Source organism: Marinobacter salsuginis (assembly GCF_009617755.1).
GTDB classification, from domain to species: Bacteria; Pseudomonadota; Gammaproteobacteria; order Pseudomonadales; family Oleiphilaceae; genus Marinobacter; species Marinobacter salsuginis.
In genome coordinates this window covers 401,392-516,157 of sequence record NZ_BGZH01000002.1, presented here as the reverse complement: position 1 = coordinate 516,157, position 114,766 = coordinate 401,392, and the positions used below count along the sequence as shown (strand labels likewise).

Here is a 114,766-nt window from a genome sequence, read left to right as displayed (position 1 = left end):
CGCCGGCGCTGGAAGCGGCTGGACAGCGATAACAGCAGTGCGGCAATGCGCTCTTCGGCGGTATTCTTGCTTAGCAGCATGGCCAACTGGTGACTGTTCTGGATCTCCTGGCTCATCAGGTGATACATGTGATGCTGCAGTTCCGGCAGCTTGCCAGTGAGCTCCTCCAGTTTGTCGATCGGAAACTCGCAGATGCTGGTCCGCTCCAGAGCCTTGGCGGTGCACGCATAGTTCTCGCTGCCAATGCTGTCCAGACCCACCAGTTCACCGGGCATGAAAAAGCCGGTTACCTGTTCTTCGCCACTCTCGGTAATAATCGACGTCTTGATGGAACCACTTTTCACCGCAAAGCACGCGCGGTAGGGCGTGCTCTGGTCAAAGATATGTTCGCCGCGGTTGAAGATTCGCCCCTGCTGGACTATGTCTTCCAGCCGGTCAAGGTCGTTCTCTTCAACTGCCAGGGGAAGGCAAAGATTGCTCAGGCTGCACTGGTGGCATGAGGCCTTGAGGGGAGAAGCCTGACGAAACGGAATTGCTTGAGCCATACGTGATGATCCGTCCGATTTGATCCATATCAACTATGTACCTTAATACGGATAGCGGTCTTTGCCAATAATCAAGCTTAATGATCTGAGAATATAATTGTTAAAAATAAGGGCCCGAAGGCCCTTATTCGGCTCATGCTTAGAGTTTTTCAAATACCAGAGACGCGTTCGTCCCACCAAAGCCGAAACTGTTGGACATCACGGTGTTCAGTGCGCCTTCCCGACTTTTTGGACCAACTAAAGGCATGTCGCTGATTTTCTCGTCCGGATCATTGAGGTTTCTGGTACCTGCAATGAAGCCATTCTGCAGCATCAGGAGCGAGTAGATCGCCTCCTGCACGCCTGCCGCACCAAGGGAGTGGCCGGTCAGTGATTTGGTAGATGAAATGGCGGGGATGTCGGAACCAAAGGTTGAACGCACCGCGCCCATCTCGGCAACATCGCCAACCGGGGTACTGGTGCCGTGCGCGTTGATGTAGTCGATCTTGCCACGGATGGTGGCCATCGCCTGTTTCATGCAGCGCTGGGCGCCTTCGCCCGAGGGAGCGACCATGTCGTAGCCGTCTGAGGTGGCGCCATAGCCGGTGAGTTCGGCAATGATGTTGGCACCGCGTTTCTTCGCATGCTCCAGCTCCTCCAGTACCATCATGCCGCCACCGCCGGCGATCACGAAACCGTCCCGGCCGGCGTCGAAGGGGCGCGAGGCTGTCTCGGGGGCGTCGTTGTACTTGGTGGAAAGCGCGCCCATGGCGTCGAACATCATGGTCAGGCTCCAGTCCTCTTCTTCTCCGCCGCCGGCGAACACGATGTCCTGCTTGCCCGCCTGGATCTGCTCCATGGCATGGCCGATGCAATGGGCACTCGTGGCGCAGGCCGAAGACATGGAGTAGTTCACGCCGCGGATTTTGTATGCTGTGGCCAGACAGGCGGAAACCGTGCTGGTCATGATGCGGGGCACCATATACGGCCCGATGCGCTTCACGCCTCTCTCACGCATGATGTCGGTGGCTTCAACCTGGCTGGAACAGGACGCGCCGCCGGAGCCCGCGATCAGACCGGTGCGGTCATTGGAGATCAGCTCTTCGGTCAGCCCTGCCTGGGCAATTGCCTGCTCCATGGACAGGAAACTGTACATGGCCGACGGGCCCATGAACCGGCGGATCTTGCGGTCGATAACGGATGTGTCGACATCCACCGAGCCTGCAATCTGGCTGCGAAAGCCCATTTCCTTATAGGTTTCGTTGAAACGGATGCCGGACTTTCCGTTTTTAAGGCTGTCCCTGACTTCATCCAGTGAATTGCCAATGCAGGACACAATGCCCATACCGGTGACGACGACGCGTCTCATAAGTTCCTCCTTACCGACCGGCCGATGTGGCCGACCTTGCGATCAATAACGTTATTTAACAGTCTAGGCGCTTTGGCCCGGATACGATATTTGACCTTGGTAAGGGGAGAAGGCCGGATAAAGCTCCACAGAGTGTTCAGCGCTTGCGGCTTCGACCCTTTCTGGCGCCCTTCTTTGCGCCGCTGGCCTCCTCGCGAGCGGCTTTCTCAGCCGCGGCTGCCTCGGCTTCCTGGGCTTCGCGTTCGACCATCTCAGGGGTTTCCAGCGAGATGCGTCCCAGAGTTCCGGCCCGGAATTCGTTGAGCAACACCTCCGATACTTTATGCAGATCCGGGATGCCTCCGCGGCCGAAGAATCTCCGCTTCTCGGCAATTCCGTCCATCAGCGCCAGGGCATCTTTCGGTAGTTCCTCGAAGCCGTAGCGGGCTTTGACCAGCTCTGGATAGGCTTCCAGAAGGTACTCGGCCTCGAACATGGCCACATCCTCAAAATCCAGAACCGCGCTGCGAATCGCCCCGGTTACCGCCAGACGATAACCACAGGCTTCGGGAGACAGTTTCGGCCAGAGGAAGCCGGGCGTGTCGTAGAGCAGAATGTTGTTGGGCAGTTTGATGGCCTGTTGCGCCCTGGTTACTGCTGGCTCGTTCCCGGTCTTGGCCGCAGGACGCCCTGCCAGGGTATTGATCAGGGTGGATTTACCGACATTTGGAATGCCCAGAATCATCACCCGCAGTGCACTCTTCTGGCGATCATGATCGGGCGTCATCTCCTCCGCCAGTTTGAGGATAGCCAGCGCCTCATTGCGTTGGTTATGGGTAAGCGTAATGGCGCGGACGCCGCGCTCTTTTTCGAGCCAGACTAACCACTGCTCAGTGATTTCTGGATCTGCCAGGTCGCGTTTGTTCAATACCTTGATCAGCGGGGTATCACCGCGCAGGGCAGGTACCAGCGGGTTTTCGCTACTGAAAGGAATGCGCGCATCAACCACTTCGATGATGAGGTCCATCTGTGGCATGACTTTCTTGATCTCCTTGCGGGCCTTGTGCATGTGCCCTGGAAACCAGTTGATGGCCATCGTATCTGCTCCGGATTGGTTTGAACGGCGCCATTATGAAGGGGAATGACCAAACTTTCACATTTGTTTGAATCCCCGTGTGTGGCGGCTTTTGGCGTGGAAGACTGAGAAGTATGTACAAAAAGAGGGCTGATCGGGGTGAAAAACCGTATCCGTATGTTTTAGGGTGTAGTCCCTGAACGATGAAACCAATGTATGTCGGTGGTATTTCAATCGTGGCCACCTTGTTTATGGAGAGAGTTATGAAGCTTGCAAAATTGTTTGGTACTGCCCTGGTTGCCCTGAGCCTTTCGGTCCCGGCCGTGGCCCAGCAGTCCGGCGGCCAGCCTGATCAGGTTGACCAGCTGGCCCAGATGGTAGGGCTGACCGAAGAGCAGCAGACCGAAATCCGCGCCATCATCGACGAGATGCAGGGCGAAATCGGCGAGCTCCGCCAGGAAGCCCGCGCGCTGCAGCAGCAGATGCAGGGTGAGATCAAATCAGACTTTGATGAAGCTGCGATTCGCGAGCAGGCCAAAGAGCTTGGGGAAGTGACCGGCGAGATTGCAGCTCTGTCCACTCTGATGCAGGCGAAGGTAGACAGCGTGTTTACCCAGGAGCAGCGTGACGAGCTGGATAAGCGTATGCAGCAGATGCAGCAGCAAATGCAGCAGCGTCGTCAGATGCAACAGCAGATGCAGCAGGGGCAAGGTCAGGGCATGCAATGATCCTGCTTTCCCTCTGACTTTGTTGGAGAAGGGCCGCATCCTTGGGTGTGGCCCTTTTTTTGTGCCCCTGGCCTGCGAGTCCTGGTGGGGCTCGGCGGGTGTGGGCCTTTGCCAGAACCGCTACGAGCACATCCATGTGCGCTTGACGTCGGCCATCCTTGGCCGCCGACATTCTGGCAAAGGCCCACACCCGCCAAGCGTCAGAAATCGGAGCTATAGGAAGTCACCTTGGACTCGAATCTAAGCGTCCCTTTTCGGTTTGCGATTACTGAACTGTTTGAAGAACAGGGGTGTTACCCCCTCCCAAAAATGTCTGTGGCCAAGGATGGCCACAGCCAAGCGCACATGGATGTGCTCGTAGCGTTTTTTGGGAGGGGGTAACACCCCTGTTCCTCCTCTGAAACCAGAAGGCTAGGAGCCCAAGCCCGAAGAAGCCCCACCCAAGCCAAAGGGTTTAACCAGAACAATAAGCCGGGGAAGCAGGGTAAGCGCCCCCACCAGAGCCATGAACATGGCAAACCCGGTGAACAACCCGAAGTAGATGGTCGGGATGAAGTTTGACAGCACCAGTATCGAGAACCCGGAGATGATGGTCAGCGAGGTGAAGAACATGGCCTGGCCGATGCTCCGGTGGCAGCGATGCATGGTGGCGATGTAATCGCCGTCTTTCCGGAACTCGGTTTTGAAGCGGTGGATGTAGTGGATGGTGTCGTCCACGGCGATGCCCACGGTGATCGCGGCCACGGTGATGGTCATCATATCCAGGGGGATGCCCAGCCAGCCCATCAGGCCGAGTACGGAGCCTGCGGCGATCAGGTTGGGTGCGATGCCGATCAGGGCCAGTTTTAGCGAGCGGAACAGGATCAGGAACATCGCCATGATGGCGGCGAAGACCACGCCGATGGTTTTGATCTGGGAATCGAACAGGCTTTGCAGCATGTTGTTGTACATCACGGTCATGCCGGCAAAGAGCACCTGGTCTTTCGAGTAGCCCAGTTCCGTGGTCAGGTGTTCGTGGATGCGGTTCAACAGCTCCTGTCGACGCAGTTCCGGCATGGTCTCCAGGATCCGGATGCTGAATCTCGCCTGGTCGTGCTCCTCGGAGATGTAGGGCGTCAGCAGGGTGTCCTGCAGGTCGTCCGGCACGGCCGCCGGTACAAACGCCAGCTCAAGGGCGTCCAGAGGCTCGCCCTGGTTGATTCTGGCGAGGATCTCCAGGGTGGTGTTGATGGACAGTACCTTGCCGGTTTCGGGTAATCCGTCCAGATACTCGTGAACGGCTTCCAGTTCCTCCATTTTCTGGTAGGTGTACCAGGTATCCCGGTATTCCTCGCCGGCGCCGCAATCCTCCACAAACGGATCACAGTCGCTGGCAAACGGGTCGCCGCCGTTCGCGCCTTCTGGTGGAGGGTCGTCGGTAATCACTACGTCCAGGGGGGTAGTACCGCCCAGGCGGTTGTCGATGGTGATCATGCCCTGATGGATTTCGGTGGAGGATTTGAAGTAGTCGATGAAGCTGTTTTCCACCGTCAGCTTGCTCAGCCCCATAACGCAGAGCACCGCAATCACACCGGAGCCCACCAGTACCGTCTTGCCGAAGTGTTCGGTAAACCGCGCAAAGGCATCGGTGAAGGGAATCTGATCGGAGGTAACCCGGCTGTCCAGTGGTGGCGGCAGCAGGGTCAACAGGGCCGGGAATATGACGAAGGTAATGAGGAAGGCCACCGTCAGCCCCAGGGTCATCATCCAGCCAAAGTCGATGACCGGGCGAATGCCGCTGAAGGTAAGGGACCCGAAGGCGACAATGGTAGTGATGGCCATGTAGAAGCAGGGTTTGATCATCGCCATCACGGTGTTGCGCAGAGTGTCTCTGGGGCTGGCGTCGGGTTCGTCGTGCTGGAATTCCCGATAGCGCACGATCAGGTGAATGGTGAGCGACAGGGTCATGATCAGCAGCAGGGAAATAAAGTTGGAGGAGATAACCGTCACAGGCCACTGGGCCCACCCCAGAAAGCCAATCATCAGCCAGACCGTAAAGCCGCAGCACAGCAGTGGCACCAGCACCCAGCGCCATTGCCGGAAGATAATGGCCAGGGTGAGTAGCAGAAATGCGAGCACGCCCAGCCCGAAGGTCGAGAGGTCGTTTTCGATAAACCGGATCATGTCCGCCACAATCATGGGCACGCCGCCCAGGTGGATCTCTGCGCCATCCCGGTACTTGTCCAGTATGGAGCGAACGGTGCGGATGGTGGCATCGCGTTCCACACCGAGGGTTTCGGTAAAGTCGATGAACTCCTGCTTTACATGCTCCAGTTCTGCCAGCTCGGCTTCGGAGGCTTCGCCAGCGTCGGCCTTGTCTCTCAGGTCGTTGCGTTTTCTCAGCAACTCGAAATACCGATCCGGCGTGGGCAGGTTGACCTGTATCGCCGTGGTTTGGCCATCTTCACTGATCAGCAGGTTGGGGTAGAGCGGGTTGTTCAGCAGCGCCTCGCGGGCCGTCTCTGGGGCCACACCGTGTTCGTCGAGGGTCTTGATTTCGCTGTCCACGGTGTCCAGCGTCAGATCCGGGCTATGCAGGAGCGGCACATTCAGGATGCTGTTGGTGGAGCCTACTGCGTCCAAACTCTGCAGCTCATCTCGCAACGCGCCCAGCCGGGCGAGGCCCTCTTCCGAGAACAGTTCACCCTCGGGGGTATAGGTGACGATCAGGAAATCATCCGAGGTGGTGAAGCGGCGGTTTACCTGACGGTATTGCTCCAGGGAGCGGTCGTTTTCAAGTACCAGGGATTCGGCAGAGGCATCCAGCCGGAACTCGCCGAATTTGATAGCGGCGAGCGCCAGCAAAACAGCAAAGGCCGAGAGGATGATAAACGGGTGTGGAAAAACCAGGCGGTCATACAGGGCGCGAAGACGATTCATGAACAACTACTCTGCCAGTTCAAACGAGTGCAGAGTGTGCCACAAACCTCAGTGAACCGTGACCTTTGACGAGGCTTCTTCCAGGGAATCGATCAGCATTTTCAGGCGTCGGCTCATTTCCGCGCTCTCGGCGAGCTGGGTCACCATGCTCTGGGTGGTTTCGCGAATGCCCTGCACGTTGGCTAGCACGTCGTCGGTGCCAGCGGTCTGTTCCGCGGAAACATTGGCGATTTCCTGGTTGGTATGATCGATCCGGCTGACTACCTCGTTGATGGCTTCCAGGGCACGGCGGCCTTCTTCGGATTCCTCGACGCAGCGGGTGGCGTCCTCGGAGCTGCCCGTCATCTGGTTTACAGTCGTGTTAATGGCATTGAGAAGTCGGTCGATGGTGCCCTGAATCTGATCAGTGGAGTCCTGAACCCGTTGAGCCAGTTTGCGTACTTCATCAGCCACCACAGCAAACCCCCGGCCCTGTTCGCCGGCCCGGGCGGCCTCGATGGCTGCGTTCAGGGCCAGCAAATTGGTCTGTTCGGCAATACCCCGGATCTCGGTGATGGCGTGGCTGATTTCATGGCTGTTCTCGGCCAGGGCTTCGACGCTGCTGGCGGAGTTGCGCACCACGTCAGCGAGTTTTCGGATGCTGTCGGCGCTCTGGCCAACGCGGGTGCTGCCGTCGCGGGCCGCATCGCTGGCTTCGTGGGAGAGGGTCTTGGCAATGCCGGCCTGTTCGGCAATGCCGGTGAAGCTCTGCAGCATGGTTTCGATGACCTCCGCGGACCGGTCGGCGCCTTGCTGTTGACGGCCCAGATCATCCCGGCGGGCTTCGGCAGCCGAAGTGAGTTCTTCAACTTCGCGATGCAGCCGATCGATGGCTTCCTTCATGCTGCGTACCACGGCCACGGTGCGGTCCTGCATGGCATTGAAGGCGCTCGCCATTTCGCCGATTTCGTCGGTGGAGTCCACCACTGCCCGCTGGCTCAGATTGCCCGAGGACTGAACGTCGACCATGGTGTTTTTCAGGCGATTCACGTGGCGCTCGATAAACGAGATCAGCAATTGGGAGCCGGCCATCTCCAGCACCATGAGTACCGCAACCACCAGCGCAAAGCCGGGCGCTGTATCAGCGAAGACCTGGTCGAAACTCTTGCCGGTCTGCCCCGCAATGGTCTGCATGGCGTAAAGAACCAGCAAACAGAGAACTGCAAAAACGACAATGTTCAGCAACCAGAATTTGTACTTCAGCCGGGCATTTCGCAGCAGTGTCAGCATGAATCGTTCTCAGTCGATGGCCTTCACCGGAATCTGCATGGCATTGGAGGCCTGGGGAACCTCAGGCACGGCGAGGCCAAGATTGTTTTTATCGAATACCTTATCGGCCCGGTAGCTGGAGCGGACCATAGGGCCGGAGGGTACTTCCATGAAGCCCTTCTCCAGGCCGATTTCCCGGTAACGGTTGAATTCTTCCGGAGTGACGTAGCGTTCCACCGGCAGGTGATTCGGGGTGGGGCGCAGGTACTGGCCCAGGGTCAGGATATCCACACCGATGGCGCGCAGGTCGTCCATGGTTTCCAGGATTTCCTCCTCGGTTTCACCCAGGCCCAGCATCAGGCTGGTCTTGGTGAGCACATCCGGGCGGTGCTTTTTGGCATGTTCGAGAACCCGCAGGGTTTTTTCATACCCGGCGCGCGGGTCCCGGACCCGGCTGGTCAGCCGTTTGACGGTTTCCACGTTCTGGGCAAAGACATCCAGCCCGGAATCCACCACCTTCTCAACGTCCGACATGACCGCGTCAAAATCCGGTGTCAGTGCTTCAACGGCGACTTCCGGCGTGCGCTGTTTGATGGCCGAGACACAGGCGGCGTAGTGGGCAGCGCCACCATCGTCGAGGTCGTCGCGGTCTACGGAGGTAAGCACAATGTAGCGAAGACCCATGAGCTCTACGGACTTGGCCGTGTTCTCTGGTTCCTCAGGATCCAGCCAGCCCTTCGGGTTGCCGGTATCCACCGCGCAGAACTTGCAGGCCCGGGTACAGACTGAGCCCATCACCATGATGGTGGCGGTACCGGCGGTCCAGCATTCCCCGATGTTCGGGCAGTGGGATTCCTGGCAAACAGTGCTCAGCCTGTGCTCACTGACGTTCTTGCGTACTGCTTCAAAGCGCTCGCCGCCGGGCATGCGTGCCCGGAGCCATTTCGGCTTTGGCTCTCGCTTTTCCGCGGTTGTGGCTTCCTGCTTCGACGACCGCTTGACGCCATCCTTGATGGCTGAGAAGCCATGTTCGTTGCGGAATTTGGAACCACTGGTAATGCGGGTTTTTGCGCTGTCGCTCATTGCAACCGGACTCTCGATTCGGGCATGGGGAACACTAAAGAGTAATGGGCTGGCGGGGGAGTTACAAGACAGATAGGGGCAATCACGGGGGTGCCGGGCACGACATTGGTCGTACCCGGTTGACCCTTATCAAGCCTGAGCTTTGTCCAGGGCCTGACTGATGTCGGCAATGATGTCGTCGACATGTTCGATGCCGATGGACAGTCGCACCAGATCCTCGCTCACACCGGCGCTCTTCAACTCCTCCGGGTTCAGCTGTCGGTGGGTGGTGGTGGCCGGATGGCAGGCCAGGGACTTGGCGTCACCGATGTTCACCAGACGCAGGATCAGCTCCAGGGCATCAATGAACTTCGCACCAGCTTCCCGGCCACCCTTGATGCCGAAGCTCAGGATGCCAGACGCCTTTCCGCCGCAAATCTTCTCGCAGGTTGCCTTGTAGGGGCTGTTGGCCAGGGTCGCGTAATTCACCCACTCCACAGAGGGATGGTCCTGCAGGAAATTGGCGACTTTCTCCGCGTTCTCGCAGTGACGTTCCATGCGCAGCGCCAGGGTTTCGAGGCCCTGCATGATCAGGAACGCATTGAACGGGGCCAGGGCAGCACCGGTATTACGCAGCGGTACCACGCGGCAGCGGCCGATGAAGGCTGCAGGGCCCAGTGCGTCGGTGTAGACCACGCCGTGGTAGGACGGGTCCGGCTCGTTCAGCATCGGGAATTTGTCGGCGCTGGCTTTCCAGTCAAACTTGCCGGAATCCACTACTACGCCAGCGACGGTAGTGCCGTGACCACCGATGTACTTGGTAAGCGAGTGGATAACGATGTCGGCACCGTGCTCAATCGGGCGGCACAGGAAGGGGGTGGCGACCGTATTGTCCACCATCAGCGGAATACCGTGCTTGTGGGCGATCTCGGCCCAGCGCTGGATGTCGACCACATTGCCCGCCGGGTTACCGATGGACTCGCAGAACAGGGCGCGGGTGTTTTCATCAATGGCCTTTTCCACGGCATCGAAATCGTCGTGGGCGACCATCTTGCACTCAATGCCCTGGTTCGGCAGCGAGTGGGCAAACAGGTTGTAAGTGCCGCCGTACAGCTGGCTGGTGCTGACGATGTTGTTGCCCACCTTGCAGATAGTCTGCAGGGCATAGGTGATGGCCGCCATGCCAGAAGCTACGGCCAGGGCTCCAACGCCGCCTTCCAGCTCCGCCATCCGCTCTTCCAGAACCGCATTGGTGGGGTTCATGATGCGGGTGTAGATATTGCCCTGAACCTTCAGGTCGAACAGATCGGCACCGTGCTGGGTGTCGTCGAAGGTGTAGGACGTGGTCTGGTAAATCGGCGTGGTCGCCGCCCGAGTAGTGGGATCGCTTTTGAAGCCTGCGTGCAGCGCGAGGGTTTCCGGTTTCATGTCAACGGTCCTTGCTGGTGTGTTGTTCTTTATGGGTTTCAGCCCGTGAGTATGCCACAGAGTTTCTTGTGAGAGGATCGTTGGAGCTTGGAAGGAAAAGAATCGGGGTGAGGGGTGGTCCTGAAGCACACTAGTCGTCGCGCTGCCTGCTTTTAGCCTTCAGAAAGTCGCTGATGGATGGATAGAAAAAGATCCCCAGGCAAGCCCAGAAAACGCTGATCGACACGATGGCCGCCTTCACGCTCGCGCCGGCGAAGCCAAGGGCAATGGGAACCAGTATAACGGCCAGGAACACCGTAAGTGCATGGCGAGACTTCATGATGCGATACAGCCTTGAAACGCATTGGGGCGAAGTCTCTATCTTATCCGACTCTCGGCCCCGGGATTGTCAAAGTTTGTTTAAGTGGCGTTGGGTTTCTTGGCGTCCGTGTCAGGAAATATGGTGTCGTAACACCAGGTGAATACGAACGCATGCACCAGATAGAACACCACGAATGCAACATCCAATGTCCGCGCACAAAAGACCATGAATTTCGACAGTCAAAGCCCGTTTAATGACGCAGAACATGAAAAAATGGCCAGAAAATGGGCAATTTGTCTGTTTGATCACTATCCTTGTGCGCAATGGTGATCTGTCTACCATTGAATGACAGCGTTTTAGCGACTTGATGCAGTCAAAAAGCACGTACCGGAACCGCGTGCTTCGGAGGTGGAAACATGGATCGGCTTCTTTCACCCAAACTTATCCAGTTTGTTTGGTTGTCCTTATTTTCCCTATCCCTGTTTGCTGACTCGAAACGCCCCCATGTCATTGGGGTTTTCGAAGGTATCGATAGGGAAATAGCTGTTGAAGATGGCGAGCTCGTGGGACGGTTTGCGCCTTATTATCAGTGTGTTTTTAGCCGAGTGCAGGGCGATTTCCAATTCGTTGAAATGCCATTGGCCCAGATGCTTTACCGCTTGGAGAAAGGTGGTATTTCTGCTGGTTTGCCGATGGTTCAGACGGCCGAGCGGGATGAATACGCTGATTTTGGTGGGCTGCTGTTCCAGACGGAGTACGTCTATCTGTTGCTTCAGGATTTACCTCCCCTCGATAGTCTGAGTGGCCTCAGGTTCGCCTTTGTCCGGCAGTTCGTTGGAGACAAGCTCTTGAGAGGCGCTGATCCCCAGGTGATTCATGTCTCTGACTGGGGGCAGGCCGTGGAGATGCTCAAGCGTGGTCGTGTGGATGTTGTTGTTCTCCCCTGGGTTCTCATCGACACCTATATGAAGGGGTATGACAAGCCATACTTCGATAGGACCGCCGCCTGGGTGGACCTCTCTATGTATATTTCACATCGATTGGACGATAGTGATTTGACGGAAGATCTTCGCAAGGCAATCAGAAAATGCCGGTTTATTGCGGAGCAGAACCAGGGAGGCTGGGATATTCCTGTCAGACGTCAGGATCTGAAAAATTGACCATGATGCAGTCAAATAGATGAGCGCAGTGCCGACACGGCAGCTACTATGAAAAGAGCGTTTAAAGCTTTGGTTTGGTAACTGTCACCGTTGTTGGCTTGAATGCTTTAGAGAGTGTGCAATGTATTCGCACGATTGGGGGTGAAGCATGCAAAGGCTCGGATGGCCCAAGCTTCTGAATTTCCTATGGCTTCTGTTGTTCTCTCTATCCCTGTCTGCCGATTCAAAACGCCACCATATTGTTGGCGTCTTTGCCGATATAGAACGTGAAATTACCGTAAAAGATGGAAGGCTCGTGGGTCGTTTTGCACCTTATTACCGGTGCGTTTTTAGCCGCGTAGATGGGGATTTCAGATTCGTTAACATGCCACTGGCCCAGATACTTCGACAGCTGGAGAAGGGTGGTATTTCGGTTGGATTGCCTTTAATTCAAACGGTAGAAAGGGACCAGTATGCGGACTTTGGCGGCCCGTTGTTCCGGTTGGAATACGTGTATCTCATGGTTCAGGATTTCCCGCCTTTGGAGAGTATGACAGGGCTCAGGTTCGGATTTGTCCGAAAATTTGCTGGTCTGGATCTTTTAAAAGGCGATAGCCCTAACGTGATACATGTCTCTGATTGGGCGCAGGCGGTCGAAATGCTAAGGCTCGGTCGTGTGGATGTCGTGGTTCTACCTTGGATTATGATGGATCTCTATCTCGAAGGTTATGGCGGGCCACATTATGAACGGACCGCCGCCTGGATAGATTTATCCATGTATATTTCCCACAAAGTTAAGGATAGCCGGCTCAAGGACGACTTCAGGGATGCAATACGAGCCTGTCGCTTGATTGGCGAGAAGAGTCATGATGCCTGGGATATCCCCGGGAGACAGCGAGATCCGGAAGGCTGACTTGGCGTCGATGGGTTGTCTGCCGACCTTTCAGGCATTAAAAAAGCCCGACTCTCGCGAGCCGGGCTTTCTAAATACTGGTAGCAAGGGGCGGAGTCGAACCGCCGACCCCAGCATTATGAGTGCTGTGCTCTAACCAACTGAGCTACCTTGCCATTTCGCTTTGGGCATCGCCCCAAACGAGGCGCGTATTTTCAGTAAATGGGCTCTTCCTGTCAAGGCTTGGGGGCAGTTTTTCCTGAAAAATTACACGTTGAAGCGGAAGTGGATAACGTCGCCGTCTTTCACGATGTAGTCCTTACCTTCCAGGCGCCATTTTCCGGCATCCTTGGCGCCGGCTTCGCCGTTGTACTGTACGAAATCGTCGTAGCTAACCACTTCTGCCCGGATAAACCCGCGTTCGAAGTCGGTGTGGATCACACCGGCTGCCTGGGGCGCTGTGGCGCCGATTTTCACGGTCCAGGCGCGGACTTCCTTTACCCCGGCGGTAAAGTAGGTCTGCAGGCCCAGCAGGCCGTAGCCGCCGCGAATTACGCGATCCAGGCCAGGCTCTTCCATGCCCATCTCCTCCAGGAACATGGATTTTTCATCGTCTTCCAGTTCGGAGATTTCCGCTTCGATCTTGTTACAGATGGGCACAACCACGGCATTTTCCGACTCGGCGATCTTGCGCACCGTGTCCAGATGCGGGTTGTTCTCAAACCCGTCTTCGCTGACGTTGGCAATGTACATGGTGGGTTTGACGGTCAGCAGGCAGAGCTCCCGGATCAGCGCCATCTGGTCCTTGTCGAGGTTCATGCTGCGCACCGGCTTACCCTCGTTGAGCACGGGCAGCAGTTTCTCGAACATCTCCAGCTGGGCCTTGGCTTCTTTATCACCGCTCTTGGCGACGCGCTGAACCCGCTTGATGGCCTTTTCGACGGTTTCCAGGTCGGCCAGGGCCAGTTCGGTGTTGATCACCTCGATGTCGGAGGCTGGGTCTACCTTGTTGGCCACATGAATGACGTTGCCGTCTTCAAAGCAGCGTACCACGTGAGCGATGGCATCGGTCTGGCGGATATTGGCCAGGAACTGGTTGCCCAGGCCCTCGCCCTTGGACGCGCCTGCGACCAGGCCGGCGATGTCGACGAATTCCATGGTGGTAGGCACGACCCGCTCCGGCTTTACGATCTCCGCCAGCTTGTTGAGGCGCGGATCAGGCATGGCGACAACGCCAGCGTTGGGCTCGATGGTGCAGAACGGGAAGTTCTCCGCGCCAATACCCGATTTGGTCAGTGCGTTGAACAGGGTGGATTTGCCGACATTGGGAAGGCCGACGATGCCGCAGTTAAATCCCATGGAGTGCCTCTGCTGGTACTGGAAAATTTGGGCGGATTATACCGGTTTGAAGCTGTGCAGGCGATTCATGGCGGCTGGTAGTTTGCCGCTGGCTGCATCCGGTAATACCCGCATGACTTCGTCGATTACGGCGTTCAGTTCTTCGGTTTCCTGTTTGCCCAGGCGGCCGAGTACGTAGCCTGTAACCCTGCGGCTGTCGCCGGGGTGGCCAATGCCGATACGCAGTCTCTGAAAATCGTTGGTGTCCAGGTGGGCGATGGTGTCACGTAATCCGTTATGTCCGCCGTGGCCACCACCTTTTTTCAATTTGGCGGTACCCGGTGGCAGGTCGAGCTCGTCGTGGGCAATCAGGATCTGTTGGGGCTGAATCTTGAAGAAGTCTGCCAGCGCCTTGATGGCCAGGCCGCTGCGATTCATGAAGGTCGTAGGATTCAGGAGGTGCAGGTCCAGGCCCTGCCATTGAATGCGGGCGTAGAGCCCGTGGTATTTCTTTTCGGGGCGGAGCGTCTGGCCCGCACTGCGGGCCAGAGCTTCGACGAAAAGGGCGCCGGCGTTGTGGCGGGTATTCTCGTAGTCAGCGCCGGGATTTCCCAGTCCAACCACCATGACAATATCCTGCGCCATTCGCCATTGCCCTCCTCAAGCCAGGAGTGATTACTCCTTGTCTTCGCCGCTTTCTTCGCCTTCTTCGCCGTCTTCGGCTTCGTCATCAACCTTGGCGCCACGCGGCTTGTGGATAGCCACAACCGGCAGGTCGTGATCCTCACCCTGGAGCAGGGCGGCGATCTTGACGTCTTTCGGCAGCTTCAGGTCGCTCAGGTGAACTACCTGGTCCATCTCGACAGTGGTCATGTCCACTTCGATGAACTCGGGCAGGTTCTGCGGCAGACAGATCACTTCAACTTCGTTGATCTGGTGGTTCGCTACGCCGCCGTGGAGCTTGATAGCCGGTGCGGTATCTTCGTTGATGAAGTGCAGCGGTACGTTAACGTGGATCTCGTGGTCCTTGTCAACGCGCAGGAAGTCAGCGTGGGTCAGGATCGGCTTGTACGGGTGACGCTGCAGATCCTTCAGGATTACGCTTTCTTTCTTGCCACCGAGCTCGATGGTCAGGATGTGAGAGAAGAAGGCTTCGTTTTCCAGGGCCTTTTTCAGCTCGTTGTGCCAGATGGCAACCGGAGTAGCGTCTTTTCCGCCACCATAGATGATGGCCGGAATTTTACGCTCCTCACGACGCAGGCGGCGGCTCGCACCTCTCCCCTGATCGTCGCGAGGAAATGCTTCTATAACAAATTCCTGAGACATGGTAATAACCTCATTCGTCACCTGAACTGCCCGCGACCAGGCGTTGGATCAGGTGATGTTTCTGAAAAGCCGGATTTTTCCGGCTGACTAAAAGAGTCGGGAGCCTGTGTAGGCTCCCGACCCGGTAACTGCTTGTAATGCCTTGATATTACGACCGTCAGGTCACTCAGGCATTCTCGAACATGGCGCTGATGGACTCTTCGTTGCTTACGCGGCGAATAGACTCCGCGAGCAGCCCGGCCATTCCGAGGACGCGGATTCTATCACAATTATGTGCTTTGTCACCCAGCGGGATGGTGTCACAAACCACAAGTTCGTCCAGTTGGGAGGCATTGATGTTATCAATGGCCGGGCCGGAGAGAACCGGGTGGGTGATGTAGGCAACCACGCGGGCCGCGCCGTGCTCTTTCAGGGCGTTGGCGGCTTTGCACAGAGTGCCGGCGGTGTCGATGATGTCGTCTACCAGAATACAGGTCTTGTCTTTGACATCACCGATGATGTGCATGACCTGGGAAACGTTCGCTTTCGGGCGGCGCTTGTCGATGATCGCGAGATCGGCGTCGTCCAGGCGCTTGGCCACGGCACGGGCACGGACCACGCCGCCAACGTCAGGAGATACCACGACAAAGTTCTCGAAGCGCTGCTTGAAGATGTCTTCGAGCATGACCGGTGTGGCATAGATGTTGTCCACCGGAATATCGAAGAAGCCCTGGATCTGATCAGCGTGCAGGTCGACGGTAAGAACCCGGTCCACGCCGATGCTGGAAATCATGTCAGCTACCACCTTGGCGCTGATGGCAACACGGGTAGAGCGTACCCGACGATCCTGGCGCGCATATCCGTAGTAGGGGATAACGGCGGTGACTCGCGTAGCGGAAGCACGGCGAAGCGCGTCGGCCATCACGATCAGTTCCATCAGGTTATCGTTGGTGGGGTAGCAGGTCGGCTGGATGATGAACACATCATGGCCGCGGACATTCTCATTGATCTCGACGGTGGTTTCTCCGTCGCTGAAACGGCCTACAGTAGCCTGACCCATGGGAATGTGGAGTTTGCGGGCAATCGCCTGAGCCAGTTCAGGGTTGGCGTTACCAGCGAAGATCATCAGTTTGGACACGACGGCATCCTTCTCAGTATCGGCGTTTGATTCAGAAGAAGCGGGAGAAAGGTGGCTGGGGTGGCAGGATTCGAACCTGCGCATGACGGGATCAAAACCCGTTGCCTTACCACTTGGCGACACCCCAGTATCGTGCTTTTTTGGCATCATTTCAGCTCTGTTAGCTTTTTGTGTAGAGGTGATATGTTCACCCCTTTAGCTACGAACCCCGTGACGCCGGAGGGTTTGCTTTCCCAGATGATCCGGGCTGCGGATTCTGTCGGGAAACGTCCAAATATGCAAGCCCCGGTTCCGGTTAATCTTGCAGGTCCGAATTGTGAAAGCCATTCCAGGCTCTGGTTAACCTCAGGATACAGTTTGCGAACTACATCCTCACAGTCGTTTCGGTACCTCGAGGCGTCTCCCTCAAAAGCGGGCGCTATTTTGATTCTCGGGGTGTTCCTTGTCAACCCTTGCTCGGAAAAAATCTTGCCAGTGTTTATGTTGCAGCCAGGCTTGAGAACAACAAACCAGTCTTCCGGCGGATTGGCATTGGTCAGTGTTTCACCAACACCTTCACCGAAGGCGGCATGGCCACGGACAAATACGGGAACATCGGCGCCCAGCCTCAGGCCGATCTCTGCGAGTTCATCGGTGCTCAGCTCGAGTCGCCAGAGATGGTTGAGTCCCAGCAGGGTGGTTGCGGCGTTGGAGCTCCCGCCGCCAAGACCGCCGCCCATGGGTAGCCGTTTGTTAATGCCGATGGTGACTCCGGGCAGCTCGCATCGGGCCCGTTCAAGAAGGGCCCGAGCCGCGCGGATGATGAGGTTGTCCTCGTCGTTAACACCAGGGACGGGCTCCGCGAGCCTTGTGCCGGGCTCTCCGGGCGTGAGGGTGAAGCTCAGATCGTCACCGTAGTCGAGAAACTGGAACAGGGTCTGGAGCTCGTGATAGCCGTCGTCCCGGCGCCCGACAATATGCAGAAACAGGTTCAACTTGGCTGGTGATGGCAGTATCAGGTCGGGTGTCATTCAGGCTGCTCCTGCCAGTCGCTCACCACCAATCGAACCCGTTTTTCTTCCTTGAGTGCGGTAATGCGGGCGGGGAGTGTGGGATAGCTGGAGAGAAAGGTCTGCCAGCGGTCGTAGCGGATCTCCCAGCCGTTCTGGCGGATGATGGCGAGGGTGCCCTGATCATCAAACAGCAGACGGTAGTCGCTGGCCGGTGATGGCAGGCCGCGAATCCACCAGGTCAGGTTCTCCAGGGGCAGTTGCCAGCCCGTGGCAGCCTCAACCAGTGCTTCCGGCTCGCCCGATCGGTAGGTTTCGCCATTTGGCAGGGTCAACTCAATAAAGCCGGGCACGCCTTTGAGGGTTGTGCTGCCCATGCCGAGAAAGGACGAGGAAAGAGCCAGGTCGTAGGCCTCGCCGTCCTGAATCCAGTGATTGATGATGGCGGTGCCGCTGTCGGAAGGTTGTCGGACGGCCAGCTTGCCCGTCAGCTTCCAGTGATCGAGCTCACCGAGACTGGCGGCGCGAGTGGTCCAGCCCGCCGGAGGCTGGTCGGTCATGCCCTCCGGCAATGGCTCGATCTGGATCGTGGTGCAGGCGCCGAGGCTGGCAAGCACTGTCAGTGTCGCCAGGATTCGGGCCAGTCTCATTCCGACTCACCCCCGTTGGTCAACCGGTCGATGGTTTCCCTGAGTACTTCGTGGTCGCTGTCCTGCTCCAGACCTTCCTGCCAGATGATCCGGGCCTGCTCTTCGGCGCCGTTCATCCAGAGTGCCTCACCGTAGTGGGCGGCAACTTCGGGGTCCGGGAAGGCGGCCCAGGCGCGGGACAGGTAGTCGAGCGAAGGTTCAATCTGGCCCTCCAGGAAGAGGACCCAGCCCATGCTGTCGAGGATGGCCGGGTTATCCGGGTCCAGTTGGAGCGCTTTCTCGATATAGCCGCGGGCTTCCCTGAGCCTGTCGGTCCGGGTGGTCAGGATGTAGCCCAGGGCATTCAGGGCCACGGCGTTTTCCGGCTCCTGCTCAATAATCTGCCTGAGGTCGGCTTCGGCGTCGGCAGTCTGGCCAATGCCGTCGTACAGCATGGCCCGAGCGTACCGTATCTCAATATTGTCCGGATGCTCTTCCAGGGCCTCCGTGGCGGTACTCAGGGCCTCCTGTTGCTGTTCCTGATCCAGAAGCAGGTTTACCTCCAGCAGCCAGAAGTTCTCTGCCTGCCGGGGATTGGCTTCGCGGAGCCTGCGGATGCGGTCAATGGCGTCTTCGAGCCGGCCGTTCTCGGCCAGCAGGGAGCTGGCGCGGGCCAGGGCCGGGAAATAGTAGTTGCCCTGTTCCACGCTCTGGTAGTAGCCAATGGCCTGCTCGGTGTTGCCCGCCTGGTCCTCGATGCGACCCAGATAGTAATGGGCTTCGCTGGTGTGATGGCCCTGTTCGGCCAGTTTTGTCAGTTCTTCCCGAGCAAGGTCGGTCTGTCCATTCTCAAGGGCAACCAGGGCGTGGGAAAGCCGCAGGCCCGGCGTTTCAGGGTATCGCTTGACCAGTCTTGCAAATTCATCCTGGGCAGCCTGTAATTCGCCTTCATTTATGAGCATGCGGCCGTAAAGCGTGCCCATCTGTCGGTTGGCAGGAAATCGGCGAGTGTTGGTCAGCAGGTAATCCAGGGCGCTGCTTTTCTGGCCAGTCTGATAGAGCAGGTCACCCTTGAGAATGATGGCTGGCTGGAAATTCGCATTCTCCTCCAGGAGCGGTTCAAGCCTGTCGAGCGCTTCCTGCGGCTGCCCCGTGACTTTTAGTAGCAGTGCGATGCTGTATTCGAGTTCCGGTGTGTCGGGATGGCGGCCCGACATTTCTTTGTAAAGTGCCAGCAGCTCCTGCTGTTGTTCCGGTGGCAGGTTTGCGGCCATGGCCGCCAGGCTGTCAAAGTCAGCATCGCCCCCCTGATCCATGATCCGTTCCATGTGATGGATGGCGGTCTGGAGGTCGTTTCCTTTTACGGCCTGGATGGCAGAGATCCGATGTGCCTGGAGGTTGTCCGGATCGATTTCCAGCCAGAGTTCGGCCAGCTGCTTCTGGGCGTTATCGCCGTTCAGGGACTGGGCAATTCTCATGGCCCGTTCGATAACCGCCTGGTCGCGGGACTGCTTGGCAGCTTTCAGGTAATTAACGAGGGTAATGTCGTAGCGGCCGCGCTGGGCCGCAATTTCGGCAGACAGTAACAGATAAAGGGTTTCGGGCTCGAAATCGGCGTATTCAACCGGCAGCTGTGGCCCCGTTTTCGTCTCGGTGGCGGCTTTTTCGCCAGGAGCAGGCGCTTCCTCAGTGCCGGTAAGGCTGGCACACCCTGCCAGTGTGAGGCCAAGCAGGCAGGTAACCAGAAACGGTACGGACTTGTGCATGCAACTTCCCATGGTCTGTCGAAAACGCATCAATAATAACCACGCTCCAGCCCCTTTCTTGAGGTAGATCGGGTCCCGGCCTCGGCCGAATCCCTATAATGGCATAAGCGTCTGATCTTGCCCAACCTGTCCGCACTTGCCGAAGCGATGGCGGTTTCGGGTGGCAGCTCAGGCCGCTGACCGTTAAAATGTCCAGTAATTGCGCGTATCTGCACCGCTCATCGGCAAAGGGTTGTAAAACCACGAAATGGCACTGGTAACGCTGGGAATCAATCATCGCACGGCCCCCGTTGAATTACGGGAGCGAGTTGCGTTTACGCCTGAGCGTATGGCGGAGGCCTTTGCCGAGCTAAGGGCAACCTCTGGCGCCTCCGAGGCAGCGATCCTGTCCACCTGTAACCGGACCGAGCTATATCTTGCCGGCGATGACGACTGCGCACCCATGGTGTTGCGCTGGATGGCAGGGTTCCACGGCCTGGATGCCGCAGAGCTGGAAGATGCGTTGTATGTGCACCGGGATGGTGATGCCGTCAGGCACATGATGCGCGTGGCCGCTGGCCTGGACTCCATGGTGCTGGGCGAGCCGCAGATTCTCGGTCAGTTGAAGGATGCCTACACCCTGGCCCGGGAGCACGGCGCCAGTGGCTCGTTCCTGTCCCGGCTGTTTGAACACACGTTCTCGGTCGCCAAGCGCGTGCGGACCCAGACTGCTATTGGCGAGAATCCGGTCTCCGTTGCTTATGCAGCGGTGAGCATGGCGCACCATATTTTTGCCGATATGTCCCGTAACAAGGCTCTGCTGATTGGTGCCGGCAAAACCATTGAACTGGTAGCCCGGCATCTTGCAGATGCAGGCGTGAAAGATTTCCTGGTGGCCAATCGTACTCTTGAGCGGGCGCAGGCACTGGCCGAATCCCGTGGCGGCAAGGGGATCGTGTTGTCCGAGATCCCCGAGCACCTGGCGGATGTTGATATCATTATTTCCTCCACCGCCAGTCCACTGCCGATTCTGGGTAAAGGCGCCGTTGAACGGGCACTGAAGAAGCGCAAGCATCGTCCCTATTTTATGGTGGATATTGCCGTGCCCCGGGATATCGAGCCGGAAGTCGCCTCACTGGACGACGTCTATTTATACACGGTTGACGACCTGCGCCAAGTTATTGAAGAAAATATACGATCTCGCGAGGGCGCGGCCCGGGAAGCGGAGAACCTGGTGGCGTCCGGGGTGCAGGATTTCCTGAACCAGTTGCGGGCGCTGGATGCGGTGTCCACCCTCAAACAGTTCCGTCAGCGGGCCGAATTGCTGCGCGATGCCGAGACCGAAAAAGCCCTGCGCGCCCTGCGTAACGGCACAGATCCCGAAACCGTGCTGCGCAGTATGGCGCGCGGCCTCACCAACAAGCTCCTGCATGAACCCTCTGTGCAGGTTCGAAAGGCCACTACAGAAGGTCGCACCGAGGTGACAGAGTGGCTGCGTGAGTTGCACCAGCTGGATGCACTGGACGCGGACACGACGACTACCCCGGAAAAACTATGAAGCCATCGATCCAATCCCGCCTCGAGCAGCTCACCGACCGCTTCGAGGAAGTCAGCGCATTGCTCAGTGACTCTTCCATTATTTCCCAGCAGGACAAGTTCCGGGACCTTTCCCGGGAGTTCGCCGAGATTGAACCCATCGTTCAGTGCTTTCAGGCCTGGCAGCAATCGCTCGATGACATCGAGGCCGCCCGTGAGCTGGCGAAAGATGGCGACGCCGATATGCGGGAAATGGCCGAGGAAGAGCTGCAACTGGCCGAGCAGAAAAGCGAGGAGCTGGATGAAGAGCTCCAGCGCCTGATGCTGCCCAAAGACCCGAATGACGGCAAGAACGTTTTCCTGGAGATCCGTGCAGGCACCGGCGGTGATGAAGCCGCTATCTTTGCCGGCGATCTGTTCAGGATGTATCTGCGCTATGCCGAGCGGCGGCGCTGGCAGGTCGAAGTGCTGAGCGAGAGCGAAGGTGAGCACGGGGGCTACAAGGAGCTGATTGCCCGTGTGGCTGGCGATGGGGTGTACGGTGCCCTGAAGTTCGAGTCCGGGGCCCACCGGGTGCAACGTGTACCGGAAACCGAATCACAGGGGCGTATTCACACCTCCGCCTGTACCGTGGCGGTGATGCCGGAGGCCGATGAAGCCGAAGCCATTGAACTGAACAAGGCAGACCTGCGGGTGGACACCTTCCGTGCGTCCGGTGCCGGCGGTCAGCACGTCAACAAGACTGACTCTGCAATCCGGATAACGCACCTGCCAACGGGCATTGTGGTGGAGTGCCAGGAAGAGCGGTCGCAGCACAAGAACCGGGCGAAAGCTCTGAGCCTGCTGGCCTCGCGTCTGCAGAACGCCGAGACTGAGCGGCAGCAGAAGTCCATGGCCGAAACTCGCAAGAGCCTGGTGGGCAGTGGCGACCGGTCTGAGCGCATCCGCACCTACAATTTTCCCCAGGGGCGGGTCACGGATCACCGTATAAATCTGACCCTATACAAACTCGACGAAGTTATTGCCGGCGATCTGGACGCTGTGGTGGTGCCCTTGCAGCAGGAGCATCAGGCCGAGTTGCTTGCCTCCCTTGCCGATGACCAGTAAATCCTCACTGACCTGCGAAGCCCTTTTGCGAGATGCCTTGGCAAGAATTAACAGTGATTCGCCGAGGCTGGATGCCGAGCTTCTTCTCAGCCACGTAACCGGACTGAGTCGGACCAGTTTCCGGACCTGGCCTGAACGGGAGATTCCCAATGCTCACGCCGAGGCCTTTGAAGCGCTTGTGCAGGAGCGGGTGACCGGCCGACCCGTGGCACACCTCTTGGGGCAGCAGGAATTCTGGTCGCTTCCGCTGAAAGTCAGTGCCTCAACTCTGATCCCGAGGCCCGATACCGAATGCCTGGTGGAAGTTGCTCTGGGTTTGCCGTTGCCCCGGCAGGCCCGAGTACTGGATCTGGGGACGGGAACCGGTGCCATCGCCCTGGCGCTCGCCAGCGAGCATCCGGAGTGGCAGATCACTGCCTGCGATGCGGTGGCTGAGGCCGTTGAGCTTGCCCGTGAAAACACCGACGCGCTGGGTCTGGCAGTTTCCGTGGTTCAGAGCTCCTGGTTTTCCGAGCTTGAAGCTGGCCGGTTTGATCTGATTGTTTCCAATCCGCCCTATATTCCGACTAGCGATCATCATCTGACGGAAGGTGATGTCAGATTCGAGCCTGCCTCGGCCCTGGTTTCCGGCAGCGATGGCCTGGATGACCTCCGGCTCATTGTTGATCAGGCGCCAGACTGGCTGGTTGAAGACGGATGGCTTCTGGTGGAGCATGGTTTTGACCAGGCGAAGGCCGTCGCAGAGTTGTTCCATGCCCGCGGGTTTAAAGATGTTGAAACCCACCAGGATTATGGCAACCGGGACCGGATGACGCTTGGGCAATGGAGCTCTGGCGCTACGGTTCCTGATCCGGCATTAAAGAGGGGAGAGGTAGATGCTCAGTGACGACGAATTATTGCGCTACAGCCGGCAAATCCTGATGCCACGGTTCGACATTTCCGGTCAGGAAAAGCTGCAGTCTGCCCGGGTTCTGGTGCTGGGTGCAGGTGGCCTGGGATGCCCCGTCGCTCTCTATCTCGGTGCCGCCGGCGTCGGGACGCTGACCCTGGTGGATGACGACAATATTGAACTGGCCAACCTCCAGCGGCAGATCGGTTTCGAAACCGCGCAGTTGGGGGAGTCAAAGGCGGAAAGCCTCGCCGACCGGATTCGGCGGATCAATCCTCTGGTATCCGTGAATGCCCTGAATCAGCGCCTTGAGGGCGAAGTTCTGGCGCGCAGGGTTGCAGAGGCGACCCTGGTGGTCGACTGCACGGATAACTTCAACACCCGCTTCGCTTTGAATCGTGCCTGCGTGGCGGCAAAAGTGCCGCTGGTGTCCGGTGCGGCCATCCGTGGTGAAGGCCAGGTTTCTGTTTACGACAGCCGGCGTGAGGACAGCCCCTGTTATCACTGTCTGTATCCGGAGCAGGGCAATGAGGATCTGACCTGTTCAGAGGCGGGGGTGATTGCGCCGCTGGTGGGAATGATCGGGGCGACCCAGGCCATGGAGGCGATCAAGGTGATTTCCGGGGTGGGGACGCCGTTGATCGGGCGGTTGCTGATTCTGGATGCGTGGGAGATGCAGTGGCGGGAGATGAAGTTGGCTCGGGATCCTTCCTGTCCGGTTTGTTCCGGTTGACCTTACGCCTCGGGCAGCGGGGCTGAAGCCAGGCTTTCCAAAACACGCTCCTTGCGGCACCCCTCCGGGGTCCAGCCTGCAATCGCAGATTGCAGTCGTTCGGCTGTCGCATGAAGCTTCGCTTCATTAGCGCTCTGCCTCACCCCTGTGACGCTTGGGCTACGCCATCCATGGCTCCGCACAGTTTTGGGAAGGCCATCCCCGGCGCTGCGTCAGAGCCTTGGAGTAGCCCGCCCCGTTGTGTTCCTCAGTTTTTCAATTCCTGAAACTTCGCTATAGCTTCTTTCCTGCTTTCTTTCAGATCAACGATCTGGCGCGGATATCCCTTCGGAATCACGCCCTCTTTCGCCCCCGGATCGTGAATCCGTTTGCGATCCAGTCTCGCTAGCTCTGGTACCCACTCCCGGATGAAATCCCCATTGGGGTCGAATCGCTCGCTCTGGGTAACCGGGTTGAAAACCCGGAAGTAGGGCGCTGCGTCGGTGCCGGTGGAGGCGCTCCATTGCCAGCCGCCGTTATTGGAGGCCAGGAAGCCGTCGATCAGTTTTGACATGAAGTAGGCTTCGCCCAGGCGCCAGTCGATGAAGAGGTTCTTGGTCAGGTACATGGCAGTGACCATGCGCAGGCGGTTGTGCATCCAGCCGGTCTGGTTGAGCTGGCGCATGGCGGCGTCGACGATGGGGACGCCGGTGTTGCCGGTTTTCCAGGCTTCGAACTTGGCGCCCGGGGTGTTCCATTGCAGAGCTTCGGTTTCCGGTTTGAAGGCGCGGTGCATGCTGACCCGGGGGTAGTGATACAGGATGTTGATGTAGAAATCCCGCCAGGCGATTTCGGTGATCCAGGTTCCCAGGCCTTCCTGGTTGCCGCCCGCGCCCTGTGCCTGTCTGCCGGCTATCAGGCACTGCCGGCCTGAGAGAACGCCGTTGGCGAGGTAAGGGGATATCAGGCTGGTGCCGTCGATTGCCGGGAAGTCCCGTTTTTCCTTGTACGCGCCTCCGCGTTCGTCCAGGAAGCGTTCGAGCCGGTCGTGGGCAGCACTTTCACCGGTTGCCACCAGGGGTTCCGGGGCGTCTTGAAAGGCATCCGGTATGGTGTCTATCTGTTCCGGGCTTACTGCGTTGCCCCTGGCTTTGGGGACCGGGAACAGGCCCGGATGGGTCTCGTCTATCCAGCTGCGCCAGCGTCTGGAGAAGGGCGTAAATACTGAATAGGGTTCGTCCTGTTGGGTGAGGATTTCGCCTACCGGCGCAACCGTCTGGTCCCGGTATTTGCGAACGGCTATTCTGAGCTCGTCAAATCGGTATTTGACGGCTTTGTCGCGTTTGCGTTCGTTGACACCATACTCCTCGTTGAAGTGCAGTGTTGTCACCTTGTGTTCTTCACAATGGCTCTGCAGTTTCTCGATACTGTCGTCGAAGCGGTTGGCGTAGATAAAGGACAGGGGAATGCCGAGCCGGGCCAGTTCTTCGGCCAGGGCATTGGCGTGGGCGATGACAAATTGTACCCGGGCGGGCGACCAGTCGTGTTCCTGCCATTGGTCCGGGGTGAGAATAAAACAGGCTCGCGCTGCTTCGCTGCTCTCGCAGGCGGCGGTGAGGGCCGGGTTGTCGGCAACCCGGAGATCGTTTCGGAACCAGACCAGTTGTGTCATCCGTAATCCATAGTCGTCTGAGGGATTGATATAAGTGTAAATACAGCCCGGTGTTTCAATAAAATCACCAACTTGGATATTCGCCCGAGCTGCCTGATTGGATTATAGTTAAGGCACTTTTACAGCAAATCAGTCGACCGATCTCGAGGGAGTTCTGTGGCAGGAATGGAGAACAATACCGAAGGTCGTCGTGATGGCGTGTGGGCCCAGCCGTACGTTCTGGCTTCCGGCCAGACCCAATTTCATGAGTTGGGGCATATTCGTTTATGGGTCACCCTGCTGGATCAGGAATGGCAGGTTCGTTCCGAAATGCTGGATCTGGATACGGATCCAGCCAGCTGGACAGAAACCATCGGCCATACTCTGCCATCTGCGTCTGTGCCGCTGCAGCGGTTCATTCGGGAACACCAGTCATCAACCGTCATGTTCCTGCCGGCTCTCGCTAACCGGCCTACCGTCATTCGGCCATTCCAGCCACTGACTATTCCCGCTGGCGGGCGATGCACAATCTATGTGGGAACCCTGCTCTGGATGAAAGTTTGCGTCGGCGACAAGCAAACCGTTCTGACGGAGATCCCTCTGGCGTCGCCGTCCATGACCTGGGTGGGTCGGACTACCATGGAGGGCGAGCTTTGCTATGCCTCGCCCAGTTTTGCCAGATTAGTCCTCGAGGCCGTGCCCAAACGTCCCTGGCGAGCAGTTACCCCGGTCACTCTCATCAACCGTCGGGAAGAGCCCCTGTTGCTGGAGCGGTTCAGTCTGCCAACACCGTTGCTCTCATTGCACCAGAATGAGCGAGGGCAGCTTTGGACGCCCGGTGTAACGGTTGAAGTAGAGACCGATATGAATTCCGCCAGTCTGCATGTGGAGCCGTCATTGTTGGCTGCAGCCGGTGTTTGCAAGCATGTGGCGGATGCCCGTGAGAAGGTTGCCCGTGGCCGGTTGGTGCGCGCTTTTGACCGGATGTTTGGCTGAAATGGACCAGAGGGAGTCAACGCTTTGCTCGAAACAATAGAGACCGGTGTGATGAAGGTGTTTACCGACATCGCCTGGGGGCAGTGGATCAGTTCCGCTTTTCTTGTCGTGCTCGGGCTGTTTCTCGGTTCCCTGGCCGCCCGCAGCGTTGGCCGTTTCATGGCCCAGCGCACCTCCCGCCACCATACTGTCATGGTCCGGCGGCTGGTGTTCTATGTCATCGTTCTCTTGTTTTTCGTGGCGGCACTGCGGGAGGCCGGGTTCTCCCTGGATGTGGTGCTTGGAGCCGCCGGTATCCTGACCGTTGCCATCGGCTTTGCCTCCCAGACCTCCGCCTCGAACATGATCAGCGGCTTGTTTCTGCTGGTGGAAAAACCCTTCGAAATCGGTGACTTCATTGAGGTAGATGCCACCATCGGCGAGGTAGTCGCAATCGATATGCTCAGCGTGAAATTGCGCACTCCAGACAACCTGTACGTTCGGATTCCGAACGAAACCCTGATCAAAACCCGGGTTGTCAATCGTTCCCGGTTTCCAATCCGCCGGCTCGACCTGACCGTGGGAATTGCCTACGCTGAAGATGTAGAACGTGTAGAAAGCCTGCTGCTGGACCTTGCGGAAAAGAACCCGGTCTGTCTCGAAGAGCCCAAGCCGTTCACGCTGGTAACAGCGTTTGGCCCCTCCTCTGTGGATTTGCAGTTCTCGTATTGGGTGCCCAAGGAAAAGGTGCTTGAGGGGCGAAGCGGTATGATGGTTGCGATCAAGAAAACCCTGGATCGGGAAGGCATTGAAATTCCGTTCCCGCATACCAGCGTGTATGCGGGTAGCCATTCAGAGCCGTTCCGTGTTCAGCTGTTGGGGCCGGAAAAAATCACTGAAAAGGATCTCCCGGATGTCGACAAAGACAGCTGAAGTTATCAAAACCATCCCGCCAACCCCAGCCGAGAACAAGATGAGTCTTGGCTGGCGTGAATGGGTGGCGTTGCCGGATCTGGATATCAGCCGTATCAAGGCGAAAATCGACACGGGAGCTCGAACTTCCTGCCTCCACACATTCCGGACCGAGCCCTACACAGAAAATGGTGAACGTCGCGTACGCTTCTGGGTGCATCCGGTGCAAAACGATTTGCATCAGGTTGTCGAGTGCGATGCCAAGGTACTGGACGAGCGGAACGTTTCCGACTCCGGTGGCCATAAGGAAATGCGCCTGGTTATCGAAACCACGCTGCTGATTGGCGGCCAGCAATGGCCCATTGAAATGACGTTGACCAACCGGGATTCCATGCGGTTCCGGATGTTGTTGGGCCGCACTGCCATGTCAGGGCGCTCAGTGATCTATCCCGAAGCTTCCTATCTTGCCGGCGAACCGGCCCTAAGGACTGAAAAATGAAAATTGCGGTACTGTCGCGAAATCGTCACCTCTACTCGACCCGTCGTCTGGTGGAGGAGGGCATCAATCGTGGCCATGAGGTGAAGGTCATCGACTGCCTTCACTGTTCGATGAATATCACCTCTGCCAATCCCCAGATCCACTATCACGAGGAGGTTCTGGAGGATTTTGACGTGGTGATCCCCCGTATCGGTGCATCGGTGACCTTCTACGGCACGGCGGTATTGCGCCAGTTCGAGATGATGGGCGTGTTCCCGGTGAATGAATCCGTGGCCATCAGCCGGTCCCGGGACAAGCTGCGCTCGCTGCAACTGCTGGCCCGGAAGGGTGTGGGTATGCCGATTACCGGTTTCGCGAACAAGCCGGACAACGTTCCTGAGTTGCTACAGATGGTGGGCGGGGCGCCGGTGGTGATCAAGCTGTTGCAAGGCACCCAGGGCATCGGTGTGGTGCTTGCAGAAACCCGCAAGGCTGCGGAAAGTGTGATCGAGGCTTTCATGGGCCTGAAGGCGGATATCCTGGTGCAGGAATTCATCAAGGAAGCGGGCGGCGCTGATATCCGGTGCTTCGTAATTGGCGACAAAGTGATTGCCGCCATGAAACGTCAGGGGGCTGAGGGCGAGTTCAGGTCCAATCTTCACCGGGGAGGCACCGCTTCACTCATTCGCATTACCCCGCAGGAACGTAGTACTGCGATCAAAGCCGCCAAAGCCATGGGGCTGAACGTTGCCGGTGTGGACCTTCTGCGCTCCAGCAGGGGGCCGCTGGTAATGGAGGTGAACTCATCGCCGGGACTGGAAGGTATCGAGAATGCTACCGGCAAGAACGTGGCGGGCATGATCATCAACTGGACCGAGAAAAATCAGAAGCCCTGGAAAACGGGCACCAAGGGCGGGAGAGGCTGACCGATGGCCCGAGCGCCCTTTGAAATTGCAGGCACCGAGATTAAGGCCGGGACCCGTCAAACCGTGGAAGTGCCGGTGGCTAAGCTCTATACCCACACTCCCCTACATATTCCGGTGGAAGTGGTGCACGGCCGCCGGAACGGTCCGGTACTGATGGTGTGCGGCGCAATTCATGGCGATGAGATCAATGGCGTCGAAATCGTCCGCCGGGTGCTTACCAATTCGGCACTGAGGCATCTTCGCGGTACCCTGGTTGCGGTGCCAATCGTCAATATTTTTGGATTCGTGCAACGCACCCGTTACCTGCCAGACCGGAGGGATCTGAACCGCTGTTTCCCTGGCAGCGAGACCGGGTCTCTGGGCGGGCGCATTGCCTATCTGCTGCGCACCCAGATCATGGAGCGGGTAACCCACATCATCGACTTACACACCGGAGCGATCCACCGGTTCAACCTGCCACAAATTCGTGCCGAGCTGAAGAACTCGGAAACTGTGCGGATGGCCGAGGCTTTTGGTGCACCGATCATTATCAATTCCGGGCTGCGCGAGGGCAGTCTTCGTGCGTACGCCGATTCACAGGATATTCCGGTGATCACCTTTGAGGGGGGCGAGGCGCTGCGCTTTGATGATGTCGTGATTGGCAGCGGTGTGAAAGGCGTGATCCGGGTCATGCGTGAGCTGGAAATGATTCCGGCGAAAAAAGGGCCCAGGGCACCGAGAAAACGGTCTGAAACCGCTGCCAACTCCCAATGGGTGCGGGCAGATATCGACGGCATCATGCGGCCGGTTGCCCGGTTGGGCCAGAAGGTGCGCAAAGGCCAGAGGCTGGCGATGGTGGCGGACCCCTTCGGCGAATCGGAAACCGCAGTGGTGTCGCCTTGCTCGGGTATCGTCATCTGCGTCAACAACCTGCCACTGGTGAACGAGGGCGAGGCCATTTATCACGTTGCCCGGTTTGACGAGCTGAGCGAGGCGGAAAAGGCCATGGATTATTTTCGTAGCAGCTACGAAGGCGATGTCGGTGATGACGTGGTTCCGGTGCACCCCTGGGATGATCGCCAGAAATAGAAAGGAGGGTCACCATGATCTGGGATCAGTCGTTGATCGAATTGGCGCCTCTGCCCAGGGGCTTTCATCTGGTAACCAATGAAATCGTGGCCCAGGCGCCGGATATGACCAACTGCGAGGTTGGGCTACTGCACCTTTTCATCCAGCACACGTCGGCCTCCCTGGCGGTGAATGAAAATGCGGACCCGGATGTACGAGGCGATCTGGAGCGCCATTTCAATGTCATGGTTCCGGAGAATGCGCCGCATTATGAGCATGTGATGGAAGGGCCGGACGATATGCCGGCCCATATCAAAAGCATACTGATCGGTCCCTCCCTGACCCTGCCGGTCAGTCATGGTCATCTGGCCCTGGGAACCTGGCAGGGGCTTTACCTCTGCGAGCACCGGGACCGGGCCGGAAGCCGGCGTATCGTGGCAACCTTGCAGGGACGCTGGTAACCCTGCGCTTGTGCTGCCCCGATGCCGTGGAACGTGTTGGTCTTCACCCATTGGCTCTTGCTGATGGGTGGATATCCACCCATTTTCAGCCCTGAATCCTCTCCTGAATTCACTAATGCTCTGTTTTAAATAATTAATTCGGAACTGGTCTGCTCCTTGCTCTTGGGAATACCCACCGAGGTAACATAGCTTCGTTGAGCACCCAACAAACAAAATGAAACGGGAGCATTCTCTATGAAAACCCAAGCCGTAATGGCGGTAGCATTCGCCTCCACCTTCGCCGTCGCAACCCCCGCAGCAGCCCAGGACCGTTCAGACTGGCCCACCAACTTCACCGTTGGTACTGCCAGCCAGGGTGGGACCTACTTTGCCTATGGTTCCGGTTGGGCCAACTTTGTGGCTGAAAACCTGGGCGTCTCCGGTGGCGCAGAAATCACCGGCGGTCCAGTGCAGAACATGGCGCTCGTGCATACCGGCGACCTCAAATTCGGCCTGACCACCATGGGTCCCGCCCGTGAGTCCATGGAGGGTAATAGCCCGCTGGCTCCGGGTATGATGATGGACAATGTCTGCGCCATGTTCCCGATGTACGAGACGCCGTTCTCGGTAACCGCGCTCTCCAGCTCCGGCATCACCTCCATTGCTGATATACCGGATGGCGCGACCATAGGCTTCGGACCGGCGGGTTCCACCTCCGATACCTACTTCCCGCGCATGATGGAAACCCTGGGTGTGAACTTTGAGCGCCGTAACGGCAGCTGGTCCGATCTGGGTGGTCAGCTCCAGGATGGCCTGATTGACGTGGTGGCTTTCGCGGCAGGTATCCCTATTCCGGCGGTCAGCCAGCTGGAAGTCCAGACTGATGTGAATATCATCGGTATGACCGATGCCGAGGCAGAAACCATCATCAATAACTTCCCGGTCTCCGAATTCATCATCCCTGCGTCCACCTACCAGTCCCTGGATGCACCTTCCCGCGTGGTGTCCATGTGGAACTTCGCGATGGTTAACTGTGATGTGTCCGAAAGCTTCGTGTATGAGATCACCAAGCTGACCATGGAGAACAATGACAAGATGGTTTCCATCCACAAGGCGGCCCGCAATTCGGTTCCCGAGAACTACACAAAGAACAACGTTCTGCCCTGGCACCCGGGCGCGGCACGTTGGTTTAACGAGAACGGTTACCCGATCGAAGACAGCAAGATCAAGTAACAGTGCTCAGGCGGGGGGCGGCCTGGCGGCCCCCCGCAAATTAAGACCAGCAGGGTTCTGGTCCCGATTTGCCTGCAAGCAGGGTGTGTCATGACTACCGAACAAAACTCGAAAGATCTTCCGGACATCGAAGTGGGCGAGGACCATGTGCTCGCACACAACGTGGATGATGAGCCGGTCGAAGCCAACCGTCGCCTGTTCGAAGGCGGCTTGCTGAAATTTGTCGCCATGCTGGCGATCGCCTACTCAGCCTTTCACCTGTATTCCCTGAACATAGCGCCCCTTGAGACCTGGTCGTTCCGGATCGTTCACATCGCCGGCGCCCTGGTACTGGGTTTCGTGCTGTTTGCCGGCGCCCGGTTCGTATCATCCGAAGAGGGTGGTGCCCGCCATCGGTGGACGACCTGGATCAGTGCTGGCGCCATGCTGCCGGCTCTCTATGTGTTGTATCAGACGTTCTCGTTCTGGCAGATGGTCCAGAATGGCGCCATGCGAATCCCTGCTGAACTTGAGGTGTGGCACTTTGGCTGGCCTTTGCTGGCGGCAACCGGTGCCGGCATTGTCATGAGCTGGTTTCACCAACGCGAGCGATCGGTGTTCAGCGTTCCCGATCTGGTGCTGATCGCCTGCTCGCTGGCCGTTGCCGCTTACTTTCTGGTGGTCTACAACACGTCTATGCGTATGTCGACCGGTACGTCCTTCGCGCCGGTAGGTATTTCCTTTGCCGCTATTGCGGGTACCGCCTTGATCATGGAGCTGACCCGGCGTGTTGCTGGCATGGCGCTGGTGATCATTGGCCTGGTTTTCCTGGCTTATGTGTTCGCCGGCCCTTACCTGCCGGGTTTTCTTGGCTACCCCGGTCTTTCCGTACAGCGGTTCTTCAGCCAGGTCTACACGGACGCCGGGATTCTCGGGCCAACCACCGCAGTGTCCTCGACCTACATCATTCTCTTCATTATTTTTGCCGCCTTCCTGCAGTCCTCGAAGGTGGGCGACTACTTCGTGAATTTTGCATTTGCTGCGGCTGGCCGTTCCCGGGGTGGCCCGGCCAAGGTCTCGATCTTCGCGTCCGGTTTGATGGGTATGATCAACGGCACCAGTGCCGGCAACGTGGTCTCTACGGGTTCACTGACGATTCCGTTGATGAAAAAGGTGGGCTATAGCAAACAGTCTGCCGGCGCTGTCGAGGCGGCTGCGTCTACTGGCGGGCAGATCATGCCACCGATCATGGGCGCCGGTGCCTTTATCATGGCTGAGATTACCGGCATTCCCTACACCGAGATTGCTATTGCGGCGATTATCCCGGCGATCCTGTATTTCGCCTCGGTCTACTTCATGGTGGATTTTGAGGCCGCCAAGACAGGTATGCGCGGCATGCGTGAAGATGAGCTGCCGAAGCTCAAAACCATGATGAAGCAGTGCTACCTGTTCGTGCCGATCATCATATTGATCGTGGCGCTGTTCATGGGTTACTCGGTGATCCGGGCAGGTACCCTGGCGACCGTTTCTGCCGCTGTGGTGAGCTGGTTGTCTCCCAACAAGATGGGCCTGCGGCAAATCCTTCAGGCGTTGGAAATCGCATCCTACATGGCAATCCAGATTATCGTGGTGTGCGCCGCGGCCGGGGTTATCGTGGGCGTAATCTCCCTGACCGGAGTTGGTGCACGCTTCTCTGTGTTGTTGTTGGATGTTGCTGCCACCAGCCAGCTGCTGGCGCTGATTTTCGCCATGTTCATCTCCATTCTTTTGGGTATGGGAATGCCCACCACGGCGGCTTATGCGGTTGCCGCTTCTGTGGTAGCTCCAGGCCTGGTGCAGTTGGGGATTGAGCCGCTGACCGCTCACTTCTTTGTGTTCTACTTCGCTGTGGTGTCGGCGATCACGCCACCGGTTGCGCTTGCGTCCTATGCTGCGGCAGGGATTTCCGGCGCCAACGCGATGGAAACCTCCGTGGCCTCGTTCCGGATTGGCATTGCAGCCTTCATCGTGCCCTTCATGTTCTTCTACAACAGTGCTCTGTTGATGGAAGCGGGGTGGTTCGAGATCGCAAGGGCGCTGGTAACCGCAACGTTTGGTGTCTACATGCTGTCTGGCGGTGTGCTTGGCTGGTTTGCGAGGGTTTCTGCTTCCTGGGTAACCCGAGTCCTCCTGATTGCCGCCGCGCTACTGATGATCGAGGGCGGGCTCTGGACAGACCTTACCGGTATTGCCCTGGCGGTTCTGGCCTTCGTCATCCAGAAACAGCGGAAAGCTCGCCTTGCCACGGCAGGTGTCGTGTAAAGAGGCATGGCTGCGAGGATCTGCAACAGAACAACCGTACCCTGTTAGCCAGGGTACGGTTGTTCTGGCTTCAGCCTGCCTATACTCTAGCGGCTTTCCGCGGTTGTTCAGGAACCGGATGCTATGTCCTACCGGATCGGTGCTGTTCTTGTTTTCGTTGCCACACTGGTTGTGTCCTGGCTGCTTGGAGGCTGGGTCGGATACCGGCAGGTGGAGCAGGAGAGCCTGGAAGAGTCGTTCCGTTACCGGCAGCTGGTTGCCAATGAGTTGAACCGGTATCTGCCGGTCCCCGAGTTGATGGCAGAGCATCCGCTGCTTGAACGGGCACTGACTGACCCGGGTAATCCGGACGTTATTCTCGAAGCCAACGAGCAGATGCAGCGTATGGCCACCATTGTGGGTAGCTCCGACGTTTACCTGATGGATGTAAACGGCCTGACCATCGCCGCCAACAACTATCAGCAAGCCGACAGCTTTGTCGGCAGCAACTACGCTTTCCGGCCCTATTTTTCAGAAGCAGTGTCTAATCGGGATTCGGCCATCTATTTTGCTTTGGGGCTTATGTCGGGAGTCCGCGGCCTGTACTTTTCACATCCTGTCATCGACGACTCGGGCCGTCTTCTCGGAGTGGTGGCCGTAAAGGTTCTTGTTCATGAGCTGGAATCCCAGTGGGATCGGCCTGCTTCTCTCAGGGAAGCAGAAATGGTCGTGCTGGATGACGCTGGTATCAGTTTTCTGGCAAGCAAACCCAATTGGTTGTATCGGAACTTTTCAAATGCGGGGGTGGCCCCGGACGCGGCTTCCCGTCAGCGTTATCCGGACCGCGACCTGAACCCGATCGAATTCGATAACCTGGGTAAGCCCTGGGGCTTGTCGGAGAATTCCACTGCCATCAATATTCTTGAAAACGGCGAGGTCAGAGAGTATCTCAGCGTTCGAACGCCGCTGCCGAAACTGGACTGGAATCTTCAGGTAATGGTGAGCACGCGCTCTGTGGTCTGGACCCGTCTTGGATTTCTGGTTGGTGGTACCGCGCTGTTTTTTGGTGGTCTTCTGACCTGGCTTTATCTGCGCGAACGCTACCGGCGCGAAGCTGAACTTGCCTTGCGAGGCGAGCAACTGGAGCGCAGCGTGGCCGAGAGGACCGCAGACCTGGAGAACTCCAACCGCAAGCTGGTGGAAGAAATTCGGGAACGTGAACGTACCCAGAACGAACTTCGGGAAACCCAGCAGGAGTTGATTCAGGCGGCAAAACTGGCGGTGCTAGGACAGATGTCTGCAGGGCTCAACCACGAAATGAACCAGCCTCTGACGGCCATTCAGACCTACGCACGAAACAGCCGGCGCTTCCTTGAGAAAGGCGCAAGCGAGATGGTCGATGCTAACCTGTCAGAGATCATCGTCCTGTGTGACAAGATGGCGGAGCTGACCCGGCAGTTCAAGGTGTTCGCCCGCAAATCCGAGGGCCCGCCTGCAGTGGTCGATCTCCGGCAACCGATTGATGCTTCGTTGAAAATCATCGTAGCCCAGCAATCGAGCTCAGAGATCGACATCCAGTGGCGCCGCCCGGAGGCGCCGGTGATGTGCCACGGCGACTTGATCCGGATAGAGCAGGTCATGGTCAACCTGATGGCCAATGCGGTTCAGGCGGTCGAGGGTGGCGAGCGACCGGAAATCCGGATCGATATAGAAGAAACCGAACATTGCTGGAAATGTCTGGTCCGTGACAATGGGCCCGGGTTGCAGGGCGACACCGAACAGATCTTCGAGCCCTTTTTTACCACCAAGTCGGTCAAACAGGGCCTGGGCCTGGGGCTTTCCATATCGCGCCAGATCGTGGATGCGCTGGGTGGCAGCCTGATCGGCCGCAATCGCAAGGACGGCCCCGGCGCTGAATTCGTTGTAACCCTCAAGAAGCGGGAGGCCACGGAATGACAGAATCTTCGGTAATCTTTGTGGACGATGATCCACACATCCGCCAGGCCATTGCCCAGACGCTGACCCTGGAGGACCTGCCGGTCAGCTGTTTCGAGGGGGCGCCGTCGGCACTCAAGCACATCAATGCCGAGTATGACGGTGTGGTTCTGTGTGATTACAACATGCCGGATATGAACGGCCTGGAGATGCTGGACCGGATCCGGGCGATTGATGACACCATTCCGGTGATCATCCTTACCGGCCAGGGGGACATAAGCACCGCCGTTACGGCAATGCAGCAAGGGGCGTACGATTTCATTGAAAAGCCCTTTGATCATGACGAGCTGATTGAGCTGCTTCGCCACGCCCTTGAGAAACGACACCTTGCCCTCGAAAACCGCCGTCTCAAGGCCCAGTTGCGTCACCTGGCCAGGCCGGGCCCCCGGATGCTTGGCGATTCGCCGTCCATGCGGAAAGTCATGGCCACTATTGATCCGATTCTTGATATCTCCGCCAATATTCTGCTGCATGGAGAGACCGGGTCGGGCAAGGACGCGCTGGCCCGGTATATCCATGAGAACAGTGGCCGCAGTGCCCATAATTTTGTTGCAATCAACTGTGGGGCAGTCCCCGAGAACCTGATCGAGAGCGAACTGTTTGGCCACGAAGCCGGTGCCTTCACCGGAGCGGAGAAACGCCGTATCGGCAAGATCGAGCATGCCCACAAGGGCACCCTGTTCCTCGATGAAGTGGAAAGCATGCCCATGCCGTTGCAGGTTAAGCTGTTACGGGTGCTGGAGGAACAACGGGTAGAGCGCCTGGGTAGCAATCAGGTGCAGGAAGTGGACGTGCGCATCATTGCTGCCACCAAGGCCGACCTGAAAAAACTCAGTGACGAGGGCGAGTTCCGGTCTGATCTCTACTACCGTCTAAACGTTGTGAAAGTGGATATTCCGCCGTTGCGAGAGCGCAAGGAAGACGTGCCGATGCTTTTCCACCACTTCGTACTCATTGCGGCCGCTCGCTATGATCGCGAAAGCATTCCCCTGGATGCCGGCCAGGCGGCCCGGCTGATGCAGCATTCCTGGCCCGGCAATGTTCGTGAACTCAGGAACCTGGCGGAGCGCTATGTGTTATTGGGGCCTGCAGCACTGGACGAGAATGAGCCGGCGGATGCCGGCAACGTAGCAGGCCGCCAGACGCTGGTTGAAATGATGGATGGTTTTGAACGCTCTGCTATTGTCAGCGCCCTCAACGCCAGCCACGGCAGCATCAAGGACACCATGGTGCAGCTCGGTATTGCCCGTAAAACCCTGTACGACAAGATGCGCAAGCACGGGCTGGATAAAGCCCAGTTCAAGGACTGAGCTACAAAATTTTACCGTCTCGGTTACCGGGCAGAAACAAACTACGCATTATCATCAATGATAATTCCGGCGGGTTTTTCGTAGTCTTGCGGGTTTTTCCGTGCCGGGCCACCCGGCTCCCTGAGTGTTCAACCTGAAAGACGACCAGCCATGAAAAACCTGACCATCCAGACACGGGTGCTATTGCTGGCCCTGGTGCCGGTGATTGTCCTTACCGCATTCCTGACAAGCTACAACCTGAATCAGGCCAGATTTATTGGCGAGGAGGCCGTTGCCGGCTTCTCCTCCGATATGGAGGAGAGCAAGCGGCAGGAGCTGCAAAATTATCTGGCCGTCGCCAAGTCCTCTATCGCGCATCTCTACAATCAACCGGGCTCCGCGGATGATCAGAAGGTTCGCGAAAAAGCCTGGGAGATACTCCGACAGCTTCGCTTCAACGATTCGGGAAGTACTGGTTATTTCTTTGCCTATGACACCAAAGGCGTCAACGTAATGCACGGTGTTAACCAGTCGCTCGAGGGCAGGAATCTGTGGGATTTCCAGGACCCGAATGGGACCTATCTCATCCGTGAGTTGGTGAAGGCGGCGCGTGGTGGCGGCGGCTACGTTCCCTATGGCTGGAAGAACAGCGATACCGGGGAAGTGGCCCCCAAACTGGGTTACGCAGAAATGCTGCCGAAGTGGGGCATTATGATCGGGACCGGATTCTGGGTTGATGGCCTGGAAACGCAGGTCACCGAGATGGAAAACCATGTCGGCGATTCCTTGCGCGATGCGATCATCGGGTCAGTCACCACTTCACTGATTGCACTGGCGCTGATCGTCCTGCTTGCCCTGGTTGTGGTACGCAGCATTATTCGTCCCCTGAAATCTGCGGTTTCAGCGATGAACGATATTGCCAGTGGTGATGGCGATCTGACCCGGCGCCTGGACGTTTCCGGCAAAGATGAGCTTGGACAGCTGGCAACCGCCTTCAACAGTTTTGCCGACCAGGTCCATGGACTGGTTGAGCGGGTACTGTCATCCACCCGGACACTGAACGAGGCCACGGCAGATCTGAATCAGGTCATGACCGAAGCCGAACAGGGTGTTGAGCGGCAGAAGTCCGAGAGTGATCAGGTTGCCACGGCCATGAATGAGATGACGGCTGCTGCCCAGGAGGTTGCCAGCAACGCCAGTGAAGCCTCCACGGCAGCCGACCATGCCAATGGGCAGGTCTGTGACGCTCAGGGTCTGGTGCACCAGGCTACCGAGGTCATTGGTGGGCTTTCAGAGCAGGTCAGTGAGGGGGTTCGCGTTATTGAACAGCTGGGCGCTGACTCCCGTCGCATTGACAGTGTGCTTGAGGTCATTCGTGAAATTGCCGATCAGACCAACCTGCTGGCGCTCAACGCGGCGATCGAAGCAGCACGAGCCGGTGAGGCCGGGCGAGGTTTTGCCGTGGTTGCCGATGAGGTGCGCACGCTGGCTCGCCGGACCCAGCAGAGTACCCAGGAAATCCAGGACATGATTGAGCGGTTGCAGTCCGGTGCCGGCAATGCGGTCAAACTGATCGGCTCAATCAGTGAGCGCAGTGAAGCAACCGTTGAAGAAACCCGCCAGGTGAACGAGGCGCTGCAGCGCATTGGTCAGGCGGTGGCAACAATCACGGATATGAACACCCAGATTGCCAGCGCTGCGGAAGAGCAGACCAGTGTTTCTGAAACCATTAACCAGAATGTGCACGAGATTGTTGCCATTACCGAACAGACGGCCCAGGGAACCCGCCGAGCCGGAGACGCAACTCAGCGCCTGAAAAATCTGGCGTCGGAGATGTCGGATGAGGTTAGCCGCTACCGGGTCTGATTCCAGCCGGTAATCTCGGGGGAAAGGGCAGAACGCGCGTTCTGCCCTTTTTTGTATCCGTGTCCCGTCCTGAACTGTCAGAGATTGGCTTCGGCAAACTCCGCCAGGACCGAGCGGGGTACACCCTGCAGGTGTATGTGGGCGCCATGGCGGAAGCCCTTGAAGCGCTCGGTCATATAGGTAAGGCCAGAACTCAGGGCGCTCAGATAGGGTGTATCGATCTGCGCAAGGTTGCCCAGACAGATTACCTTCGAGCCATTACCTGCCCGGGTAATAATGGTCTTGATCTGGTGCGGCGTCAGGTTCTGGGACTCGTCAATGATGATCAGACTGTGCTGGAAACTGCGGCCCCGGATATAGTTCATGGATTTGAAATGCAGAGGCACCTTGCTGAGGATGTAGTCAACGCTGGCGGTCATGTTCTCGTCGTCTTCGTGGAGCGCTTCCAGGTTGTCGACGATGGCGCCCAGCCAGGGCTCCATTTTTTCAGCCTCGGTGCCGGGCAGGAACCCGATGTCCTCATCCAGCCCCTGGGTGGAACGGGTGGCGATAATGCGCTTGTAAAGCTTGCTTGCCACGGTCATCTCGATACAGGCGGCCAGGGCCAGGATGGTTTTACCGGAACCGGCAGAACCCGTGAGATTGACCAGATGGATATCCGGGTCCAGCAGCAGGTTCAGCGCCATGGCCTGATAGATGTCCCGGGGTACCAGCCCCCAGACTTCCTCGTTCATCAGGTCGTGCTGATGCAGATCCTTGATAATCACCTGGGTGTCTGAAAGGTCTACCACCTTGCCGACAAAGCCCATTTCATCGATCACAAACTCATTGATGTTGAGCTTTGCCAGTTCTCCCTCGCGCTTGAGGATGTGCTCGGTGGTGCCTTCCCGCTGAACGGTCTCTACTTTCTCGATGGTGTCCCAGAAAGAGTTTGGAAATTCCCGATAGCCCTTGGGCAGAAGATCAATGTCATCAAGCAACTGGTCGTTGTGGTAGTCCTGCGCCTCCACGCCAAAGCCTCGCGCCTTCAGGCGCATATTGATGTCCTTGGAAACCAGGATAATATCCCGGGACTTGTGGCGGTTCTGGAGCGCGGCCAGGGTATTGATGATCTTGTTGTCGTTCAGGTGCTCGGGCAGCGAGTGGTTGCCGCTGTCACCGGTGCTCATCAGGATCGAAAGACTGCCCAGGGGCTCGGCCTTCTTGCCACGTACAATGGGTACACCCTTTTCGATGACTTTCGGGCTGGCATCGCCCAGCAACTTGTCGATGTTGCGAATCGCCTGCCGGCAGTCAGCGGCCACGGCTTGCTTGCCGGATTTGAGGCTGTCGAGTTCTTCGAGGACCGTCATCGGAATGATGACATCGTGTTCTTCAAAGTTGAGGAGGGCGTTCGGGTCGTGGATCAGGACGTTGGTGTCGAGGACGTACATCTTTCTGCGAGCTTGCGGTGCTCTGGGCATAGGTGGCGCTACCTCTCTGGTGGCTCAGTCGTTATCGGCGCAGCGTTGCGTGAGTTCCTCATCCGAGATCACTTTCAGCATATCGTAAGTCGTTATGATGCCGGTAATTTTTGAATCATTGGTGACAAAGATCCGGTGCAGGTGCTCGCGCATCATGATATTGGCAATGTCGCGCACCGGCGTCTTCTCGTCAACAGATAAAACGATCGGGGTCATGATGTCACGAACTTCTACCGGCACCTTTCCCATTTCTTCAAAGATCACCATCCGCAGACGACGGGCTTCCTCGCGTTCCTCTGGTGTCAGATGCCTGTCGGCATCGGAGCGAGTGGCGTTCCAGCGGAATTCGGTGATGTCTTTCAGAGTGGCAATACCGACAATCTCGCCATCGTCGTCGGTGACAGGGCTGCCGGTTATTTCGTTGTCGGTGAGAAAGCGTGCCAGGCGGTCCATGGTCCAGGATTGGGGAACGGCCTTTATACTGGGTGTCATGATCTCGTAGGCGAGAACGGTCATTGATCTGGGCTGCCTTATGAAGTCCTTTCCGAAAGCTTAGCGCGTGATCCCTTGCGCGTCATCCCTTCACAGGTCTGACGGGTCAGGAACCGGGCGGACTGATGCCAATGAGTTGGCCATCCTCATCGTAGACCAGTTGATAGCCGCGATACTTGTCCCTGTTTGCAACTCGTTCCAGCTCTTCCATGGAGCGCACCGGAATATCCACCAGCAGCGAGTTCACCAGCCATCCCGGCAGTGAGCCATTGGGATCCGTGTGCTGAACCCAGACCATCCTGGTTTTGTCTCCTTCCGGGGTGAACCGGTACAGGGTATCGGACCGGTCGACCCTGACCCGGCTGCTGCTCTCCGCCCGCTGATCGGGCATGGCGTTCAGATCCATGACAATCTCACCAGAAGCCCGGTCGCCCCGAGTCCGGATGCGCAGCACATAGTCCCGGTCGGTCACCGGCCATGGCATGTCATTCACCGAATAGGCAAAGCGATCATGGAACTCGCCATCGCCGAAGGCATAGGATTCAGAACAGTTGTGCACCCACTCAACACAGGAGCCGGGATTGGCCATGACGGCCATCAGGTTTTCGATGGGTGCATCGAGAACCGCCACGGCCTTGAAGGCCTTGAAGCTGGAGTCAGGCTGCTCGATGGTATACACCCGGATATGATCGGCTTCCTTTCGCAGTGTCCATTGCTCGTCGGTTTCAGTGGGCAGTTCAGCCCGGGCACTGGCGGCAACGGCAAATACCAGCAGTGCACAGACCAGCCCGCTGATGACCGAGGCCCAGCCCGTAATGCCATGGGCTATGCTCTTTCTCATAGGGTACACTTCCTTGCAGATGGTGGGCCGAGTCTAGCATGAGGCTTTTACTGGCATGGCCACAGAAACAGTGGATTGTGAACCAGGTAGCGACCCGCTGATACGATTGACCGAATTGGCCTGATCTGACGACGACTATGACCATGGAAAAGCTGATCAACGGCAAAGGACAGATAGTTCCCGGGGTGCTCGATGAACCGGTCAAAGAGATTAACTACCTGGACTATGACCTGCGTACGGTAATGGACCGCCCCCGTTCACGGCTGGCCCGGCGGTGGCGCTTCAACCAGTTCCAGTTCGTCAGCGCCATGGGTCCGGGATGGGTGTTTGGCCTGGCGGTGGTGGATCTTAAACTGCTGGGAAACGGGTTCTTCTACCTTTACGATTTCGAGACCGGCCAGATGATGGAACAATCGTTCCTTCAGCCATTGGCCAGGCAGACCCGCATTGAACCGCTGCCAGAGGAGGGCGTGGCAACATTCAGCAAAGGCGAGGTCGACGTGCGAATCGCGCCAACAGCTGATGGCCGGACGATTGCGGTGTCCGCCCCGGGTGATATCCGTATCGAGCTTACTTTGAAAGAGGATCGGGACCCACTCCGCCTGGTGTGTCCGGCCGGTTACAATGGCTGGGTGTTTACCCGCAAGTCAGCTGGCTTGCCGGTGGAAGGGGAAGTGCGTTGGGATCACCACATCTGGCGCTGCGACGAGGAGACCCGGGGCACTATTGACTGGAGCTGCGGCTTCATGCGCCGGGAAACCGCCTGGAACTGGGCCTGCCTGGCGGGTCAGCTTCCGGATGGCCGGTCCGTGGGTCTGAACCTGGCCGCTGGAGTTAACGAAACGGGGATGACGGAAAATGCGCTCTGGCTGGATGGTGTGTGCCACAAACTGGGCGCGGCAAGGTTCCGTTTTGATCGCTATCAGCCGGGCAGGGATTGGCATGTGACCACGGAGGATGGCCGGATTGATCTGCATTTTGTTCCGGCCGGTGTCCGCAAGGAAAAACTGAACGCCTGGGTGCTGGCATCCAACTTCCGGCAGTATGTGGGCACCTTCAATGGAACGGTGACGGATGAGGCTGGCGGGAAAATCGAGGTTAAAGGCCTGCGAGGACTGATGGAAGATCACTTCGCAAGGTGGTGAGAGATGGCCTGGCCCGCCCCATTCTATCCGGGACAGGCCAGATCACACCGTTTATCGTTCTGGTAGCGTGACGTTCAGCTCCAGTACCGAGCAACTTTCGTTACGGTCCACTTCAACCTGAACCATGTCGTCACTGATCTGGACGTACTTGCGGATAACCTCAAGCAGCTCCTGCTGAAGCTGTGGCAGGTAATCCGGTTGTTCGCGCTGGCCCCGCTCGTGGGCCACGATAATCTGCAGGCGCTCTTTGGCAACGCTTGCGGATTTGTTTTTCTTGCCCTTGAAATAATCGAGGAAACTCATCCTTTAGCCCCCCTTGAACATCCGTGAGAAGAAACCCTTCTTCTGGGACGTCATGAAACGGTGTTCCCGCTCCTCACCCAGCAGGCGCGCGACGGCGTCTTCATAGGCCTGGCCAGCATCGCTGTCCTCTTCGAGGATGACGGGCAAACCCTGGTTTGACGCATTCAGTACAACCTGGCTTTCGGGAATGACACCCAGCAGCGGAATTGCGAGGATCTCTTCAACATCCGCTACAGACAGCATCTCGCCCTTTTCAACACGGGCAGGGTTGTAGCGGGTCAGAAGCAGGTGTTCCTTGACCGGATCCTGGCCCATTTCGGCGCGGCGGGACTTGCTCTGCAGAATGCCCAGAATTCGGTCGGAATCCCGGACCGAGGACACTTCGGGGTTGGTAACCACAATCGCTTCATCGGCGTAATACAGCGCCATCAGAGCACCATGCTCAATGCCGGCGGGGGAGTCGCAGACGATGTAATCGAAGGTCTCGGAAAGCTCGTTGATCACCTTCTCGACGCCTTCTTTGGTCAGCGCTTCCTTTTCCCGGGTCTGGGAGGCGGGGAGAATGTAGAGGGTATCGACCCGCTTGTCGCGGATCAGGGCCTGGTTCAGGGTTGCCTCGCCCTGGATCACGTTGACGAAGTCGTACACCACGCGACGCTCGCAATTCATGATCAGGTCCAGATTGCGCAGGCCCACGTCAAAATCGATGACCACTGTCTTGTGGCCCCGTTTGGCAAGGCCGGTGCTGATCGAGGCGCTGGTGGTGGTTTTGCCAACGCCGCCCTTTCCTGAGGTAACGACAATAATTCTAGCCAAGGTTCTGTTCCTGTTTCTCGGTGGATTCGTCGTGTCTGCCGAATTGTCCGGTCAAGTTATTGTATTCAGCTCCAATATCAGGCCTTGTCCAGTGGCGTTACCACCAGCAGGTCGTCCCTGAGCTGGATTTGCACAGCGCTTTTCCAGCCATTCTCCTGAAGATCTTCGGAGATTTTATAGTGTCCCGCGATGGACACAAGCTCCGCCTCAAGGGATTGGCAGAAAATTCGTGCGGATTCTGCCCCATGGATGCCCGCCAGCGCCCGGCCCCGGAGGGGACCGTAAACATGGATGTTGCCTGCCGCCAGCACTTCGGCGCCTGCCTGTACCGGCGCCAGAATAACCAGGTCGCCTTCCGGTGCGTGGATCTGTTGGCCTGAGCGCACCGGCTGGGAGATGATTTTGGCCGGAGGTGGGTCACCGGCAGAGCCAGTAGAGGCTGTGCCAACCGCCGCTTCCGCTTCCTCCGCGACAGCCTGCTCCGCTTCATGGGTGCGGTCCCGCTGGCCGTTGCCTGGCAGCAATGCCAATGCAGCTCCACGGGCCAGGCGGCGCTGATCGTCGCTGCCACCGCGCACGCCAACGACGTGGATGTTGTTGCGCCGACATGTACCGATGATTTTGAAGAAATCCAGTTCGCTATCCAGCCCCTGGTATTTCTCGAGACTGATGATGAGCGGAATGTCCTTGAAGAACCCCGGTGCCTGGCTGATCTTGTCTCGCAGTACGTCCTCGAACTCGCCGTCGTCAAAGTAGTAGAGCTCCAGGGCTGTCATGGACACGCTGGCGCTTTTTAGCTGAAAACCCTGTTTTACCCCGGAGGTGGCGGTATCGCTCATGAAGGAGTCTCTTCCCTGGTGATGTTGTCGGTTGGGTTCGGGCGTTGCCGTAGCGGCACGCCTTCAAATCGGATGCCTGACCATCCGGTGCTGATGAACTGTCGGATGTTGCCGTGGCTCTCACCGGTCGGGTCGTCCAGAACCTGCTGATAGTGCTCGGCAAACAGTTTCAGTGTGTCGACTTCACTCAAATTGCAGTACTGGCCCAGACCAAAGATCCGGCAGGACCCGGCATTCTCGCCTTCGGCGTTTACCAGCGGGCCGTTCCGGAAACCACAGGGCTGATACTCGAAGTGCTGTTCGATCAGGGCCAGGGAGTCTTTGAAGCTGGCATGACCAGCGTCCAGGGATGCCAGGTGAATCCTCACGGCATCGTTAACGCTCATTATTTGTGTTCCTGCTTGGGGCCTGTCTGATAGAGCGCCTTCCACTCCTCGTAGGGCATGCCGTAGATTTCTTCGCGGGCCTGGGGATCAGAGATCTCGAAACCCCGCTCATCCGCTTCTGCCCGATACCATTTCGACAGACAGTTACGGCAGAAACCCGCCAGGTTCATCAGGTCAATGTTTTGCACCTCCGTGTTCTCTCGCAGGTGCTTGACCAGGCGACGGAAGGCTGCGGCTTCAATTTCAGTGCGTTCTGCTTCAGGAATCGGATTGCTCATATTGGCCTCGCAATGGTTGATGCGCCGTTTATCAGGAATCCTGACATTCTCTGCATGTTAGCTTAAGATACAAGGCTGTATAAATGTACAGAGAATCGACGCGAGCCACCTGATTATGCCACAACGCAAGATCATCCATGTGGATTGTGACTGCTTCTATGCGGCCGTGGAGATGCGGGACGATCCCAGCCTCCGGGAGGTGCCGCTGGCAGTGGGCGGTGATGGTGGACGGGGCGTGGTAACCACCTGCAATTACAAGGCCCGAGCTTACGGTGTGCGTTCGGCGATGCCCGGCAGCGAGGCACGTCGCCTTTGCCCGGGCCTGGTGACCGTCCCGACGGATATGGGACGCTACCGGGCGGTCTCACAGCAGGTGATGGCGATCCTGCGGGAAATGACGGATCTGGTGGAACCGCTCTCTCTGGATGAAGCTTTTCTGGACGTTTCCGATGTGACCGATCACAAGGGCAGCGCTACGCTGATGGCCCGACACCTACGGGAGCGGGTACGCAGGGAAGTAGGTATCACCATTTCCGCCGGAGTGGCGCCCAATAAATTTCTCGCCAAGATCGCCAGCGACTGGGAAAAGCCGGACGGGCTCTTTGTAATCCGCCCGGAAGACGTTGAAGGTTTCGTGCAGGGATTGCCGGTGGAAAAGCTGTTCGGGGTAGGGCAGGTGACGGCCTCGAAACTCCACGCACTGGGGGTCAAGACCTGCGGGGACATGCAGGCGCTTGGGGCTGATGTGTTAATCGAGCGCTTCGGAAAGCAGGGCTATCGCCTCCACGAGATGGCCCACGGCCGGGATGACCGGGCCGTCGTGGTGTCGCGGATCGCCAAGTCGGTCAGCGTCGAACGGACCTTTTCCCAGGACTTGCCGGACATGGCCGCCTGCGAAACCGTTATGGCCTCCCTGGTAGCCGACCTCAATCTTCGACTGTCGCGCAAGGCCCGCAGAAAGCCGATCCATAAACTCTTTATCAAGATCCGCTACAGTGATTTTTCAACCCATACTCTGGAGCGGGTCCGGGAACAGATTAAAGAGCCCAGCCTGGAAGATTATCTGCCGCTGCTGGCGGAACTGGTTACCAACCGGGAGCGACCGGTTCGGCTGTTGGGTCTCGGTGTGCGTTTTCGCAATGATGACGCCCCGGTCACCCAGTTGCGTTTGTTTGATTAGAAGTGCAGCCAGCTCATGGCCATGTAACCCATCAGCCCGCCGATCAGAGCGCCCGCGGCCACGTCGCTGGGGTAGTGCAGCCCCAGGACTACCCGTGATGCGGCGACACTGAAGGTAAATGGCAGCACCATCATTGCCAGCGCCGGTTCGGCCACGGTGAGCATAACCTGGAAGCAGGCAGCGTGAAGGGTATGGCCGGAGGGAAAACTGTAACGGTCCAGGGGTGGTGTGCCACAGTCGATGGCAGGAAAAGATATGAAAGGGCGTTCCCGGATTAGCCAGCGCTTCAGAAGCTTGTAGCTGACGGTACAGGCAAGGCCGGTCAGCGCCATGAGCAGTGCTAGCTCTGGCCCCGACGCCGGATAAAGAAAAGGGATCGACAGGATCAGGGCATACCAGAACCAGCCGTCACCCAGTCGGCTTACCAGCCGGAAATAGCCGAGGACTGGCCGGAAACGAACAGCCCGGTTAATAGTCTGGCAGAAAGCGAATTCGCGCTGGTCTGCCAGTTCAAAGAAGCGAGACGCTTTGCTTGTTGATGGCATGGTATCCGGCCTTTGCGGGTTGATTGAAAACCAGTTGTTCAAACTGTTCGATCTGCGAATTCCAGCTCTGTTCCAGGGCGTCCAGACGTGCCTGGGCCCTGATACGGCTCAGCAGGGTCGGCTGATCCGCCAGTCGGAGTGCACTGTCGACGTAAGCCTCGTCCTGATCCAGCGGCACCTTCATGCCGTTTTCCTCGTGGCGGATGTGTTCGGCAGCTGCCGCGTCGTCAAAGCTGACAACACCCAGGCCGCTGGCCATGGCCTCCAGTACCACGTTGCCAAAGGTGTCGGTCTTGCTCGGAAACAGGAACAGATCGCCCGAGGCATAATGTCGGGCCAGGTCGTCTCCCCGCCGGGTGCCGCAGAACACGTAATCGGGGTGGCGCTCGGCCAGTTGACGCCGAAGCGGGCCGTCGCCAACAAGGATGAACCTGGCCTGGGGATGAAGGCCGCGGATGCGTTCAAAGCAGGCGACCGCCATGCGCAGGTTTTTCTCCGGCGCGAGCCGACCCACATAAAGGATGGCGCGGTCATTGGCCTGCAATCCCCAGGATTCTCGTAGTGCGCTGTCACGCTTATGGGGCGTGAAGCGGTGACAGTCGACGCCCCGACTCCAGAGACCGGTTGCCGGGATGCCCATGGCTTTTGTCGTCTGCTGCATTTTTCGGGTGGGCACCAGGGTGATGGCGGTGCGATTGTGGAACCAGCGGCCGTAGAGACACAGTAAACGCTCAAGCATGCCAACGCCGTAGTAGCGGCTGTAGCTGTGGAAGTTGGTGTGGAAGCCGGAGCTGACCGGAATGCCCGTCTGGCGCGCAGCTGATGTGGCAGCGACACCCAGTGGTCCCTGGGTGGCAACATAGAGTGCGTCCGGGCGGTCGCCGGCCAGGAGTTTTTTCAGGTGGCTGGTCCGGGCGAGGCCAAAACGCAGGTCCGCGTAGCCAGGCAGAGGCAATCCGGTCACCACATGCTCACGGGTGAACAGGGCCTCGCCGGCGCTGGCGAAGTTGCCTTTGCGCTCATGCTGCTGTCGCGGTCGTATAACCGTCACCCGGTGCCCACGCTGCATCAGCCCCTGGCAAAGATGCCTGAGCGTATTTGCCACACCATTGATTTCCGGCGGAAAAGTCTCCGAAACAATGGTAATGTGTTGTTGGCGCCGGGTGGCCTGCATGGTCTCGGTCACGGTGTTTCCTGTGCTTCCTTTGACATGCCCCTACTATGAAAAGCTGGCATGACAGTTATGCGACACTCCCGTGACATTCCCTTTACCCGTTAACCGAACCGAATCGGAGACGATATGCAAACGAGAAAGCTTGGCAAGACGGATCTCGACGTTACCCTGATTTGCCTGGGTACCATGACATGGGGTGAACAGAACACCGAAAAGGAGGCGTTTGAGCAACTGGATTACGCGGTAAACGAGGGCATCAACTTTATTGATGCCGCAGAGATGTACCCTGTTCCGCCCCGGGCGGAAACCCAGGGGTTGACCGAGACCTATCTGGGAAACTGGCTTGCCAGTAGAGGTAAACGCAACGAACTGGTGATTGCCTCCAAAGTAGCGGGGCCGGGCAATGGCCTGAAGTACCTGCGTAATGGCCCCCGCCTTACCCGCGATCACATTCATGAAGCCTGCGACGCCAGCCTCAAACGCCTGCAGACGGATTACATCGACCTTTACCAGGTGCACTGGCCGGATCGCAGCACGAATTTTTTCGGCAAGCTTGGCTATGAACACAACCCCGAGGAGTCCTTCACGCCCATCGAGGAAACCCTTGAGGCACTGGATGAACTGGTGCGCTCTGGCAAGGTGCGGCATATCGGGCTGTCCAATGAGACACCCTGGGGCACTATGGAGTACCTCCGCCTGGCTGGCCAGAAGGGCTGGCCGAGGGTGGCCAGTATCCAGAATCCTTATAATCTCCTGAATCGTTCATTCGAGGTGGGGATGGCGGAAATCGCCCACCGGGAGCAGACCGGCTTGCTGGCTTACTCGCCCCTGGCCTTTGGCATGTTGTCTGGCAAATACCTCGGCGGGAAGTGGCCGGAAAAAGCCCGAATGACCCTCTACGAACGTTTCAGCCGCTATACGAGTGGTCGTGGTATGGATGCCACGCGGGCTTACGTCGAGCTGGCCCGTGAAAACGGCTTGTCCCCTGTTCAGATGGCGCTGGCGTACGTTAACAGCCGCAGTTTCGTAACCAGCAATATCATCGGTGCCACGACCATGGAACAGTTACGGGAGAACATCGGGTCGGCGCAAGTCTCTCTTAGCCCTGCAGTACTCGAAGCCATTGAGTCTATCCATCAGGAGTTCACTTATCCCTGTCCCTGAGTTCGCTGGTTTTCGGCTTTTACCTCCGGCCATCAGGCGTTGGCCGGAGGCGCTGTTACACTCTGAAATATCGGGGATCATAAATTGACAAAAACATGCTGATCTCGTGACAAAAAGTCGGCGTCTTTGTGTGCAGATTCACATCTTTCCGGCCTGTAATCATTAGACTTAAGCCTAAGGTATCCGTAGACTCCCGTGTCGGAAAAAAGGTCTCAGGCAGTGTCATGATTATTCGCATCTTTGTCGCATTACTCGCTCTCAATCTCGTTGCTTTCGTCGTTCGCGCCGAAGCGTCCGAGCGCGTATTCGAGCAGGTCGAGAGCACGACAACCAGCGAGCAGATCTTCGAAGTGCAGGAACGGGTATCCGGCGATTTCGAAGAGGACAGTTCTGACGCCTTTACTGAAATCGGTTCCCGCTTGCTGAGCCTGACGCTTACCCGTTCCAAGCACTCCGGCAAACACTACGCATCTGATCCGGCACAGGCTGACCATGGCATTGCACTTCTGAATGAGGGCGCCTGTCTGAATCTGAAGTGGAACTTCTGAAACTCAAACCCCTGTTCTTCAGCCCCTGACTCCCCCAAATCCGACAAACCGCAGAATCATGATCTGGCGCATTGTCTGTGTCCGATCGACGTGTGATCATCGCCGTTAGCATGCTGATTAGCCGATAAGGAGCTTGGTAATGGCGGGTGATAGAGGGCAGTTATCGAATGATGTGAATGCCTGCGTTGATGAGGTGATTCGCCGGGTTGGCAAGGAAATCACACTGGGGTTGCCGCTCGGGCTCGGGAAGCCGGTCCGCTTCGTGAACGCGCTGTACCAACGGGCCAAGGACGATCCGGAAATTCGTCTGCATATTGTGACGGCGCTGTCGCTGTTGGCGCCAAAGGGTGGTTCCTCACTGGAGAAGCGCTTCATGGGGCCATTTGTAGAGCGCCTCTATGGTCGAATCCCGGAACTGGCCTATGCCCGTGATGTCTCCGCCAATCGCCTTCCTCAAAATGTCCAGGTCTCGGAATTCTTCTTCAAGGCCGGTAGTTACCTGAACAATCGTTCCCAGCAACGGCATTATGTTTGTACCAACTACACCCACGCTGTTCGCGATCTGATGGCTGTTGGGGTCAACGTGGTCGCCCAGATGGTGGCGCCAGGCGAAGCCCACGGACAGCCAGGGCTAGTCAGCCTGAGTTGCAATCCTGATCTGACCCTGGACCTGATTCCGCTGCTGCGGGAGCGGGAAGCAGCCGGCTCGCCGGTTGCTCTGGTGGCCGAGATGAACAAAAACCTTCCCTGGCTAGGACATCATGCGGCCATCGAGGCGGACCGGTTCGATGTGCTGCTGGATCAACCCTCCAGTGATTACCCGCTGTTCTCGGCCCCCCAGATGTCGGTCAGCCCGGAAGACCACATGATCGGGTTTTATGCCAGTACCCTGCTAAAGGATGGAGGCACCCTTCAGGTTGGTATCGGCTCACTGGGCGCTGCTCTGGTCCACAGCGCGATTCTTCGGCACAGTCACAACGATGCCTGGCGGAAAGTGTTTGATCATCTGAACGTTGACCAGAAGTTTCCGGTGGTCAGGGAAGATGGTGGCACGGGGCCCTTCGAAAAGGGGCTATATGGTTGCAGCGAAATGATGGTGGATGGTTTTCTGTACCTGATGCAGGAAGGCATACTCAGCCGTGAAGTGTACGATCATGCTGGTCTTCAGGCGTTGCTCAATCGTGGTGACATCAGCGAGGAGGTTTCGCTTGCGACGCTGGATGTCCTGCGGCGGGAGAAGCTGATCGATAGCCCACTCCGGGCAAAGGATGTCCATTGGCTCGCACGGCATGGGATTTTCCGGGATTCCGTCGAATTCAAGGGCGGCCGGCTACGGGTTGGAGACCAGTCGGTGGAGGGTGACCTGGATAACCCGGAAGCCCGAGAGGCCATCGAAACGCTGATTCTTGGTGAGCGGCTGACTGGCGGTATCGCCATGCACGGCGGTTTTTACGTTGGTCCTGAGCAGTTTTACCAGTACCTCCGCGAGATGAACGACGAGCAGCGTGCAAAAATTTGCATGACCAGCGTGAATTTCATCAACCACCTGTACGATCACCCGTTTGGTGACCAGAAGCTGAAAGCCGCGCAGCGCGTTCATGGCCGCTTTATCAATTCGGCCATGATGTACACCCTCAACGGCGCCGGAGTATCGGATGGCCTTGAGGATGGCCGTGTGGTCAGCGGTGTTGGCGGTCAGTACAACTTCGTTGCCATGGCCCACGAGTTGCCGGGCGCCCGTTCGATCCTGTCGCTGCGTAGCACTCGCTCATCCCACGGCAAGGTGCTTTCCAATATTGTCTTCAATTATGGTCATTGCACCATTCCCCGGCACCTGCGGGATATTGTGATCACCGAGTACGGAATTGCTGACCTGAGGGGGCAGTCCGACGAGCAGGTTTTCCTTCGGCTGATCCGCATTGCCGACTCCCGGTTCCAGCAGGAACTCCTGAAAAAAGCCCAGAAGGCAGGGAAGGTGGATCCCGGGTTCAAGCTGCCTGCCGACTGGTGTAACAACACGCCGCAAGCAATTCGGCGCGCTGTTGCGGCTGCGGAGGATGCCAGTCTGTTCCCGCCGTTCCCGTTTGGCAGGGACTTTACCGACGAAGAGCTGACGTTGGGGAAAGCCCTTAAGGGGCTCAAGGCCGCAACGGCCACTCGTCGTGGTAAAATATCGACCCTGTTACAGGCCCTCCGGGCCCGGGATGACGAAGGCCGTTATGGAGCCCTGCTTGAACGCATGGGGCTGAGCGACCCTTCAGGATTGCGGGACAAGCTGGATCAGCGACTGGTTATTCATGGCCTGCAGCAGCTCGAAACACCACCGGATACAGGAAACTCGAAAACCTGATGACAGCTTCACAAGCAAGACCCGACGTTTTTACCGTTCACTACGTACTGAAAAACAAGATCGGCGCGCTGGTTGATACTTCCGAGGGCAGTGAGCCTCTGCACTTTGTCTACGGCAGCCCTGAGATTATTGAGGGAATTCAGCAGGCGGTGAAAGACCGCAATGTTGGGGATTGCCTGGAAGTAACGGTGCCACCCGCCATGGCGTATGGCGAACACAAGCCGGAACTGGTGCGCAAGGTGCCGCGCTCATTGTTCGAGGGCATTGAGAACCTGCAGATTGGTATGAAGTTCCAGACCAATACCGGCGATGAAGCGCAGATCGTGCAGGTTGTCGGGATCGACGGCAACCTGGTAAAGGTGGATGCCAATCACCCACTGGCGGGATTCACCCTGTACTTCGATCTGGAGATCGTCGGCCGCCGTGAAGCGACGGAAGATGAGGTAGCCCAGGGACGTCCTCTGTTCTGAGCAGATTTGTTTCCTGCTGGTCGAACTTGCCACTGTAAACCCGCGTTAGGCCGTCGAGCACTGTTTGTCGCAGGCTGGCGGCCAGCTCCGCGGTCGGCACTTCCTCTGGCGATTGCACCAGTTCGTGGAAAACAACGTCGACCCGTGCAGAGGGCTGTCTGAGCATTCGCAGCAGGTGGCTGTGGAACTCATCCTCTCCGATAAAGGGAGCCAGATGGTCAGGTCGGCCGTCTCTGCGATAGGTAATGGTCACTGGCTGGATTGGTGTTTTGCTTTCCGGGGCGGCCCTGAGCAAGAGGCCATGGAAAGGCAATACGGTCAGGCCTGCGCTGGTGGTTCCTTCCGGGTATACCAGGACATTCTCTCCGGCCTGCAAATTCTCGATGATCTGTCCCCGAACGCGTCGAGCCTGGCCTCCCCCGCGATGAATGAAGAGCGTGCCGGCCTGTCGTGCCAACCAGCCAATGAGCGGCCACTGGCCGACCTCCGCTTTCGACAGGAAGCGAATCGGCGCGAGGCTTCCCAGAATCGGAATATCCGACCAGCTGATGTGGTTGCTGACGAAGAGTACGGTATCGTTCGATGGCGAACCGTGCTGATGAATGTTCAGTCCCAGACATCGGCAGGCCCATCGGAAACAGAATCTTGCCCAGGGGGTACGATCAATGGTTTTGCGGGTAACCATTTCAGTGATCCGCAAACCGGCGGCCAATAGGGTGGTGGCCGCGAGAAAGGCCACAAAGGCCGTCACGCGAACGCAGAGTCTCAGCCAGTTCATTGATCAACCCCCAGGATTCAGGACGCCGTGCGCATGAAGTGTCGGCTGTAACGGCCGGCCAGTTTGCTGACTTCCAGCAAGACCAGCAAATCCGCACAACGAAAATCCGGATCCCAGCAGGGTTCACCGCAGACCCGGGCGCCGAGGCGCATGTAGGCTCGGATCAGGGCGGGGACGTCCACAGGGCGATCGTTGTCCCGGGTGTGGGTCAGGTGCGGCATTGCCCGGAGCGGTTTGACCAGAAAGGCCGGGTCGGCCAGGTATTCGTTCTGGAGATGGCGGGCGATGCGCCAGGCCTTCAGCCCTCCGTCGGACATACCGATACTCGCGCAGCCGATCATGTAGTCAACACCGCGTTCAACCAGATATTCGGCGACTGCCGACCAGAGCAGGCTGATGGTTGCACCGTTGCGGTAGTCCGGGTGAACGCAGGTGCGACCCAGTTCGGCGATGGTTCCAGGGAGTTTGTACAGGGCGCTCAGGTCGAACTCGCCGGCGGAGTAAAACCCGCCAACGGCTTGCGCGTCTGCCTGATGCAGGATTCGGGTGGTTGCGACCAGATCACCGGAATCCAGGTCGGTTACGATCAGGTGATCACAGACGGTGTCGAACTCGTCGGCGTCGATTCCTGGCGTCTGTGCGCCCAGATCGCTGCCATACTCTTCCGAGAAGACCCGGTAACGCAGCCGCTGGGCGGCCTCAACCTGTTTCGGGCATCGGGTCATGTCGGTTTTCAGGCGACGGGCGCTGCGGCGGGCTTTCGCGGTTTGTGTGGTCATGGCGTCGTCTCTTTTGTTTCCTTTTCCCGACAAGCCTATGAAGCCGGTATGACACATCGGTGACCGCGACGTGACGTGTCTGTGACACCAGGGGGTGAATGGGCGTTTGCGGGAGCTGTGTCACAGGGTGTAACGAAGCACCGGTTCCATGTATATTTCTGAATAGCATGTATAATTGCTGTTACAGCAGGTTGCCTGTATTGTCAGGTACACAGAATGACCTGAAACCGGAATAACAAAACCAGAGATGGATGGCGTGGAACAGACAAACGAAAGTTGGCGAATTCTGATTGTCGAAGACGACGAGCGGTTGGCGGAATTAACCCGCGAATACCTTGAAAGCAACGGGTTGACTGTCTCCCTGGAAACTCACGGCGGCCCCGCAGTAGAGCGGATCCGTAACGAGCAACCGGATCTGGTGGTGCTGGATCTGATGTTGCCGGGTGAAGACGGGCTGTCTATTTGCCGTAGGGTGCGCCCCTTCTATTCCGGCCCAATCATTATGCTGACCGCCCGCACCGATGATCTGGACCAGGTTCTGGGTCTGGAAATGGGGGCGGATGATTACATCGGCAAACCAGTCAAGCCGCGGGTTCTGCTGGCACGCATACGTGCCATGCTGCGTCGGGTTACCGAGACCGGGCAGGGTGCGGGTGACGAGGCAGGCGGCGAAGAACCGGTGCGTCTCCAGTTCAACGATCTGGTCGTAGACCGCTCCATGCGCGAAGCCTGGTTGAATGATGAAAGCATCGATCTGACCAGTGCCGAATTTGATCTGCTCTGGTTACTGGCGAGCAACGCCGGTCGCGTACTCAGCCGGGAAGAGATCTTCACCGCGTTGCGCGGCATTGAGTACGATGGTCAGGACCGTTCCATTGATGTTCGCGTGTCCCGGATTCGTCCCAAAATCGGCGATGACCCCATCCATCCGCGGCGCATCAAGACCGTTCGCAGCAAAGGCTACCTGTTCGTAAAGGAAGCCTGACGATTCAGTCTCTGGAGCCGGTGTGCCCCTCGCCCGCACGCCGGTGTTCCATGCCAGGGTTGGTATCATGCCCCTGAAGTTCTTTCTCAAGCTCTACGCCCGCCTTGCCGGCCTGACTGCGTTGGTGGTCCTGTTATGTGTCCTGCTGTTCACCGGTATCAATACGGTACGCTCGCAGTTCTGGCACGAACGATTTCCTGAGCCCCTGATGCGCTGGTTGGCGACTGCTCCGGCACCCGTTCAACAGTATCATTGGCTTACATCGACGGTAGATCTTCGCGTCGGCGCCCCTTCCCGGTTCAACCTGTCCCCGGTGGCCCTGGAGCGGCTTGGTTACGGCCAGGTGGTTGGTATCGAGAGTGACGTGGGATACCGGGTACTGGTTACCGGGCTTGCCGGGGAGGTTTTGCAACTTCGTCTGAGCGAGCCATACAGGGACGTATCAGAGACCATAGGACTGATCTTCCGATGGCATCTCGATTCAGCCTCGGTGGACGATCGTCTGAATGTTGCCGCTCAGATGGCCCGGTCTCTCAACGTGGAAGTCTACCCTCTGGACGATGCCGACCTGTTACCGGACCCGGACGTTCTGGATCAGGTTGCCGAACGTGGTCTTGCCTTCTATACCGACGATTCGGACGGTTGTGGCCGGGTGATTGTTCAGCTTGCCGATGGCGAGCTGTACCGGATCGATATGCCCCCTGCGTTCAATGCCTGGGCATGGCCGGTTGTCCTGCTGCTGGTGCTGGTGCTGGGTGGAGTGCTGGCTGTCGCCCTGTTCCTCGCACTCCGGGAGGTTGATAGCAATCTCAGAACTGTCGAGTCTGTGGCGGTGCGAATCGCCCGTGGCGAAATGGGTGCCCGGGTCCAGACCGGCGAAGGGACGCTGGTGACGCGTCTGGCCTCGTCATTCAACGGGATGGCCGAGCACATACAGCGCCTGGTACAGGTGCAGCGGGAAATGATCCATGCCGTATCTCACGAATTACGTACCCCGGTGGCCAGGATTCGCTTTGGCGTCCAGATGATTGAAGACTGCCAGGACCAGGCTGCGCTTCAGAAGCAGCTGGATGGCATTGATGGCGATATCCAGGAGCTGGACGAGCTGATCGACGAGATCCTGACCTACGCCCGACTGGAGCAGGGTGGTCCGGTATTTTCGCTTCAGGAAAATTCGGTCACCGATATTGTCCGTCAGGTGGTTTCTGAACAGCAGATGGTTCGGCCCGAGTTGGATATTGAGGGGAACATCGATGAGATCTCCGAGCGTTGGGCGTTGTCGGATATCGAGCCTCGGTACCTGCATCGGGCGATCCAGAATCTGGTGGGCAATGCCGGCCGCTATGCTGCGGGCAAGGTATTGGTAAGTTGCCACTTTGATGAGGACAACTGCCGCATCGACGTTGAGGACGATGGGCCCGGCATTCCCGAGGAAGACTGGGAGAAAGTCTTCACCGCGTTTGCCCGTCTGGATGACAGTCGCACCCGTACTTCCGGAGGTTACGGCCTTGGTTTGTCTATTGTACGCCGCATCCTCTACTGGCATGGGGGCCACGCTTTTGTCAGTAGAAGCGACACGCTTGGGGGCGCAAAATTCAGCCTGGTCTGGCCAAGAAAAAAACCTGTGGACTCAATTGTGTGATGCAGGGCTCATTGCCTCACCTGATGTAACAATGCGACTACACAAGCACTACGGAAGTTTTCCGCTGCCTGATGAATAATCGAAAGCGTAAGGGATGACTTTTGAGGTTGTAGTTCTTACGAACTTTCCTTGTTTCATTCGTCATTTGAGGGCCGGTTTTTCCGGCCTTTTTTTATGGCTGTTCCCAAATTCCGTATCGGTCACCCTTTACCGGCTGCTCTGCTGTTAGAATCCTCGAAAACAACAGGAGGCCATTCATGACCCGTTATCTGCTTGCCATCGATCAGGGGACAACCAGTTCCCGAGCCATTGTCTTCGACCAAACGGGAAACAGCGTTGCCAGCGATCAGCAGGAATTTCACCAGTATTTCCCCAGAGACGGTTGGGTAGAACACGATGCTCGAGAGATCTGGGACAGCACCCTGGCGGTGTGTCGTGGAGCACTAGAAAAAGCAGGCATCGAAGCCTCAGAACTGGCGGGCATTGGCATCACCAACCAGCGAGAAACAACGGTAATCTGGGACAGGGCAACTGGCGAGCCGATCTACCACGCCATTGTGTGGCAGGATCGACGAACGGCGTCCTGGTGCACCAAGCTGAAATCTGACGGCCATGAGGACATGGTTGTCGACCGTACCGGGCTGTTGATTGATCCTTACTTCTCGGCCACCAAGATAGCCTGGATCCTGGATAACGTGGAAGGCGCGCAACGTCGGGCTGAATCCGGTGACCTGGCTTTCGGGACCGTGGACAGCTGGCTGCTCTGGAACCTGACCGATGGCAAATCCCACTGTACCGATGCCACCAATGCGTCCAGAACCGCCCTCTTCAATATTCACGAGCAAGACTGGGATGACGACCTTCTGACCCTTTTCCGTGTGCCCCGCCCCCTTTTGCCAGAGGTTTTGGACAGCTCAGCAGATTATGGCACTGCTGAAACGCGGTGGTTAGGTGCTCCGGTGATGATTGCCGGTATTGCTGGAGATCAGCACGCGGCCCTGGTAGGGCAGGCGTGCTTTAGTCCTGGCATGGCCAAAAGCACCTATGGTACCGGTTGCTTCCTTATGCTCAACACCGGCGATGACGCCGTTCGGTCCGAGAACCGGCTGCTGACGACCATGGCCTATCGCCTGAACGGCAAGCCCTGTTACGCGGTGGAGGGCAGCATTTTTGTCGCCGGTGCTGCCATGCAATGGCTGCGGGACGGGCTCAAGTTGATCTCTCACGCCAATGAATCCTCGGCCCACGCGGAGGCAGTCGGAGTCGACAATCCGGTGTACCTGGTCCCGGCGTTTACCGGTCTGGGGGCACCTCATTGGGACCCGCACGCACGCGGCGCCATTATGGGCCTGACCCGGGATACTGGAATTGGCGAGATTGTTACCGCAGGCCTTCAGTCGGTCTGTTATCAGACGAAGGATCTGGTGCGTGCGATTCAGAACGATGGTGCCCGACTTGAATCGCTGCGCGTGGATGGCGGTATGGTGGTGAACGACTGGGTGATGCAGTTTCTGGCCGACATACTGAATGTCACCGTTGATCGGCCCCGGGTAACAGAAACGACCGCTCTTGGCGCGGCCTACCTTGCGGGGCTGCAGACCGGTGTTTTCGATAGTCTTGAACAGATTTCCGGGCTGTGGGAATGCGAGCGGCAGTTCCACCCCGAAATGCGCCCGGCTCTGAGAGAATCGCTTTATGCTGGCTGGCTGGATGCCGTTGAGCGGGTCTGCAACAACTAGTTGGTGGCCTCAGGAGGTGCGTTCGAAGGCGATCAGGTGATCAGCCTCGACTCGCACCGGAACATGCTCGCCCAGATTGAAATCCAGGTGGCTGCGGAACAGGGCCTCGAATTCCGTGTCTTCGGAGCACCGGAAACGGTACAGGGTTGAAGTGCCGGCAAAGGTTTTTTCAACGACCTTTGGCTGCAGATCCGAATCAGGGTCGTGGACAATGTCATCAGGGCGGATCAGCACGTCCACCAGGGTGCCGGGCTCCCATCGGTAGGCCCGGTTACCATGGATCACGCCCAGTTCGGATTCGATAGTGTCCGGCCCGAGGGCGGTGCCCGGGATAAAGCCGCCCTGGCCGACGAAACTGGCCACGAAACGATTCGCCGGTTCATGGTAGAGGTTGTAGGGGACATCCCACTGCTGGATCCTGCCGTTCCGCAACACCGCGACCTGATCGCACATCGCGAAGGCTTCCTGCTGGTCGTGGGTGACCAGGATGGCACTGATGCCCAGAGTCTTGAGAATTTCCCGTACATCCAGGCTCAGGCGCCGGCGCAGATCCGCGTCCAGGTTGGAAAAAGGCTCATCCAGCAGGATCAGGGTCGGTTCGGGTGCCAGGGCGCGTGCCAGAGCAACCCGTTGCTGTTGGCCGCCGGATAGTTCGTGGGGGTAGTTGTCGGCCAGGTCCTGCAGGTGCACAACATTAAGCAGCTCCATGACCTTTTGGCGCTTTTCTGCCTTTTTCAGGTTGTGCAGGCCAAACCCCACGTTGTCAGCAATGGTCAGGTGTGGAAACAGCGCGTAATCCTGAAACACCATGCCGATTCGCCGTTTTTCCGGCGGTAACGTGCGCCCAGGCAGGCTGATGGTCTGTGATTGCAGGCAGATTTCGCCACCGCTGAGCGGGAGAAAACCAGCGAGGGCGCGCAGTATGGTGCTTTTGCCGCAGCCGCTGGGGCCGAGAAGGCAGCCGATGTCGCCATGACTCAGGGCAAAGCTGACGTCCTTGACCACGGAATCCCCGCCGTAACCACAGGACAGGTTATTGACCTCAAGCAGCCAGTCTGCCGGAGATTGCGCGGTTATGCTCATGAATTAGTCCAGACGATTCAGGATGAGAAATTCAAGCAGGGCTTTCTGTGCATGCAGACGGTTTTCGGCCTCGTCCCAGACCACGGACGCGGGGTGTTCCATCATATCGGCGGAGATTTCCTCGCCACGATGGGCAGGCAGACAATGCATGAAGAGCGCATCCTTATCGGCCAGAGCAAGCAGTTCCGGGTTGATCTGATAGCCACTGAATGCTTTTTCGCGAGCCTTCTGCTCGTCTTCCTGGCCCATGGAGGCCCAGACATCGGTTACCAGAAGCTGGGCGTTGCGGGCTGCCTCTGCGGGATCTCGAACGACCTTGACCCGGTCTCCGTGGTCCTTTAGCAGTGCCTCGGCCGGTTCGTAACCTTCGGGGCAGGCAATGTTCAGGTTGAAATCAAACTGGGCGGCAGCGTTGATGTATGAGTGGCACATGTTATTTCCGTCGCCGATCCAGGCCACCGTGGCACCACGGATGCTGCCACGGTGCTCACGATAAGTCTGCATGTCAGCCAGCAGCTGGCAGGGGTGGAAATCGTCGGTCAGGGCATTAATTACCGGGACCCGGGATGCTGCTGCGAACCGCTCCACGGTTTCATGGGCAAAGGTGCGGATCATCACCGCATCCACCATGCTGGATATAACGATAGCGGAGTCTTCAATAGGTTCACCGCGGCCAAGCTGCGTATCCCTGGGCGACAGGAACATTGCGGAGCCACCAAGCTGGGCCATGCCGGCTTCAAAGGACACTCTGGTTCGGGTAGACGATTTCTCGAAGATCATCGCCAGCACCCGGTTTTTCAGGGAGTCCCGAACCTTGCCTTGCCGCCACTCGTTGCGCAATGCCGAGGCATGATCAACCAGGCTTTCCAGCTCGGTGGTTGTCATGTCATTCAATGTCAGAAAATGTCTTGCCGCCATGGGATGGCCCTTATCTCAACGAACCCCGCAGCTGGCGGGATTGCCTGAACGTTGGCTGAAAAAATGGGGCATCAAGTCTAGCCCTTCGAAGCAGGTATGACAACGCTGTAACAGGGCTGGAACTGCAGGCGTTGCGCGAGGTCAAATCAAGGTGTTTGGTGAGGGGTTCGGCACCCGTGTACAATAACGCCAGGAAAATAGCCGTGTGGCAAGACTGTTCCAACAGAGGTAAATGTTCATGGATATCAATGAAACTATCAAAAGCCAGCTCGAAGAGAATCCGATCATCCTTTACATGAAGGGTAGCCCTCAGGCGCCACAGTGTGGATTCTCTGCCAAGACGGTACAGGCAGTGATGGCTTGCGGCGAGCGCTTTGCTTTTGTGAATATCCTGGATAACCAGGAGCTTCGTGAGGCCCTCAAGGTTTACTCCAGCTGGCCGACCTATCCCCAGCTCTATATCAACGGTGAGCTGGTTGGTGGTTGTGACATCGTTCTGGAAATGTCCGAGAGCGGTGAACTGGCCAAGCTTGTAAAAGAGGCCGCGAAGCAGGCAGAAGCCTGATATCGTTGCTGATCAGAGCCGTTTCGGGGTAAATAACAGTTCGACCTCGAAGCGGTTTCGGTTTTCGCCATCTTTCGGTGGCTGGGGGTAGGGGCTCGCTGCCAGAGCCGCCCGATATCCAGCTTCGTCGATAGTCCTGATACCTGTAGAACTCAGCACCTTTGCCCGGGTTAGGGCACCATTTGCCAGCAATTGCAGTTCCACTTCCATGGCCACTGTCTCGGTCAAATCCCTTAAAGCCGGTACTCTCAGTTTTTCCAGCTCCCGTGCCAGGTGGATGGCCAACTTGACCACGTAAGGGTCCAGTTCGGCCGGCGACTCAGTGATCCGTGTTACCTTCTCGTCTGGATTTTCCGGAGTCGGCTCTGGCTCTGCACCGGCATTGGCGCTGATGCTTTTTTCGGCCGCCGGGCTTTCGGGAGAACGGGTATTAGTCTGCTCACTCGGTGTTGTGGTTTGCGGTTGATTTGTAGTGACAATCTCCGGCTTCGGAGCGGATTCGGGGCGCGGAGGATCAATCTCGAAAGGTGGAATCCTTGATGTGGTCGGGCTCGGGCTGGAGTTCTCAGGCGTATTCGCTGTGGTTTCACGAGCGCCCCGAGGTACCAGCTCGAAACGGACACTGTCCTTATGGGTGACCGCCTGTTCTTCCACGGGGGCCGGGATACCTGACAGCAGCAATGTGTGGAGGAATAGTGCCAGAGATACTGCCAACCCCAGACGGTAAGGAGCCGGCAGGACATGTGGACTACTTTTTTCAGGCATTGGCGTCAGGCAGTCTTGCTCCGCAGGGTGCCGACGACCGCATCAAGGGCCCGGTCAATCAGCGCCCCCTGCTCAAGCAGGGTCAGCCGGCCGCGCCGCATTTCATGAGCCAGTTCAATTCGGGTTTTCTCAATAACCTTCAGCCCCATCCGGTTCACAAAGACAAAGCAGTCTGCTTCGTCAATGATGGCGGATAGCTTGCACCGGAAATTGGCGCCATTCACGAGACGGAACTCCACCCAGTTGCCGATCTGCAAACCATCTATCTGAACGACATACTCAGACACGGCTGCGTCGTCCAATTCTTGCCGCTTGTTGGTCTGTTTTTGGGAAAGGTTTTCTTCATCCTCGTCGGGTGAAGGTGTCGCATTGGGTCGAGGCTCAATTACTGCATTGGTTCGGAAGGCTTCCGCCAGTTCGTGTTTCAGTTGTCCCATCATTTCATCGAGCTTGGACGAATTGTAGGAAACTTCTTCAAGGCCTGACCTGAGTGATTTCAGCAAGCTTGGAACCACCCGCACCCATTGGTCCCTCTCGTCGTCCTCTTGATGGGGGTGCAGGCACCAGATGAGATCATCAACAACCTTTACTGTAGAGTTCCAGCGATGTTCGACATCGTCGCGCAGATAGGCAAGGAAAAGGACACGGCTCCAACCGTTCATCAAAATGTCGTGCACCGGTTGCGGCAATCTATAGCGCGACACCTTCTCTTTCAGCAGGTTGTCGACCGTTTGTTGTGCCGCCTGGGATTTGATACGTCCTCTTTCCGACTCTCGGGTTCGCTGCTCTACAAGTGACGCCTTGCGGTTTTCGCGCTCGAGAAACTCTTCGAACTCCTGATTCAGTTTTTCGAATAGCGAGACGTCACCATCAAACTCGTTGAGAATGCGTTGTACTATGTTGTGAATCTGGTCGTAGAGCTTATCCTTTGATTTTTCGTCACTATTGCTCCAGCCAATCCCTGCACGGGCAAGCGAGTTAAGGAGCCTGCGAGCCGGATGTGTGGAGCGACTGAAAAAGCTCTTGTCCCGAATGACAACCTTAAGGATTGGTATCTGCAGACGACTGATGAGTACCTGTACAGGTGCCGAGAGATTGTAGTCGTCCAGGATGAATTCAAATAGCATGGAGACGAGGTTAATCAGGTCTTCATCGACCTCGTTCAGTGCAGGTTTTCGCCCATCACCATGGTCAGCCTCTTCCTGGAGGAGTTGGTGTACCAACTGCCTGAGGTCTACACTTACAGGTTCTCCATCACTCAGATTGCTCTGGTTCTGCCAGGAAGCGTTGGCAATTGGCAATGCATTAAGCAGGCTTGCTAACTCAGAGTCCCCGATAACTCTCACTGCAGGATCAGATGCTCTTGGGGGTATGCCCGCGTTGGCCCTTTGCAATGCCAGCATCTGGCGAATTTGCTCGAAGACGGCGCTGCTTCCTGCATATTCCTGGCTGCCGTCTCGGGTTGATGTGTCTGCCGTGTCCGGCTCGCCTTTGGCAGAGCTCGCCGTCTTCGCCCCAGAGGCCTCGTGCTGCTTACCGGCTTTCCCGTGATACCTGAAATTCGGAATGATGCCGGCCTGAATCAGTATGCGATTGGCTTCGTCCAGAAGCATGCCCAGATTGGAGACAACGTAGCGGTCAAACTGCTTCAGCAGAATCAGACGTTCCCGAATCTGGATTTCCAGAGCCTGTATCGCCTCAGTAAAGGCGCTGCAAAGATGTTCCGGTGCCATGGGATTCACCGGTGATTCTTCGGTGGCTTCCGGGTACACCTGGCTGAAGCGGGTCTGGAGTTGAAGCAGGGGGCCCTGAAAGTGCGCTTTCGCCTTGGTGATCATGGCGTTGAGCGCAACCTGCTCTTCCAGGTCGTCATTGCCAACCAGGGAGAGAGTATCTGCGTTGGCCTGCTTGCTCAGGTTTTCCTCTTGAAGCGGGCCGGTATGAGGGGGATTGGCGAAGTACTGGGCTACGGTGTTCTGAAAGTGCCGCTCTACACCCTTCCGTTTGATGCGTATTTCACGCATCGCTTCGAAATACCGGTTTTGTTCATTATTGCTGCGGGCATTGTTGGCCAGCTCGAACAGCGAATCGTCGACGGCGTCGAAGGCGCCCTGCAGCAAATCACCGAGTCCGGCGACAACGGTGTCCCGGATGCGGGTGACCTCCGCAGGAACCGGTCTGTTACTTCCGGCTTCCCTGTGCTCGCGGAGGTAATGTATGCCGGACTGCTTGTTCATGGCAGACTCCTGTTTACGCCTCAACCGGATACATGACCGAGCGGGTAATCCTTGAATTCTCGTTATTGGTTAAATTTACCGCATTTTATCCAAAGTTAACATGACCAAACGCTAACGTGAGAGCAAATTCAAAAAAATATGGGGTGCCGGAAAGGCACCCTCATGCAGCTTGCTGACTTGCCAATGAGTTTTCTTTCAACTCACATAGACCGGGCCGATACCCATGCTCCAGATGACGACGCTTATGGCAAGCAGAGCGACAAACATTACCAGACCCACAGTCAGGACTGATGAGGCAAACATGAAGCCCTTTTCCGCGGGTATTTTCATCAGGATAGGTAGGCCTTCGTAAAGCAGGTAGACTGCATAGGCAACAGCTACCAGGCCTGCCAGCATGTTCACCCAGATGTTCGGGTAAGCGGCAATGACTCCGATCAGGAAAATGGGGGTCGCTGTGTAGGCGGCCAGGGTCACGCCTCTGGGCGTTCGCTCCGATGCGTCATAAGTGGCTGCAAAGAAATCAATGAATTTGCCCAGCACAAAGATGCCGGCAAGCATGGCCCCATAAAAAAGCAACGATAGCTGTAGCGCACTCGTCACCGACAACTTCGTAATCTGGCCGTCACCAATCTGCCAGCCTACCTGGGTTGTTCCTATGAAACCGGCAACCGCTGGAATCAGTGCCAATAACAGGATATGGCCGGCGTATAGCTTTGTGACGGACTCGGATTCATTGCGGATCGCTTCCCACTCCTGGTCAGGATGGGCGAGCAGGCCAAACGTGTGTGTCAGACTCATGGACGTATTCCTTGTGATTGTTTTTGTTTCGCACGCTCCTTCAGTGTTGGTGGGGGATCAACGGGGGTCAAGCTGGCGGTTAAATTTTGATCTTTCTAGAATGTGGGGCGCTATAACCGAAGAGTCTATAGCGCCATCCGGAGGGAGGTTTCAGGGGGTTACTGTTTCAGTGACAGTGAGCGCTTTTTGCGTTTTTTCGGGTGCACAATGGCTGCTTTCACGACGTTGTCCTTGATTTGAAGAACCTCCACCCGGTGGCCGTCCACTTTCAGGCAAACGTTGGTGTCGGGGATGTTCTCAAGGGTTTCTGTGATCAGGCCATTGAGCGTTTTCGGCCCGTCCGTGGGGAGTTTCCAGCCCAGTGTCTTGTTGATCGTGCGCACCGCAGAGGTGCCATCGATAATAAAGGTTCCGTTGTCCTGCGGGATAATGTCCGGGCTGGTGGCAGCGTAGTCCGTCGTGAAGTCGCCGACGATTTCTTCAAGTATGTCCTCAAGGGTTGCCAGACCCAGCACGTCGCCGTACTCGTCTACGACAACGCCAAACCTGCGCCGACCCTTCTGGAAGTTGATCAACTGAGTGTTCAGGGGCGTGCTTTCCGGAATGAAATAGGGCTCCTGGCAAAGCTGCATGATCATGGCCTTGTTGATCTCGTCCTGCTGAAGCAGCTTCGAAGCGCTGCGCAGGTGCAGTATGCCCTGAATGTTATTGATGTCGCCCTTGTAAACCGGAAGCCGCGTGTGTTGGCTGCTGCGCAACTGTCGCAGGATCGTGTCGGTGTCATCTTCCAGGTCGATACCGACCACCTCATTGCGCGGCACCATGATGTCATTTACGGTCACTTTCTCCAGATCCAGAATGCTGACAAGCATGTCCTTATGTTTGGCTGGTATCAGGGCTCCGGCCTCGTTCACCAGGGTTCGGAGTTCTTCCCGGCTAAGGTGGTCGTTGGCAGCATCGGCGGCGGAAACCCCCAAAAGTTTCAGTATGCCGCCGGTAAACAGATTTACGGCCCAGACGATGGGATAGAGGATTTTGAGCAGTGGCCCAAGTATGTAGCTGGCTGGAAAGGCGATTTTCTCGGGAAACAGCGCCGCCAGGGTTTTCGGGGTGACTTCCGCGAAGATCAGAATCACGATTGTCAGCAGTATGGTGGCGATGGCGATGCCGGCATCGCCCCAGACGCGAATGGCAATAACGGTTGCGATCGACGATGCAAAGATGTTGACGAAATTGTTGCCAATCAGAATTACGCCGATCAACTGGTCAGTGCGTTGCAGCAAACCCTGGGCGCGCTTGGCACCTTTATGGCCGGTTTTGGCCATGTGTTTCAGGCGGTAGCGGTTCAGGGACATCATCCCGGTTTCAGAGCTTGAGAAGAAACCGGAGAGCAGGATCAGTCCGACCAGGAGGATAAACAGCGCGGTAAGCGATGTTTCGTTCAAAAGAGGTGTCCTTATATTGCTGACAAGTAGCGAAAATAGGGTTTTGGCGAGTGTTGTGTCAAGAGAATACCGGGGGCTTCAGGTGGTCAGCCGCCGCGCTGGAAGATCAGCTCCAGCACAAACTTGCTGCCGTAAAAGGCCAGCATCAGCAGTGCGCAGCCTGCGAGTGTCCATCGGCTCGCAGTAATGCCGCGCCAGCCTTTTGTGTAACGGCCGACTAGTAGCGCCACGAAAACCAGAAGGGAGAGAATCGAGAACAGGGTCTTGTGAGCGAGGTTCTGGGCAAAAAGATCTTCTATAAAGAGGGCGCCGGTCACTATTGCCAGGATCAGCATGACAACGCCTGCCCAGACCATTTCAAACAGCAGGGACTCCATGGTCTGCAAAGGTGGCAGGTTACGAACCAGCAGGCTGTTGTAGTTGTGCTTTAGTTGGCGATTCTGGAAATAAAGAAGGACTGCCTGGATGGCCGCCAGGCTGAAGAGGCTGTAGGCTGTCACCGAAAGTGCGATGTGGGAGAGCATGCCATAGCTTTGTTCCGACACCAGTCTCGAGGGACCGTGCGCAACAAGAGCAAGAATGATGGTGAGGCCTGCCAAGGGGTAGACACCCAGGAACAGGCTCTGCACTGGCTTTTTAAGGTTAAGGCCAAGCAACAGAAACACGATCAGCCAGGAAATCAGGACCGAGCTTTTAAAAAAGCTGAAGTCGAAACCTCCGTCGTGGTGGACCGTCTGACCAATCAGAAGTCCGTGGCTGGTAAGTGCGAGAACGCCGATCAGGGTGGTAATGGCGATATTGCTCTGGACCCGGCCCCTGAAATGCAGGGCCTGCAGCGCGGTACCGACGCTGTAAAGAAAAAGAGAGGTGACCGCGAGAATCAGCGTTCCCATGACTTCCTTATTAACCACTGTTCTGACTGGGGATCGGCGCAGGTTTCGGCCGATTTGACCGGGCTGGTCGTTTCAGGGCGATAGTCTGGTTATAATGTCGCGATTATGCAACTGGAATCAAGGAGTCGTCGCCGGCTCTGCCGATTCACGCACTCAATTTATCCGAGGTACGGAAGAGCAACATGTTTGAGAACCTCCAAGACCGACTTTCCGGCAGTCTGCGCAAGATTTCCGGCCAGGCGCGCCTCACTGATGACAATATAAAGGACACCCTTCGGGAAGTGCGGATGGCGCTGCTGGAGGCGGACGTCGCCCTGCCAGTTGTGAAGGACTTTGTCGAGGGCGTCCGCAAGCGTGCTATTGGTCAGGAGGTTCAGCGCAGTCTGACGCCAGGCCAGGTCTTTGTGAAAGTAGTCCAGCAGGAGCTGGAGCGGGTAATGGGCGAGGGCAACGAGTCCCTCAACCTGAATGTCCAGCCGCCGGCGGTGGTCATGATGGCCGGTCTCCAGGGTGCAGGTAAAACCACGACCGTCGCCAAGCTGTCCCGTTTCCTCAAGGAGCGACAGAAGAAATCCGTGCTTGTGGTCAGTGCAGACGTATATCGTCCTGCCGCGATCCGCCAGCTTGAAACTCTTGCTGGCGATGTTGGTGTAGATTTTTTCCCGAGCAGTGCGGATCAGGACCCCGTGGATATTGCCGAGGGCGCCATCGCAGCGGCCAGGAAAAAGCACATTGATGTGGTGATTCTTGATACCGCCGGTCGGCTGCATGTCGATGAACAGATGATGGGCGAAATCGGCAGGTTGCATAGGGCGGTCAACCCGGTTGAGACCCTGTTTGTGGTTGACGCCATGACCGGCCAGGATGCGGCCAACACCGCCAAGGCATTTAATGATGCTCTGCCGCTGACGGGTGTGGTGCTAACCAAAACCGATGGCGATGCCCGTGGCGGCGCCGCCCTGTCTGTTCGCCACATCACCGGAAAGCCAATCAAGTTCCTGGGTGTCGGTGAAAAGTCCGACGCCCTTGAGCCGTTCTACCCGGATCGTGTCGCGTCCCGGATCCTTGGTATGGGCGACGTGCTTTCGCTGATCGAAGAGGCGGAGCGCAAGCTCGACCAGAAAAAGGCCCAGAAGCTCACCAAGAAAATCAAGAAGGGCAAGAGTTTTGATCTGGAGGATTTTCGCGATCAGCTTCAGCAGATGAAGAATATGGGTGGCATCGGTGGTCTGCTCGACAAGCTGCCGGGCATGGGGCAGATGGCTCAGATGGCGCAACAACAGGTGAATGACAAGTCCATGGGGCAGATGGAAGCCATCATCTGTTCGATGACACCTAAAGAGCGCCGTTATCCGGATGTGATCAACAATTCCCGCAAGCGTCGGATTGCCACCGGGTCCGGAACCCAGATCCAGGATGTGAATCGTCTTCTTAAACAGCATAAGCAAATGCAGAAGATGATGAAAAAGTTTGGCAAGAAGGGCGGCATGGCGAATATGATGCGCGGCATGGGTGGCATGATGCCCCCGGGCGGCGGTGGAGGCGGCGGTATGCCTCCGTTTGGCCGTATGTAAAAAGCCTTACATGGAAAACGGGGAAACAACCGGTTTTGCTGTTTTCTTTGGCGCTTTTTTAGCATAGAATAGCGCCCCTTTCGAGTATGGGTCTTCGCGTCAGCTGGTCTTCAGCAGACGTGAATCGTACAAAGTTCGTACAACAGAACAGGATATTGGTTAAATGGTAACAATCCGTTTGGCTCGTGGTGGCTCCAAGAAGCGCCCGTTCTACCATCTGACAGTCACCGACAGCCGCAAGTCCCGCGACGGTCGTTTCATTGAGCGCGTTGGCTTCTTTAACCCGGTCGCCCGCGGCCAGGAAGAGCGCCTGCGTGTTGATCGTGACCGTGTTGAATTTTGGCTCGGTCAGGGCGCACAGACCAGTGAGCGCGTTGCACAGCTGTTGAAGGCTGCTGAGTAAGACAGCACTGACGCCGGGGTTTATGGCATGACACAGAATTCGCAGGAAACTGTGATCGGCCGGATTACCTCGGTGTTTGGGGTCAAGGGGTGGCTTAAAGTCTTCTCTTACACTGACCCCAAGGAAGGAATACTGAACTATCCCGAGTGGACGCTCGATCTGGATGGCAAACGTATTCCTGCCAAGCTTGAGGAGGGCCGCCGCCAGGGGCAGGGGATCGTCGTCAGGCTTAAAGGTATCAATGACCGTGATCTGGCTCGCACATACTGCGGTGCCGAGGTCAGTGTCTCGACAGCTGAGTTGCCGGAACTCCCTGAAGGCGAGTTTTACTGGTTTCAGTTGGAGGGCCTTGATGTGTATACGGTCGATGATGAGTGCCTTGGTAAAGTGCACCATCTCATGGAAACCGGGTCCAACGATGTTCTGGTGGTACAAGCTACGGCAGGTTCCATCGATCAACGTGAGCGTCTGATTCCGTATCTGCCGGGCGAAGTTGTCCAGAATGTTGATCTGGATTCAAAGCGCATGGTGGTGGACTGGGATCCGGAGTTCTGACGGGTGTGGATTGGCGCAGTCAGTCTGTTCCCGGAAATGTTCGGTGCGGTAACGGATTACGGGATCACGGGAAGGGCAGTCCGGGATGGTCTTCTGACCTTCCAAAGCTGGAATCCCCGTGAATTCACCCATGATCGGCATCGCACGGTAGACGACAGGCCCTATGGGGGCGGCCCTGGCATGCTGATGAAAATTCAGCCGCTCCGGGACGCGATCCGTGCGGCGCGGGAAGCAGCACCCGGCAAACCCTGTGTGGTTTATCTCTCGCCCCAGGGCGAGACTCTGGATCAGTCTGTTGTGGAGTCGCTGGCTGCTGAGCAGCAACTGATTCTGGTGGCGGGCCGGTACGAGGGTGTTGATGAGCGCCTGATAGCGACGGAAGTCGATCGGGAAGTGTCACTGGGTGATTTTGTGCTTTCCGGTGGCGAATTGGCAGCCATGGCTGTCATTGATGCGGTTACACGCCTCATCCCCGGAGCGCTGGGTCATGCGCAGTCGGCAGAGCAGGATTCTTTCGCCGACGGTTTGCTGGATTGTCCGCACTACACCCGGCCCGAAGTTTACGAAGGTCAGGCGGTGCCGGATGTTTTATTGGGCGGTCACCATGATCAGATCCGGCGTTGGCGGCTGAAACAGTCGCTGAGGCGAACCCGGGAGCGACGCCCCGACCTGCTGGAAAGGCGGGTGTTTACGGACGAAGAGCGTGAGCTGCTGGAAGAGATTTTGAACGAACCGGGTGCCTCTGAATGATCAGGGCATTAACAGATTGGGTATCAGGAGCATTACGATGAGCGGCAAGAACAACATCATCAGTCAACTTGAAGCAGAACAGATGACCAAGGAAATCCCTGCGTTTGCGCCGGGCGACACCGTGGTCGTTCAGGTTCGCGTAACCGAGGGTAACCGTGAGCGTCTGCAGGCGTTCGAGGGTGTTGTCATCGGCAAGCGTAACCGCGGCATGAATTCCTCCTTCACCGTGCGTAAGATCTCTTACGGTGTTGGTGTTGAGCGTACCTTCCAGAGCTTCTCCAAGCTGATCGACAGCATCAGCGTGAAGCGTCGTGGCGATGTTCGCCAGGCCAAGCTCTACTACCTGCGCGACCTGTCCGGTAAGGCGGCTCGCATCAAGGAAAAGCTGGGCTGATCAGCAAGGCGCTGAATCGCAGGCAGAAAAAGGCAGCCAAGGGCTGCCTTTTTTGTGTCTGGGGTTCCGCTATCCTTGCCATAGACCGTTCGAAGTCCGGGAGCTTGCCATGAAAGCGGAAGATGAATCACTGATTGTGCGGTTCGTTGATGCCATCTGGCTGGAGGATGGGCTTGGCGAAAAGACGCGGCAGGCCTACCGAAGTGATTTGTCGCGATTGGCGGAATGGCTGGAAAGCCAGCCCGGTAAGCCCTCGCTGGCGGATGTTCGCCGAACCGACCTTCTGGCCTGGATGTCGCGGGGGTTGGCCGAAGGAGTCAAGAGCTCCACAGCAGCCCGGCGGCTGTCCGGGCTGCGGCGCTTTTACCGCTTTCTGCTGCGCGAAGGGCTGATCGCTGAAGATCCGACCCTCAGGATCGACAGCCCGAGGTTACCCCGACGTCTTCCGGATTCTCTGACTGAGGAAGAGGTGGATGCACTGCTTTCCGAACCGGACCCGAATATTGCCATCGAACTTCGGGACAAAGCCATGCTCGAGATACTTTATGGTTGTGGTCTGAGGGTCTCCGAGCTGACAGAGTTGCGGGTTGATCAGGTAAACCTGCGCCAGGGCGTCATTCGGATCACCGGCAAGGGTGACAAGGAGCGACTTGTGCCCCTGGGAGAGGAGGCGGTGGACTGGCTGCTGAAGTACATGAAGAGTGCCCGCCCGGAGCTTCTGAAAGGCCGCTCCTGTGATGCGCTGTTTCCCGGCAATCGGGCGGCGGCGATGACCCGCCAGACATTCTGGCACCGCATCAAGCATTACGCCGTGCGGGTTGGTATTCGCAAGCATCTGTCCCCCCACACGCTCAGGCATGCCTTTGCCACGCATCTGCTCAATCATGGCGCGGATCTGCGGGTTGTCCAGATGCTTCTTGGGCACTCGGACCTGTCAACGACCCAGATCTATACCCATGTGGCTCGTCAGCGGCTTCAGTCGCTGCATCAGGCTCATCATCCCAGGGGGTGACAGGCCGACTGGTTGCGCTGCCGGAGGTGAACTTTCCTTTTATGAGCTTGTCGCATTGAATTGATTCCCGGCCTGTGCCAATACTGCCCGGGTTCTTTAACTGATCTCTGAAAAAGGTTGTTTGTCAGAATGAATATTAAACATGCGGTCGTGGCGCTTACCTTCAGTTTCGGCTTACTTGGTATGGCGAATGTCAGTGCCGGTGAAGTCGAAGACCGGATTTCCGAGCGCCTGACCCAGGCCGTCCCGGGCCTTCAGGTGATGTCGGTGAAAGAGTCCGAGGCAAAGGGGCTCTATGAGGTTCAGAGCAACAATGGCGACACGATATACGCGACCGAGGATGGCCAGTATCTGATGACGGGGGATCTTCTGAAGATCACCGAGCAGGGCATTGCCAATGTCACCGAGGCAGCTCGCACTGAGGCCCGTCGCGAAATGATGGCGGACTTTGGTGATAAGGGAGTCATCAGCTTCCCCGCCAAGAACGAAAAAGCCGTCGTGAGTGTGTTCACCGACATCGACTGCCCCTACTGCAGGAAGCTGCATGACGAGGTGCCTCAGCTGAACGATTACGGCATTACCGTCAATTACTATGGGTTTCCCCGGTCCGGTCCCAACACTGCGTCTTTCAGGAAGTACGAGTCGGTCTGGTGTGCTGATGATCAGCAGGCTGCCATGAACGCAGCCAAGGCTGGTCAACAGGTGGCCGATGTAAGCTGTGAAAACCCCGTTCGTGAGCAGTTTGAGCTGGGTGGTCGAGTTGGCGTAACCGGTACGCCTGCCATTGTACTGGAAGACGGCAACATGGTGCGGGGCTATGTTCCGGCGCAGCGATTGGCTGAAGGACTGGGCTTGCTCTGACAACCTTCCGGATCCATTGTCCGGGCTGCGTCACAGGGTATTTTCTCTGGATCCGATTCGGGGCTTATTCAGTGGGGCCTGAATCGGTATACTATGCCCGCCTAATATAATTCATCAGCACCCCTTCGGGATCAGAGGTGAGAGTTTGAAAGACGTCAGTGTCGGAATCTGCGGATTGGGAACCGTCGGCGGCGGTACCTTTAATGTCTTGACCCGCAACGCCAGGCTGATTGCCGGCCGGGCCGGGTGCAATATCCGGATCACCCGGATTGCCAGTCGACGGGCCCGCGAGGATATGGACCTCGGGGACGTGCCTTTCAGCACCGACATTTATGACGTGGTGAACGATCCCGGTGTCGATATCGTGGTCGAGCTGATCGGTGGCTATGACGCCGCGCGGGAGCTGGTACTCGCGGCCATCCGCAATGGCAAGCACGTGGTGACTGCCAACAAGGCCCTGATCGCCGTCCACGGCAATGAAATCTTTGAAGCGGCCGAGAAAGCTGGCGTTGTGGTGGCGTACGAGGCAGGTGTTGCCGGGGGCATTCCGGTCATCAAGGCCGTACGTGAAGGCATGGCGGCGAACCGCATTGACTGGATTGCCGGCATTATCAACGGTACCGGTAACTACATTCTGACGGAAATGCGTGCCGGTCGGGAATTTTCCGAGGTTCTCAAGGAAGCCCAGGACCTGGGTTATGCGGAAGCGGATCCGACCTTTGATGTTGAGGGGATCGACGCCGCCCACAAACTGACCATTCTGGCATCCGCCGGTTTCGGTGTGCCCCTGCAATTCGAGAAGGGCTTTACCGAAGGGATCTCCAAGATTACCCCTTACGATATTGCCCATGCCGAACTATTGGGTTATCGCATCAAGCACCTCGGTATCGCCCGCCGTCGTGATGATGGTATTGAGCTTCGGGTTCATCCGACCCTGGTGCCCCAGAGCCACCTGATCGCCCAGGTTGACGGCGTGCTCAATGCAGTCCTGGTAGACGGCGATGCCGTTGGCCAGACCATGTATTACGGCCCTGGCGCCGGTGATGAGGCCACTGCCTCTGCGGTTATCGCAGATATCGTTGATGTCGCCCGTGCCGTAGCAACAGAAAGCAACCTGCGGGTGCCATACCTTGGGTTCTCACCGGAGGCCATGGAAGAGCTGGACGTGCTCTCTATGGAGGACATCCAGTCGGCGTACTACCTGCGAATTACCGCTCTTGATCGTCCGGGTGTGCTGGCCAAGATTGCCTCCATCCTGAGCGAGCACGGCATCAATATCGAGTCGATCATGCAGAAGGAATCCGAACTGAAAGACGGTCGGATTCCGGTGATCATCCTGACCCACACCGTTCAGGAACGGCAGATCAACCGTGCGATTGAAGAGCTGGAAGCCCTGTCCGATACCGACGGCCAGGTTGTCCGCATCCGCGCAGAAAACTTCAACTGACAGGTACGAACGTGAGATACATCAGTACGCGGGGTGAAGCGCCCGCACTGGGTTTTGAAGACGTATTGCTGACGGGCCTTGCCACCGATGGCGGGCTTTACGTTCCCGAATCCCTGCCGCATTTCAGTCTGGAGGAAATCCGTAGCTGGCGTGGGCTCCCATACAGTGAGCTGGCCTTCAAGGTCATGCATCCGTTCGTGGACGACGCCATCCCGGCAGACGACTTCCGCAAGATGCTGGATGAGACCTATTCGGTCTTTGCCCATAAGGCAGTCGCTCCGCTGGTTCAGCTGGATACCAACGAGTGGGTGATGGAGCTTTTCCGCGGCCCGACCCTGGCGTTCAAGGACTTTGCACTGCAGCTGCTCGGCCGCCTGCTGGACTACGTGTTGGAAAAGCGCAAGCAGCACGTGGTGATCATGGGGGCGACTTCCGGTGACACCGGCTCCGCTGCAATCGAAGGTTGCCGCCGGTGCGAGCATGTGGATATTTTCATCCTGCATCCGCACCAGCGCGTATCTGAAGTCCAACGCCGCCAGATGACCACCGTTCAGGGTGACAACATCCACAACATTGCGGTGCGTGGCAACTTCGATGACTGCCAGCGCATGGTAAAAGAAAGTTTCGGCAACCAGTCGTTCCTGGGCGGAAAAACCCAGCTGGCCGCCGTGAACTCCATCAACTGGGCCCGGATCATGGCCCAGATTGTTTACTACTTCCATGCGTCCCTCGCCCTGGGTGGGCCGGATCGCAGCATGGCGTTCTCCGTTCCAACTGGAAACTTCGGGGACATCTTTGCCGGCTATCTGGCGAAGAAGATGGGGCTGCCGATCTCACAGCTGGTGATTGCCACCAACCGCAACGACATCCTGCACCGCTTCATGAGCGGCAACAAATACGAGCAGCATCAGCTCGAGCACACGTTGTCACCCAGCATGGATATCATGGTGTCCAGCAACTTCGAGCGTCTGCTGTTTGATCTGCATGGTCGCGATGGGCTGGCTGTGAAGACCCTGCTGGAAAATGCAGCCAAAGGCCCGGTCAGCATTGAAGATTACCGCTGGAAACACGCCCGAAAGCTGTTCGACAGCGACGCGGTGGACGACAAGAAGACCTGTGACACCATCCGCGAGATCTACGAGCAGAACGAGTATCTGCTGGATCCCCACACCGCCATCGGGGTGCGCGCTGCGCGCAATTGCCGCCGAGATCCGGCGGTACCGATGATCACCCTGGGTACTGCGCACCCGGCCAAGTTCCCGGATGCAGTAGCCGAGTCCGGCTTGACTGTGGAGCCGCCTCTGCCAACTCACATGGCTGACCTGTTCGAACGGGAAGAGCGCTACACGGTGCTGGATAACGACATCTCCGGGGTTCAGGAGTTTATTGCCAAGCACTGGAAAAACGCCTGATCGGGTATGACACCAAAAAAGATCCTGCGTCGCCCCCAGCCGGAGATAGTCCCGGACTGGGGGCAAAACCTGCCTCCGTTGCTTCGCCGTCTCTACGCCGCCCGTGGCGTAACCTCTGATGAGCAGCTGAGTTACACCCTCAGACATCTTGCATCTCCCCTGTCACTGAGAGGTATCGACCGGGCAGTTGAGCTGCTGTCGGAAGCGATCCAGCAGCAACAGCGGGTTCTGGTGCTCGGCGATTTCGATGCCGATGGCGCCACTAGCACCGCCGTAGCCATGCTTGGCCTTTCAATGCTCGGTTTGCAGAGCATTGATTTTCGGGTGCCCAGCCGTTTTGCCGACGGCTATGGCCTGACGCCAGGCATTATTGAGCGGCTGCGCGATGAGGGTGAGCTTCCCGACCTGATGGTCACCGTTGATAACGGTATATCCGCCGTTGAAGGTGTCAGAGCGGCCAAAGAGCTCGGGGTGAAAGTCGTGGTGACGGATCACCATCTGGCCGGTGATGAGCTCCCGGACGCCGATGCCATCGTCAATCCCAATCAGCCGGGTTGTCCCTTCCTGAGCAAGAACGCCGCCGGTGTTGGTGTCATGTTTTACGTGCTCACGGCACTGCGCAAGCGGCTTCGGGAAAGCAATCAACTCCCGGATCCTGAACCCAATCTGGGGAGCCTTCTGGACCTGGTGGCGCTGGGTACAGTCGCCGATGTCGTACCCCTGGATCATAACAACCGGATTTTCGTAGAGCAGGGCTTGCGCCGGATAAGGCAGGGTGAGGCCCGGCCCGGTATCCTTGCGTTGCTTGAAGTCGCCGGCCGCGATCATACTGCAATCAGTTCTACCGATCTTGGGTTTGTGGTCGGCCCCCGGTTGAATGCCGCCGGGCGGCTGGATGATATGAGCATCGGCATTGCCTGCCTTCTCGCCGACAGCCAGGACGAAGCAAGGCGCCTGGCCCGGGAGCTGGATACCTTCAATAGGGAGCGCCGCACCATCGAGAAGGATATGAAAGCCCAGGCTCAGGGTCTGCTTGCTTCCATGTCCCTGGATCTTGAAGGTCTGCCGTGGGGCCTGGCCCTGTTCGATCCCGACTGGCACCAGGGTGTCATCGGCATCCTCGCGGCACGTATTCGAGAGCAGACCCACCGGCCCACCATTGCCTTCGCGCCGGATGACAACGGCGAGGATATCAAGGGCTCCGCCCGGTCGATTCCCGGGCTGCATATCCGTGATGTGCTCGCCGTGGTCGACTCCCGCCATCCCGGTATGCTGAAGAAGTTTGGCGGCCACGCCATGGCCGCCGGCATGACCCTGGCCAAAGCGGATCTGGATGCCTTCTCGGAAGCCTTCGATCGGGCCGTGCGAGACAGCGCCTCCGCCGAAGACCTGGAGGCTGCCATCACAACCGATGGGCCTCTGGCCCTCGAAGAGCTTTCCCTGGACACCGCCGCACTGCTCAAGCGGGCCGGCCCCTGGGGGCAGCATTTCCCGGAGCCGCTGTTCGACGGCGAGTTTCGGGTGGTGAGCCAGAGAATCGTCGGTGAAAACCATCTGAAGCTGGTTCTGCAACCGGTTGAGGGCGGCGGGATCATTGACGGCATTGCCTTCAATACCGGGCCGGAAGTGCCGGATTACACCCGAACCGGTGCCCGGGTGGTGTATAAGCCGGATGCCAATACCTTTCGGGGGCGGACCAATCTTCAGCTTTTGGTCGATTATCTCGAGCCGCTATCCTGATCAAGCCTGCCTCCCGCTTACTCTGAAGTAGCGGTCAACCACGGCTGATTTACGAACTGATTTCCGGTAAACTCCGCCCTCTGTTTTTACTCTCCATTTTCAAGAGCGAGTAAGGGTTTCATGGAAATTAATCCCATTGTGACGAAGATCAAAGAGCTTCGTGAGCGCACTGAAGCGCTCAGGGGGTATCTTTGACTACGATCAGCGTAGTGAGCGACTGATCGAAGTTGAGCGCGAACTGGAGCAGCCAAGCGTCTGGGACGACCCCGAGCGGGCGCAGGCGCTGGGCAAAGAGCGTGCGGATCTTGAGCTGATCGTCAAGACCATCGATAACCTCACCTCCGGCCTGGAAGACGCCGAAGGCCTGCTGGATATTGCCGCAGAAGAAGAGGACGAAGGCACCGTTGCCGAGATCGAGTCCGATCTTGAGGGCCTTGATAAAGAGCTCGAAAAGCTCGAATTCCGCCGCATGTTCTCCGGCGAAATGGATGCCAACAACGCCTACCTCGATATCCAGGCTGGTTCCGGTGGCACCGAAGCCCAGGACTGGGCCAATATGCTGTTGCGTATGTACCTGCGCTGGGCTGAGCGCCGTGGCTTCAAGGCCGAGATTGTCGAGCTGATGGAAGGTGAAGTGGCGGGCATCAAGAGCGCCACCATTCACATCCAGGGCGACTATGCCTATGGCTGGCTGCGTACCGAAACCGGCGTACACCGGCTGGTGCGTAAATCACCGTTTGATTCCGGCAACCGTAGGCACACTTCGTTCTCTTCCGTGTTTGTATCGCCGGAAGTAGATGACAGCTTCGAGATCGAGATCAATCCGGCGGATTTGCGGGTGGATGTCTATCGTGCCTCCGGCGCTGGTGGTCAGCACGTTAACCGGACCGAGTCGGCGGTGCGTCTGACCCACAATCCCACCGGTATTGTTGTGGCCTGTCAGGCTGGCCGAAGCCAGCACCAGAACAAGGACCAGGCCATGAAGCAGCTGAAGGCCAAGCTGTTTGAGCGCGAGATGCAGGAGCGTAACGCCGAGAAGCAGAAGGCCGAGGACGCCAAGGCCGATATCGGTTGGGGCAGCCAGATCCGTTCCTACGTTCTGGATGACAGCCGTATCAAGGACCTGCGTACCAAGGTTGAAACCAGTAATACCCAGTCGGTGCTGGACGGTGACATTGACAAGTTCATCGAAGCCAGCCTGAAGATGGCGCTGTAACCAGCGCCTTTGCCACGCTAACCCGGACAACCCGATTCCTAGTGAGCCAAAATGACTGATCAAACTCAGAATGCCGCACAGCATGAGGACAACAAGCTGATTGCCGAGCGCCGCGCCAAACTGTCAGAGATGCGCGACCAGGGCAACGCCTTCCCGAACGACTTCCGTCGTGACGCCACCGCCGCCGAACTGCAGGCAAAATACGGCGAGACAACCAAGGAAGAGCTGGAGTCCCTGGGTATCAAGGTGGCCATTGCCGGCCGCATGATGCTGGATCGCAAGGCATTCAAGGTGGTTCAGGACATGACTGGCCGGATCCAGATCTATGCTTCCAAGGATGTCCAGAAAGACACCAAGCACTGGGATCTGGGGGACATCGTGGGCGTCCGTGGGACCCTTTCCAAGTCAGGCAAGGGCGACCTGTACGTAACCATGGATGAGCACGTGCTGCTCACCAAGTCCCTGCGTCCGTTGCCTGAGAAGCACAAGGGCCTGACGGACACGGAAGCCCGCTACCGTCACCGCTACGTCGATTTGATGGTCAACGAGGACAGTCGCCGGGTGTTCCATGCGCGTTCGAAGATCATCAGCGCCATGCGCCAGTACTTCACCGACCGGGAGTTCATGGAAGTGGAAACCCCGATGCTTCAGGTGATCCCCGGTGGTGCCACCGCGCGGCCCTTCGTGACCCATCATAACGCCCTGGGCATCGACATGTACCTGCGTATTGCCCCGGAATTGTTCCTGAAGCGCCTGGTCGTCGGCGGCTTTGAGCGGGTGTTCGAGATCAACCGGAACTTCCGAAACGAGGGGCTTTCCACCCGTCATAATCCGGAATTTACCATGGTCGAGTTTTACCAGGCATACGCAGACTACAACGACCTGATGGATCTGACCGAGGACATGCTGCGCACCATCACCCAGAAGGTCTTGGGCACCACCATGGTGGTGAACACCCGCACCCTGGCTGATGGCAGCGAAGAGACCATCGAGTACGACTTCGGCAAGACCTTCGAGCGCCTTACCGTTGTTGATGCCATTCTGCGCTACAACCCGGACATCAAGCCAGAACAGCTGGCAGATGAGGCCAGCGCCCGTCAGGTGGCAAAAGATATGGGTATTCATCTCAAGGATGGTTGGGGTCTGGGCAAGGTCCAGATCGAGATCTTCGAGGCAACGGCGGAGCATCGCCTGATGCAACCGACCTTTATCACCGAGTACCCGAAAGAAGTGTCGCCCCTGGCCCGCTGCAAAGACAGTAACCCGTTCGTCACCGAACGCTTCGAGTTCTTCGTGGGAGGCCGCGAGATTGCCAACGGATTCTCTGAGCTGAACGACGCCGAAGACCAGGCCGAGCGCTTCCAGGCCCAGGTGGCGGAAAAGGATGCCGGTGATGACGAAGCCATGTTCTACGACGAGGACTACGTCATGGCCCTGGAATATGGCCTGCCGCCCACCGCCGGCGAGGGCATCGGTATCGACCGCCTGGCGATGTTGCTGACCAACTCGGCTTCCATCCGCGACGTCATCCTGTTCCCGGCCATGCGCCCAGAACACAAGCCTGAAAGCCGCAAAGACGAGGAGTGATCCATGAGCCCGGTTGAGGTACTGGCCAGTCAGCTCAGGCCCGACCGGGGCTGGAAAGAACATCTCTCCGAAGAATTCCGCCAGCCCTACATGCAGGGCCTGGCGGAATTCCTGGCTGCCGAGGAGCAAGCCGGCAAAGTCCTGTTCCCCGCCAGCCAACACTGCTTCAACGCACTCAACAGCACGCCGCTGGAAAACGTAAGGGTGGTGATTCTCGGGCAAGACCCCTACCACGGCCCCGGCCAGGCCCACGGCCTGTGCTTCTCCGTGCGCCCGAACGTGGCCATCCCGCCCTCGCTGGTCAACATCTTTAAGGAAATTCAGGACGACCTGGGCATTGCTCCGCCCGATCACGGCTGCCTCCAACCCTGGGCAGAGCAGGGCGTATTGCTACTCAACAGTGTCCTCACCGTCGTCCAGGGCCAGGCCGGCGCCCATCAGGGCAAAGGCTGGGAAACCTTCACCGACAAAGTCATCGAAACCATCAACCGCGAACGGGAAGGCGTGGTATTCCTGCTCTGGGGCAGCTACGCCAAAAAGAAAGGCCAGCACATCGACCGCACCAAACACCTCGTCCTCGACGGCCCCCATCCCTCGCCACTAAGCGCTTACCGGGGCTTCTTCGGTTGCAAACACTTTTCAAAGGCGAACGACTGGTTGCAACAGCAGGGAAAGCCCACCGTTAACTGGGCGTTGCCCAGCAAAGCTGAGTTGATCGAGAGATACAAGAAGAGCTGAAAGGGCAGGTAAAGAGTGCCCTTCCAAGGTTCGATCGGTGTGGGGGCGGTGAGTCTTTCCCGACAGGAAAAGGTGTCTGAGCGCAGCGAGTTCTTTTCCCGAGGGAAAGACTCACCGCCCCCGCGCCAGCCACCAAAAAGCGAGGGGGCACAAGAAGTATCGGGTATTACTGAAGCAGCGCCATAGCCGCTTCCATCTGGGCGTTCAGATCCTCTTCCTCGCTCATGTCGATATTCGGATCCAGTCCAAGACGATCAAAGGCCGAAATCTTCGTCCAGTCCATTTCATTCCACGCATGCTCTGAACCGGCAACCAGCTGAAGGTTGGCCACCATCACCAGATCTGCGTAGTCGGCCGACGGCACCTCACGGTTGAAGTTGGCATATTCCAGAGGAACGTTCTGAAGCTCCTGCGGGAAATCCCACTTCTTCAGGATGGTCGCCCCGATCTTCGGATGCAGCTCATCGACCACATTATCCAACATGATGCTGCTGATCTGGATATCCTGGTCTTCCACATAGCGCAGAATCGGCAGCACGCCGATCAGATGCACCAGGCCTGCAAGGGTGGCCTGGTCCGGCTTGAGCTTGGTGTAGTGTTGCGCCAGAACATGACAGACACCGGCCACTTCGGTGCTGGTCTGCCAGGTGGCCCGCATGCGCTTGTCGATCATGTCGGAGGTGGCCTGGAACATCTGCTCCATGGCCAGACCCATGGCCAGGTTACTGGTATAGGCCATGCCGAGGCGGCTTACCGCCATGTTCAGATTTTCGATGGCGCGGCTGCCGCGGAACAGCGGGCTATTGGTCACCCGGATAATACGGGCGGACAGGGCCGTGTCATTGCTGATGACCTTCACCAGGTCCGCTATTGAAGAATCCTCGGATTGCGCAATGTCTCTGACCTGAAGAGCTACTTCGGGAAGGGTGGGCAGCACCAGCTTGTCATTTTCGATAGCTGCGTTGAGATCGGCTTTGATGGTTTCAACAATATTCGACATGGTCAGTAAAGGTCCGCTTAAAGAGTTCGACGAGTGGCCGGAATGTCCGAGCCACGGTCCGAACAATCAAATATGTGAGCTACTGCATAGCAAAATAGCAAATTCTGGCGCGTTTGCCTGTCAACTTATGTATCTGATTGTGCGCTTTTTTCCCTTTCAGGCACCGAGTAGGGCAGCGGCAGAGGCTCCAGAACTACCTTCGGCAGGCCCTCCGGATGAAGGGGGGTGTCGGCGGCATCGTGGCGCACAACGGCGAGCAGTTCCATGCTGCCGTTACGGTATCTGATCGAGTTGACGACTTCTCCCACGGATCGTTCGCCAGCAAACAGAGCGCTTCCGGGGGCGGGCAGCTCTTTCGCCTCTTCCGCACGGAACCGGAACAGGCTTTTTTTCAATTGCCCCAGGAAATGCATGCGGGCAATCACTTCCTGACCCGTGTAGCAGCCCTTTTTGAAATGAACCCCGCCTACATGTTGCCAGTTCAGCATCTGTGGCACGAAGGATTCCTGGGTGGCGGCCGTGAGGGAGGCGACACCCGCCGCAATCTCGGATGCCTGCCAGTCTTCCACCGACATCCGGTCGCTGGCGGGTAGTGTTATTTCGCCACCCCGGGTATGCCAGAACTCGAAGCGGGCCGTGCCTTCAGCTGTTGATTGGGTTTTCACAAGGATGCCGTCACGGAGTAAGCAAGAGTCACCCGGTTCCCTCAGGCTGCCCATTGCAGTTTCGGCGAGCTTTTCGGCCAGCTCATTGCCCAGAATCCCGACGATGCTGGTTTCCTGGACCAGCTCCATGGTGGTTCCGCGAAAGAGCATCAGGTACTTGCGCAAATGGCTGATGATGTCGTCAGCGAGCTCGGAGGGAAAGTCCATCAGGATGTCGTCACCGGCCCGGACCATGCGGGTGAGGCAGTAGGCGCGGCCCTTGGGCGTCGCCGCTGCCGCTCGCGGGGAGCGATCCGGGGTTACCTCGTCCAGGTTCTGGCTGAACTGGCCCTGGAGAAACTTGTCGGTGCCCGGGCCGCTGATCCGCACAACCACCCGGTCGTCGAGAACCGCCCAGCCGCTATTGGGTAGGGGGAAGTCTGCAACGGCTGATACAGGAGAGTCTGTGTCGGTCATGGCGTGCTCCAGATTGGTGGGTCAGATGGATGGTTGCCCAGATCGGCCCAGTCTGAGCCATACCCGCAGGCGACGAAAATCGTCTTTCGAAACGTTGCCCGATCTGCCGGATGACGGTGCCAGCAGTATCGTATTGTATGACCGGAATCTGGTGCCGGTCGGACGCAATTTCAAGAGTGCCAGTCCGGCCCAGACACGACTGGAAGCCGATGGGCACACCTGAACCTGCCGGTTGTCTCCGGTCTTGACGTACAACTCGCCATTCTCGACAAGAAGGCCATTGACGGACCCGCCTCCGCGGAGCAAACCGTTGGACCGATACTGCAGCGCGGCTAGGCCGAGCGCAATGGGCGCTGCAGTGAGTAGCCATAACTTGCCGGCCAGCGCCGCAATGAAAAGGAACGCCAGCAGCAACAGCCAGGGCAGCACTGCCAGAGCGCCAACCAGCAGGGAGGGGGTGAGCGTCAGCTCAATCCGGCTGGACACGCTTGAGGATGATGTCGACCATGCGTTGGAGGTCCGGATCTGCCGGGCGGCTGCGCTGCATGAACCACTCGAACATGTCGCTGTCCTCACAGGCGAGCAGTTTCTTGTAGCGGGCCTGATCTTCGGCGTCCAGATCGCGAAAGGCTTCCTCCATGAATGGAATCAGGAGGTTGTCCAGCTCCAGCATCCCGCGACGGCTATGCCACCACAGGCGGTTGAATTCTGCTTTTTCGGACGATGCAGGTGTCTCTGACATAGTGTTTACCATTGAATCGATTGTAACAGTCGGCGTTGGTTCAGGGCGCGAGCGTTCGGTAGGTCGTGGGAACCAGTACGGTATCACGGACCTCGTTGAGTAGTCCCGGATAATCCAGTGTGTAGTGCAACCCCCGACTTTCCCTGCGCTGCAGTGCCGAACAGATGATCAGGTCGGAGACGGTGACCAGGTTCCGAAGTTCCAGCAGGTCGTTGGTCACACGGTAGTTGCTGTAAAACTCTCCGATCTCTGCGGACAGCAGGTCCACCCTGTGCTTGGCCCTCTGGAGCCGCTTGGTGGTCCGCACAATGCCCACGTAGTCCCACATGAAATGCCGCAGCTCGTCCCAGTTATGGGAGATAACAACGTCTTCATCAGAGTCTCTGACCTGGCTTTCGTCCCAGTCCGGGGCTTCTGGTGGTGGCGGAATGTCGGCTTCCCGGCGCGTAATATCCGCAGCGGCGGCGCGTCCATACACCAGGCACTCAAGCAAAGAGTTACTGGCCATGCGGTTGGCACCATGGAGTCCGGTGAAGGCGGCCTCGCCCACCACATAGAGCTGATTGACGTCCGTTCTGGCCCGCTCGTCACTCATGACGCCGCCACAGGTATAGTGGGCTGCCGGAACCACGGGAATGGGCTCGCGTGTGATATCAATGCCAAAGCCCAGGCACTTCTCGTAAATGGTGGGGAAGTGGTGTTTGATGAAGTCGGCGGGTTTGTGGCTGATGTCCAGGTACAGATGATCAGCACCCAGTCGCTTCATCTCATGGTCAATGGCCCGGGCAACGATATCCCTTGGTGCCAGCTCGCCACGCTCGTCAAAGCGATCCATGAACCGCGACCCGTCTGGCAGTTTCAGCAGGCCACCCTCGCCCCTGACCGCTTCCGTGATCAAAAAGGATTTGGCGTGGGGGTGATACAGGCATGTTGGGTGGAATTGATTGAATTCCATGTTCGCGACACGGCATCCTGCCCGCCACGCCATGGCAATCCCGTCTCCGGAGGCACCGTCCGGATTCGTTGTATAGCGATAGGCCTTGGAGGCACCACCGGTAGCAATCACCGTGAATCGTGCCCGGAACAGCTCCACATGGTTGTCTTCAAGATTCAGGATATAGGCACCGACACATCGGTTTCCCGGCAGCGACAGTTTGCGATTGGTGATCAGGTCGACTGCCACCCTTCCCGACATGAGCTCGATGTTCGGACGCGCCTCTGCCTGGGACGTCAAAGTCGTTGAAACCGCATGGCCGGTGGCATCTGCTGCGTGAATGATGCGCCGGTGGCTGTGCCCACCTTCCCGCGTAAGGTGGTAATGCTCATCGCGGTCCCGGGTAAAATCAACGCCGGAATCGATCAGCCAATCGATGCTCTCCTTGCCGTGCTCCACGGTGAAACGTACGGCGTCTTCGTGGCAAAGGCCAGCGCCAGCATTCAGGGTGTCAGTAATGTGGTTTTCAGTGGAATCCTGATCATCCAGGACCGCAGCGATTCCGCCTTGCGCCCAGAGGGTTGCTCCACTGCTGATCTGCGCCTTGCTCACCACGCAGACTTTCAGATGCTCTGGCAGATTGAGGGCGACGGTGAGGCCGGCAGCGCCGCTGCCGATAATGAGAACATCGTATTCGAAGGACTGTGGCATCGGGTCGTTATCGCAGGCCATAATGTGGACGTGTATTGAACTAAACTTTACGCTTGCTGTCTATTTGGCCTGACAGGGTGAGCCGCCTGCGAGGAGGCTTCAGCCCGTTCCATTAACGGACGCCGGATAGCATCAATGACGCAGCGCAACTTGGTACAGGCCGGACAGCTGGCCATCAAATCAGGGAACCCCGGCAACCAGGTCATGACTCCGGATACAGAGAAACGACAGGGCGATCACCCAGACAGCCAGACGGACCTGCAACTGGTACGCAAGGTGCGTAATGGTGATCGCGCCGCCTTCGATCTTCTGGTGGTCAAATACCAGTCCAGGGTCGCCTCAATCATCAGCCGGTACGTCTACGACAGCCAGGAAGTCATGGATCTGACCCAGGAGACCTTCGTCAAAGCGTTCAGGGCAATTGAGCGTTTCCGGGGCGACAGCGCCTTTTATACGTGGCTCTACCGGATAGCCGTGAACACTGCGAAGAATTATCTGGAGTCCCGGGGGCGGCGCCCGCAGAGTAGTGCCGACTCGGCCGAGGCGGAGAATTTCGATGATGGCTCACGACTCCGGGACACTGCATCACCAGAAAGGCTTTTGCAACGGGAACAGCTCCAGAAAGAACTGAACAGGGCTATCGCCCAGCTTCCCGAGGAGCTGCGCTCTGCCTTTTTGCTCCGGGAATACGATGGCCTGAGTTATGAGGATATCGCAGGCATCCTGGAGTGTCCGATCGGCACTGTCCGCTCACGAATATTCAGGGCCCGGGATGCGGTTGATAGGCATCTTGGACCTTTACTCAATCACTCCGTGACGTAATCGAGGTTGCATCCCATGGATGATCGTCTCAGAGAAACATTGTCCGCCATGATGGACGACGAAGCTGACGAACTGTCGGTACGTCGCCTGCTGTCACACGATAGCCAGGATGACGTACGGGCACAGTGGCAGCGTTGGCAGGACGTGCGGGATCTCATGCATGATGGCCACTCCCCGGCCCATGGAATGGACGTCAGTGTTGCTGTCCGTGAATTGCTTGATGGCCGCGGTCCCGCGACAGCCCGGTCAGAGCCGGTTGTCCAGGACAGCAGAGCGGGTCGATGGCACTGGCCGGCGGCGGCTATGGTTGCGATGGCTCTGCTGGTCGGGTTTGGCGCTGGTGCAGGTTGGGACTCGCCCGGTGCCGGTCCGGTTCAGTCCGTGACTGCTGCCGCACCGGAAACGTCTGTGCAGGAACCACCGGTCAGGGAGATTGCCCTGCAGGGTCTGGATGAGGAACAGTGGGAATACATGAGCCGTTACCTGCTCGAGCATGCGCAGCATAACAGCGTAGGTGCCGGGCGTGGTGCCGTCGGCTATGCCCGCCTGGTCAGCGCCAATGGCGCCGGCTACTGAACCCCGGAGCAAGTGTCGTTATGCCCCATACCTTTATCAAGTTGTCCCGATGCCAGGCGCTGTCAGTGCTTTTGGGCCTTCTGCTTGTGCTTGCCGCGCCGCTTCCGGCTGCGGCAGACGAAGAAGAGGCATCCGCCTGGCTTGAAAAGCTGGGGCCGGCATTGAACATGACCTCCTATCGTGGCGTGTTTGTGTACGCCCGCGGCGAGAGTGTTCACTCCATGCAGATTGCCCATCGCTACCGCGATGGTGTTGTCGAGGAGCGACTGGTTCTGCAGGATGGTGGCAGCGGCGAAATCGTTCGCAAAGGCATGAACGTGGTTTGCGTGCTCCCCGAAACCGGCCGTGTGAAGCTTGATCAGGTGATTCCATCAGGCCCGTTTGCCGAAGCATTCACAAGCCAACTGGTACCGGTGAGCCGCTGGTATCGTGCGGAAATGAAAGGCGAGGACCGGGTCGCCGGCTATGAAGTGGTTTCGGTGGCGCTGAGCGCCAGAGATTCTTACCGCTATAGTCACAGACTCTGGCTGGAGAAATCCACCGGGCTGTTGGTAAAGAGTCACGTCAGGAATGCTGAGGGTGAGGTGCTTGAGCAGTTCCAGTTCACCAGCCTGCACATTGGCGAGGACATTCCCGACACCGAATTTGAAATCCGTACCGAAGGTCGGGAAATCTCCAGAACGCTGGATGAGCCCGCTTCCCCGGCAGCTGTGGGGCAACGCATGAACGGCTGGCGGCTGGGCTGGCGTCCTGAGGGGTTTGTGCCCGCCGCCACGCCCCGCTCCGGCAAGGGCCAGGCCGTTGCCTTCTCCGATGGCCTGGCAGCTTTCTCGGTGTTTGTTGAGCCGGCCGGGCCGGTAACCATGCCCACTGGCGCCTCCAAAATTGGCGCCACGACGGTTTACATGCATGAGGTAAAGGAAGGAGAGAGCGCCTTCCTGGTCACCGTCGTGGGCGAACTACCGCCGCAAACAGCCCGTCAGGTTGCTGAGTCGGTACGCATCGAAGATTCATTGGCCCTGGGTGCGGCCGAATCGTGATTACCGAAACCGGCAAGGTTGTCGCGCTCAAGGGCGACCGGGTCTGGGTCCAGACGATTCGAACCAGTGCCTGTCAGAGTTGTGCAGCTCGCAGTGGCTGTGGTCAGAAAGTGCTGGCCGCGGCATCTGGCGGGCGCGCCAACCAGATCCTGGTAATGAACTCGGTCAATGCCAGGGTAGGGGATGAAGTCACCATCGGTATTGACGAGCAAGCCCTGCTGGGCGCTTCTCTTCTGGTCTATGCCCTACCGCTGATCCTGATGGTGGTTGCCAGTGTCCTTGGTCACCAGCTGTCCGGTGGGCACGATGGCGCGGCGATGCTCGCTGCAGTCGCTGGGTTGGCCGTGGGCTTTTTCGCAGGGCGAAAATGGCAGCGGGCCGGTAACCGGGATTATGAGCCCCATCTGGTCCGGGTAAACCGGATTACCTCTGAAAACTGTCCGTAAACCCTACGGTTTTGTAAGTTGAAAATCGATGGGGTGAGCCCCAAATTTACGCCTAGATGTGAGAACAACAGGGGGTACTACATGTCGAGTGCAACAGCAGTTGCCCAACCGCTACGGAATGTTATATCAACAAGGATGCCGGCCATTGTGTTTCTCTTACTGTCCACCGTGCTTCTGGTGGTGTGGAGCCAGGCCAGTGTAGCCCGAAGTTTGCCCGATTTTACCGAGCTGGTTGAAGACAATGCCGGTGCGGTGGTGAACATCAGTACAACCACCGAGCCCCGACGCGGAAATTCCCGCTCTCCTGGCATGCCGTTCGATGAACGCCAGCTCGAACAGCTTCCCGAATTTTTCCAGGATTTCTTTCGCGGCCCCCAGTCTCCATTTGGTGGCGGGCCTGGTAGTTCGCAGCCGCGCCGCTCCATGGGCTCCGGGTTTATCGTATCCTCTGACGGCTACGTACTGACCAACAACCATGTGGTTGAAGGTGCTGATGAGATCATCGTTCGTCTGAACGACCGCCGCGAACTGCCTGCAACCCTGGTTGGAACCGATCCCCGTTCCGATATGGCTGTGCTCAAGATTGAAAACGGCGATGACCTGCCAGTCGTGAAAGTAGGCCAGTCCCGGGATCTGAAAGTTGGTGAATGGGTCTTTGCGATTGGTTCGCCGTTCGGGTTCGACTATACGGTAACTGCCGGAATCGTCAGCGCCCTGGGTCGCTCACTCCCGTCGGAAAACTACGTGCCGTTCATCCAGACTGATGTGGCGATTAATCCCGGCAATTCAGGCGGCCCTCTGTTTAACCTGGATGGCGAAGTTGTGGGTATCAACTCCCAGATCTATACCCGATCCGGCGGCTTCATGGGCGTCTCGTTTGCCATCCCCATTGACGATGCAATGAATGTGTTCCGCCAACTGCGCGACAAGGGTTCGGTGTCCCGCGGCTGGCTCGGGGTGTTGATTCAGGAGGTCAACCGTGATCTGGCCGAGTCCTTTGGCCTGAAACGTCCCCGCGGCGCGCTGATCGCCGAAGTCATGGCGGACTCACCAGCTCAGAAAGCCGGTCTTCAGGCTGGGGATATTGTTCTCAGCTATGATGGCGATGAGGTTCAGCTTTCTTCTGATTTGCCACCTATGGTGGGCCGCACTCCAGTTGGTGAAACGGCCGAGCTGCAAGTCCTCCGTGGTGGCGAAGAGATCGAACTTCAGGTTGAAATTGGTCGACTCCCCGAGGAGGGAAGTCAGCAGGCTTCAGCGCCGTCCAGCGACAGCAGTGGTCCCGCGTCGGCGCCTCTGGGCATGATGGTTGAGCCGCTTCCTGCGGATATGGCCGACTCCATGGGTGTTGAAGGCGGCGTTGTGGTAAATAATGTTGCCCGAGGTGCTGCGGCTGATGCCGGCATTCGGGCGGGCGATGTGATCACTGAAATTAACCGCAAGAAAGTGAGATCTGTAGAGGAGTTCCGCGAAGCCGTGCGGTCACTGCCCGAGGGCAAGGCGGTATCGGTACGGGTGGTGCGTCAAGGGCGTGCTCTGTACCTGGTGATGAAGCCCTGATATTGCCCGGCTGAACCGGTCTGGCTAATCCAAAAGCCCCCGCAGGTGTCGGAAACGACACCTGCGGGGGCTTTTGTTATACTTGGTCGACCAATAAAAACGAGTGGCCATGGAACGGACCAGCCCCATGATGAACAGACAGGAACTCTCTCTTCGCAAGTTACTGGAATTTCGCAATGCCTGGGTTGCCTGGCTGATTTTTGCAGTTGCCATTGCCGTAACCGTACTGCTCTGGCAGGTTTCCATCAGGCTGGTCGAAGACCGCACGGAAGCCCGCTTTCGCACCCAATCCCTGCAACTGAAATCCGCCATCGAAGAACGCCTGCTGAACTACGAACAGGTGCTGGCTGGTAGTGCCGGTCTGTTTGCAGTGACCGGTGATGTTTCCCGCGATCAGTGGCGCGAATATGTCGACAAGGTGGATATTAACCGTTACTACCCCGGCATTCAGGGTATTGGCTATGTTCGCCGTATCGGTGTCCGCCAGATGGCCGATCACATTGCGTCTGTCCGGGCGGAGGGGGTACACAATTACCTTGTGAATCCGCTGGGCAGTGGCCCTTATTACTATCCCATGGTTTACCTGGAGCCGGGCACTGAACGCAACCGCCGGGCCCTTGGCTACGATGCCTTCAGCGATCCCATCCATCGTCGGGCCATGGAACAGGCACGTGATGAGGCGGTCCCCACCGTGACTGCCAAGGTGGTGTTGGTTCAGGAAGAACTCGGCGAAGATCAGGCAAGTTTCCTGATGTACTACCCGGTGTACCAGGGCGGGACCGTCCCCGAGATCCGGGCCGAGCGTCGCATGATGCTGGCTGGTTACGTGTTCAGTGCCTTCCGGATGAACAACCTGATAGACGGCATCGTCGGCCTCATTTCGCCATTTCTGGATGTCCGCATCTACGATGCCGGAGTGGTGGACCGGCAGAACCTGATGTATGGCTCCAATCTGGGTTCCCTCGATAACGAATTCAGTTTCCAGATGAGCCAGACAATCAGCCACGGTGGTCGCGATTGGCTTTTGCAGACCCGCTCCACCCCCGCCTTTGATTTTCTGGCTTCGGACCCGCGCCCCCCAATCGTTCTGGGCAGCGGCTTGGTGATCAGTGCCTTGCTGTTCCTCTTCGTGCTGGCGCTGATCCGGTCACGCCTGATGGCGCAGATCAGTGCCGGTCGGTATCGGGCGATTACCGAGGGCGCCGCCAATGTCACTCTGGTGATGGATCGCGCGGGCAAAGCTCTGTATGCGAGCCCGTCCAGCCTCGATATTCTTGGCTTTGAGCCAGACCAGGTTCAGTCACTGGACTTTGAAGAGCTGGTCCACGGTGATGACTGGCCTCAGCTGAAGAAAGGCTTTGACGATTCCGTGCAGTCGCCGGGCAAACAGATGCCGGTGATTCGGGTTCGTATTCGCGATGCCGAGGGGCAGTGGCGGGATATGGAAGGCACCTTCACCGCCATGTTGTCGGTGCCCGGTGTTAATGGCGTCGTGCTCAGTCTGCGCGATCTGACCCAGCTCAAGGCCGCACAATCGGAACTGCACCGGTTGGCCTTCTACGATCCGCTCACTGGCCTGGCGAACCGGCAACTGTTCCGGGACCGACTCAACCATGTGGTCAGCCGCAGCCGCCGAAGCGGTGAGCCGGCCGCACTCATGTTCCTGGATCTGGACGGGTTCAAGCGTATCAACGATACCCTGGGACATGATTCCGGTGACGAGCTCCTGCGCCAGGTGGCCCAATGGCTGGTGGGGTGTGTTCGCGAGGAGGACTCGGTTGCCCGGCTCGGCGGCGACGAGTTTGTGGTGTTATTGTCCCGCATCAGCGATTCGGACGCCGCCAGCAAGGTGGCAGAGACGATCCTGCGCAGTTTGTGCCAGCGGATCCGGCTGAACGATCATGAAGTCGGGATCACGGTCAGTATTGGCATTACCATGATCCCGCACGACAGCGAGGATGCCGGGACCCTGATGAAATATGCCGACCTGGCCATGTATCGCGCCAAGGAGCTCGGGCGGAATACTTTCCAGTTCTTCACGCCGGCCATGAATATCAAGGCGGCCCGCCGTCTTCTGCAGCAGGAGGAGTTGGCGACGGCGTTGGGCGGCGACCGCTTCGTTCTGCATTACCAGCCGAAGATTGATCTGGCCAGTGAACGGGTCATCGGGGTTGAGGCGTTCCTGCGTTGGCATCACCCTGAGAAGGGCCTGGTCTCTGCCCAGCAGTTCATCGGTCTGGCCGAGGAGACGGGCCTGATTGTGCGCCTGGGTGAGTGGGCCCTGCGGCAGGCCTGTATTCAGGTGCAGGCTCTTGAGCGGGCCGGTTTTGAATCCCTGAAAATGGCGGTGAATCTGTCGGTTCGACAGCTGACCGATTCGGGCTTTCTGGACATGATCCGGCAGGTTATTACGGAAACCGGCGTGTCACCCGAGCGCCTGGAGCTCGAAATGCCGGCGGAACTGCTCAATGAAGATCCGCGAATGCTCCGGGAACTGCTGGTATCGCTCCATGATCTTGGGGTTTGCCTGATTCTCGACGATTTTGGAACCGGTTCCTGTTCACTGGTCTCGCTGCAACAGTTGCCGCTGGATGTGATCAAGATCGATCACCGGTTCATTCGGGACATTCCTTATAATGTCAGTGCTACGGACGTCGCATCGGCGGTCATTGCCCTGGCCCGCAAGCTCCATCTCACGGTGGTCGCAGAGGGTGTGGAAACTCCGCAGCAGCTGAGCTTCCTCAAAACCCATGGCTGCGCCCAGTGCCAGGGGAACCTGTTCAGCTATCCGCTGGACGAGGATGCCCTCATTGGTTTCCTGATCCGGCAGTACGAAAGGCCGCTGATTTCCTGATCATGGCAATGGCGGCCGGTAACCGGTAAAATCACGCCGTTCCCGGACCCCGGTAGCGGCCTCTCCGGGCTCAATCCTTCGTCTTAACTGAGTATTCATTGTCTGTGACTGAACTGAGCCGAATCCGTAACTTTTCCATCATCGCCCACATCGACCATGGCAAATCCACGCTGGCAGACCGTTTTATCCAGGTTTGCGGCGGCCTGACCGACCGTGAAATGGCCGAGCAGGTCCTGGATTCCATGGATCTTGAGCGGGAGCGGGGGATTACCATCAAGGCCCAGAGTGTCACTCTGAATTACAAAGCCCGTGACGGTCAGGAATACAAACTGAACTTCATCGACACCCCGGGCCATGTGGATTTTTCCTACGAGGTTTCGCGCTCTCTATATGCCTGCGAAGGGGCCCTGCTGGTGGTGGATGCCGGGCAGGGCGTCGAGGCCCAGTCCGTGGCCAATTGCTATACCGCCATTGAGCAGGGGCTGGAAGTGGTGCCGGTTCTGAACAAGATGGATCTGCCCCAGGCCGAGCCGGAGCGGGTAGCGGCGGAAATCGAGGATATCATTGGTATCGAAGCCTCTGATGCGGTCCGCTGCAGCGCCAAGAGCGGCATGGGTGTTGAGGACGTGCTGGAGGATCTCATCAAGAAGATCCCGCCGCCAAAGGGTGACCGGGATGCGCCGCTGCAGGCTCTGATCATCGATTCTTGGTTCGACAACTATCTCGGCGTGGTATCTCTGGTGCGTGTGACCGAGGGTACCCTGAAAAAGGGTGACAAGATCGTTATCAAGTCTACCGGCAAGGCCTGGAACGCCGACAAGGTCGGTATATTTAATCCCAAGCCGAAAGACACTGACGTACTTGAATCCGGTGACGTTGGCTTTGTTGTGGCCGGTATCAAGGATATCCACGGTGCGCCGGTGGGTGACACCATCGTGCATCAGAAGTTTGCCGAACAGACCCCCATGCTTCCCGGGTTCAAGAAGGTCAAACCCCAGGTTTATGCCGGGCTGTTCCCGGTCAGTGCCGATGACTACAACGATTTCCGGGATGCCCTGGAAAAGCTCACCCTGAACGATGCCTCCCTGTTTTTCGAGCCGGAAAACTCCGATGCCCTCGGTTTCGGTTTCCGCTGTGGTTTCCTGGGCATGCTGCACATGGAAATTATCCAGGAGCGGCTGGAGCGGGAATACGACATCGACCTGATTACCACCGCACCAACGGTGATCTATGAGGTGGTTACCAAGCAGGGTGAGACTCTGTCGGTAGACAACCCGTCGCGGCTTCCGGATATTGGTTCCATTGAGGAAATGCGTGAGCCGATTGTGGAAGCGAATATCCTGGTGCCCCAGGAACATATCGGCAACGTCATCGCCCTGTGCGAGGAAAAGCGTGGCGTTCAGAAGAACATGCACTTCATGACCACCCAGGTTCAGCTTACCTATGAGCTGCCCATGGCGGAGGTGGTGATGGACTTCTTCGACCGGATCAAGTCGGCCAGCCGCGGTTTTGCCTCACTGGACTATCACTTTACCCGATTCCAGACCGCCAACCTGGTGCGGCTGGATGTGCTGATCAATGGCGAACGAGTTGATGCCCTGGCCCTGATCGTGCACAAAGAACAGGCTCATCACAAAGGTCGCCAGCTGATCGAAAAGATGAAGGAACTGATTCCGAGGCAGATGTTCGACATTGCCATTCAGGCCGCCATCGGCAATCAGGTGGTGTCGCGGGTCACGGTCAAGGCGCTGCGCAAGAACGTAACCGCCAAGTGTTACGGTGGTGACGTCAGCCGGAAGAAAAAACTGCTGCAGAAGCAGAAAGAAGGTAAAAAGCGTATGAAGCAGCTGGGTAATGTCGAGGTGCCTCAGGAAGCGTTTCTTGCCGTATTGAAAGTAGATAAATAAAAGGCTTCCCGGATGGATATTGATTTTCCCCTGGTACTGGTGGTGCTGACCTTTGCGACAGGTCTGATCTGGCTGGCGGACAAGCTGTTTCTTCGTGAGCGCCGGCTTGCTGCCTACCGTGCCAGTGGTGCTTCCGGAGAGGTCGGTGAGGGCTCATCGGAGGAGCCGAAAGAGCCCTACCTGGTCGACCTGAGCCGATCGTTTTTTCCGGTACTGGCGATTGTCTTGGTGCTGCGCTCCTTCCTGGTGGAGCCCTTTCAGATTCCATCGGGATCCATGCTGCCGACCCTTGAGGTGGGCGACTTCATTCTGGTGAACAAATACGCCTACGGCCTAAGGCTGCCTGTTGCCGGAACCAAAGTGGTTCCCGTCGGCGATCCCCAACGCGGCGATGTCATGGTGTTCCGCTATCCGGAAGATGGTCAGACCAACTACATCAAACGAGTGATTGGCCTGCCCGGCGATCATGTTCGCTATCGTGACAAGCAGCTGTACATCAACGGGGAGAAGGTCGAAACCCGATTTATCGCCAGACTCCCGCCGATGGAGCTGCGTCGTGAGGACCTGGGTGAAGTCGAACACGACATTTTCCTGACCATGGGCCGGCCCGGTGGCAGTGGTGAGGGCGAGTGGGTGGTGCCCGAAGGCCATTATTTTGTCATGGGTGACAATCGCGATAACAGTAATGACAGCCGCTACTGGGGCACGGTCCCGGACGAGCTGGTAGTGGGCAAGGCCTTCGCTATCTGGATGCACTGGAAATCCCTAACCAGTCTGCCATCCTTTGATCGTGTAGGCGGAATCGAGTAATTCGGACTATCTGGAGCGCAGTCATAATGCAGAAAAACAATCTTTCCGGCATGGGCCGTCAGCGGGGTGCCTCGGCATTGACCATGATGGTTATGGTGCTGTTTTTTGGTGGCTTGCTGACGCTGGTGATCAAGCTGGGTCCCGCCTACCTTGATGACATCACCATTCAGGAAGCGCTGGAAAGCCTGGATGGTACAGAAGGCCTCTCTCAGATGGGGCCAGCCCAGGTTCGCACACTGATTAACAAGCGGCTCAGTGTGAACAATGTCCGGGGCTTTGATGCCAAGAACATTTCAGTCGATAAGGATGGCGACCTGGTCGTCATCAACGTTGATTACGAAGTGCGTAACAACCTGTTCAGCAATGTGGATACGGTGGTTCACTTCAAACACACCTATGAGATGAAGGGCAAGTGAGTTCACAACCGGACCTGGATCAGTTACAGCGACGCATCGGCTATCAGTTCAAATCGCCGGAGCGACTTCTGCTGGCACTTACTCACCGGAGCTACGGAAACCAGAATAACGAGCGTCTGGAATTTCTCGGCGACTCCATCGTGAACATGGTGATTGCCGAGTATCTGTTTCTGCACTTCGAAAAAGCCCGTGAAGGCCAGCTGAGCCGCCTGCGGGCCCGCATGGTAAAGGGCGTGACCCTGGCTGAGATCGGCCGGGAATTCCAGCTTGGAGGTTACCTCCGGCTGGGCTCCGGAGAGTTGAAAAGCGGAGGCTACCGTCGGGAATCCATCCTGGCCGATGCCGTGGAATCGATCATCGGCGCCATCTATCTGGACAGCGATTTTCACACCTGCCGGGAGCAGGTTCTGCGTTGGTTTGAGCACCGGTTGGAGAAGCTTGATCTCCAGGATACCCAGAAAGATCCCAAGACCCGTTTGCAGGAATACCTCCAGTCTCGCCAGTTTCCATTGCCACGCTATGACGTCATTTCCGTGGACGGCGAGGCTCACAACCAGACATTTCACGTATCCTGTGCGCTGCCTTCGCTGGACCGAAAGACCACCGGGACTGGTAGCAGCCGCCGGGTGGCCGAGCAGCAGGCAGCCCGTAACGCCCTGAAAGAACTGGGCGTGGAGAATCAGTAATGAACGATATCACCCGTCCGGAAAACCCGGACAGTCGCTGCGGTTTCGTGGCTATCGTCGGTCGTCCTAACGTAGGGAAGTCCACGCTGCTCAATCACATTCTCGGGCAGAAACTGAGCATTACCTCCCGCAAGCCCCAGACCACCCGTCATCAGGTGCTTGGTATCAAGACCGTCGGTCCGGTCCAGGCGATCTATGTGGACACACCGGGCATGCACGAGGAAGAGCCTCGGGCCATCAACCGTTATATGAACAAGGCTGCCACCTCAGCGCTCATTGATGTCGATGTGGTGGTTTTTGTGGTGGACCAGCTGGCCTGGACCACCGCGGATGAGATGGTGCTGGAGAAGCTCAGCCGGCTGAAATGCCCGGTGATTCTGGCGGTAAACAAGGTCGATAAGATCGAAAAGCGGGAAAGCCTGCTTCCGCATCTGGATATGCTCTCGAAAAAGCGTGAATTTGCCGAGATCATTCCGCTTTCGGCACTGAAAGAGACCAATCTCGAGCCTTTGGAAGAGGCGGTGGGGCGTTTCCTGCCGGAGAGTATTCACTTCTACCCGGACGATCAGATCACCGATCGCAGTGAACGTTTCCTGGCATCGGAGATTGTCCGGGAAAAGATTACCCGCCAGTTGGGGGCCGAATTGCCATACTCCGTGGCCGTAGAGATCGAGGAGTTCAAGCGGGAGGGCAAGACCCTGCACATTTCCGCCCTGATCCTGGTCGAGCGCGAAGGTCAGAAGAAGATCATCATCGGCGAGAAGGGCGAGCGGATGCGTCGGATTGGTCAGGAGGCTCGCACGGACATGGAGCGACTTTTCGATAGCAAGATCATGCTCAGACTCTGGGTCAAGGTGAAGCGCGGATGGGCAGACAGCGACCGGGCCCTGAAGAGCCTGGGCATGAACGACCTCTGAGGCGGTTATGAAGGGGCCTGAGCTGCAGGAGCCCGCTTATGTCCTTCACCGCCGCCCCTGGCGGGAAACCAGCCTTATGGTGGATCTGTTTTCCCTGAACCATGGCCGGATGACCGTCATCGCCCGGGGCGCGAACAGCGCCAAAAGCCCCCTGAAAGCCCAGCTACAACCTTTTCAGCCCCTGATCGTGGACTGGGCCGGCCGGGGCGACCTGAAAACCCTTACCCAGGTAGATGTTCGAACCGGCCCGACCCTGAGTCGGACAGTTTCACTATACAGCGGCCTTTACCTGAATGAACTGTTGCAGCGGGTTCTGCCCGCCGCTGACCCCCATCCGACCCTCTTTGCAGCCTATATAGATGCCATCCGGCAGCTGTCCGACACCATGGATGTTGAGCCGGTGCTGCGGAGGTTCGAACGGGCCTTTGCCGCCGCCCTGGGCTTCGACTTCGCCTGGGACCTCGCCACTGATAGCGGGCAATCCGTCGAGCCCGGCCGGGAGTATTGTTATGATCCGGAACAGGGCATTGTTTTCGGGCTGTCACCGGGTGTGCGCCTGCGGAATCTCCCGGGTGATGTTTTACTGGATCTGGCCCGCGATGATCTGCAATCGGACAGCGCCCGGCGGTTGGCGAAACGGGTCATGCGGGTACTGATTGACTATCTTCTGCAGGGTCGCCCCCTGAACAGTCGCAGCCTTTTCACTCACCTTCGGGGAGAATCCCATGAATCCTAGAGTACTGCTTGGCGTCAACATTGATCACGTAGCCACCCTCCGCCAGGCGAGGGGAACCCGGTATCCCGACCCGGTGCAGGCAGCACTGATGGCCGAGGAAGCCGGGGCGGACGGCATCACGATCCATCCCAGGGAAGACCGGCGTCATATCCAGGATCGGGATGTGCTGTTACTCAAAGAAGTGCTCCAGACCAAGATGAACCTGGAAATGGCCGTTACCGATGCCATGCTGGCGTTCGCCGAGCAGGTGCGGCCGGAATGTGTCTGCCTGGTGCCGGAAAAGCGTGAGGAATTGACCACCGAAGGCGGTCTGGATGTCGAGGGTCAGGAATCCCGCGTGGCCAAAGCCTGTGAGCGTCTCGCCCGCATTGGCTCCGAAGTGTCATTGTTTATTGACCCGGACCCGGCCCAGATAGATGCCGCAGTGCGTTGCGGAGCGCCGGTGGTGGAGCTGCACACCGGTGAGTATGCCGAAGCGGAGACGCCAGAGGCTGAGAACGCTGCGTTCAAGACGATTGCCGATGCGGTGGCCTATGCCCGCAAGAAAGGGCTGATCGTCAATGCCGGCCACGGTCTGCATTATCACAACACCGAGCGGGTGGCGGCGATTCACGGTATCAACGAATTGAATATTGGCCATGCCATTATCGCCCGCGCGGTGTTTACCGGTCTGAAAGAGGCGGTTCGGGATATGAAGGCCATTATCGATCAGGCCCGGAGCCGGGCCTGATTCGGCGTTTTGTCAGGTGGTTTCCGCGGCCTCGCGGCGTTCGCGGAACAGCTGTTGCCAGTCGGTCTGGTCACTCCAGATCTCAAGCCGCTCCATCGCGGACAGCAACTGGTCTTTCTGGTGTTCCAGATCCGGTGCGGCGCATTTGATCGCCGTTTCCAGGTGATTGGCCGCGGCCCGCAGTTCGGGTACGCCGCAGTAGCGGGTCGCGCCGTGGAGTTTGTGGACGCACTCGAGCAACTCATCCATATGCTCGCCGGTCCAGAGCTCCGGTATTCGCGCCCGATCCACATGGACCTGTTCCAGCAGCATACTGAACAGTTCTTCGGCGAGGTCGGCCTTTCCGGCGGCGAGCTGAATACTCTCCTCGACACTGACGCAGTCCTGTTGCATTTTTCGGGTTGACGGCCGCAGGGTCCGGCGCGTGTCGCGGACTTCCGGCACCGGGAGCCGACCGTTGCCACTGTTCTTGGGGCAGATATAACCAGTGTACTCATGGATGATTTCGGTCAGCTGTCCGCTGCTGATCGGTTTTGGCATGTAGCCATCGAAACCTTGCTTGGTCAGCCGTTCCTGCTCGTCGGCCAGGGCATGGGCAGTTAGGGCAATGATCGGCGTCCGGTGATTGCCGGTATCCATCTCCCTCAGCCTGGCCGTGGTTTCCACTCCGTCCATGCCGGGCATCTGCAGATCCATGAACACCAGGTCGAAGGGCTTCTGTCTGGCCTTGCTCAGGGCCTCAAAACCACTGGAGGCGCTTTCGGCCTCCAGTTGGCAGTCTTCCAACAAAGTCATCACCAGTTTCAGGTTGGCGTCGTTGTCATCCACCGCCAGTACCCTGGGAACATTGGCAGTGGTCACGGGGTTGGCGGAAGTCTCGTACTCAGGGGCCCGACCGCCGGAATGGATGCCGTGCACCAGTAGCAGAAGCTCATCGTAAAGCGAGTCCCGGCACACCGGTTTGGTGAGATGGCCGCTGGCAAGCCCCGATAGGGGTGTGTCGTGGGTTTCCAGCGTGGGCGTCAGCAACAGTGTCCGGCAATCCCGTTCAATCTCCAGGGTACGGACAAGGCCACAATACTGGCTGGAATTGAGCAGGTGGCGGGTGATGCCGACAATGGCCACGGCATAACCGGTCTGGCTTTTCTGGGCCTCTTCGATCTGTTCCTGTAGTGCTCCGGGTGAGGCCACCCGGTCCACCACCATGCCCCAATCCCGCAGCAGGTGTTCCACCGCCAGCCCGGTGGTTTTCTGTTGTTCCAGGTAGATCACCCGTTCCCCACGCAGGCCATCACGCGGGGCAATGGCTTCTCCGCTGGTGGTAAGCTCCGAGGTCAGGGTGAACCAGAAGGTCGAGCCTTTGCCGAGCTCGCTCTCAAGTCCTATCTTGCCTCCCATTTCTTCGACCAGGCGTTTGGAAATGGCCAGTCCGAGGCCGGTGCCGCCGTATTGCCGGGCGGTGGAAGCATCGGCCTGACTGAAGGCGTTGAACAGGGATTGCTGCTGGGCGCGGGAGAGGCCCACTCCGGAATCCGTGATGCTCAGGCGCAGGGTTACACGGTTGGTATCGGCTTCTTCCTCTTCCAGGCTTGCCCGCAGGACCACCTCGCCGGTCTGGGTAAACTTGATGGCGTTGTTGACCAGGTTGGTGATCACCTGTTTGACGCGCAAAGGGTCACCCATGATGTTGTCCGGCACATCGTTGTAGACCAGCGGCACCAGATCCAGGTTCTTGGCATGGGCGGCCGGCGCCAGCATGACCATGACTTCCTCGACAATATCCCGCAACTGGAAAGGCACCCGGTCCAGGATCAGCTTGCCGGCCTCGATCTTCGAGAAATCCAGAATGTCGTTAATGATGGTCAGAAGGATCTCTGAGGACTTCCTGATGGTGCTCAGATGGTCCCGTTGCTGCCTTGGCAGGGGGCTCTTCAGTAGAAGTTCGGTGAAACCGATGATGCCATTCAGCGGGGTTCGGATCTCGTGGGACATGTTGGCCAGGAACTCGGATTTTATCCGGCTGGCCTCGAGCGCCTCTTTCCTGGCGAAATCCAGCTCAATGTTCTGGATCTCGATGGTTTCCAGGGTTTCCCGCAGGTCTTCGGTGGCCTGGTCGATGTTCTGCTGCATTTCTGCCTGGGCCTTGCTCAGCTCTTCAGCCATGGCATTGAGGCCGGACTCCAGTTGTTCAAATTCGGGGCCGGCGCCGGTGTATACGCGGGTATCCAGCTTGCCTTCCTTGAGTTTGGCCACCGCCTCGTTCAGTTCAAATACCGGGTTGGTGAACGCGCGGCTCAGGCGCAGTGCAATGGCCATGCTGAGAATAACGCCGCCGATAATGAGCAGCAGGGAGATCAGCAGGGCCTTGTAGGTCTCTTTTTCGGTGCGGATGTGTGACATTTCCACAACCACCCAGCCCAGAGGCTCCCGCAGATTCGACATGGACTGGCGGGCATCCGGGTCGAGCATGCTCTCGATCATCAGATCCTGAAGAAAGACGGGGGTGATAAACCGGGTGCTGTTTTCCCGGGAAATCCGGGTTGCGTGCTCGGCGGTAAGTTCCTCCGACCTGACAGTCTCCGAGCTTCCCGGCCCGGTGTGAAGCAGGCGCGAGCCGTCGCTACCGAAGAAGGTAATGGAGCGCACGTCCTGCTCTTCCAGGAGCGCATTGGAGAGACTGCTCAGGAGGCTACGGTTTGCGGTAAACAGGCCATATTCGGAACCAGCGGCGAGCTGGCGGGAGAGAGATTCGCCCCGGTCCTTCAGAAGGCTCTCGATATTGTTGACCCAGCTGTAGGTGAAGAAAAGCCCCAGCATCAGGGTGGTCAGCAGGGTGGGAACCAGCGTGACCACCAAAACTTTCTTGCGAATGCCCCAACGTCGCATACCGTGTTCCTGAATTATTGCTTTTGTCCGCACCGCAGGGCGGAAAACGTCCGTGTTAAGAATAGCTGATCCGGAACGGGATAACTGTGGTATCAGTCCCGGCGGTACCGGAAAATCCCGCATCGGATATAGCCGCCGGTCATGGATATAGCGAGAAGCTGTATTGGGAGACCGGGGCGATAACGCGTATCATGCGAAGCCAAAAGTGTACCACAGGGTTATCATATGCATTTTCCCACCATTGAAGATTATGTCGGGCACACCCCTCTGGTTCGCCTGCAGCGTCTCCCCGGTGAGACCAGTAACGTGATTCTGGCCAAGCTGGAGGGTAACAATCCGGCCGGCTCGGTGAAGGATCGTCCGGCCATCAGCATGATCCAGGAGGCTGAGCGCCGGGGCGACATAAAACCGGGTGACACCCTGATCGAGGCAACCAGCGGTAACACCGGCATTGCCCTTGCCATGGCGGCTGCGATCAAGGGTTACCGCATGGTACTGATTATGCCCGCGAACATGAGTGAGGAGCGCCGGGCGTCCATGCGCGCCTATGGTGCGGAGATTGTCACGGTCACCAAGGAAGAGGGGATGGAAACGGCCCGTGACCTGGCGCTCAAGATGCAGGCAGAGGGCAAGGGCAGGGTGCTGGATCAGTTCAGCAACCAGGACAACCCGCTGGCGCACTACCGCACCACCGGTCCCGAGATTTGGGAACAGACCGGTGGCCGTGTCACCCATTTTGTCAGCTCCATGGGAACCACCGGCACCATCATGGGCGTGTCCCGTTACCTGAAGGAGCGCAACCCGGATATCCAGATTATCGGGCTTCAGCCCAAAGAAGGCGCGGCCATACCCGGGATCCGGCGCTGGCCAGAGGCCTACCTGCCCAAAATCTATGATGCCGCACGGGTGGACGAGGTTCTTGATATTGGCCAGGAGGAAGCCGAGAACACCATGCGAGCCCTGGCTTCCGAGGAAGGCATCTTCTGTGGTGTTTCTTCCGGTGGTTCGATCGCGGCGGCTCTCAAACTCTCTGAGCAGGTTGAAAACGCCATCATCGTGGCCATTATCTGTGACCGCGGCGACCGCTATCTTTCCACCGGTGTGTTCCCCGGCGCCTGAACACGACTTTACCAAGAGACCCGAGTATGAGCAGACGACGCAGGAAGGTTCTTCCGAAAGAGCCCGTGCGCTGTGAGATTGAAACCCTGAGCCACGACGGCCGGGGTATTGCCCGTCAGGACGGCAAAACGCAGTTTGTGGATGGAGCCCTGCCGGGCGAAACGGTCATGGCGAAAGTGGTGTCCAGCCGTAGCAAGTTCGACGAGTTGCGCACTGAAGAGGTTCTGGAAGCCGCGCCGGACCGCCAGACGCCACCCTGCGAGTTTGCCGACCTTTGCGGTGGCTGCAGCCTCCAGCATATGAGTGGCGATGCCCAGATCGCGTTCAAGGAGAACACCTTGCGGGAGCATTTTGCCCATTTTGGGGGCATTGAGCCCGAGGAGTGGATTGAGCCGCTGCGTTCCGAGGAGAGTCTTGGCTATCGTCGCAAGGCTCGTTTGGGCGTTCGTTACGTCAAGGCCCGGGAGTCGGTTCTGGTCGGCTTCCGGGAAAAGCGCAACAGTTTCCTGACCGACATTGATCGTTGCGCGGTGCTGGACCCCAGAATTGGTGAGCGCATATTGCCCCTGCGCAACATGCTGCATGATCTGGACGCGTATAGCCGGATTGCCCAGGTAGAAGTTGCCTGTGGTGACGATGTGGCCGTGATGGTGTTCCGGAACATGGATGATCTGTCGGACGGTGACCGGGAAAAGCTTATCGCCTTTGGTCAGGCCCACGACTTGCATATCTACCTGCAGCCCAAGGGGCCTGACACCGTGCATCGGATCTGGCCCGAATCCTCGGGTCCGGATGACGAACGGTTGAGCTACCGGCTGGATGAATTCGACCTGACCATGAAATTTCATCCCATGGACTTTACCCAGGTCAATGCAGGCATTAACCGCGCGATGGTACACAGGGCCGTGGAGTGGCTGGATGTCCAGCCGGGAGAGCGTGTGCTGGATCTCTTCTGTGGTCTGGGCAACTTCACGTTGCCTCTGGCCCGAAGAGGAGGGCAGGTCGTTGGCGTAGAAGGCGACGAGACCATGGTCGTGCGCGGCCGGGAGAATGCGGAACTGAATGGTCTGGACAATGTCGATTTCCACGGTGCGGATCTGCACGGGGATTTCACCGGCCAGAGTTGGGCGAAGGAAGGGTTCGACAAGATTCTGATTGACCCGCCCCGCTCCGGTGCCGAGGAAATCTGCAAGTACCTCACCGCCTTCGGGGCGCGACGGATCGTCTACGTCTCCTGTAACCCGGCGACCCTCGCGCGGGATGCAGGCGTTATGGTGCGCAACGGCTACCGTCTGGTGCGCGCGGGTGTGATGGACATGTTTCCCCACACCACCCACGTGGAATCCATCGCGTTGTTTGAGCGGGATTCCGGCTGACAATGTTGTGGGCAGCCAGGGATGGCTGCGTAAACCATCAGGAACAACAAGACTGATATGGTAAAAGTTCGCGAAGACTACGCAATGACGGGCGATGGCCAGGTGGATATCGAGGGCTGGGTTCAGCAGATCGCCTCGCAGACACACCTGGAAGACCCCGATCAGTTCCGGCAGGCATGCGAAAAAGCGGCCGAAATTGACCTTCAGGCCTTCCGGCAGGACCGTCAGTGGGCCCCCGGTTCCAGTAGCTTCCGGATCGGCATTGAAATGGCTCAGGTGCTGGCAGAGCTGCACCTGGACCAGGCCAGCCTGGTAGCAGCGATTCTTTACCGGGCGGTACGCGAAGAGCGTGTTCCACTGGAAACCATCCGCAAGGAATTTGGCGACGAGGTGGCGGGCCTGATCAACGGCGTGCAGCAGATGGCGGCGATTTCATCCATCCATCACCCGCTGAAAGGGAACGTCCTCGGGCAGAGTGAGGGGCAGTTGGACAACGTCCGCAAGATGCTCGTCACCATGATTGACGACGTCCGGGTTGCCCTGATCAAACTGGCCGAGCGGACCTGCGCCATTCGGGCCGTCAAGGACGCTCCGGAAGAAAAGCGCATGCGTGTGGCCCGGGAAGTGTTCGATATCTATGCGCCGCTGGCCCATCGTCTTGGTATCGGTCATATAAAATGGGAGTTGGAGGACCTGTCCTTCCGCTACCTGCATGAGTCCGCCTACAAAAAGATCGCCAAGCTGCTCGACGAGAAGCGCCTGGACCGTGATAGCTACATCAAGCGCGTCATTGCGACTCTGCAGACCGAACTCAAAGCCTATGGCATTGAGGGTGAGCTGTCCGGCCGCGCCAAGCACATCTACAGCATCTGGCGGAAAATGCGGCGCAAGGGCATCGATTTCTCCCAGGTCTACGATGTTCGCGCCGTGCGTATTCTTGTTCCGGAAGTGCGCGACTGTTACGCCGCCCTGGGTATTGTCCACACTCTGTGGCGCCATATTCCGAACGAATTCGATGATTACATAGCCAACCCCAAGGAAAACGGTTACCAATCCCTGCACACAGCGGTGATCGGGCCGGAGGGCAAGGTTATGGAAGTGCAGATCCGCACCCACAAGATGCATGAGGAGGCGGAACTGGGCGTCTGTGCCCACTGGTTGTACAAGGGGATGGACAAGAGCAACAAGTCCACCGGTTACGATGCCAAGATCAACTGGCTGCGCCAGGTGCTGGAGTGGCAGGAAGAGCTGGGCGACCTGTCCGGGCTGGCCGACCACCTGAAATCCGATGTGGCCTCAGACAGGGTGTATGTTTTCACGCCCGAGGGCCATGTGGTGGATCTGCCCCAGGGGGCAACGCCGGTGGACTTTGCTTATCGGGTGCATACCGAGATCGGCCATGCCTGCCGTGGCGCCAGGGTGAACAGCCGGATCGTGCCGCTGACCTATCCACTGAAAACCGGCGACCAGGTGTTCATTCTGACCTCCAACAATCCGGCCCCCAGCCGCGACTGGCTGAATCCGAGCCTGGGCTACATCCAGACCTCCCGGGCAAGAGCCAAGGTTACCCACTGGTTCAAGCAGCAGGATCGGGGCCGGAATATCGTTGATGGCCGTGCCATTCTCGAGGACGAATTCAAGCGCCTGTCCCTGTACGACGTGGATCTTGGCGAGCTCGCGAAGAAGGTCAATTATCACAGTGCCGAGGACATGTTTGCTGCGACAGGTGCTGGCGATCTTCGTCCGACTCATGTTGCCAATGTGGCTCAGCAGATGCTGGAGCCCAAATCCGAACAGCTGGATCTGAAGCTCAGCACCCAGCGCCGCAAACCGTACGATACGGAATCGGATATCCAGATCCTGGGCGTTGGCAAGCTCAAGACTCAGGTGGCGAAATGCTGCAAACCCCTGCCGGGAGATGCGATCGGTGGCTACATCACGGTCGGTCGGGGCGTGACGGTGCATCGTCAGGACTGCCTCACATTTCTGAATCTGCGAGAGTTTGAGCCCAACCGGATCATTGAGGTGAGTTGGGGTGGCCGGCAGGCAGCGGTTTATCCGGTTGATATCGAAATCGAGGCCTATGACCGGTCCGGGTTGCTGCGGGATATAACCCAGGTGCTGTCGGCTTCGAAGAGTGATGTACTGTCGCTCAATACCCTGAGTAACAAGGATGAGAACACGGCCACCATGACGGTGACCGTGGAGATCTCCAGTCTGGAGCAGCTGGCCCGATTGCTGGCACAGATTCGCAACCTGCCCAATATCATTGATGTAAGGCGTAAACGCGGATGAGCTATACCATCGAGGATCTGAAATATCTGATGGCCCGGCTACGGGATCCGGATACCGGCTGTCCATGGGATACGAAGCAATCTTACAAGTCCATCGTGCCTCACACGCTGGAGGAAGCCTACGAAGTTGCCGATGCCATCGAACGTGAGGATTACCCGCATCTGAAAGACGAGCTGGGAGATCTGCTGTTCCAGGTGATTTTCTATGCTCAGATCGGACGGGAAGACGGGCATTTCGACTTCGACGGCGTTGTCGATCATCTGGTGCGCAAACTGGTGCGCCGGCATCCACATGTTTTTCCGGAAGGAACCCTGGACAGTCGAATCGATCCGGATAACCGGCCGGATGAGGCGTGGATCAAGGAAAGTTGGGAACGTATCAAGGCCGAGGAGCGGGCACTGAAGCCGGCACCGGATGCCGGCGCACCGGAAAGCCGGCTTGAAGGCATTGCCCGTACCCTGCCAGCCATGGCACGGGCCGAAAAGCTCCAGAAACGGGCGGCGCGCCACGGTTTTGACTGGCCGGATATCGCCGCCGTGTTCGACAAGCTCCATGAGGAAATTGACGAGCTCAAGGAGGCCTGGGAAGCGGCGCAAACCGGCGCTGGTGATCCGGACGCCGTTGAGGATGAGCTGGGCGATCTTCTGTTTGTCTGTGTGAACCTGGCACGGTTCATGAAGGTTAATCCCGAGCAGGCTCTCAATCGGACCAATCACAAGTTCGATGCCCGGTTCCGGGCCATTGAAAAAGTGCTTGAGCGTGAGGGCCGCGACATGGACGAAGAATCACTGGAGGCGCTGGATGCCGTCTGGCAGGCGGTCAAAGGCGTGGAGCGGGGAGGAAGAGAGGAATGAACAGGGCGGATCGGTAAGTACAATCCGTTACCAATTTTCTCGCCCCCGGACCGACGGCTTCGTCTACACTTCCGGAAACGGACGCACAGTTTTCGTGCGCCGTGCGCCATCAATAAGATGCAGGAGTGAAGGCACCATGAAAATCAAAGATCTGGTCAATTACTGGGACAAGCATGCACGTGGTCGGCTTACCCGAGACGCCTATTTCATGGCGTTGTCTGACCAGCATCACAAGCGCCTCGAAAAGCTCGCAGCGCTTTATCCGATGAAGTCACCTCAGGATCTGATGCGGGATCTGATTTCTGCAGCACTGGATGAAATGGAGACCAGCTTTCCGTATGTCCAGGGCACCAAGGTGGTGGCGTATGACGAGGACGGCTTCGAGATCTATGAGGACCAGGGTCTCACCCCAAAATTCGTCAGTCTGAGCCAGAAGCACATCCAGCGCCTCAAGGCTCGCCAGCTCGAGTCAGTGGCCTGACGAAAGGGCAGCTAACGCTGCCCCTCGTTTCTTACTTGTCTTTCCCTTCCAGCCTGTCCTTCAGCGGGCTCTGGCGAACTAGATCGTCCAGCGCTGCGCCAATCATATCGTTCAGAATGTCGCTCTCGCTGCGATCCGGGTAAAGCTCCGCCAGTGCGGCTACGCGTGCGGCATCTTCCAGCGGCAGGCGCAGATTGTAATCGTGCGTGCGCTCCACGGGCTCTTTTTGCTTCTCCCAGTGTTTGGGCAAATCAGTGACCTTCATGATGACTCCTTGCAGCTACAGGCTTGAATCGCCAATAGACTTTCTCGACTGTTCCTTAGTATCGTAAGTTTACTTCGCCTCCGTCAATTCAAAAGGACGTCAATGTGACTGAGCTTCATCCCGAACTCCGAGAAAACGTACGAATGCTGGGCGAACTGCTTGGCCAGAGCATACGGCGGTATCCAGGACAGGATTGCTATGAACTGATCGAGGAAATCCGTGCGGCGGCCAAGGCAGATCGCCGCCAGGAAAGCGGATCCGGTCAGCGGCTTGTAAACCTGCTGGGCAAGTTGAGCGATGATGAACTGCTTCCGGTTACCCGGGCGTTCAACCAGTTTCTGAACCTGGCCAACCTGGCCGAGCAATACCACGGCATCCGTCGCAAGCGGGGCCATCAGTCAGACCTGATGGTGGAATCTCTCGGTGAAGTGTTTGAGCGGTTGAAGCAGGGCGATGTGACGCCGGAAGAACTTCATCAGAGGGTCGCGGACCTGCGCATCGAGTTCGTCCTTACGGCCCACCCTACTGAAGTGGCCCGGCGCACCCTGATCATGAAATACGACGAAATGTCGGACTGCCTGGCACGGCTGGACCATGACGACCTGATGCCGGCCGAGCGGGAGGAGATCGTTACCCGCCTGTCCCAGTTGGTTACGGAAGCGTGGCACACCGACGAAATTCGCCATGAGCGACCAACCGCAGTGGATGAGGCCAAGTGGGGCTTTGCGGTTATAGAAAACAGTCTGTGGCAGGCACTGCCCCAATTTCTGAGAAGCCTGGATACTTCCTTGCAGGACGCCACCGGGAAGGGCCTGCCCCTGCAGGCATCCCCCATCCGGATTGCATCCTGGATGGGCGGTGATCGCGATGGTAATCCGAACGTTATCCATAAGGTCACCCGCCGGGTCTTCCTGCTTGGCCGCTGGATGGCAGCGGATCTCTACCTTCGTGATATTCAGGCGCTGCGGGCGGAACTGTCCATGTGGCAGGCAAGCGACGAGCTCAAGGCAGTTGTCGGTGATTCCCGGGAACCCTACCGCCATGTGCTCGCCGAACTTCGCGAACGGCTGATCAAAACCCGGGACTGGGCCGAGGCGAGCGTCAATGGCGAAACCGCGGATGCGAGCGGGATCCTGTTTGAGAATGAGGATTTCACCGGCCCCCTGGAGCTCTGCTATCGATCCCTGGTTGAGTGTGGGCTGGAAGATATTGCCAACGGCCCTCTGCTGGATACCATCCGGCGGGCACATACCTTCGGCCTGCCGTTGATCCGTCTGGACATCCGCCAGGAAGCGAGCCGTCACGCCGAGGCCGTCGCCGAGATGGTCGACTACCTCGGCCTGGGGGATTACCTGTCCTGGTCCGAACAGGAGCGTCAGGCGTTCCTCGTGCAGGAGCTACAGGGCCGACGTCCGCTGGTCCCCCGCAATTGGGAGCCCTCTGAATCCGTTGCCGAGGTGCTGGCGACCTGCGAGGTAGTGGCGCAACAAACCCCGGAAGCTCTCGGTTCCTACGTGATTAGCATGGCCAGCAAGCCCTCTGACGTGTTGAGCGTGATTCTGCTGCTGCGGGAATCGGGGATGAAGTTTCCGATGCGGGTCGTCCCTCTGTTTGAAACCCTGGACGACCTGCGTGGCGCGCCGGACAGCATGTCGGCTCTGTACGAGGTTGAATGGTACCGGGAGTATTGCCAGGGCCGTCAGGAAGTGATGATCGGCTACTCGGATTCCTCCAAGGATGCGGGTCAGCTGATGGCGGCGTGGGCCCAGTATCAGGCCCAGGAGAAACTTACCCAGGTCGCCCGCCAGTATGGGGTCCATCTGACCCTGTTCCACGGTCGGGGCGGCACCGTTGGCCGAGGCGGTGGGCCTGCCAACCGGGCAATTCTGTCCCAGCCGCCGGGCTCGGTTAACGGCAGTTTCCGGATCACCGAGCAGGGGGAGATGATTCGTTTCAAGTTCGGTTTGCCCCGGCTGGCTGTTCAAAGTCTGACGCTCTACACCACCGCCGTCATTGAAGCCACACTGGCTCCGCCACCCAAACCGGAGGTCAGCTGGCGTGAGACCATGGACTGGCTCACCGAACGCTCCCTGAAAGCCTACCGCGATGTGGTTCGGGAGAATCCGGATTTCGTGCCTTATTTTCGTCAGGTCACACCCGAGCAGGCCCTGGGCAAGCTGGCGCTGGGCAGCCGACCGGCGCGGCGCAAGGCCACCGGCGGCGTGGAAAGCCTGCGGGCAATACCCTGGATCTTCGCCTGGACCCAGATGCGGCTGATGCTGCCCAGCTGGCTTGGCAGCGACGTGGCGCTTGAGGAAGCGGCCCGCGATAACCGGTTGCCGGTACTGAGGGAGATGATGCAGGGCTGGCCGTTTTTCCGCACCTACGTCGACATGCTGGAAATGGTGCTGGCCAAGGCGGATCTGCGGATCGCGAGTTATTATGAACAGACCCTGCTTGATGATGACCAACTGAAAGCCCTGGGTGAAAGCCTTCGAACCCGGCTCCAGGGGTGCATCGAGCGGCTTCTGGAACTCAAGGAGCAAACGGATCTGCTTGAGGCGGAGCCCGTGTTCGCGCACTCTATGCGAGTCCGCAACCCCTACACCGATCCATTGCACTACCTGCAGGCCGAACTGCTGCGGAGGGATCGGGAAAGTGAGGGCAAGGGCGAGGTTCCCGAACTGGTGGAGCGCGCCCTCAAAGTCACCATGGCGGGTATCGCTGCAGGTATGCGCAACACCGGCTGATCAATACAGGTGTCGAAAATAGTGCTGGCAAAGGCCGGGTAGCCTGGCCGCTGACAACGAACGAAGGGAGTAAGCTGTGGCTCTGGCTGCACGATTGGAACGTTTTCTCGCCCGCAAGGGCATCAGCTATCGGGAGTTGCCGATTGATCAGGTGACCAGCCTCGATGCGGCAGTTATGGCCTCGGGACTGTCGCAGGATGCCTTCATTCAAGCCACTCTCCTGATCGATATTACCGGTGTCGTGATGGCAGTGCACAAGTTCGACAGTTCCCTAGATCCGGATGCCGTTCACCAGTTGACCGGCCGGCGCCTCCAGCCACTTACCGCACGGCAGACCATGCGGCTGTTCGGGGATTGCGACCCCGGCTTCACGCCGCCCATCGGGCAGGCCTATGAATTGCCCGTGATCGTGGATGAGGATGTGATACTCGCGGATCAGGTCGTGTTCTCCAGTGGTACCGATCATTCGCTGATACAGATGGATGGTCGCTCACTCCGGTTGGCGCTGGCAGGCGCCAGGGAAGGCCACCTGGTTATCCGGGGGCCGGGCAATGGCAACCGCGAGGCCCTGACGCTCGAGGAAGTGGCCGACAAGCTTCAGAAACTCTACCGGTTGCCACCAATGCCGGCTCTCGCCCTGCGCATTCTGCGGTTGACCGCCAATACCGATGCCACCGCCCGGGAGCTTGCCGAGCTGATCGAGTTTGACCCGAGCCTGACCGCCCAGATCATGCGCTATGCCCGGTCTGCACTGTTCAATTATCCCGGCCAGATCAACTCGGTCCAGGAAGCGGTTACCCGTGTCCTGGGCTTTGATCGCGTGGCACATATCGCCTTGGGCATTGCCTCCGTTCGCGCCTTTGAAGTGCCCCGCCAGGGAATGCTGGGTATGGACAATTTCTGGCGCCACTCGCTGTATTGCGCGTTCCTGTGCCAGATCATTGCTCCGCGATGCGGCGCCGAGAAAGGACTGGGTTATCTGTGCGGTCTGCTGCACAACTTCGGCCTGTTGCTGGTGGGGCATCTTTTCCCGGCAGAATTTGATGAACTCAATGAGCTTCGCGAGGCCAATCCCGAAGCCAGCATGCACTCTCTCGAACAACAGGTCTTCGGACAGGGCAATGGGCAGGAAATCCTGTCGGTTGGCCATGGTGCCATTGGCGGAATACTCCACCGTTTGTGGCAACTGCCGGATCCGGTGGTCAAGGCGGCCGGTGTTCATCAGCAGTCGGGTTACCATGGTGAGCATGAGAACTACGTCCTCATGGTTCAGTTGGCGAATGCCCTTCTGAAGGATCGCGGTATTGGCGATGAGTTTAACCCCGATGATGTGCCCTCTCTGCTGGAAGGCCTGGGGCTGCAGCCGGACGTTGTGGAAGAACTGAACTCCGAACTGGAGCGTGTTGCTCCCGATCTGGACGCACTGGCCAACTCCCTGTCATCCTGACACCCTGTCTGTATTCGCTGGGAAATGCGCACTTCCGGTGCATGATACGGAGGTCGACTTTCTCTGACGTGGCTGACTTCGTATAATGCGCCTTCGCCGTTTCCGGCTGACACCTGTTCCGTGCAGGAGAGGCTGTCGCAAAGGCAGAGGTTTTTGCCACAGCTTTTCAAATGATAATGACTAAAACGGGAGCACAGCGTTATGCGAATCATCATGTTAGGCGCACCGGGCGCAGGCAAGGGGACTCAGGCCCAGTTCATTACGGAACGGTTTGATATTCCCCAGATCTCTACCGGTGACATGCTGCGCGCGGCGGTAAAGGCGGAGTCCGAGCTGGGCAAGCAGGTCAAGGAAGTCATGGCAACGGGCGGGCTGGTGTCGGACGACATCATCATTGCGCTGATCGAGGAGCGCATCCAGCAGCCGGACTGCAAGAACGGTTTCCTGCTGGATGGTTTTCCCCGCACGATTCCCCAGGCCGAGGCTTTGAAAGAGCAGGGGATTGCCATCGATTATGTGGTTGAAATTGCCGTCGATGACGAGGAAATCGTCAGTCGTCTGTCCGGTCGCCGGGTACATGAAGGCAGCGGTCGCATCTACCACGTGAAATACGATCCGCCCAAAGTTGAGGGCAAGGATGATGAAACCGGTGAACCTCTGGTTCAGCGCGAGGACGACAAGGAAGAGACGGTTCGCAAGCGTCTGAAGATCTATCACGACCAGACCGCACCGCTGGTCGGCTACTACCAGGACTGGGCTTCGAAAGACCCTGCAGCCGCGCCGAAATATGTTCGCGTGGAAGGCGTTGGCAGCCTTGACAGCATTCGCGACCAGATCCTTTCAGAACTCAAGTAAATTATTGGCATCCTGACCTGAGGTTTTCACACCGGTGAAACTGTTGGCATTGGATACGTCATCAGAGGGCTGCTCGGCAGCCCTTCTTGTTGATGGCGATATCTCCGAACGCTTCGAGCTTGCCCCCAGAGGCCACACCCGGCTGCTGATGCCAATGGTGCGGGAACTGCTGGCAGAGAAAAATCTGGCCCCGGCCGAGCTGGATGCCCTGGCGTTCGCCCGCGGCCCCGGATCTTTCACTGGCGTGAGAATCGCAACCGGTGTCGTGCAGGGGCTTGCCTGGGGGCTGGATATCCCGGTGGTGCCCGTGTCGTCACTGGAGGCGGTTGCATTGGGCGCCATTGATAGCATGGATATTCCCGAGAACGGCGGCATTGCGGTGGCATTCGACGCGCGTATGGGAGAGCTTTATTGGGGGTGTTTTGCTGCCCGTTCAGGACTGCCGGTGGCTCTGGCTCCGGAACAGGTCTGTCCGCCGGAGGCAGTTAGCCTGCCCGCCGCCACCGAAGGCTGGTGCGGAGCTGGTCCGGGCTGGCAGTATCGCTCCGCAATGCCGGTGGAGGTATCTGAGAGTGTTGATAACGTAGATGAGACTCTGGTACTTCGTGCTGCCTGGGTAGCGCGTCTTGCGGCGAATGCATACGAGCAGGGGAAGACGGTGTCAGCGGAGCAGGCTCAACCGGTGTACATCAGGGATGAAGTGGCCTGGAAAAAACTGCCTGGCCGATAGTCTCACCAGCTGTCTTCGCGAATCCCGGAACGCCAGACTGGGTAAAAAGTGATCATCCACCTTTTCTTCCTCAAGATAATCTTTCATACTTTCGGTTCACGTTTTCCTGTCATCCGGCCAGCGGTATCTGAACATGATTGGCGGTATTAATCCGGGTAACAATTTCAATTTCCAGACCGGCAACAACAGCCCTGTCCGGGAGCGCAGTGATACGGCCCGGGCGCCTGCATCAACGCCGGAGAAAACACCCGATGCGGCTCGCCGTGA

At 57.8% G+C, this 114,766-nt stretch carries 107 protein-coding genes and 2 tRNA genes (2 of these 109 running past the window's edge); 64 read left to right on the top strand and 45 right to left on the bottom strand.

Annotation, left to right across the window (positions count from 1 at the left end; translation table 11 throughout):
• From fnr to ylqF, 3 genes are all read right to left on the bottom strand, one after another.
• Positions 1-545, bottom strand: the 5' portion of a protein-coding gene (fnr, locus tag GJU83_RS13680; protein WP_153634566.1) for a fumarate/nitrate reduction transcriptional regulator Fnr. Its footprint begins 205 nt before the window's first position; only the first 545 of its 750 coding nucleotides appear in the window; it begins with the start codon at positions 543-545; its stop codon lies beyond the left edge, outside the window.
• A gap of 139 nt (positions 546-684) precedes the next feature.
• Positions 685-1,893 (bottom strand): beta-ketoacyl-ACP synthase I, encoded by a 1,209-nt coding sequence (gene fabB / locus GJU83_RS13675; RefSeq protein WP_153634565.1) that lies wholly within the window; start codon positions 1,891-1,893, stop codon positions 685-687.
• A gap of 136 nt (positions 1,894-2,029) precedes the next feature.
• Positions 2,030-2,968 (bottom strand): ribosome biogenesis GTPase YlqF, encoded by a 939-nt coding sequence (ylqF, locus tag GJU83_RS13670; RefSeq protein WP_153634564.1) that lies wholly within the window; start codon positions 2,966-2,968, stop codon positions 2,030-2,032.
• 242 nt (positions 2,969-3,210) lie between these two features.
• Here ylqF and GJU83_RS13665 point away from each other — a divergent pair, with 242 nt between their 5' ends.
• On the top strand, positions 3,211-3,675 hold the full coding sequence (locus tag GJU83_RS13665) for a Spy/CpxP family protein refolding chaperone (RefSeq protein WP_227514549.1): 465 nt from the start codon (positions 3,211-3,213) through the stop codon (positions 3,673-3,675).
• A 411-nt stretch (positions 3,676-4,086) separates the two neighbouring features.
• Here the strand turns inward: GJU83_RS13665 and GJU83_RS13660 are convergent, their stop codons facing one another.
• The 6 genes from GJU83_RS13660 to GJU83_RS13635 all read right to left on the bottom strand — a co-directional run bounded on the left by GJU83_RS13660 (position 4,087) and on the right by GJU83_RS13635 (position 10,860).
• Complete coding sequence (locus GJU83_RS13660; RefSeq protein WP_153634563.1) at positions 4,087-6,594, bottom strand: efflux RND transporter permease subunit; 2,508 nt, start codon at positions 6,592-6,594, stop codon at positions 4,087-4,089.
• Positions 6,595-6,642: 48 nt separating this feature from the next.
• Positions 6,643-7,863 carry a methyl-accepting chemotaxis protein gene (locus GJU83_RS13655; RefSeq protein WP_153634562.1) on the bottom strand — a complete coding sequence of 407 codons (1,221 nt, stop codon included), beginning with the start codon at positions 7,861-7,863 and terminating at the stop codon, positions 6,643-6,645.
• Positions 7,864-7,872: 9 nt separating this feature from the next.
• Positions 7,873-8,925 (bottom strand): lipoyl synthase, encoded by a 1,053-nt coding sequence (gene lipA, locus GJU83_RS13650; RefSeq protein ID WP_153634561.1) that lies wholly within the window; start codon positions 8,923-8,925, stop codon positions 7,873-7,875.
• A 129-nt stretch (positions 8,926-9,054) separates the two neighbouring features.
• Positions 9,055-10,332: an O-acetylhomoserine aminocarboxypropyltransferase/cysteine synthase family protein gene (locus tag GJU83_RS13645; RefSeq protein WP_136629779.1), complete on the bottom strand. Its 1,278-nt coding sequence runs from the start codon at positions 10,330-10,332 to the stop codon at positions 9,055-9,057.
• Positions 10,333-10,462: 130 nt separating this feature from the next.
• Positions 10,463-10,651: a hypothetical protein gene (locus tag GJU83_RS19090; RefSeq protein ID WP_227514550.1), complete on the bottom strand. Its 189-nt coding sequence runs from the start codon at positions 10,649-10,651 to the stop codon at positions 10,463-10,465.
• 80 nt (positions 10,652-10,731) lie between these two features.
• The gene (locus tag GJU83_RS13635; protein ID WP_227549549.1) at positions 10,732-10,860 is read right to left on the bottom strand and encodes a chlorhexidine efflux transporter; all 129 of its coding nucleotides are present in this window, start codon (positions 10,858-10,860) and stop codon (positions 10,732-10,734) included.
• 189 nt (positions 10,861-11,049) lie between these two features.
• On the opposite strand from GJU83_RS13635, the gene GJU83_RS13630 reads away from it, so the two are divergent.
• Complete coding sequence (locus GJU83_RS13630; RefSeq protein ID WP_069184049.1) at positions 11,050-11,793, top strand: substrate-binding periplasmic protein; 744 nt, start codon at positions 11,050-11,052, stop codon at positions 11,791-11,793.
• Positions 11,794-11,941: 148 nt separating this feature from the next.
• Positions 11,942-12,685 (top strand): substrate-binding periplasmic protein, encoded by a 744-nt coding sequence (locus tag GJU83_RS13625; RefSeq protein WP_153634560.1) that lies wholly within the window; start codon positions 11,942-11,944, stop codon positions 12,683-12,685.
• 78 nt (positions 12,686-12,763) lie between these two features.
• Here GJU83_RS13625 and GJU83_RS13620 read toward each other — a convergent pair.
• The 9 genes from GJU83_RS13620 to GJU83_RS13580 all read right to left on the bottom strand — a co-directional run bounded on the left by GJU83_RS13620 (position 12,764) and on the right by GJU83_RS13580 (position 19,829).
• A tRNA-Met gene (locus GJU83_RS13620) sits at positions 12,764-12,840 on the bottom strand.
• A gap of 91 nt (positions 12,841-12,931) precedes the next feature.
• Positions 12,932-14,023 (bottom strand): redox-regulated ATPase YchF, encoded by a 1,092-nt coding sequence (gene ychF, locus GJU83_RS13615; RefSeq protein WP_069184051.1) that lies wholly within the window; start codon positions 14,021-14,023, stop codon positions 12,932-12,934.
• A gap of 36 nt (positions 14,024-14,059) precedes the next feature.
• Positions 14,060-14,647 (bottom strand): aminoacyl-tRNA hydrolase, encoded by a 588-nt coding sequence (gene pth, locus GJU83_RS13610; protein ID WP_153634559.1) that lies wholly within the window; start codon positions 14,645-14,647, stop codon positions 14,060-14,062.
• Between the two features lie 30 nt (positions 14,648-14,677).
• Positions 14,678-15,328 carry a 50S ribosomal protein L25/general stress protein Ctc gene (locus GJU83_RS13605; protein ID WP_136630231.1) on the bottom strand — a complete coding sequence of 217 codons (651 nt, stop codon included), beginning with the start codon at positions 15,326-15,328 and terminating at the stop codon, positions 14,678-14,680.
• Between the two features lie 166 nt (positions 15,329-15,494).
• Positions 15,495-16,445: a ribose-phosphate diphosphokinase gene (locus tag GJU83_RS13600; RefSeq protein WP_008176348.1), complete on the bottom strand. Its 951-nt coding sequence runs from the start codon at positions 16,443-16,445 to the stop codon at positions 15,495-15,497.
• 52 nt (positions 16,446-16,497) lie between these two features.
• Positions 16,498-16,572 (bottom strand) — tRNA-Gln (locus GJU83_RS13595).
• 19 nt (positions 16,573-16,591) lie between these two features.
• Positions 16,592-17,455: a 4-(cytidine 5'-diphospho)-2-C-methyl-D-erythritol kinase gene (ispE, locus tag GJU83_RS13590; RefSeq protein ID WP_153634558.1), complete on the bottom strand. Its 864-nt coding sequence runs from the start codon at positions 17,453-17,455 to the stop codon at positions 16,592-16,594.
• Positions 17,452-18,084, bottom strand: coding sequence for a lipoprotein insertase outer membrane protein LolB (gene lolB, locus GJU83_RS13585; RefSeq protein WP_153634557.1), 633 nt, complete (start codon positions 18,082-18,084; stop codon positions 17,452-17,454). Before lolB ends, ispE begins: the two co-directional genes overlap by 4 nt.
• On the bottom strand, positions 18,081-19,829 hold the full coding sequence (locus GJU83_RS13580) for a tetratricopeptide repeat protein (RefSeq protein WP_153634556.1): 1,749 nt from the start codon (positions 19,827-19,829) through the stop codon (positions 18,081-18,083). Before GJU83_RS13580 ends, lolB begins: the two co-directional genes overlap by 4 nt.
• Positions 19,830-20,076: 247 nt before the next feature.
• On the opposite strand from GJU83_RS13580, the gene hemA reads away from it, so the two are divergent.
• The 4 genes from hemA to GJU83_RS13560 are packed head-to-tail and all read left to right on the top strand — an operon-like array spanning position 20,077 to position 24,073.
• Positions 20,077-21,366: a glutamyl-tRNA reductase gene (hemA, locus tag GJU83_RS13575; protein ID WP_153634555.1), complete on the top strand. Its 1,290-nt coding sequence runs from the start codon at positions 20,077-20,079 to the stop codon at positions 21,364-21,366.
• Positions 21,363-22,451: a peptide chain release factor 1 gene (prfA, locus tag GJU83_RS13570; protein ID WP_069184058.1), complete on the top strand. Its 1,089-nt coding sequence runs from the start codon at positions 21,363-21,365 to the stop codon at positions 22,449-22,451. Before hemA ends, prfA begins: the two co-directional genes overlap by 4 nt.
• Positions 22,441-23,337, top strand: coding sequence for a peptide chain release factor N(5)-glutamine methyltransferase (gene prmC, locus GJU83_RS13565; RefSeq protein ID WP_153634554.1), 897 nt, complete (start codon positions 22,441-22,443; stop codon positions 23,335-23,337). Before prfA ends, prmC begins: the two co-directional genes overlap by 11 nt.
• A complete protein-coding gene (locus tag GJU83_RS13560) occupies positions 23,327-24,073 on the top strand; it encodes a molybdopterin-synthase adenylyltransferase MoeB (RefSeq protein ID WP_153634553.1) in 747 nt (248 codons plus the stop codon). Before prmC ends, GJU83_RS13560 begins: the two co-directional genes overlap by 11 nt.
• Positions 24,074-24,320: 247 nt before the next feature.
• On the opposite strand, the gene phrB is transcribed toward GJU83_RS13560, so the two are convergent.
• A complete protein-coding gene (gene phrB, locus GJU83_RS13555) occupies positions 24,321-25,724 on the bottom strand; it encodes a deoxyribodipyrimidine photo-lyase (protein WP_153634552.1) in 1,404 nt (467 codons plus the stop codon).
• A gap of 165 nt (positions 25,725-25,889) precedes the next feature.
• On the opposite strand from phrB, the gene GJU83_RS13550 reads away from it, so the two are divergent.
• The 11 genes from GJU83_RS13550 (at position 25,890) to GJU83_RS13500 (ending at position 39,123) form a co-directional block, all read left to right on the top strand.
• Entirely contained in the window at positions 25,890-26,699 is an 810-nt protein-coding gene (locus tag GJU83_RS13550) for a DUF432 domain-containing protein (protein ID WP_136630223.1), read from the top strand.
• 51 nt (positions 26,700-26,750) lie between these two features.
• Positions 26,751-27,611, top strand: coding sequence for a mechanosensitive ion channel family protein (locus GJU83_RS13545; protein ID WP_136630237.1), 861 nt, complete (start codon positions 26,751-26,753; stop codon positions 27,609-27,611).
• Positions 27,592-28,089, top strand: coding sequence for an ATP-dependent zinc protease family protein (locus GJU83_RS13540; RefSeq protein ID WP_069184063.1), 498 nt, complete (start codon positions 27,592-27,594; stop codon positions 28,087-28,089). Before GJU83_RS13545 ends, GJU83_RS13540 begins: the two co-directional genes overlap by 20 nt.
• Positions 28,086-28,994 (top strand): 30S ribosomal protein S6--L-glutamate ligase, encoded by a 909-nt coding sequence (gene rimK, locus GJU83_RS13535; RefSeq protein ID WP_069184064.1) that lies wholly within the window; start codon positions 28,086-28,088, stop codon positions 28,992-28,994. Before GJU83_RS13540 ends, rimK begins: the two co-directional genes overlap by 4 nt.
• Positions 28,995-28,997: 3 nt before the next feature.
• The gene (locus GJU83_RS13530; RefSeq protein ID WP_069184065.1) at positions 28,998-30,062 is read left to right on the top strand and encodes a succinylglutamate desuccinylase/aspartoacylase family protein; all 1,065 of its coding nucleotides are present in this window, start codon (positions 28,998-29,000) and stop codon (positions 30,060-30,062) included.
• Between the two features lie 14 nt (positions 30,063-30,076).
• Entirely contained in the window at positions 30,077-30,502 is a 426-nt protein-coding gene (locus tag GJU83_RS13525; RefSeq protein ID WP_069184066.1) for a secondary thiamine-phosphate synthase enzyme YjbQ, read from the top strand.
• Between the two features lie 234 nt (positions 30,503-30,736).
• Positions 30,737-31,714, top strand: coding sequence for a TAXI family TRAP transporter solute-binding subunit (locus GJU83_RS13520; protein ID WP_069184067.1), 978 nt, complete (start codon positions 30,737-30,739; stop codon positions 31,712-31,714).
• Between the two features lie 90 nt (positions 31,715-31,804).
• The gene (locus tag GJU83_RS13515) at positions 31,805-33,994 is read left to right on the top strand and encodes a TRAP transporter permease (protein WP_069184068.1); all 2,190 of its coding nucleotides are present in this window, start codon (positions 31,805-31,807) and stop codon (positions 33,992-33,994) included.
• 123 nt (positions 33,995-34,117) lie between these two features.
• On the top strand, positions 34,118-35,929 hold the full coding sequence (locus GJU83_RS13510) for a sensor histidine kinase (protein WP_153634551.1): 1,812 nt from the start codon (positions 34,118-34,120) through the stop codon (positions 35,927-35,929).
• The gene (locus GJU83_RS13505; protein WP_153634550.1) at positions 35,926-37,278 is read left to right on the top strand and encodes a sigma-54-dependent transcriptional regulator; all 1,353 of its coding nucleotides are present in this window, start codon (positions 35,926-35,928) and stop codon (positions 37,276-37,278) included. Before GJU83_RS13510 ends, GJU83_RS13505 begins: the two co-directional genes overlap by 4 nt.
• 150 nt (positions 37,279-37,428) lie before the next feature.
• Complete coding sequence (locus tag GJU83_RS13500) at positions 37,429-39,123, top strand: methyl-accepting chemotaxis protein (RefSeq protein WP_153634549.1); 1,695 nt, start codon at positions 37,429-37,431, stop codon at positions 39,121-39,123.
• A gap of 77 nt (positions 39,124-39,200) precedes the next feature.
• Here the strand turns inward: GJU83_RS13500 and GJU83_RS13495 are convergent, their stop codons facing one another.
• The 3 genes from GJU83_RS13495 to GJU83_RS13485 all read right to left on the bottom strand — a co-directional run bounded on the left by GJU83_RS13495 (position 39,201) and on the right by GJU83_RS13485 (position 41,919).
• The gene (locus GJU83_RS13495) at positions 39,201-40,586 is read right to left on the bottom strand and encodes a PhoH family protein (RefSeq protein WP_205632665.1); all 1,386 of its coding nucleotides are present in this window, start codon (positions 40,584-40,586) and stop codon (positions 39,201-39,203) included.
• Positions 40,587-40,610: 24 nt separating this feature from the next.
• Positions 40,611-41,102, bottom strand: coding sequence for a CBS domain-containing protein (locus GJU83_RS13490; protein ID WP_008176308.1), 492 nt, complete (start codon positions 41,100-41,102; stop codon positions 40,611-40,613).
• Positions 41,103-41,184: 82 nt separating this feature from the next.
• On the bottom strand, positions 41,185-41,919 hold the full coding sequence (locus GJU83_RS13485; RefSeq protein ID WP_069184074.1) for an START domain-containing protein: 735 nt from the start codon (positions 41,917-41,919) through the stop codon (positions 41,185-41,187).
• A 137-nt stretch (positions 41,920-42,056) separates the two neighbouring features.
• Between GJU83_RS13485 and GJU83_RS13480 the strand changes: the two genes are divergently transcribed.
• Entirely contained in the window at positions 42,057-43,064 is a 1,008-nt protein-coding gene (locus GJU83_RS13480) for a DUF2804 domain-containing protein (RefSeq protein WP_153634548.1), read from the top strand.
• A gap of 51 nt (positions 43,065-43,115) precedes the next feature.
• On the opposite strand, the gene minE is transcribed toward GJU83_RS13480, so the two are convergent.
• From minE to GJU83_RS13455, 5 genes are all read right to left on the bottom strand, one after another.
• Positions 43,116-43,367, bottom strand: a complete 252-nt coding sequence (gene minE / locus GJU83_RS13475) for a cell division topological specificity factor MinE (RefSeq protein WP_064227083.1) — start codon at positions 43,365-43,367, stop codon at positions 43,116-43,118.
• Positions 43,368-43,370: 3 nt separating this feature from the next.
• Complete coding sequence (gene minD, locus GJU83_RS13470; protein ID WP_069184076.1) at positions 43,371-44,183, bottom strand: septum site-determining protein MinD; 813 nt, start codon at positions 44,181-44,183, stop codon at positions 43,371-43,373.
• Positions 44,184-44,260: 77 nt separating this feature from the next.
• On the bottom strand, positions 44,261-45,022 hold the full coding sequence (gene minC / locus GJU83_RS13465) for a septum site-determining protein MinC (RefSeq protein ID WP_153634547.1): 762 nt from the start codon (positions 45,020-45,022) through the stop codon (positions 44,261-44,263).
• Positions 45,019-45,408, bottom strand: coding sequence for a HopJ type III effector protein (locus GJU83_RS13460; protein WP_153634546.1), 390 nt, complete (start codon positions 45,406-45,408; stop codon positions 45,019-45,021). Before GJU83_RS13460 ends, minC begins: the two co-directional genes overlap by 4 nt.
• Positions 45,408-45,686, bottom strand: coding sequence for a DUF1244 domain-containing protein (locus GJU83_RS13455; protein WP_069184079.1), 279 nt, complete (start codon positions 45,684-45,686; stop codon positions 45,408-45,410). Before GJU83_RS13455 ends, GJU83_RS13460 begins: the two co-directional genes overlap by 1 nt.
• Before the next feature lie 115 nt (positions 45,687-45,801).
• On the opposite strand from GJU83_RS13455, the gene dinB reads away from it, so the two are divergent.
• Positions 45,802-46,866, top strand: coding sequence for a DNA polymerase IV (dinB, locus tag GJU83_RS13450; protein ID WP_136631399.1), 1,065 nt, complete (start codon positions 45,802-45,804; stop codon positions 46,864-46,866).
• On the opposite strand, the gene GJU83_RS13445 is transcribed toward dinB, so the two are convergent.
• Positions 46,863-47,411, bottom strand: a complete 549-nt coding sequence (locus GJU83_RS13445; protein WP_153634545.1) for a phosphatase PAP2 family protein — start codon at positions 47,409-47,411, stop codon at positions 46,863-46,865. The genes dinB and GJU83_RS13445 overlap by 4 nt on opposite strands.
• Positions 47,377-48,585 carry a glycosyltransferase family 4 protein gene (locus GJU83_RS13440; protein ID WP_153634622.1) on the bottom strand — a complete coding sequence of 403 codons (1,209 nt, stop codon included), beginning with the start codon at positions 48,583-48,585 and terminating at the stop codon, positions 47,377-47,379. Before GJU83_RS13440 ends, GJU83_RS13445 begins: the two co-directional genes overlap by 35 nt.
• A gap of 126 nt (positions 48,586-48,711) precedes the next feature.
• On the opposite strand from GJU83_RS13440, the gene GJU83_RS13435 reads away from it, so the two are divergent.
• The 4 genes from GJU83_RS13435 (at position 48,712) to GJU83_RS13420 (ending at position 53,117) form a co-directional block, all read left to right on the top strand.
• The gene (locus GJU83_RS13435; protein ID WP_153634544.1) at positions 48,712-49,749 is read left to right on the top strand and encodes an NADP(H)-dependent aldo-keto reductase; all 1,038 of its coding nucleotides are present in this window, start codon (positions 48,712-48,714) and stop codon (positions 49,747-49,749) included.
• A 224-nt stretch (positions 49,750-49,973) separates the two neighbouring features.
• Positions 49,974-50,297 (top strand): hypothetical protein, encoded by a 324-nt coding sequence (locus tag GJU83_RS13430; protein ID WP_069184083.1) that lies wholly within the window; start codon positions 49,974-49,976, stop codon positions 50,295-50,297.
• 139 nt (positions 50,298-50,436) lie between these two features.
• Positions 50,437-52,647 carry an acetyl-CoA hydrolase/transferase C-terminal domain-containing protein gene (locus GJU83_RS13425; RefSeq protein WP_153634543.1) on the top strand — a complete coding sequence of 737 codons (2,211 nt, stop codon included), beginning with the start codon at positions 50,437-50,439 and terminating at the stop codon, positions 52,645-52,647.
• Complete coding sequence (locus tag GJU83_RS13420) at positions 52,647-53,117, top strand: FKBP-type peptidyl-prolyl cis-trans isomerase (RefSeq protein WP_136629259.1); 471 nt, start codon at positions 52,647-52,649, stop codon at positions 53,115-53,117. Before GJU83_RS13425 ends, GJU83_RS13420 begins: the two co-directional genes overlap by 1 nt.
• Here GJU83_RS13420 and GJU83_RS13415 read toward each other — a convergent pair.
• Complete coding sequence (locus tag GJU83_RS13415; RefSeq protein WP_136629258.1) at positions 53,035-53,895, bottom strand: lysophospholipid acyltransferase family protein; 861 nt, start codon at positions 53,893-53,895, stop codon at positions 53,035-53,037. The genes GJU83_RS13420 and GJU83_RS13415 overlap by 83 nt on opposite strands.
• A 17-nt stretch (positions 53,896-53,912) precedes the next feature.
• Complete coding sequence (locus GJU83_RS13410; RefSeq protein ID WP_153634542.1) at positions 53,913-54,674, bottom strand: GNAT family N-acetyltransferase; 762 nt, start codon at positions 54,672-54,674, stop codon at positions 53,913-53,915.
• A 247-nt stretch (positions 54,675-54,921) separates the two neighbouring features.
• Here GJU83_RS13410 and GJU83_RS13405 point away from each other — a divergent pair, with 247 nt between their 5' ends.
• The 3 genes from GJU83_RS13405 (at position 54,922) to glpK (ending at position 59,040) form a co-directional block, all read left to right on the top strand.
• Positions 54,922-55,659, top strand: a complete 738-nt coding sequence (locus tag GJU83_RS13405; RefSeq protein ID WP_069184088.1) for a response regulator — start codon at positions 54,922-54,924, stop codon at positions 55,657-55,659.
• Positions 55,660-55,681: 22 nt separating this feature from the next.
• Positions 55,682-57,301 carry an ATP-binding protein gene (locus GJU83_RS13400; protein WP_227514556.1) on the top strand — a complete coding sequence of 540 codons (1,620 nt, stop codon included), beginning with the start codon at positions 55,682-55,684 and terminating at the stop codon, positions 57,299-57,301.
• Between the two features lie 257 nt (positions 57,302-57,558).
• Positions 57,559-59,040, top strand: a complete 1,482-nt coding sequence (gene glpK, locus GJU83_RS13395) for a glycerol kinase GlpK (protein ID WP_153634541.1) — start codon at positions 57,559-57,561, stop codon at positions 59,038-59,040.
• 9 nt (positions 59,041-59,049) lie between these two features.
• On the opposite strand, the gene GJU83_RS13390 is transcribed toward glpK, so the two are convergent.
• Together GJU83_RS13390 and argF are read right to left on the bottom strand one after the other, a co-directional pair.
• A complete protein-coding gene (locus GJU83_RS13390) occupies positions 59,050-60,123 on the bottom strand; it encodes an ABC transporter ATP-binding protein (RefSeq protein ID WP_153634540.1) in 1,074 nt (357 codons plus the stop codon).
• A 3-nt stretch (positions 60,124-60,126) separates the two neighbouring features.
• A complete protein-coding gene (gene argF / locus GJU83_RS13385; protein WP_069184091.1) occupies positions 60,127-61,041 on the bottom strand; it encodes an ornithine carbamoyltransferase in 915 nt (304 codons plus the stop codon).
• Between the two features lie 238 nt (positions 61,042-61,279).
• Here argF and grxD point away from each other — a divergent pair, with 238 nt between their 5' ends.
• Entirely contained in the window at positions 61,280-61,606 is a 327-nt protein-coding gene (gene grxD / locus GJU83_RS13380) for a Grx4 family monothiol glutaredoxin (protein ID WP_008176261.1), read from the top strand.
• Positions 61,607-61,618: 12 nt separating this feature from the next.
• Here grxD and GJU83_RS13375 read toward each other — a convergent pair whose 3' ends face one another.
• The 5 genes from GJU83_RS13375 to GJU83_RS13355 all read right to left on the bottom strand — a co-directional run bounded on the left by GJU83_RS13375 (position 61,619) and on the right by GJU83_RS13355 (position 67,744).
• Entirely contained in the window at positions 61,619-62,371 is a 753-nt protein-coding gene (locus tag GJU83_RS13375) for an energy transducer TonB family protein (RefSeq protein ID WP_153634539.1), read from the bottom strand.
• A 5-nt stretch (positions 62,372-62,376) separates the two neighbouring features.
• On the bottom strand, positions 62,377-64,608 hold the full coding sequence (locus GJU83_RS13370; protein WP_069184093.1) for a DUF1631 domain-containing protein: 2,232 nt from the start codon (positions 64,606-64,608) through the stop codon (positions 62,377-62,379).
• Positions 64,609-64,803: 195 nt separating this feature from the next.
• Entirely contained in the window at positions 64,804-65,406 is a 603-nt protein-coding gene (locus tag GJU83_RS13365; RefSeq protein ID WP_069184094.1) for a Yip1 family protein, read from the bottom strand.
• A gap of 158 nt (positions 65,407-65,564) precedes the next feature.
• Positions 65,565-66,851, bottom strand: a complete 1,287-nt coding sequence (locus tag GJU83_RS13360; protein ID WP_064227101.1) for an HlyC/CorC family transporter — start codon at positions 66,849-66,851, stop codon at positions 65,565-65,567.
• Positions 66,852-66,937: 86 nt separating this feature from the next.
• The gene (locus GJU83_RS13355; protein WP_153634538.1) at positions 66,938-67,744 is read right to left on the bottom strand and encodes a cytochrome C assembly family protein; all 807 of its coding nucleotides are present in this window, start codon (positions 67,742-67,744) and stop codon (positions 66,938-66,940) included.
• Positions 67,745-67,926: 182 nt separating this feature from the next.
• Here GJU83_RS13355 and ffh point away from each other — a divergent pair, with 182 nt between their 5' ends.
• The 13 genes from ffh to ung all read left to right on the top strand — a co-directional run bounded on the left by ffh (position 67,927) and on the right by ung (position 81,433).
• On the top strand, positions 67,927-69,318 hold the full coding sequence (gene ffh, locus GJU83_RS13350; RefSeq protein WP_153634537.1) for a signal recognition particle protein: 1,392 nt from the start codon (positions 67,927-67,929) through the stop codon (positions 69,316-69,318).
• Between the two features lie 163 nt (positions 69,319-69,481).
• Positions 69,482-69,721, top strand: a complete 240-nt coding sequence (rpsP, locus tag GJU83_RS13345; RefSeq protein WP_069184097.1) for a 30S ribosomal protein S16 — start codon at positions 69,482-69,484, stop codon at positions 69,719-69,721.
• 27 nt (positions 69,722-69,748) lie between these two features.
• Positions 69,749-70,276 carry a ribosome maturation factor RimM gene (gene rimM / locus GJU83_RS13340; RefSeq protein WP_153634536.1) on the top strand — a complete coding sequence of 176 codons (528 nt, stop codon included), beginning with the start codon at positions 69,749-69,751 and terminating at the stop codon, positions 70,274-70,276.
• A gap of 3 nt (positions 70,277-70,279) precedes the next feature.
• Positions 70,280-71,026: a tRNA (guanosine(37)-N1)-methyltransferase TrmD gene (trmD, locus tag GJU83_RS13335; RefSeq protein WP_069184099.1), complete on the top strand. Its 747-nt coding sequence runs from the start codon at positions 70,280-70,282 to the stop codon at positions 71,024-71,026.
• Positions 71,027-71,063: 37 nt separating this feature from the next.
• Positions 71,064-71,420 carry a 50S ribosomal protein L19 gene (gene rplS, locus GJU83_RS13330; protein ID WP_048495327.1) on the top strand — a complete coding sequence of 119 codons (357 nt, stop codon included), beginning with the start codon at positions 71,064-71,066 and terminating at the stop codon, positions 71,418-71,420.
• Positions 71,421-71,529: 109 nt separating this feature from the next.
• Positions 71,530-72,432: a site-specific tyrosine recombinase XerD gene (gene xerD, locus GJU83_RS13325; RefSeq protein ID WP_069184100.1), complete on the top strand. Its 903-nt coding sequence runs from the start codon at positions 71,530-71,532 to the stop codon at positions 72,430-72,432.
• A gap of 129 nt (positions 72,433-72,561) precedes the next feature.
• Positions 72,562-73,293, top strand: coding sequence for a DsbC family protein (locus GJU83_RS13320; RefSeq protein ID WP_153634535.1), 732 nt, complete (start codon positions 72,562-72,564; stop codon positions 73,291-73,293).
• A 145-nt stretch (positions 73,294-73,438) separates the two neighbouring features.
• Positions 73,439-74,740: a homoserine dehydrogenase gene (locus tag GJU83_RS13315; RefSeq protein ID WP_136629332.1), complete on the top strand. Its 1,302-nt coding sequence runs from the start codon at positions 73,439-73,441 to the stop codon at positions 74,738-74,740.
• A gap of 11 nt (positions 74,741-74,751) precedes the next feature.
• The gene (gene thrC, locus GJU83_RS13310) at positions 74,752-76,152 is read left to right on the top strand and encodes a threonine synthase (protein WP_153634534.1); all 1,401 of its coding nucleotides are present in this window, start codon (positions 74,752-74,754) and stop codon (positions 76,150-76,152) included.
• Between the two features lie 6 nt (positions 76,153-76,158).
• Positions 76,159-77,892: a single-stranded-DNA-specific exonuclease RecJ gene (gene recJ, locus GJU83_RS13305; protein WP_069184104.1), complete on the top strand. Its 1,734-nt coding sequence runs from the start codon at positions 76,159-76,161 to the stop codon at positions 77,890-77,892.
• A 120-nt stretch (positions 77,893-78,012) separates the two neighbouring features.
• Positions 78,013-79,108 (top strand): peptide chain release factor 2 gene (gene prfB / locus GJU83_RS13300; protein WP_099045589.1). Its coding sequence is split into 2 segments (ribosomal slippage): positions 78,013-78,084 and positions 78,086-79,108, totalling 1,095 coding nucleotides; the frame shifts between segments, so codons are not numbered across the junction.
• A 51-nt stretch (positions 79,109-79,159) separates the two neighbouring features.
• On the top strand, positions 79,160-80,695 hold the full coding sequence (gene lysS / locus GJU83_RS13295; RefSeq protein WP_153634533.1) for a lysine--tRNA ligase: 1,536 nt from the start codon (positions 79,160-79,162) through the stop codon (positions 80,693-80,695).
• Between the two features lie 3 nt (positions 80,696-80,698).
• Positions 80,699-81,433 carry a uracil-DNA glycosylase gene (gene ung / locus GJU83_RS13290; RefSeq protein WP_153634532.1) on the top strand — a complete coding sequence of 245 codons (735 nt, stop codon included), beginning with the start codon at positions 80,699-80,701 and terminating at the stop codon, positions 81,431-81,433.
• Between the two features lie 166 nt (positions 81,434-81,599).
• On the opposite strand, the gene GJU83_RS13285 is transcribed toward ung, so the two are convergent.
• The 5 genes from GJU83_RS13285 to nadB all read right to left on the bottom strand — a co-directional run bounded on the left by GJU83_RS13285 (position 81,600) and on the right by nadB (position 85,941).
• Entirely contained in the window at positions 81,600-82,433 is an 834-nt protein-coding gene (locus tag GJU83_RS13285) for an HDOD domain-containing protein (RefSeq protein WP_069184107.1), read from the bottom strand.
• A gap of 125 nt (positions 82,434-82,558) precedes the next feature.
• Positions 82,559-83,554, bottom strand: coding sequence for a CAF17-like 4Fe-4S cluster assembly/insertion protein YgfZ (gene ygfZ, locus GJU83_RS13280; RefSeq protein ID WP_153634531.1), 996 nt, complete (start codon positions 83,552-83,554; stop codon positions 82,559-82,561).
• Between the two features lie 21 nt (positions 83,555-83,575).
• Complete coding sequence (locus GJU83_RS13275) at positions 83,576-84,040, bottom strand: hypothetical protein (protein ID WP_153634530.1); 465 nt, start codon at positions 84,038-84,040, stop codon at positions 83,576-83,578.
• A complete protein-coding gene (locus GJU83_RS13270) occupies positions 84,024-84,296 on the bottom strand; it encodes an FAD assembly factor SdhE (protein WP_069184110.1) in 273 nt (90 codons plus the stop codon). Before GJU83_RS13270 ends, GJU83_RS13275 begins: the two co-directional genes overlap by 17 nt.
• 40 nt (positions 84,297-84,336) lie before the next feature.
• Positions 84,337-85,941, bottom strand: coding sequence for an L-aspartate oxidase (gene nadB / locus GJU83_RS13265; RefSeq protein ID WP_194839000.1), 1,605 nt, complete (start codon positions 85,939-85,941; stop codon positions 84,337-84,339).
• 135 nt (positions 85,942-86,076) lie between these two features.
• Here nadB and rpoE point away from each other — a divergent pair, with 135 nt between their 5' ends.
• The 13 genes from rpoE to pdxJ all read left to right on the top strand — a co-directional run bounded on the left by rpoE (position 86,077) and on the right by pdxJ (position 99,441).
• A complete protein-coding gene (gene rpoE / locus GJU83_RS13260; RefSeq protein ID WP_306344440.1) occupies positions 86,077-86,763 on the top strand; it encodes an RNA polymerase sigma factor RpoE in 687 nt (228 codons plus the stop codon).
• Positions 86,764-86,778: 15 nt separating this feature from the next.
• Positions 86,779-87,339 carry a sigma-E factor negative regulatory protein gene (locus GJU83_RS13255; RefSeq protein ID WP_069184113.1) on the top strand — a complete coding sequence of 187 codons (561 nt, stop codon included), beginning with the start codon at positions 86,779-86,781 and terminating at the stop codon, positions 87,337-87,339.
• A gap of 20 nt (positions 87,340-87,359) precedes the next feature.
• Positions 87,360-88,379, top strand: a complete 1,020-nt coding sequence (locus tag GJU83_RS13250) for a MucB/RseB family sigma factor regulatory protein (protein ID WP_228289986.1) — start codon at positions 87,360-87,362, stop codon at positions 88,377-88,379.
• The gene (locus tag GJU83_RS13245) at positions 88,376-88,825 is read left to right on the top strand and encodes a SoxR reducing system RseC family protein (protein ID WP_069184115.1); all 450 of its coding nucleotides are present in this window, start codon (positions 88,376-88,378) and stop codon (positions 88,823-88,825) included. The genes GJU83_RS13250 and GJU83_RS13245 overlap by 4 nt, the downstream gene beginning before the upstream one ends.
• A 135-nt stretch (positions 88,826-88,960) precedes the next feature.
• The gene (locus GJU83_RS13240; RefSeq protein WP_069184116.1) at positions 88,961-90,385 is read left to right on the top strand and encodes a DegQ family serine endoprotease; all 1,425 of its coding nucleotides are present in this window, start codon (positions 88,961-88,963) and stop codon (positions 90,383-90,385) included.
• Between the two features lie 127 nt (positions 90,386-90,512).
• Positions 90,513-93,239 carry a bifunctional diguanylate cyclase/phosphodiesterase gene (locus GJU83_RS13235; RefSeq protein WP_069184117.1) on the top strand — a complete coding sequence of 909 codons (2,727 nt, stop codon included), beginning with the start codon at positions 90,513-90,515 and terminating at the stop codon, positions 93,237-93,239.
• A gap of 104 nt (positions 93,240-93,343) precedes the next feature.
• The gene (gene lepA / locus GJU83_RS13230; protein WP_069184275.1) at positions 93,344-95,146 is read left to right on the top strand and encodes a translation elongation factor 4; all 1,803 of its coding nucleotides are present in this window, start codon (positions 93,344-93,346) and stop codon (positions 95,144-95,146) included.
• A 12-nt stretch (positions 95,147-95,158) separates the two neighbouring features.
• Positions 95,159-95,956 carry a signal peptidase I gene (gene lepB, locus GJU83_RS13225; protein WP_153634529.1) on the top strand — a complete coding sequence of 266 codons (798 nt, stop codon included), beginning with the start codon at positions 95,159-95,161 and terminating at the stop codon, positions 95,954-95,956.
• A 26-nt stretch (positions 95,957-95,982) separates the two neighbouring features.
• A complete protein-coding gene (locus GJU83_RS13220) occupies positions 95,983-96,372 on the top strand; it encodes a DUF4845 domain-containing protein (RefSeq protein ID WP_069184119.1) in 390 nt (129 codons plus the stop codon).
• Positions 96,369-97,058 carry a ribonuclease III gene (gene rnc, locus GJU83_RS13215; RefSeq protein WP_153634528.1) on the top strand — a complete coding sequence of 230 codons (690 nt, stop codon included), beginning with the start codon at positions 96,369-96,371 and terminating at the stop codon, positions 97,056-97,058. The genes GJU83_RS13220 and rnc overlap by 4 nt, the downstream gene beginning before the upstream one ends.
• Positions 97,058-97,975: a GTPase Era gene (gene era / locus GJU83_RS13210; protein ID WP_153634527.1), complete on the top strand. Its 918-nt coding sequence runs from the start codon at positions 97,058-97,060 to the stop codon at positions 97,973-97,975. Before rnc ends, era begins: the two co-directional genes overlap by 1 nt.
• A 7-nt stretch (positions 97,976-97,982) precedes the next feature.
• The gene (recO, locus tag GJU83_RS13205; RefSeq protein WP_153634526.1) at positions 97,983-98,711 is read left to right on the top strand and encodes a DNA repair protein RecO; all 729 of its coding nucleotides are present in this window, start codon (positions 97,983-97,985) and stop codon (positions 98,709-98,711) included.
• Entirely contained in the window at positions 98,701-99,441 is a 741-nt protein-coding gene (gene pdxJ / locus GJU83_RS13200) for a pyridoxine 5'-phosphate synthase (RefSeq protein WP_153634525.1), read from the top strand. Before recO ends, pdxJ begins: the two co-directional genes overlap by 11 nt.
• 12 nt (positions 99,442-99,453) lie before the next feature.
• Here the strand turns inward: pdxJ and GJU83_RS13195 are convergent, their stop codons facing one another.
• Positions 99,454-102,327 (bottom strand): ATP-binding protein, encoded by a 2,874-nt coding sequence (locus GJU83_RS13195; protein ID WP_153634524.1) that lies wholly within the window; start codon positions 102,325-102,327, stop codon positions 99,454-99,456.
• Positions 102,328-102,552: 225 nt separating this feature from the next.
• Here GJU83_RS13195 and cysM point away from each other — a divergent pair, with 225 nt between their 5' ends.
• The 5 genes from cysM (at position 102,553) to GJU83_RS13170 (ending at position 108,452) form a co-directional block, all read left to right on the top strand.
• A complete protein-coding gene (cysM, locus tag GJU83_RS13190) occupies positions 102,553-103,446 on the top strand; it encodes a cysteine synthase CysM (protein WP_069184125.1) in 894 nt (297 codons plus the stop codon).
• A 26-nt stretch (positions 103,447-103,472) separates the two neighbouring features.
• A complete protein-coding gene (rlmD, locus tag GJU83_RS13185; RefSeq protein ID WP_136629319.1) occupies positions 103,473-104,822 on the top strand; it encodes a 23S rRNA (uracil(1939)-C(5))-methyltransferase RlmD in 1,350 nt (449 codons plus the stop codon).
• Positions 104,823-104,879: 57 nt separating this feature from the next.
• Positions 104,880-107,117 carry a GTP diphosphokinase gene (gene relA / locus GJU83_RS13180; RefSeq protein ID WP_136631306.1) on the top strand — a complete coding sequence of 746 codons (2,238 nt, stop codon included), beginning with the start codon at positions 104,880-104,882 and terminating at the stop codon, positions 107,115-107,117.
• Complete coding sequence (mazG, locus tag GJU83_RS13175) at positions 107,114-107,971, top strand: nucleoside triphosphate pyrophosphohydrolase (RefSeq protein WP_069184128.1); 858 nt, start codon at positions 107,114-107,116, stop codon at positions 107,969-107,971. The genes relA and mazG overlap by 4 nt, the downstream gene beginning before the upstream one ends.
• A gap of 136 nt (positions 107,972-108,107) precedes the next feature.
• Positions 108,108-108,452, top strand: coding sequence for a hypothetical protein (locus GJU83_RS13170; RefSeq protein ID WP_008176163.1), 345 nt, complete (start codon positions 108,108-108,110; stop codon positions 108,450-108,452).
• A gap of 31 nt (positions 108,453-108,483) precedes the next feature.
• On the opposite strand, the gene GJU83_RS13165 is transcribed toward GJU83_RS13170, so the two are convergent.
• The gene (locus tag GJU83_RS13165) at positions 108,484-108,717 is read right to left on the bottom strand and encodes a hypothetical protein (RefSeq protein WP_069184129.1); all 234 of its coding nucleotides are present in this window, start codon (positions 108,715-108,717) and stop codon (positions 108,484-108,486) included.
• Between the two features lie 104 nt (positions 108,718-108,821).
• On the opposite strand from GJU83_RS13165, the gene ppc reads away from it, so the two are divergent.
• The 5 genes from ppc to GJU83_RS13140 form a co-directional block, all read left to right on the top strand.
• Positions 108,822-111,467: a phosphoenolpyruvate carboxylase gene (gene ppc, locus GJU83_RS13160; RefSeq protein ID WP_083231835.1), complete on the top strand. Its 2,646-nt coding sequence runs from the start codon at positions 108,822-108,824 to the stop codon at positions 111,465-111,467.
• Positions 111,468-111,543: 76 nt separating this feature from the next.
• The gene (locus tag GJU83_RS13155; RefSeq protein ID WP_069184131.1) at positions 111,544-112,914 is read left to right on the top strand and encodes an HDOD domain-containing protein; all 1,371 of its coding nucleotides are present in this window, start codon (positions 111,544-111,546) and stop codon (positions 112,912-112,914) included.
• 201 nt (positions 112,915-113,115) lie between these two features.
• Complete coding sequence (adk, locus tag GJU83_RS13150) at positions 113,116-113,769, top strand: adenylate kinase (RefSeq protein WP_069184132.1); 654 nt, start codon at positions 113,116-113,118, stop codon at positions 113,767-113,769.
• A 34-nt stretch (positions 113,770-113,803) separates the two neighbouring features.
• Positions 113,804-114,499, top strand: a complete 696-nt coding sequence (tsaB, locus tag GJU83_RS13145; RefSeq protein ID WP_069184133.1) for a tRNA (adenosine(37)-N6)-threonylcarbamoyltransferase complex dimerization subunit type 1 TsaB — start codon at positions 113,804-113,806, stop codon at positions 114,497-114,499.
• 133 nt (positions 114,500-114,632) lie between these two features.
• Positions 114,633-114,766, top strand: the beginning of a protein-coding gene (locus GJU83_RS13140; RefSeq protein ID WP_069184134.1) for a UDP pyrophosphate phosphatase. Its footprint extends 229 nt past the window's final position; the window shows 134 of its 363 coding nt (coding positions 1-134); its start codon is at positions 114,633-114,635; its stop codon lies beyond the right edge, outside the window.

Bases quoted from the DNA above. Each gene is read 5' to 3' on its own strand.
- ylqF (WP_153634564.1), bottom strand. From the start codon at position 2,968: ATGGCCATCAACTGGTTTCCAGGGCACATGCACAAGGCCCGCAAGGAG.
- minE (WP_064227083.1), bottom strand. From the start codon at position 43,367: ATGAGTTTCCTCGATTATTTCAAGGGCAAGAAAAACAAATCCGCAAGC.
- pth (WP_153634559.1), bottom strand. From the start codon at position 14,647: ATGGCGCAGGATATTGTCATGGTGGTTGGACTGGGAAATCCCGGCGCT.
- GJU83_RS13355 (WP_153634538.1), bottom strand. From the start codon at position 67,744: ATGGGAACGCTGATTCTCGCGGTCACCTCTCTTTTTCTTTACAGCGTC.
- cysM (WP_069184125.1), top strand. From the start codon at position 102,553: ATGCATTTTCCCACCATTGAAGATTATGTCGGGCACACCCCTCTGGTT.
- GJU83_RS13270 (WP_069184110.1), bottom strand. From the start codon at position 84,296: ATGTCAGAGACACCTGCATCGTCCGAAAAAGCAGAATTCAACCGCCTG.
- adk (WP_069184132.1), top strand. From the start codon at position 113,116: ATGCGAATCATCATGTTAGGCGCACCGGGCGCAGGCAAGGGGACTCAG.
- lysS (WP_153634533.1), top strand. From the start codon at position 79,160: ATGACTGATCAAACTCAGAATGCCGCACAGCATGAGGACAACAAGCTG.
- GJU83_RS13365 (WP_069184094.1), bottom strand. From the start codon at position 65,406: ATGAGTCTGACACACACGTTTGGCCTGCTCGCCCATCCTGACCAGGAG.
- GJU83_RS13170 (WP_008176163.1), top strand. From the start codon at position 108,108: ATGAAAATCAAAGATCTGGTCAATTACTGGGACAAGCATGCACGTGGT.
- glpK (WP_153634541.1), top strand. From the start codon at position 57,559: ATGACCCGTTATCTGCTTGCCATCGATCAGGGGACAACCAGTTCCCGA.
- nadB (WP_194839000.1), bottom strand. From the start codon at position 85,941: ATGCCACAGTCCTTCGAATACGATGTTCTCATTATCGGCAGCGGCGCT.
- prfA (WP_069184058.1), top strand. From the start codon at position 21,363: ATGAAGCCATCGATCCAATCCCGCCTCGAGCAGCTCACCGACCGCTTC.
- GJU83_RS13550 (WP_136630223.1), top strand. From the start codon at position 25,890: ATGGAGAACAATACCGAAGGTCGTCGTGATGGCGTGTGGGCCCAGCCG.
- recO (WP_153634526.1), top strand. From the start codon at position 97,983: ATGAAGGGGCCTGAGCTGCAGGAGCCCGCTTATGTCCTTCACCGCCGC.
- GJU83_RS13430 (WP_069184083.1), top strand. From the start codon at position 49,974: ATGATTATTCGCATCTTTGTCGCATTACTCGCTCTCAATCTCGTTGCT.
- GJU83_RS13530 (WP_069184065.1), top strand. From the start codon at position 28,998: ATGGCCCGAGCGCCCTTTGAAATTGCAGGCACCGAGATTAAGGCCGGG.
- GJU83_RS13420 (WP_136629259.1), top strand. From the start codon at position 52,647: ATGACAGCTTCACAAGCAAGACCCGACGTTTTTACCGTTCACTACGTA.
- GJU83_RS13425 (WP_153634543.1), top strand. From the start codon at position 50,437: ATGGCGGGTGATAGAGGGCAGTTATCGAATGATGTGAATGCCTGCGTT.
- ychF (WP_069184051.1), bottom strand. From the start codon at position 14,023: ATGGGATTTAACTGCGGCATCGTCGGCCTTCCCAATGTCGGCAAATCC.
- ispE (WP_153634558.1), bottom strand. From the start codon at position 17,455: ATGACACCCGACCTGATACTGCCATCACCAGCCAAGTTGAACCTGTTT.
- relA (WP_136631306.1), top strand. From the start codon at position 104,880: ATGGTAAAAGTTCGCGAAGACTACGCAATGACGGGCGATGGCCAGGTG.
- ung (WP_153634532.1), top strand. From the start codon at position 80,699: ATGAGCCCGGTTGAGGTACTGGCCAGTCAGCTCAGGCCCGACCGGGGC.
- GJU83_RS13250 (WP_228289986.1), top strand. From the start codon at position 87,360: ATGCCCCATACCTTTATCAAGTTGTCCCGATGCCAGGCGCTGTCAGTG.
- rpoE (WP_306344440.1), top strand. From the start codon at position 86,077: ATGACGCAGCGCAACTTGGTACAGGCCGGACAGCTGGCCATCAAATCA.
- pdxJ (WP_153634525.1), top strand. From the start codon at position 98,701: ATGAATCCTAGAGTACTGCTTGGCGTCAACATTGATCACGTAGCCACC.
- lipA (WP_153634561.1), bottom strand. From the start codon at position 8,925: ATGAGCGACAGCGCAAAAACCCGCATTACCAGTGGTTCCAAATTCCGC.
- GJU83_RS13455 (WP_069184079.1), bottom strand. From the start codon at position 45,686: ATGAGCAATCCGATTCCTGAAGCAGAACGCACTGAAATTGAAGCCGCA.
- lepB (WP_153634529.1), top strand. From the start codon at position 95,159: ATGGATATTGATTTTCCCCTGGTACTGGTGGTGCTGACCTTTGCGACA.
- rlmD (WP_136629319.1), top strand. From the start codon at position 103,473: ATGAGCAGACGACGCAGGAAGGTTCTTCCGAAAGAGCCCGTGCGCTGT.
- GJU83_RS13495 (WP_205632665.1), bottom strand. From the start codon at position 40,586: ATGCCCAGAGCACCGCAAGCTCGCAGAAAGATGTACGTCCTCGACACC.
- GJU83_RS13285 (WP_069184107.1), bottom strand. From the start codon at position 82,433: ATGTCGAATATTGTTGAAACCATCAAAGCCGATCTCAACGCAGCTATC.
- GJU83_RS13510 (WP_153634551.1), top strand. From the start codon at position 34,118: ATGTCCTACCGGATCGGTGCTGTTCTTGTTTTCGTTGCCACACTGGTT.
- GJU83_RS13255 (WP_069184113.1), top strand. From the start codon at position 86,779: ATGGATGATCGTCTCAGAGAAACATTGTCCGCCATGATGGACGACGAA.
- GJU83_RS13235 (WP_069184117.1), top strand. From the start codon at position 90,513: ATGATGAACAGACAGGAACTCTCTCTTCGCAAGTTACTGGAATTTCGC.
- era (WP_153634527.1), top strand. From the start codon at position 97,058: ATGAACGATATCACCCGTCCGGAAAACCCGGACAGTCGCTGCGGTTTC.
- argF (WP_069184091.1), bottom strand. From the start codon at position 61,041: ATGGCGGCAAGACATTTTCTGACATTGAATGACATGACAACCACCGAG.
- GJU83_RS13415 (WP_136629258.1), bottom strand. From the start codon at position 53,895: ATGAACTGGCTGAGACTCTGCGTTCGCGTGACGGCCTTTGTGGCCTTT.
- GJU83_RS13220 (WP_069184119.1), top strand. From the start codon at position 95,983: ATGCAGAAAAACAATCTTTCCGGCATGGGCCGTCAGCGGGGTGCCTCG.
- lolB (WP_153634557.1), bottom strand. From the start codon at position 18,084: ATGAGACTGGCCCGAATCCTGGCGACACTGACAGTGCTTGCCAGCCTC.
- GJU83_RS19090 (WP_227514550.1), bottom strand. From the start codon at position 10,651: ATGAAGTCTCGCCATGCACTTACGGTGTTCCTGGCCGTTATACTGGTT.
- GJU83_RS13435 (WP_153634544.1), top strand. From the start codon at position 48,712: ATGCAAACGAGAAAGCTTGGCAAGACGGATCTCGACGTTACCCTGATT.
- GJU83_RS13440 (WP_153634622.1), bottom strand. From the start codon at position 48,585: ATGCAGGCCACCCGGCGCCAACAACACATTACCATTGTTTCGGAGACT.
- GJU83_RS13520 (WP_069184067.1), top strand. From the start codon at position 30,737: ATGAAAACCCAAGCCGTAATGGCGGTAGCATTCGCCTCCACCTTCGCC.
- GJU83_RS13655 (WP_153634562.1), bottom strand. From the start codon at position 7,863: ATGCTGACACTGCTGCGAAATGCCCGGCTGAAGTACAAATTCTGGTTG.
- ffh (WP_153634537.1), top strand. From the start codon at position 67,927: ATGTTTGAGAACCTCCAAGACCGACTTTCCGGCAGTCTGCGCAAGATT.
- GJU83_RS13390 (WP_153634540.1), bottom strand. From the start codon at position 60,123: ATGAGCATAACCGCGCAATCTCCGGCAGACTGGCTGCTTGAGGTCAAT.
- GJU83_RS13635 (WP_227549549.1), bottom strand. From the start codon at position 10,860: ATGGTCTTTTGTGCGCGGACATTGGATGTTGCATTCGTGGTGTTCTAT.
- GJU83_RS13480 (WP_153634548.1), top strand. From the start codon at position 42,057: ATGACCATGGAAAAGCTGATCAACGGCAAAGGACAGATAGTTCCCGGG.
- dinB (WP_136631399.1), top strand. From the start codon at position 45,802: ATGCCACAACGCAAGATCATCCATGTGGATTGTGACTGCTTCTATGCG.
- GJU83_RS13375 (WP_153634539.1), bottom strand. From the start codon at position 62,371: ATGCCTGAAAAAAGTAGTCCACATGTCCTGCCGGCTCCTTACCGTCTG.
- GJU83_RS13560 (WP_153634553.1), top strand. From the start codon at position 23,327: ATGCTCAGTGACGACGAATTATTGCGCTACAGCCGGCAAATCCTGATG.
- recJ (WP_069184104.1), top strand. From the start codon at position 76,159: ATGACACCAAAAAAGATCCTGCGTCGCCCCCAGCCGGAGATAGTCCCG.
- mazG (WP_069184128.1), top strand. From the start codon at position 107,114: ATGAGCTATACCATCGAGGATCTGAAATATCTGATGGCCCGGCTACGG.
- GJU83_RS13240 (WP_069184116.1), top strand. From the start codon at position 88,961: ATGCCGGCCATTGTGTTTCTCTTACTGTCCACCGTGCTTCTGGTGGTG.
- GJU83_RS13195 (WP_153634524.1), bottom strand. From the start codon at position 102,327: ATGCGACGTTGGGGCATTCGCAAGAAAGTTTTGGTGGTCACGCTGGTT.
- minC (WP_153634547.1), bottom strand. From the start codon at position 45,022: ATGAGCGATACCGCCACCTCCGGGGTAAAACAGGGTTTTCAGCTAAAA.
- GJU83_RS13490 (WP_008176308.1), bottom strand. From the start codon at position 41,102: ATGACCGTTCTCGCCTACGAGATCATGACACCCAGTATAAAGGCCGTT.
- GJU83_RS13165 (WP_069184129.1), bottom strand. From the start codon at position 108,717: ATGAAGGTCACTGATTTGCCCAAACACTGGGAGAAGCAAAAAGAGCCC.
- GJU83_RS13545 (WP_136630237.1), top strand. From the start codon at position 26,751: ATGAAGGTGTTTACCGACATCGCCTGGGGGCAGTGGATCAGTTCCGCT.
- GJU83_RS13645 (WP_136629779.1), bottom strand. From the start codon at position 10,332: ATGAAACCGGAAACCCTCGCGCTGCACGCAGGCTTCAAAAGCGATCCC.
- prmC (WP_153634554.1), top strand. From the start codon at position 22,441: ATGACCAGTAAATCCTCACTGACCTGCGAAGCCCTTTTGCGAGATGCC.
- GJU83_RS13580 (WP_153634556.1), bottom strand. From the start codon at position 19,829: ATGCACAAGTCCGTACCGTTTCTGGTTACCTGCCTGCTTGGCCTCACA.
- GJU83_RS13515 (WP_069184068.1), top strand. From the start codon at position 31,805: ATGACTACCGAACAAAACTCGAAAGATCTTCCGGACATCGAAGTGGGC.
- GJU83_RS13505 (WP_153634550.1), top strand. From the start codon at position 35,926: ATGACAGAATCTTCGGTAATCTTTGTGGACGATGATCCACACATCCGC.
- GJU83_RS13410 (WP_153634542.1), bottom strand. From the start codon at position 54,674: ATGACCACACAAACCGCGAAAGCCCGCCGCAGCGCCCGTCGCCTGAAA.
- GJU83_RS13630 (WP_069184049.1), top strand. From the start codon at position 11,050: ATGGATCGGCTTCTTTCACCCAAACTTATCCAGTTTGTTTGGTTGTCC.
- GJU83_RS13370 (WP_069184093.1), bottom strand. From the start codon at position 64,608: ATGAACAAGCAGTCCGGCATACATTACCTCCGCGAGCACAGGGAAGCC.
- rimM (WP_153634536.1), top strand. From the start codon at position 69,749: ATGACACAGAATTCGCAGGAAACTGTGATCGGCCGGATTACCTCGGTG.
- fabB (WP_153634565.1), bottom strand. From the start codon at position 1,893: ATGAGACGCGTCGTCGTCACCGGTATGGGCATTGTGTCCTGCATTGGC.
- GJU83_RS13660 (WP_153634563.1), bottom strand. From the start codon at position 6,594: ATGAATCGTCTTCGCGCCCTGTATGACCGCCTGGTTTTTCCACACCCG.
- GJU83_RS13525 (WP_069184066.1), top strand. From the start codon at position 30,077: ATGATCTGGGATCAGTCGTTGATCGAATTGGCGCCTCTGCCCAGGGGC.
- rpsP (WP_069184097.1), top strand. From the start codon at position 69,482: ATGGTAACAATCCGTTTGGCTCGTGGTGGCTCCAAGAAGCGCCCGTTC.
- GJU83_RS13460 (WP_153634546.1), bottom strand. From the start codon at position 45,408: ATGAGCGTTAACGATGCCGTGAGGATTCACCTGGCATCCCTGGACGCT.
- GJU83_RS13605 (WP_136630231.1), bottom strand. From the start codon at position 15,328: ATGTCTCAGGAATTTGTTATAGAAGCATTTCCTCGCGACGATCAGGGG.
- rimK (WP_069184064.1), top strand. From the start codon at position 28,086: ATGAAAATTGCGGTACTGTCGCGAAATCGTCACCTCTACTCGACCCGT.
- GJU83_RS13625 (WP_153634560.1), top strand. From the start codon at position 11,942: ATGCAAAGGCTCGGATGGCCCAAGCTTCTGAATTTCCTATGGCTTCTG.
- rplS (WP_048495327.1), top strand. From the start codon at position 71,064: ATGAGCGGCAAGAACAACATCATCAGTCAACTTGAAGCAGAACAGATG.
- ygfZ (WP_153634531.1), bottom strand. From the start codon at position 83,554: ATGACCGACACAGACTCTCCTGTATCAGCCGTTGCAGACTTCCCCCTA.
- GJU83_RS13540 (WP_069184063.1), top strand. From the start codon at position 27,592: ATGTCGACAAAGACAGCTGAAGTTATCAAAACCATCCCGCCAACCCCA.
- GJU83_RS13665 (WP_227514549.1), top strand. From the start codon at position 3,211: ATGAAGCTTGCAAAATTGTTTGGTACTGCCCTGGTTGCCCTGAGCCTT.
- GJU83_RS13445 (WP_153634545.1), bottom strand. From the start codon at position 47,411: ATGCCATCAACAAGCAAAGCGTCTCGCTTCTTTGAACTGGCAGACCAG.
- hemA (WP_153634555.1), top strand. From the start codon at position 20,077: ATGGCACTGGTAACGCTGGGAATCAATCATCGCACGGCCCCCGTTGAA.
- GJU83_RS13485 (WP_069184074.1), bottom strand. From the start codon at position 41,919: ATGAGAAAGAGCATAGCCCATGGCATTACGGGCTGGGCCTCGGTCATC.
- xerD (WP_069184100.1), top strand. From the start codon at position 71,530: ATGAAAGCGGAAGATGAATCACTGATTGTGCGGTTCGTTGATGCCATC.
- GJU83_RS13405 (WP_069184088.1), top strand. From the start codon at position 54,922: ATGGATGGCGTGGAACAGACAAACGAAAGTTGGCGAATTCTGATTGTC.
- grxD (WP_008176261.1), top strand. From the start codon at position 61,280: ATGGATATCAATGAAACTATCAAAAGCCAGCTCGAAGAGAATCCGATC.
- GJU83_RS13320 (WP_153634535.1), top strand. From the start codon at position 72,562: ATGAATATTAAACATGCGGTCGTGGCGCTTACCTTCAGTTTCGGCTTA.
- phrB (WP_153634552.1), bottom strand. From the start codon at position 25,724: ATGACACAACTGGTCTGGTTCCGAAACGATCTCCGGGTTGCCGACAAC.
- GJU83_RS13500 (WP_153634549.1), top strand. From the start codon at position 37,429: ATGAAAAACCTGACCATCCAGACACGGGTGCTATTGCTGGCCCTGGTG.